Below are 111,579 nucleotides of genomic sequence, written 5' to 3' on the forward strand. Positions count from 1 at the left end.
GCCTTCAGCTCCAGGTTCAGGTCGCACTGCAGCATTTCCTGGGTGTTCTCGCCGATCAGAAGCTTGCCGAGGTCCTGCAGGTTGGGCAGGCCTTCGAGGAAGAGGATGCGTTCGATGAGCTTGTCGGCATGCTTCATCTCGTCGATCGACTCGTGGTACTCGTGGGCGCCGAGGCGCTTCAGGCCCCAGTCGTTCCACATGCGCGAGTGGAGGAAGTACTGGTTGATCGCGATCAGCTCGTTGCCGAGGATCTTGTTGAGGTGCTGGATGACTTTCTTGTCGCCTTTCATGCCGAATCCTGCCGTCGTAGTGGGTGTGATCCGCCAAGTTTGGCCGCGACGAAGCAGAGTGTCAAACCTAAGTTATTGAAATATAAGGGAAAAAGAATATGAATACGAATGTTTTCTTTCCGCGTTCTGCCGCTAAGTCATTGAATTGAAGGCATAAAAAAACCGGGCGCCAGGCCCGGTTCTTCTGAAAGAGGGATAAAAATATTTTTCAGGCAGCGACGAATGCCGTAGTCCCGAACGCCGGTACCGGCTGGGCACTCTGCAGGTCGTTGAGGGTTTCGCGTACCACCTGCTTGGCCAGGCATGCGCACTTGCCGCACTGGGTGCCGACGCCGGTGGCCTCACGGACTTCACGATAGCTGCAGCAGCCTTCGTAGATGGCATCGCGGATCTGGTTGTCGGTAACACCTTGGCAGAGGCAGACGTACATGGCGTTCTGGCTACTGGGGCAGTTGAGTTGGAAAAGATACTAATAATAATGAGAATGATTGTCAAAGTTCCTCGGAGCGTTTTACTCGGGTTTTTTTCGTGCCCCGACAAATGGCTTTGTCGGACAAAGACTTAGCGCTGGCCGGGGCGGGGTGTATGATGGTTCGCTCCCAGGGAGCGGCGCCCCTGCTATCGGGGTTTCACGAGAGTCCGGCAGGCTGCGGCGTCGTCCTTCAACTTTCATTTCAAGGAGACATGGAATGAGCGTACTCGTAGGTAAGAAAGCACCTGACTTCAACGTTGCCGCGGTGCTGGGCAATGGCGAGATCGTCGAGAGCTTCACCCTGTCCGAAGCCATCAAGGGCAAGTACGGCCTGGTGTTCTTCTACCCGCTGGACTTCACCTTCGTCTGCCCCTCCGAGCTGATCGCCCTGGACCACCGGATTCCCGAGTTCCAGGCGCGCAACGTCGAGGTGATCGGCGTTTCCATCGACTCCCATTTCACCCACAACGCCTGGCGCAACACCCCGGTGGACAAGGGCGGCATCGGCGCCGTCAAGTACACCCTGGCGGCCGACACCAAGCACGAGATCGCCAAGGCCTATGACGTCGAGTCCGACGGCGGCGTGGCCTTCCGTGGCGCGTTCCTGATCGACAAGGAAGGCGTGGTGCGCTCGCAGATCGTCAACGACCTGCCGCTGGGCCGCAACATGGACGAACTGCTGCGCCTGGTCGATGCCCTGCAGTTCCACGAAGAGCACGGCGAAGTCTGCCCGGCCAACTGGAAGAAGGGCGACAAGGGCATGACCGCATCGCCCGAAGGCGTGGCCAAGTACCTGGCCGAGAACGCCAGCAAGCTGTAAGAAGAGCCTGCTTCGCGCGTTGAACAAAGCCCCGCTTCTGCGGGGCTTTTTCATGGGGTCGCGGGGGCGGCAGCCAGTCCCTGATTACGCCGAAGAAGGGGCATCGCCTGACCGATCGCATAGGGCGGATAACTGGCGTTATCCGCCGAAGTGGGCCGAGGCTCAGTCGTCGTCATCCATCCAGCCGCCCATTTCCTTCCAGCGGTTGACGATGCCGCAGAACAGCTCGGCGGTCTTCTCGGTGTCGTAGCGCGCCGAGTGCGCCTCGCGGTTGTCGAACTCCATGCCGGCGGCCTGGCAGGCCTTGGCCAGGACCGTCTGGCCGTAGGCGAGGCCGGCCAGGGTGGCGGTGTCGAAGCTGGAGAACGGGTGGAACGGGTTGCGCTTGATCCCGGTACGGGCCACGGCGGCGTTGAGGAAGCCGAGGTCGAAGCTGCTGTTGTGGCCGACCAGGATCGCCCGCTTGCAGCCATTGGCCTTCAGTGCCTTGCGGATGCCGCGGAAGATTTCGGTCAGCGCCTGTTCTTCCTGCACCGCCATGCGCAGCGGGTGGTCGAGCTTGATGCCGGTGAACTCCAGGGCCGCCGGCTCGATGTTGGCGCCTTCGAAGGGCTCGATGCGGAAGAAGTAGGTGTGCTCCGGGAACAGGAAGCCCTTCTCGTCCATGCCGACGGTGGTCGCGGCGATCTCCAGCAACGCGTCGGTGGCCGAGTTGAAGCCGCCGGTCTCGACGTCCACCACCACCGGCAGGTAGCCGCGGAAGCGGCGCGCCATCGGATGGCGCGGGCCGCTGGGGAGGGTGCCGTCGAATTCCTCGTCGAAGTTGTCTTCGCTCATGCCTCGGCCTCCAGCAGTTTCCAGCGCAGTGTCTCGCCGGCGCGCAGCGGTACCACGTCGAAATCGCCGAAGGGCAGGCTGGCGGGTGCCTGCCATTGTTCACGGACCAGGGTGATCCGGTCGGTATTGCGCGGCAGGCCATAGAAGTCCGGGCCATGCAGGCTGGCGAAGCCTTCCAGCTTGTCCAGCGCGTTGCGCTGTTCGAAGGCCTCGGCGTACAGCTCGATGGCGGCGTAGGCGGTGTAGCAGCCGGCGCAGCCGCAGGCGGCTTCCTTGGCGTGGCGGGCGTGCGGCGCCGAGTCGGTGCCGAGGAAGAATTTCGGGTTGCCGCTCACCGCGGCGTCCAGCAGGGCTTCCTGGTGGGTGTTGCGCTTGAGGATCGGCAGGCAATAGAAGTGCGGGCGAATCCCGCCGACCAGCATGTGGTTGCGGTTGTACAGCAGGTGATGGGCGGTGATGGTCGCGCCGACGTTGGCTGGTGCTTCGCGGACGAACTGGGCGGCGTCGCCGGTGGTGATGTGTTCGAAGACCACCTTCAGGGTCGGGAAGCGTTCGACCACCCGGCGCAGGTGCTCGTCGATGAACTGCTTCTCGCGATCGAACACATCGACCTCGGCGCGGGTCACCTCGCCATGCACCAGCAACGGCATGCCGACCTCGGCCATGGCCTCGAGCGCCGCGAAGACGTTGTCGATGCGGGTCACGCCGGAGTCCGAGTTGGTGGTGGCGCCGGCCGGATAGAGCTTGGCGGCGTGCACGAAGCCGCTGGCCTTGGCGGTGCGGATTTCCTCGGCGCTGGTACGGTCGGTGAGATACAGCACCATCAGCGGCTCGAAGCGGCTGGCGGCGGGACGGGCGGCGAGGATGCGCTGGCGATAGGCGTCGGCTTCGGCGGCGTTGCGCACCGGCGGCACCAGGTTCGGCATGACGATGGCGCGGCCGAAGGTGCGCGCGGCATCGCCGACGGTATTGGCCAGCGCGGCACCGTCACGCAGGTGAATGTGCCAGTCGTCGGGGCGCAGGAGGGTGAGGCGGTCGGACATGGGGCTTCCAGGACGGGATTTCGTGGGGGGAAATGCTACCGGAAAAGGGGGGGCGGGGCACTCGCTATCAAGTTTTGTCCGGGCCGTCCGATACATCCTTCGTATTTGGACGCTTTCCCGGAGCCCGCCGTCGTGCAGCCGCGCCTTCTTCTATTGCCTTTCCTGCTCAGCAGCCTGCCGGCGCTGGCGGTGACCTTCCAGACGCGCCTGGACAGCGTCGAATGGAAGGTCGAGGGCGACCAGTTCGAATGCCGCCTGTCGCAGCCGGTGGCGAACTTCGGCGTCGGCGAGTTCGTGCGTCGCGCTGGCGAGCAAGCCACCTTCCGCCTGAAACCGGACGCCCAGTGGCTGGGACGCGGTTCGGCGACCCTGCTCGCCGCCGCTCCGCCGTGGCGGCCGGGGCAGGGCGACATCAACCTCGGCCAGGTCAGCGTCGGCAGCGGCGAGGTGCCGTTCAACAGCAGCCAGCAACAGGCCGGCCGCCTGCTGACCGGCCTGCTCGAAGGACGCAGCCCGCTGGTCCGCCATCGCACCTGGCAGGGCGACCGCCTGGAGGTGCGTCTGCTGCCGGCGCGTTTCGCCGGCGTCTACAACCAGTACCTGGCGTGCACCGCCAAGCTGCTGCCGGTGAACTTCGACCAGGTCAAGCTGGCCCAGGTCGGCTTCCCCGACGGCGGCACCGCGCTGAACGACGTGGCGCGGGCCAAGCTGGACATCATCCTGCAACTGCTCAAGGCCGATCCGAGCATCAACCGCATCGAGCTGGACGGCCACTCCGACAACAGCGGCAACCGCCTGACCAACCGCGACCTGTCGCGCCGCCGCGCGCTGGCGGTGCAGGAGTACCTGAAGGGCAACGGCGTGCCGGAGAGCCAGATCAACGTGCGCTTCTACGGCGAACGCTATCCGCTGGTAGCCAATAACAGCGCCGCCAACCGTGCGCGCAACCGTCGGGTGACCGTGCATCTGGCGCGCGAGGCGGTGGTCGAGCCGGCGCCGGAAACGCCCAGGGCCGAGGACAAGCCGCCGGTGCCGGCGGCAGAACCTGCCGCGCCGAAGGCTCCGGCCGCCTCGCTCCAGGGAAAACCCACGGTTTGAGTCGCGCAGACGATAGAATCTGTCGCTTTTGCGTCTAAAGCTGTCGCCCCTCTGTAATTTCCCCGGCGCCCTGCGTAGAATTGTCGCTTTTCGTGACGACCCCCGTGGAGTGATGGCATGGCGGATGTGAAGAAGGTAGTCCTGGCGTATTCCGGCGGCCTGGATACCTCGGTAATTCTGAAGTGGTTGCAAGATACCTATAACTGCGAAGTGGTGACCTTCACCGCCGACCTCGGCCAGGGCGAGGAAGTCGAACCGGCTCGCGCCAAGGCCCGCGCGATGGGCGTCCGGGAAATCTACATCGACGACCTGCGCGAAGAGTTCGTCCGCGACTTCGTCTACCCGATGTTCCGCGCCAACACCGTCTACGAGGGCGAGTACCTGCTGGGTACTTCCATCGCCCGTCCGCTGATCGCCAAGCGCCTGATCGAGATCGCCAACGAGACCGGCGCCGACGCCATCTCCCACGGCGCCACCGGCAAGGGCAACGACCAGGTCCGCTTCGAGCTGGGCGCCTACGCGCTGAAGCCCGGCGTCAAGGTGATCGCGCCCTGGCGCGAGTGGGACCTGCTGTCCCGCGAGAAGCTGATGGACTATGCCGAGAAGCACGGCATCCCGATCGAGCGCCATGGCAAGAAGAAGTCGCCGTACTCGATGGACGCCAACCTCCTGCATATCTCCTACGAAGGCGGCGTGCTGGAAGATACCTGGACCGAGCACGAAGAAGACATGTGGAAGTGGACCGCTTCCCCGGAAAGCGCGCCGGATGCCCCGACCTACATCGAACTGACCTACCGCAAGGGCGACATCGTCGCCATCGACGGCAAGGAGATGACTCCGGCCCAGGTGCTCACCGAGCTGAACCGGGTCGGCGGGATCAACGGCATCGGCCGCCTGGACATCGTCGAGAACCGTTACGTCGGCATGAAGTCGCGCGGCTGCTACGAGACCCCCGGCGGCACCATCATGCTCAAGGCCCACCGTGCCATCGAGTCGATCACCCTGGACCGCGAAGTGGCCCACCTGAAAGACGAGCTGATGCCCAAGTACGCCAGCCTGATCTACACCGGCTACTGGTGGAGCCCGGAACGCCTGATGCTGCAGCAGATGATCGACGCCTCGCAGGTCAACGTGAACGGCGTAGTGCGCCTGAAGCTGTACAAGGGCAACGTCGTGGTGGTCGGCCGCAAGTCCGACGACTCGCTGTTCGACGCCAACATCGCGACCTTCGAGGAAGACGGCGGCGCCTACAACCAGGCCGATGCCGCGGGCTTCATCAAGCTCAACGCGCTGCGCATGCGTATCGCCGCGAACAAGGGGCGCTCGCTGTCCTGACCGACGCGCGTCGCCTGCGACCGAACGAAGAACCCCGGCCACGAGCCGGGGTTTTTTCATTCCGGACTGCTGAAAGCGATAGCCGGGGTCTTCGCCTGGGTGGCGACGGCGAGGCCCGGGGAGTGGTCAGGAAGACTTCTGGATCAGCTCGATCTTGTAGCCGTCCGGGTCGGTGACGAAGGCGATGACCGTGGTGCCGTGCTTCATCGGCCCGGCTTCGCGGGTGACTTGGCCGCCGTTGTTGCGGATGTCGTCACAGGCCTGGTAGGCATCGTCGACCTCGATGGCGATATGGCCGTAGCCGCTGCCGATCTCGTAAGCATCGACGCCCCAGTTGTGGGTGAGTTCGAGCACCGCCGAATCCGCCTCGCTGCCGTAGCCGACGAAGGCGAGGGTGAACTGGCCGTCGGGGTAGTCGTTTTTCCTGAGCAGGGTCATGCCGAGCACCCGGGTGTAGAAGTCGATCGAGCGATCGATGTTTCCGACCCGGATCATGGTATGGAGAATGCGCATGTTCATTGCCTCGAGCTTCACGGTCAAAGGCTGATTTTACCATGTGGCCGCCAGCCGCAGCCGTCCTCGGGCCGCCTGGCAACCGGACTTCCCAGGCTGGGATGCGATCCTTCCCCCTGCTCACGCGCCCACCTGGCGCCCCCTCTGCACGCCTCTCCTTCCACTCCGCAGCTTGCGGAACGGCCGCGCCGCGGTGTCGAGAAAAGAGGGCTTGACCTTGCCAAGGTGTCAAGGTCGATAACCGGCCACGGAAGCTGTTTCGTCCAGCCAGGCCATGTTGATCCAGACCAGGAAGGCACAACAATGAATGTCAGACACATACCCCTGATCGGCGCGACGCTCGGCGTCGCGCTCGCTCTCGCCGGCTGCGGGGAGTCGGCACCCGGCGCTTCGTCGAGCGCCCCGCCGAGCGTTCCCGTCGCCGAGGTGGTGGTTCGGCCGGTGACACCCTACGTCGAGTTCACCGGCTCGCTGACCGCTGTCGAGCAGGTGGAACTGCGGCCGCGCGTCTCCGGCTACATCCAGGACGTCAGCGTGCCGGAAGGCCGCCTGGTAGAGAAGGGCCAGCAACTGTTCTTCATCGACCCGCGCGTGTTCAAGGCCGCGCAGGACGCCGCCAGGGCGCGCCTGCGCGAGGCCGAGGCCGCGGCGTTGCTGGCGCGCACCGAGCACGAGCGGGCCGAGCTGCTGTTCGCGAGGAAGGTCGTCGCCCGTGAACGCCTCGACAATGCCATCGCCACGCGCAACGCCAGCAAGGCGCAGGTCGATGCGGCCCGGGCCGCGCTCGACGCGGCGCAGCTGGACCTCGGCTTCACCCGGGTCACCGCGCCGATCAGCGGGCGCGTCGGGCATATCCAGGTCACCGAGGGCAACTACGTCACCAATGGCGTGACCGCGCTGACCACCATCGTCTCGGTCGACCCGCTCTACGTGTACTTCGACGTCGACGAGCGCACCTACCTGCAGGCGCTGGCTCCTACCCGCGGCAAGGACGGCGGCGAGGCGCCGAAGGTCGACGTGGCGCTGCTGACCGATAGCGGCTATGCGCGACGCAGCCGCCTCGACTTTCTCTCCAACATCGCCGATCGCGGCACCGGCACGGTCAGGGTGCGCGCCGTGGTGGACAACCAGGACGGGCAACTGACTCCGGGGCTGTTCGCCAAGGTCAGGCTGGAGACCGGAAAGCCCCGCGAACAGGTGCTGGTCGCCGACCATTCGATCGGCACCGACCAGGGCCGGCGCTACGTGCTGGTGGTCGGCGAGGGCGACCGCACCCAGTACCGCCCCGTCGAACTGGGGCCGCTGGTCGACGGCCTGCGTGTCGTGCGCCAGGGCCTGCAGCCGGGCGAGCGGATCGTCGTCAAGGGCCTGGTGCGCCCGGACATGCAGATCACCCCGCGCCTGGCGGAAATCGATGGCACGCCGGTGGAGTTGGCGCCGACCGTGGGGGCTGCGCAATGAACTTCCCACGCTTCTTCATCGATCGGCCGATCTTCGCCATCGTGCTCTCGGTATTGATGATGATCGGCGGCATCGTCTCGTTCTTCCAACTGCCGCTGAGCGAGTACCCGGCGGTGACGCCGCCCACCGTGCAGGTGACCACCGCCTACCCGGGGGCCAACCCCGAGGTCATCGCGGAAACCGTGGCGACCCCGCTGGAGCAGGCGATCACCGGCGTCGAGGGGATGCTCTACATGTCCTCGCAGTCGGCGACCGATGGGCGGCTGATCCTGACCATCACCTTCGACCAGCACGTGGATCCCGACATGGCCCAGATCCAGGTGCAGAACCGCGTCTCGCGGGTGCTCTCGCGCCTGCCCGAGGAGGTGCAGCGGCAGGGGGTGGTGACCCAGAAGACGTCGCCGGACATCCTGATGGTGGTGCACCTGCTGTCGCCGGAAAAGCGCTACGACCCGCTGTACATCTCCAACTATGCCTACCTCCAGGTGCGCGACGAACTGCTGCGCCTGCCGGGCATCAGCGATGTGGTGGTGTGGGGCGCCGGCGAGTACAGCATGCGCCTGTGGCTCGACCCCGACCTGATCGCCGCCCGCGGGTTGACCGCGGGCGAGGTGATCGCCGCGGTGCGCGAGCAGAACGTCCAGGTGGCGGCCGGCTCGGTCGGCCAGGCGCCGGACTCCACCGCGGCCTTCCAGGTGACGGTCAACACCCTCGGGCGTTTGACCGACGAGGAGCAGTTCGGCGACATCATCGTCCGCACCGGCGCCGACGGCCAGGTCACGCGCCTGCGCGAAGTCGCGCGGATCGAGATGGGGGGCGACGCCTACGCGCTGCGCAGCCTGCTCGATGGCGAGCCGGCGGTCGCCTTGCAGATCATCCAGAGCCCGGGGGCCAACGCGCTGGACGTGGCCGAAGCGGTGCGCGGCACCGTGGCGCGGCTCGAAGGCAACTTCCCGGCCGGGATCAGCGCGCGGATCGCCTACGACCCGACGGTATTCGTCCGGGCCTCCCTGCAGACGGTGGCCACCACCCTGCTGGAGGCGATCCTGCTGGTGGTGATCGTGGTGGTGGTGTTCCTGCGCAGCTGGCGGGCCTCGCTGATTCCCCTGCTGGCGGTGCCGGTGTCGCTGGTCGGTACCTTCGCCGTCATGCACCTGATGGGCTTCTCGCTGAATACCCTGTCGCTGTTCGGGCTGGTGCTGTCGATCGGTATCGTCGTCGACGACGCGATCGTCGTGGTGGAGAACGTCGAGCGCCATATCGAGAACGGCGAGCCGCCGCTGCAGGCTGCGCGGCGCGCGATGGAAGAGGTGACCGGGCCGATCGTGGCGATCACCTCGGTGCTGGCGGCGGTGTTCATCCCCACCGCCTTCCTCAGTGGTCTGCAGGGCGAGTTCTACCGGCAGTTCGCCCTGACCATCGCCATCTCGACCATTCTCTCGGCGATCAACTCGCTGACCCTCAGCCCGGCGCTGGCCGGCCTGCTGCTGCGTCCGCGCCAGGGTGGGCATGCGGCGTCGCGCCCGGGCCGGCTCGGGGGCTGGCTCCAGGCCCTCGGCCGACCGTTGCGCAACGCGCCCGACGCCTATGGCAATGCGGTGCGCCGGGTGGTGCGGGTCAGCGGCCTGGCGCTGCTGGTCTACGGCGGCCTGCTCGGCCTGACCTGGTTCGGTTTCCAGGCGGTGCCGCCGGGCTTCGTGCCGATGCAGGACAAGTACTACCTGGTCGGCATCGCCCAATTGCCGAACGGAGCGGCGCTGGACCGCACCGATGCGGTGGTCAGGCAGATGTCGCGGATCGGCCTGGACGAGCCGGGGGTCGAGAGCGTGGTGGCCTTCCCGGGCCTGTCGGTCAATGGCTTCGTCAACGTGCCGAACGCCGCGGTGATGTTCTTCATGCTCGACCCGTTCGAGGCGCGCACCTCCGACGAACTCAGCGCGGTGGCCATCGCCGGGCGCCTGCAGGCGAAGTTCGCCAGCATTCCCGACGGTTTCCTCGGCGTGTTCCCGCCGCCTCCGGTCCCGGGCCTGGGGACCATCGGCGGCTTCAAGATGCAGGTCGAGGATCGCGCTGGCGCCGGCCTGGAAGCCCTGGCCAGGCACACGCAGGTGCTCATGATGAAGGCCACCGAGTCCGGACAGCTCGGTGGCCTGATGAGCAGCTTCGACATCAACGCCCCGCAGCTCGAGGTGGCGATCGACCGCACCAAGGTGAAGAGCCAGGGTGTGCAGCTGGCCGACGTGTTCGAGGCGCTGCAGGTCTACCTCGGCTCGCTGTACATCAACGACTTCAACCGCTTCGGCCGCACCTACAAGGTCACCGCCCAGGCCGATGCGCCGCACCGCATGCAGGCCGAGGCGATCGGCCGGCTACAGGTGCGCAACGCGGCCGGGGCGATGCTGCCGCTTTCCTCGTTCGTTACCGTCACGCCGGGCTCCGGCCCGGACCGGGTGATCCACTACAACGGTTATCCGTCGGCAGACATCAGTGGCGGCGCGCTCCCGGGCGTCAGTTCCGGACAGGCGGTGGCGCTGATGGAGCGCCTGGCCGGCGAGGTGTTGCCGGAGGGCATGACCTTCGAATGGACCGACCTGACCTACCAGCAGAAGCTGGCGGGCAATAGCGCGCTGTTCATCTTCCCGCTCTGTGTACTGCTGGCCTATCTGATCCTCGCCGCGCAGTACAACAGCTGGCTGTTGCCCCTGGCGGTGCTGCTGATCGTGCCGATGTGCCTGCTCAGCGCGATCGCCGGGGTCTGGCTGGTGGGCGGCGACAACAACGTGTTCGTCCAGATCGGGCTGGTGGTGCTGGTCGGCCTGGCGGCCAAGAACGCCATCCTCATCGTCGAGTTCGCCCGCGCGCTGGAAGCCCGGGGCGCCGCCACGCTGGAGGCGGTGGTCGAGGCGTGTCGCCTGCGCCTGCGGCCGATCCTGATGACCTCGCTGGCCTTCATCGCCGGCGTGGTGCCGCTGGTGATGGCCAGCGGCGCCGGGGCGGAGATGCGCCAGGCGATGGGGGTGGCGGTGTTCGCCGGAATGCTCGGGGTGACGCTGTTCGGCCTGTTCCTGACCCCGGTGTTCTACGTCCTGGTCCGTGCGCTGGCGCTACGCCTGGAGCGGCGTCGCGGCTCCGGCCAGGCTCATCTGCAGGAGAGCGCGTCATGAGCCGGCACTTCCGTCATCCATTGGCGTCCCTGGGCGCTTTTCTCCTGCTGGCCGGGTGCGCCGCGGTGGGGCCCGACTATTCGCCGCCCGCCAGGGCCGTTCCGGCCAGCTTCGGCGCCAGCGTCGCCGGCCTCGACGGCGCTGGCGTGGAGGTCGCCTGGTGGCGCGGGCTCGATGAGCCGGCGCTGGTAGAGCTGATCCAGCGCGCGCTGGCGGCGAACCACGACATCGCCCTGGCCGCCGCGCGCCTGGACGAGGCGAAGGCGTTGCTGCGCGAGAGCCGCCAGGAGTTCCTGCCGCGCGGCGGACCGGCGTTCGACTACCAGAACCGGCGCCGTGGCGAGGTGGAGACGCCGAGCGGAGAGCCGCGCGACATCGAGACCTATCGTGGCGCGCTGGATGCCGCCTGGGAGATCGACCTGTTCGGCCGCGTGCGGCGTTCGGTGGAGGCCGCCGAGGCCCAGGCGGGATCCCGCCAGGCGTTGCTGCGCAACGTGCAGGCGAGTGTCGCCGCCGCCGTGGCCGCGACCTGGTTCGAATTGCGTGGGCTCGAGGCGGAGCTGGCGGTGGTCGAGGACATCCGCCACAACCAGCGCGACAGCCTGGAGATGGTCGAGCGCCTGGTCGGCGCCGGCGCCGCCCACGAGTTCGACCGGCTGCGCGCCGAGGCGCTGCTGCGCAATGTCGAGGCGGCGTTGCCCGACCTCGAACGGCGCCGTGCCGCCAGCCGCAATGCGCTGGCCATTCTGCTCGCCGAGACGCCACAGACCTTCGTCCCGCCACCTGCCGGCGCCTCTCGCGAGACGCTGGCACTGCGCAGCATCGGCGTGGGCGATCCGGCGGGACTGCTGGCCCGCCGCGCCGACATCGCCGCGGCCGAGCGCGACCTGGCGGCCGCGACCGCGCGCATCGGCGTCGAGACCGCCGGGTTGTACCCGCAGGTCCAGGTGCAGGGTTCGATCGGGCTGGTGGCCGGCGATCTCGACGCCCTGGACGAGAGCGGCGCGACCTTCAGCCTGCTCAACCCGGTGATCCGCTGGGCGCTGCTCGACCGTGGCCGCGTGCGCGCGCGGATCGCCGCCAGCGAAGCGCGCGCCAGGGAGGCGCTGATCCGTTACGACCAGACGGTGCTGCGCGCCCTGCAGGAAACCGACGACGCCTTCAAGGGCTATGGCGCGGCCGGCGATACGCTGCGCCTGCGCCTGCTCGAGTCGGCAGCCAATCGCGAGGCGGCGCGGCTGGCCCGGGAGCGCTTCGTCCAGGGCGACGGCGAGTACCTGGACGTGCTCGAGGCGGAGCGCTCCGACTATCTCAGCCGGCGTGCGCTGAGCATCGCGCGGACCCGCCAGCGCCTCGCCATCGTCGACATCTACAAGGCGCTGGGCGGCGGCTGGGAAGTCTGCGCGGACCCGCAGCAGCCCTGCCGCGTGGCCGCCGACGGCGTCTCCCCGGAGCGGGAGGGCGCGCAGGCGTCCCGCTCCTGAGTCGTTACCGGGAGAGGCTCCTCTCCCGGTTCTTCAGGAGTGGCGAAGCGGCGGTTTGCCGTGCCGATAGTCTTTCATGTTTCCTTCTTCCCGAGCCGCAAGTTCGGAACTTCTTCCACAGTTTCCAAGGTCTTGGAAAGTTCAAGTAGCGAAGTCCGGGGTGTCCGGGGAATGAGTTTGATCGAGAGCGGCGATGTTGCTCTTCTGTTGGATGTACGGCGTCGTTGAATTATCCCGCTGGATGTGGCTGGGCTGTTTATCCTTTCCCCTTTCTTCATGTCTTCAGGTTTCATCTGGCTGCCTTGCAATTATATGCGTCGAGTAGGGCCTTCAGGCGCTCTCGCATATTGTTTGGCTGCTTTGGAATGTATTTGTCTTTTTCGTTTTCGCTCCGCTCATTTATAGGATGGAGAACTATCCATATAACTCTTTTTAAATATGCGTGACCTGAGAATTTTATGAGTTGACCTTGTCACCGTGGCAAGTTTCATAGTGTCCGGGAGTTGTTAATCCAATCGGAGGTAGCGATGTTTTCCCTGCATATTCCCAATATGTCCTGTGGCGGCTGCGCCAGATCCGTCACCCAGGTCCTGCTCAGCGTCGACCCGCAGGCGCGCGTCGAAACCGATCCACCCCGGCGCGAGGCCAGGGTCGAAAGCACGCTGGACAAGCGCGCCTTCCTGGCGGCGCTGAGCGAGGCCGGCTATCCGGAGGGGCATCAGGAAGGTCGGGGCTAGCATCGCCGTGGCAGCCCATGGTGGCGGTTGTTCCGTTTGGGTTGTGGTGAAAATGATTTTCATTAAATACCTGCCCGTTATATGCCATCAATGGCGAAAAGCTATTGCGAAAGGCACACTTCGGCCTTTGTAAACAAATATTTCAGAATGCTCGAAGGTGACATTTATGTGAATGCAGAAAAGCGCTGATCGAGAATCCGGAAAGATATGCGCAAGCGCGCCGAGAGGCCTTTGTTCCGGGGTTTCGGGCAGTGTGGAGAGTATTGCGAAGAGGCTCTTTCGGTGAACCGGATCGGTCACCGGAAAGGGCTTTTTCGTTGCTTGACCTTGCCACCGTGGCAAGCTTTACGGTCGCCCCGCACAACAACAAAAACAAGGGTGATCCATATGACTTCCAAGTCGTCACAGCAATGCTGCAGTTCATCTTCCGATATCGCTGCCCGCACCGCGCGGACACTGTCGGATCCCGCCCGCAATGCATCGGCCCTGCTCGCCGAGGCATTGAAACCCGAAGCTTCCCTGGACCAGGTCACGCTCGCGCTGGAGGCTATCCTCGCGGTCACGGCCAAGGGCCTGGATGGCGACGCGGCCGCCTACGCGCAGTACCAGTCCCTGCTCCTGGAACTGCACGTCGCCGGTGATCCACGCACGGAGCCGACCCGCCGCTGGATGGCGAGTCAGGTCTATCGGGTCGAGGATCGCTTCGCGCCCGAGCCGGCCGGTTTCGCCGCCGTCCCGGTGGAGGAGTTCCGCAAGAAGGTCGATGCCGAGATCGAGGCGCGCAGCCGGGTGCGGCATCCCATGTCGGTCCACCTGTTCCAGGGCACGCCGCCGGTCGAGGACGTGCGCTTCTTCCTCGAACACCACTGGACCCGTTCCTACAACTTCTACAGCCTCCTCGCGGAGCTGGCTTTCCGCTTCGAGGATATCGAAGACGCCTCGGTGTTCTATCGCAACCTCTATGGCGAGGCCGGGGCGGAAAACCCGGAGCGTTCGCACCCCGCGCTGCTGTCCCACCTGATGACCTACTTCGACATCCCGCTGCGCATCGACTTCCCGGCGCTGCACCCGTTGGAGAAGGCCTACCTCAACAACCGCATCCGCTGCGTGCGTCACACCGATGTCGCCTGGGGCCTCGCGCTGCTGTACGCGGTCGAGTCGGTGAGCTGCGTCAACCACCGGCGCATCTATGAACTCCTGCAGCGCCTCGGCGTGCCCGAGCAACCCAGCGAGTTCCACCGCCTGCATGGTACCCAGGACGAGATCGACACCGAGGAGATGTGGGCGCTGATCGCCAAGTTCGCGCCGAGCGAAGACTTCCAGCGCAAGTTCATGCAGTCGCTGGCACGTCACTTCGAGATCAACCGCGCGTACTTCGATCTGCTCTGGGAACAGATGCAGGCGCATTCCCTGTCGATGGCCTGAGGCCGGTCCGGAAACAAGAACAAGGAATACAGGATGACTACTCGCAATTTTTCCCTGCATCAATTGCAGAACCTGCACCTCGATGAAGCGCGCATCGTCGCCGATGCGCTGGCGGCCAGCGCCACCGCGCGCCAGATCGAAAGCGCGGCGAGCGCGCTCGCCGCGCTGACCGAAAAGGCGCTCCAGGGCGACCGCCAGGCCTACGCCGCCTACCAGCAACTGCTCTACATTCTCTCGCTGAGCGACGACGTGCCTACCGCGCTGACCCGGCGCTGGCTGGCCAACGCCATCTATCGCGTGGAAGAGCGCTTCATGCCCGCCGCCGACCTGTCCACGGCGTTGTCCGAGGCGGATTTCCAGCAGCGCCTCGAACAGGAGATCGCCGCCCAGTCCCGCGAGCGGCACCCGATGTCGCAGTACGTGTTCTCCGGCTCGGCCTCCCGCGCGCAGCTCCAGGTATTCCTGCGCCATCAGTGGTTCCGCACCTTCCGCCTGTACCGGGACGCGGCCGACCTGCTGGTCAACCTGACCGACGTCGACGAGGCCGCGGCGCTTGCCCGCTATCTCTACGGCGAACTGGGCGAGGAGGACGAGAAAGGCTCGCACCCGCGCCTGCTGGCCAAGCTGCTCGAGGCCATCGGCCTGGAGGCGGACTTCCAGGCCGTCTCGACGATGCCCGAGGAGATCGCCTACCTGAACAACCGTGCCCGTTCCTTCCGACATCCGGAGGCCGGCTGGGGCCTGGCGGTGTTCTACATCACCGAGCTGGTGGTGCCGGGGAACCACGAGAAGCTCTATCGGGCCCTGCTCCAGGCCGGCCTGAGCGAAGACGCGGCGGAGTACTACAAGATCCATATCAGTCTCGTACCGCCGCGGGCCAAGCGCGAGTGGCAGCTCATCGCCAGGCGGATTCCCGACGTGGCGTTCCAGAATGCGTTCCTGACCTCGCTGGCGCAGCACTTCCGGGTGGAAAGGGCCTACTACGACGCGATCTGGGAAGAAATGCAGCGCGTGAAGTGACCTCCCCGGGACAAAGCGAGCACTGAAAAATGCCGAGTCATATTACGGAATCCCGTATACACGGGGGCGCCTACTCGTCCCCGGCATTCGCCGCGATCTTCTCCGACGCCAACCAGGTGCAGAAGTGGCTGGATGTCGAGCGGGCCCTGGCGGCGACCCAGGCCGAGCTGGGCCTCATACCCCACGAGGCGGCGCAGGAAATCGCCCGGGTCGCCCGGGTGGAGCGCTTCGACCTGGCGGCACTGGGTCGCGAAAGCCTGGAGACCGGGCACCTGCTGGTGCCCACGATCCGGGCGCTGGCCAGGGCCTGCGAGGGTGGCCGGGGGGAGTACGTGCACTATGGCGTGACCACCCAGGACATCCTCGATACCGGCCTGATCCTGCAGGTCAAGGAAGCCTGGGGCCATGCGCTGGGCCTGCTGCATTCGATCCGTGGCCATCTGCTGGCGCTCGCCCTGCGCCACAGGCACACCCCGATGGTGGCGCGGACCCATGGGCAGCAGGCGCTGCCCACGACGTTCGGCTACAAGGTCGCGGTCTGGGTCGATGAGATCGACCGACACCTGGCGCGCTTCGACGAGGCGCGCGAGCGGGTGCTGGTCGGCAACCTCACCGGCGCCGTGGGTACCCTGGCCGCGTTCGGCGCGCAGGGCTTCGAGATCCAGCGGCGGACCCTCGCCAGGCTCGGCCTCGGCGCGCCGCTGACCAGTTGGCACAGCGCCCGCGACCGGGTGCTGGAAGCCGCCTGGTTGCTGGTTCAGGTGTCGCTGACGCTGGGCCGGGTGGCTACCGAGGTCTACCACCTGCAGCGCAGCGAGATCGACGAACTGCGCGAGCCTGCCCGGCCGGGGCAGGTGGGCAGCAGCACCATGCCACACAAGCAGAACCCGTCGACGGTCGACCTGATCAGCGCGCTGTCGCGCCTGGTGCGCTCGCAGATGGTCGCGCTCACCGACGCCGCGTTCCAGTTGCACGAGCGCGACGGCACGACCTGGCGCATCGAATGGGCGGCGTTGCCGGAGCTGTTCGTCTACGCCGGTGCCTTGCTGACGCGCATGGAGGCGCTGCTGGCCGAAGGGCTGGAGGTCCGCGAGGAACGCATGCGCGCCAACCTCGACCTGCTCGGCGGCCTGATCCTGTCGGAGCGGGTCATGCTCGCCCTGGCCGGACAGTTCGGCAAGCAGAGCGCCCATGAGCTGCTCCACGAGGTGTCCCTGGCGTCCGCGCGACAGGGCGTCCCGTTTCGCGAAGCGCTGCTCGCGCACCCGCGCCTGCGCGGTTGCTTCCCGGCGCAGACGCTCGAAGCGCTGCTCGATCCGCTCGGTTATGTCGGCCTCGCGGCGGACATGGTCGACCTGGTCGCCGGCAAACCTCACGCCAACGCCTCGGGCGAAGGCCCTGTAGGCATGGCGGATTCCCAAGGAAATCCCAATCAGTCCCTGTACGTGATGGAGGATAGGTGATGGATGCTGAAACCCTGGAAATGCTTGCCCGTTCCTCGTGCACCGCGCATCCGCAAGGCTTCGGCGACACGCCGGAGGAGGGCGGTTGCCAGCACGAGCACAGCCACATCGTGGACTCGAAGACCCATGGCGGAGGCTACGCCGGCCCGGTGAGCCGGCGCATCTTCTGCAGTCACTGCCGCCTGCAGCGCTGGCTCGACGTGGAAGCCGCGCTGGCGCTGGCGCAGGCCGACGTCGGCATCATTCCCCGCGAGGCGGCGCTGGAGATCGCCCGCGCCGCCCGGCTGTCGGCGGTCGACCTGCGGCAGATCGCCGAGGGCGTGGCGACCACCGGGCATTCGCTGATGCCGCTGCTTGGCGCCCTGCAGAAGAACTGCGGCGCCAGCGCCCGCGAGTACGTGCACTTCGGCGCCACCACCCAGGACATCCAGGACACCGCCCAGTCCCTGGAGATGCGCGATGTGCTGGATGAGACCGAGCGCGCCCTGGACCGCCTGCTGGAGCGGCTCGCGACGCTGGCCAGCGGCAAGCGCGATGCCCTTATGGTCGCCAGGACCCACTCGATCCCGGCCCTGCCGACCACCTTCGGCCTGAAGGTGGCCGGCTGGATCGACGAGCTGTTGCGCCACCGCGAGCGCCTGGGCGAGGCGCGCAAGCGGATCCTCGTGGTGCAGCTGTTCGGCGGCGTCGGCACCATGGCCGCCTTCGGCGCCGAGGCCATGGCGCTGCTGGAGCGCTTCGCCAGCCGGTTGGCGCTGGATGTGCCGCTCGCCGGCTGGCACGTGTCGCGCGACCGGGTCACCGAGTTCGTCAGTACGCTGGCGATGGTCACCGCCTCCCTGGCGCGGATCGCGGACGAGATCCGCACCCTCAACCGCTGGGAGATCGGCGAGTTGGAGGTGGGCTGGACGCAGCAGCAGATCGGCAGCAGCACCATGCCGCACAAGCGCAATCCGGAAGGCTGCGAGCAGGTCGTGGTGCTCGCGCGGCTGGCCAAGGCCCAGGTCATGCTTGCGCTGGACGCGATGATCCTCGAGCACGAGCGGGACTACCGCGGCACGCGCCTGGAGTGGTGCGCGGTCGCCGACGTGTCGCACTACGCGCTGATGGCGATGTCGCTGCTGGACGACACCATCGGCGGGCTCACCGTCCACGACGAGGCCATGGCGCGCACGGCCGACGCCTATAGCGATGCGATCTGCACCGAGGCGTTCGTGTTCGAGATGGCCAAGCAGCTGGGCAAGAGCAGCGCCTACGAAATCATCTTCGAGATCACCCAGGCCTGCCAGCGCAAGCGCATCCCGATGCGCCAGGCGCTCGAGTCCGACCCGCGGGTGAGCGCGGTCATGCCGAAGGAAACCCTGGCCAGGCTGTTCGAACCCCGGACCCATCTGGGCATGGCCGGGACGATCGTCGACAACGTGCTGGACCGGGTCGCCAGCCATCACTGAAAAAGCCGCCGCCAGCGGCGGCGGACCTGCACGACAACGGAGAACAAGAATGACGAAGGCTAACGAAATCGAAACCGCGAAGGTCAAGCAGTTTTCCGCGCGGATAATGGAAGACTACGGCAACACCCTGCGCGGCGCGATGCTCTACATCGGCGACCGCCTGGGGCTGTTCAAGACGCTCGCCCATGGCCAGTGGGTGACCCTGGAGGAACTGGCGCAGCAGACCGGCTACACCCCCCGCTACCTGCGCGAATGGCTGGGCAGCATGGTCACCGGCAACTACCTGGCCTACGACCCGCAGACGCGGCGCTACCAGTTGCCGGCCGAGTTCGTCCCGGTGCTCGCCGACGAGGACTCGCCGTACTTCGCCGGCGGGATCATCCAGCTCAGCGTGCCGTTCGTGAGCATGGCGCCGAAGATCATCGAGGCCTTCCGCTGTGGCGGCGGCTGCCCCGAGGAGTCCTTCCCGCTGGAAACCTGGGAAGGCATGGAGCGCATGACCATGCCCTGGTACAAGCACTTCCTGGTGGAACACTGGATTCCCTCGCTGGATGGGGTCAAGGAAAAGCTCCAGGCCGGCGGCAGCGTGCTCGACTTCGGCTGCGGCAGCGGCCTGGCGGCGATCATGATGGCCAAGGCGTTCCCCGAGGCCCAGGTCTACGGCTGCGACTTCCACGGGCCATCCATCGAGCGCGCGCGAGCCAACGCCGAGGCCGCCGGGGTCGGTGACCGGGTGCGCTTCGAAGTCGCCGATTCGGACGCGCTGGCGGGCAAGAAGTTCGACTTCGTCACCACCTTCGTGGTGATCCACGACGCCACCGATCCGCAGCAGATGATGAAGGACCTGCGCGACTCCACCGCCGAGGACGGTACCTACCTGATGGTGGAGCTCAACCTGTCGCAGGAGCTGCACGAGAACATGAACCTGTTCGGCCGCGTGATGTACCCGCAGAGCACGCTGTATTGCATGACCTGCTCGCTGTCGCACGGTGGCGAAGGACTCGGCGCCTTCATGGGCGAGGACCGCGCCCGGCAGATGGCCGAGGCCGCCGGTTTCAGCCGCTTCCGCAAGGTGCCTTCGGAGTGGCCGCCGCTGCCGGCGCTGTTCGAACTGCGACCCTGAGGTCGGATCCCGGGACCGCGCCGGGCGCGTTCCCGGGAGCTTCCTGGGGCAAAGCCTCGCTCCGGCGGCGTTTTCGAACTGGCAGAAAAAACGAAGCCCCGCCAGTTGCGGGGCTTGCTTGCGTGCCGGCGGCAGGGCTCAGAGGTCGAAATCGTAGTCCGACAGCTGGCGCTGCAGGCGGCGCTCTTCCAGCAGGTTGTCGATGATGCGACGCTTGGTCAGGTTGGTCTTGGCCACCTCGACCCCGGTCTCCTCGCCGTCATCCTCTTCAACGCCGGCGTCGTCGTCGATCTCGAGTTCTTCTTTGGCTTTTGCCATGACATTCACTCCAACTTATGGGGTGGTAATGGCGCACCTTATAGCGACAAAGCCGTGACTGGTAAAAAAGATTTTTTCAATCGTAAAGATAAGATTCCGAATAGTTGATCAATCGTCGGAAGTCTTGTGCCTGTATTCGCACAGGTCCTCGATCCGGCAGCTTCCGCACTGTGGCTTGCGAGCCTTGCAGACGTAGCGGCCATGCAGGATCAACCAGTGGTGGGCGTCGAGCAGGTAGTCGCGCGGCACGAACTTCAGCAGTTTCTTTTCCACTTCCAGCACATTCTTTCCCGGCGCTATACCGGTGCGGTTGGCGACCCGGAAGATATGCGTGTCGACCGCCATGGTCGGTTGCCGGAAGGCAGTGTTGAGCACCACGTTGGCGGTCTTGCGCCCGACGCCAGGCAGGGCCTCGAGGTCCTCGCGGTTGTCCGGGACCTGGCTGCCGTGCTTCTCGATGAGGATCCTGCAGGTTTCGATGACGTTCTTCGCCTTGCTGTTGAACAGGCCGATGGTCTTGATGTATTCCGACAGCCCCTCGACGCCGAGGGCGTATATCGCTTCCGGGGTATTGGCCACCGGGTAGAGGCGCGCGGTGGCCTTGTTCACCCCGACGTCGGTGGCCTGGGCGGAGAGGATCACCGCGATGAGCAGTTCGAAGGGCGTGGTGTAGGCCAGTTCGGTCCTGGGTTCTGGGTTGTCTTCGTGCAGTCGGCGGAAGATCTCCGCGCGCTTGGCGGCATTCATTCAATCACTCCGGTGACGCGGACGCGCTGGCGCTGGGGGCTGGCGGGTACGTCGCCCGCCTGCGCCCTGGCGCGTTCCGCCAGGCTTTCATCGATACGGTTCTTCAGGGCGATCAGCAGGCCGAGCATGATGAACGCGCCCGGCGGCAGGATCGCCAGCAGGAAGCCCTGGTAGTGCGGGAATATCTGGATCTTCCAGGTCTCCGCGGCCGGGCCGAACAGCAGTTGCATGTCGGCCAGCAGGGTACCCTGGCCGAGCAGTTCGCGCAGGCCGCCCAGGACCAGCAGCACCAGGGCGAAGCCGAGGCCGGTCAGCAGCCCGTCGAAGCTGGCGCGCAGCACGCCGTTCTTCGCCGCGAAGGCTTCGGCGCGGCCGAGGATCACGCAGTTGGTGGTGATCAGCGGGATGAAGATGCCGAGGATCTGGTACAGCTCGTAGGTCCAGGCCTGCATCAGCAGTTCGATGCAGGTGGTCAGCGCGGCGATGATCATGACGAATGCCGGCAGGCGGATCGCCTCGCTGACCGCGCCGCGCACCAGCGACACGGCGGCGTTGGAGCAGACCAGCACGAGCAGGGTGGCCAGGCCCAGGCCGAGGGCGTTGACCGTCGAGTTGCTGGTGCCTAGCAGCGGGCACAGGCCGAGCAACTGGACCAGGCCCGGGTTGTTGCGCCACAGGCCGTCGCGGGCGATCTCGCGCAAGCCTTGCTCACTCATGTCCGGCGGCCTCCTCGGGGGCGAGCAGGCGCTCGCGGTTGGCGTCGAAGTACTGCAGGGCCCGATGCACGGCGCGGACCACGGCGCGTGGGGTGACGGTGGCGCCGGCGAACTGGTCGAACGCGCCGCCGTCCTTCTTCACCGCCCAGCCGGACGGCCCCGGGTCGTCCAGGCTCCGACCGTCGAAACCGTGCACCCAGGGGCTCCTGGCCAGTTCGATGCGGTCGCCGAGCCCAGGGGTTTCCTTGTGCGCCACCACGCGCACGCCGAGCAGCCGGCCCTGGGCGCCGACCCCGACCAGCAACCGGATGGCGCCGCTGTAGCCGTCCGGTGCGCTGGCCTGGAGGATCACCGCGCTGGCCGCGCCGCGCAGGCGGGCGACGTAGGCCGGGTGCGGGGTGTCCAGGCCGAGCAGCGCTGGCGCGAAGGTCTCCACCTGGCTGTCCAGCGGATGGTTGTCGTAGCTGCCCGGCGGCAGCAGCTCCAGCAGGGCGCGTCCGCGCGCCTCGCGCTGGGACTCGGCGATACGCTGCGCGGTGACCTGGTGGACCAGCGCCACCAGGCCCACCGTGACCAGCGCGAACATCCCCAGCAGGAGGGCGTTCTTCGCCATCGAGCGCATGGCGGCATCCATCAGTCACCCCTCCGGAAGCCGCGCTCGGCCTTGCGGTGGCCGTAGGTGCGCGGCCGGGTGTAGTAGTCGATGGTCGGCGCCGCCAGGTTCATCAGCAGCACGGCGAACGCCACGCCGTCCGGGTAGCCGCCCCAGGCGCGGATAAGGTAGGTGAGCACGCCGACGCCGAGACCGAAGAGCAGCCGGCCGCGATTGCTGGTGGCGCCGGACACCGGGTCGGTGACGATGAAGAAGGCGCCGAGCATGGTCGCCCCGCTGAACAGGTGGAACAGCGGCGAACCATGGGAATCGGAGCCGGAACCGTTCCAGAACAGCAGGCTCATGGCGAACAGGCCGGCGAGCATGCCCAGCGGCGCGTGCCAGGTGAACAGCCGGCGCCAGAGCAGGAACAGGCCGCCGAGGAGGAATGCCAGGTTGACCCACTCGCCGCCGGCGCCGCCGAGGTGGCCGAAGGCCGGATCGGCGGCGAACAGCTCGTCGACGGTCAGGCTGCGGTCGGTCTTCAGCACGTCGAGGGCGGTGGCGTGAGCCCAGGCGTCCGGCTGCACAGCCAGGCCGAGGAAGGCGTGGAGGCTGTCGGCCAGGCCGGGTGCGCTGCCCGGGGAGGGCCAGCGGGTCATTTCCAGGGGGAACGAGACCAGCGCCACGACGTAGCCGAGCATCGCCGGGTTGAACGGGTTCTGCCCGAGGCCGCCGTACAGGTGCTTGCCGAATATCAGGGCGAAACCGGTCGCCACCAGGGTCAGCAACCAGGGCGCGCAGGGCGGCAGGGCGACGGCCAGGAGCAGGGCGGTGACCAGCGCGCTGCCGTCCTTGAGGAACATCCCCGGCGGACGTTTGCGCAGGGCCAGCATGGCGGCTTCGCAGGCCAGCGCGACGAGGCCGGCCCAGGCCAGGTTGAGCAGGGTGCCCGCGCCGTACAACCAGGTCAGCGTGAACAGGCCGGGCACGCAGGCGCCGAGCACCAGGCGCATGATCGCCGGGGTGCGCAGGGGGCCGCGGATATGGGGCGAGGTGGGGCGGGGCAGGGTCATGGTCTCTCCGTGCCGTGTTCGGCCAGTGCCCGCTCGGCGGCGTCCAGGCGTGCGCGGGCGGCGTCGAGGACGGCGGGATCGGCGTTCGCCAGGCGTTCGAGCTTCTTCAGGCCGGCGCGGGCATAGGCCAGTTCGGTCTTCAGCTCGCGGGTGCGCGGGTCGACCGCGCGCTTGTCGATCCGTACCAGGTCGGGCGCCGGCCTGCCGCAGGCATCCTCGGCGGCGTGCAGGTCGCGCTCGGCGGCTTGCAGCTCGCCGCGCAGGCGTTCCAGCTCGCTGTCCATCACGCCGGCCTGTTCGGCTTTCTGCAGCGCCGCACGCTTGCCGACCAGGGCGATCTTCGCCCGCTTCAGCGCGGCCTGGCCGTCGTCGCGGGGCTCGATGGGCCTGGGAGAACTGCGTTCGAGGCGGGCGAGAGCGTCTTCGCAGCGCTCGACCTCGGCGCGCAGCGTGGCCAGGATCGCCTGCTGTTCGGCGCTGGGCGTATCGCCGAAAGCCTTCTCCGAGCGCTTGAGCTGGGCCCGGGCCATGGCGGCCTGGACCTTGGCCTGCTTCAACGCGGCCTCGTCGTCGAACGTGGCAGCCGGCGCGGCGGGCTCGTCGCGCGGCGGGCTGGCCTGGGCATCGGCCAGGGCCCTGTCGGCGGCCTCGGCGGCGGCGCGCAGCTCGGCGACCAGGCCGTGCTGTTCCGGGGTGTCGTGGCTGAGCAGCTGTTTCTCGGCCTTCTTCAGGGCCACCCGGGCCATGCTCGCTTCGATCTTCAGTCGCTTCAGCCGCTCGCTGCCGCTACCGGCCTGATTGCGCGCCCTGGCCCGCTCGATCGCCGCCTGGACCGGGTCGGCCGCCGCGACGGGTGTGGCTGCCTCGCGTTCGGCCTGGGCGGCGCGTACCCGCGCGGCTTTTTCCGCCCGCTCGGCCCGTTCGGCCGCCCGGTGCTCCTCGTCGCGCGTCAGGCGCGCCTGGCGCTGCTCGAAGCGTTCGCGGGACTGCTCGGCCTTGCGCAGTTTCTGCCGCTGCTCGCGGATCTGCGCCTTGGACGCGCGGTAGTACTGCACCAGCGGGATGTCCGACGGGCAGATGTAGGCGCAGGCGCCGCACTCGATGCAGTCGAACAGGTGGTGGGCCAGCAGTTGTTCGTGCTCGCCGCCCAGGGCGAAGAAATGCAACTGTTGCGGCAACAGGCTCGCCGGGCAGACCTGCGCACAGTCGCCGCAGCGGATGCACGGCATGGCCGGCGGCGACGGCGGCAGTTCGCTGGCATCGCCGGCGAGCAGGCAGTTGCAGGTCTTGACCAGCGGCACCGAGAGATCGGGCAGGGCGAAGCCCATCATCGGCCCGCCCATCAGCACGCGCTGCAGGCGCTCCGCGGCGAGGCCGGCGAAGGCCAGCAGCTCGTTGACCGGGGTGCCGATCAACGCCTCGACATTCATCGGCCGCGCCAGGGCCTTGCCGGTGAGGGTGACGATCCGCGAGATCAGCGGGCGGCCGAGGAACACCGCGTCATGCACGGCGGCCAGGGTGCCGACGTTCTGGCAGAGGATGCCGATGTCCGCCGGCAGGCCGTCGGCCGGGACTTCCTGGCCGGTAAGCAGCTGGATCAGCTGGCGCTCGCCGCCGGAGGGATAGCGGCTCGGCAGGACGACGATGCGGTAGGGCCGTTCGCCGAGCGCGGCGCCGAGGGCGGCGATGGCTTCCGGTTTGTCGTCCTCGACGCCGATCAGCACTTCTTCGGGCTCCAGGATCCGCGCCAGGATGTCGATGCCGCCCAGCACACGTGTGGCGCGCTCGCGCATCAGCAGGTCGTCGGCGCTGATGTAGGGTTCGCATTCGGCGCCGTTCACCACCAGCGTATGAATCCTTTCCGCCGGGCGCGCAGCCAGCTTGGCCGCGGTGGGGAAACCGGCGCCGCCGAGGCCGCCGATGCCGGCGGCGCGGATGCGTTCGAGCAGCGCCGGCGGGCTTTCGAGGCGGAAGTCGGGGCACGGCTGCAACTCGGTCCAGCGGTCCTCGCCGTCACTGTCGATGACGATGGCCGGCGCCGGCAGGCCGGAGGCGTGCGGGTAGGGCTGTTCGCCGATGGCGACCACGCGGCCCGAGGTCGGCGCATGCAGCGCCGCGCTGAGGCTGCCGTCGGCCAGGGCGATGGTCTCGCCCTTGAGCACCGCCTGGCCGACTTCCACGCAGGGCCGCGCCGGCGCGCCCATGTGCTGGGCGAGTGGCACGACGTAGCGCTGCGCCAGCGGCGCCTGCTGGATCGGCAGGGCGGTGGACTGGCGCTTGTTGGCCGGCAGCCGGAGGCCGCCGGGGAAATCGTGCAGGGCATTCATGCGGCCCGCTCCCGGTCGCTGGCGATCAGTCGCGGCGACGGCGGCGGCCACTTCCAGTGGCGCACGTCGGGAGCGATTTCGCGCATCTCGATGCAGTCCACCGGGCAGGGTTCCAGGCACAGGTCGCAACCGGTGCATTCGTCGGCGATCACCGTGTGCATCAGCCGCGCCGCGCCGACGATGGCATCCACCGGGCAAGCCTGGATGCACTTGGTGCAGCCGATGCATTCGGCCTCGCGGATGTAGGCCACCCGCGGCGGGGTTTCCTCGGCGGCGTCGAGCGGCTCGGGCTCGAGGTCGAGCAGGTCGGCGAGGGCCTGGATGGTCGCCTCGCCGCCCGGCGGGCACTTGTTGATCCTGTCGCCGGCGGCGATCGCCTCGGCGTAGGGCTTGCAGCCGGGGTAGCCGCACTGGCCGCACTGCGTCTGCGGCAGCAGGGCGTTGACCCGCTCGGCCACCGGGTCGCCCTGCACGCGCAAGCGCACCGCGGCATAGCCGAGCAGCGCGCCGCTGGCCAGGCAGATCGGCAGGAGCACGCCGATCGCCAGGAGTACGCCGTTCATGGCCGGATCAGCCCGCTGAAGCCCATGAACGCCAGGGACATCAGGCCGGCGGTGATCATGCCGATGGCCGCTCCGCGAAACGGCGCCGGCACGTCGGCGATGGCGATGCGCTCGCGCAGGGCGGCGAACAGCACCAGCACCAGGGAGAAGCCCAGGCCGGCGCCGAAGCCTTGGGTGGTGGCCTCGAGGAATCCGTACTCGGCCCTGTTGGCGTTGAGCAGGGCGACGCCGAGGACGATGCAGTTGGTGGTGATCAGCGGCAGGAAGATACCGAGCACCCGGTACAGCAACGGGCTGGTCTTCTTCACCAGCATCTCGGTGAACTGCACGACCACCGCGATCACCAGGATGAAACCGATGGTGCGCAGGAATTCCAGGTCCAGCGGGCGCAGCACGTAGCGCTGCAGGATGTAGCTGCAGATCGCCGCGAGAGTCAGGACGAAGGTGGTGGCCAGGGACAGCCCGATGGCCGTCTCGATCTTCCGCGACACGCCCATGAACGGGCACAGGCCGAGGAACTGTACCAGGACAAAGTTGTTGACCAGGATGGCACTGACCAGGATCAGGGCGAGTTCAGTCATACGCGGGGCATTCGTTGCAGGGCTGGGCCGGGAAAATCGCCTATTATCGGGCCGGATTGCCCTGCAAGGCTAGCGCAAACGCGTAGGAAAGAGGGGAGACAGGCCGTCGCGCCATCTCCCTCCGCCGATCATTGCAGCCTGGCCCGCTCCAGCAGCGCCCAGGCCAGGGCGAAGGCCGGCTCGCCATCCTCGCTCTGTTCGCTGGCGCTGACCACGATCCACTGGCCGCCAGCCGGCTTGGCCGCCCACAGGTGGTATTCGCTGCCGGCCGAGCCGCCGGCGTCTTCCTCGATCGCATAGCGCGCTTCGCCGCTGTCCAGGCGTCTGCTCGCCAGGCCGGCGCGCGGCGCCGTGTCCTCGCGGCCGAGCTCCAGCCGCCGCGGATTGCGCAGGTCGCCGCCTTCATCGAAGCGGAAACCGTCGGCGGTCCGTCGCGCGTCGAAACCGACCGGGCGCTCCACCACCAGGCCGTTCGGGTGGACCAGGGGCTTGTCGAACTCGATCCCGGACTCCACGGTGCAGGCCGGCAGGACGAGGCTGGCGATCAACAGGGCGAGTGTCTTCATGGGAACCTCATTGCGGGGTCGAGGAAGGTGGCGTAGGCATCGTCGACGAACATCGGCCAGCCCGGCGACAGGTTGTCGTCCCAGGGCCGCGAAGTGTATTCCGAGGCCAGCGCGCGGATATTGTCCCGTGGCCAGTTGCGCGGATTGCCGGCGTAGGCGCGCAGATCGATGGTGGGAAACGCGCTCCGGGTCTTTGGCAGCCTGCGCAGGTCCTGCTGCGCCGCCAGGTTGGCGACGTAGCGGATGTAGCGGGCGGTGGCGAAGATGTTGAACTCGTCGGAAGCCAGCAGGGTGGCGATCGCCTTGCGCGACAGGCCGCGGCGCACCGGCTGGGCGAGCAGGTCGGTGAACAGCTCGTACTTGATCGCGGTGGAGACCACCACCTGGCCGAGGCCGATGGAGGTGTTGGCGCCCTTGAGGCTGACCGCCGCCTGATAGTCCTTGGCGTCTTCGTCGCGGGTCTGGTCGCGTTGCTCGGCGAGGATGATCGCGCCGATCAGTTGCGGTGTCAGGTCGTACTTGCGCGCGGCGGCGGACATGACCTTGGCCCGCGACGGCGGGTTGCCCGGATAGGCGTCGGGGAACAGCGTGCTGATCGGCTGGCCGACCAGCGTCTGTGCCTGGTTCAGCTTGTCTTGCGGCGACAGCTGGCTCAGGTAGGCGCCCAGGTCGCGGAGCGGGTTGCTGTACTTGGTGACGGTCGCCGGGTCCTTGTTGAGCAGCTTGAACTGGTCGCCGAGGGCGATGGACGGCAGGTCGGTCGGATTGACGCCGGTGGCGCCGACCCCGCTGAACGGACCCTGGATCGCCTGGCTGGCCACCCCGGTGGCGCCGGCCGCGGCGAAGCCCAGGCGGCCGGCGGCGTCGGCGAGGTCGGCGCAGATGTCGAAGAAGGTGATGGTGGGGAAGTAGATCCAGTTGTCGGTCTGGGTACCCAGGGGATTGTTGATCAGGCTGCGGAGCAAGGCATTGCGTGCCTGGTAGCGCTGCAGGGTGGTGCGCCCGGCGATGCTGGCGATCAGCGAGCGCGCCAGTTCCGGCGGGCCCACCCGCTGGAACAGCTTGATCAGTGAGCCGCTCTTGTCGAGTGCGGCGATGGTCGCATCGGGCACGTTGTCGTTGCGGATCGCGGCGATCACCCGGCGGGCTTCCTGGCGGGTCACCTGCCAGTCGTCCCAGCTATAGGAAATCAGTGACTCGATCAGGTCGCTGGTGGCGGTCATCGGTCTTCCTCCTTGTGAGTTGCCAGGTCCGTCAGGCGGTCCTGGGCGAAAGAGCGGACCCTCCCGGTCCGCCCGTATGCCTGGGCTCAGCGCGCCTCGTTCTTGCCAGGCCGCCGCAGCCAGCGCCACAGGCCGCGCAGCAACAGGCCCAGCGGCAGCAGCACGACGAGGAACGGCAGGCTGTAGGCGAAGAACTTCATCGCGGCGATGGTGCCATCGACAAGGTCGTCGAGCAGTTGCCCGGCGGCCGTGGCGAGCTGGCCGAGGCGGCTGTCCGGCTGCGCTTCGCTGCTGAAGCTCAGGGTCAGCAGGTTGGTGGCGATGCGTCGCTGCTGCTGGGCGCCGGCCTGGGCGTTGTCGGCCAGTTGGGCCTCCACCGCGGCGATTTCCTTGGCCAGCGCCAGCAGGTCGGCGACGTTCATGTCCTTGCGTCCCTGGTATTGCTGCAGGGTCTGGTACTCGCGCTCCAGGCGCTCGCGCTGCTGGCGGGTGTCGGCGACCGCCTGGGCCAGGTCCTCGGCACGGGTCTGCCGGCTTTCCAGTGCGCCGCCCTCGGCGGCCGCGGCCACCAGCTTCTCGACGCCGTCCGGGACGATGCGCACGGTGAGTTCGGCGTAAGGGCCGATACCGCCGCGCTGCTCGATGGCGAGCACGTCGCACTGGCCGAAGCGCTCGCTGTTGCAGGCATCGCGGCTGGCGGCGAGTTGCGCGTCGATACGCGCGGCGGGCAGGCGGATGCCGACGCGGTGTTCGTAGGCGAGGGCAGTGCCGGGCTTGCCCGTCTCGCCCTGGAACCCGGCGTTGCCGGAAATGCGTTCGGCGTGTTCGCCGGAGCATCCGTAGAGCGCCGCCAGCAGGACGCCGGCGGCAAGCTTCCATGCGTTCATTCTATCGAGCCCTCCATGGCTTCGTGGTCTGCGTTACTTGACGCGCTGGCCCGGCTTGGCGCCGCTGTCCGGGCTCAACAGGTAGATTTCCTCGCCACCCGGACCGGCGGCCAGGACCATGCCCTCGGACACCCCGAACTTCATCTTGCGCGGCGCCAGGTTGGCCACATAGAGCGTCAGGCGGCCCTCCAGGGCGCTCGGATCGGGATACGCGCTCTTGATCCCGGAGAACACGTTACGCTTCGCGTCGCCGATGTCCAGCGACAGGCGCAGCAGCTTGTCGGCGCCTTCGACGAATTCGCATTTCTCGATCAGGGCGATGCGCAGGTCGACCGCGGCGAAAGCGTCGAAGTCGATCTCCGCAGCGATGGGTTCCTTGACCAGCTCGCCGTTGCCGGCGGGTTGGGATGCTGCGGCGGCGGCGAGGTCTTCCTTGGAGGCTTCGATCATGGCTTCTACTTTCGCGGGTTCGATACGGGTCATCAGGGGCTGGAACGGGTTCAGCTGGTGGTTGGCCAGCAGGGTCTGGTGGTCGGCCCAGGTCAGCGGGGCGACGTTGAGGAAGGCTTCGGCGGCGGCGGCCAGCTTCGGCAGCACCGGCTTGAGGAAGATCACCAGCTGGCGGAACAGGTTGATGCCCAGGCCGCAGACGGCCTGGACCTTGTCCTGCTGGCCTTCCTGCTTGGCCAGCGCCCAGGGCGCCTGTTCGGCGATCCAGGCGTTGGCGCGGTCGGCGAGGGCCATGATCTCGCGCATGGCGCGGTTGAAGTCGCGGGCCTCATAGGCCTCGGCGATCCCCGGGGCGGCCTCGCGGAAGGCGGCGAGCAGCTCCGGCGCCGGATCGGCGCCGACCAGCACGCCGGCGTTGCCCTTGTGGATGAAGCCGGCGCAGCGGCTGGCGATGTTGACGACCTTGCCGACCAGGTCGGAGTTGACCTTCTGCACGAAGTCCTCGAGGTTCAGGTCGAGATCCTCCACGCCGCGGCCGAGCTTGGACGCGTAGTAGTAGCGCAGGTATTCCGGGTCCAGGTGGTCGAGGTAGGTGCGCGCCTTGACGAAGGTGCCGCGCGACTTGGACATCTTCTGTCCGTTCACGGTCAGGTAGCCGTGCACGTTCAGCGCGGTCGGCTTGCGGTAGCCGGCGCCTTCGAGCATGGCCGGCCAGAACAGCGCGTGGAAGTTGACGATGTCCTTGCCGATGAAGTGATACAGCTCGGCGCCGGAGTCCTTGCCCCAGAACGCGTCGAAGTCCAGCTCGGGACGCCGCGCGCAGAGGTTCCTGAAACTGGCCATGTAGCCGATCGGCGCGTCCAGCCAGACGTAGAAGTACTTGCCGGGAGCGTCGGGAATCTCGAAGCCGAAGTACGGCGCGTCGCGCGAGATGTCCCACTGCTGGAGGCCGCTGTCCAGCCATTCGGCGAGCTTGTTGGCCACCGACTCCTGCAGGGCGCCGCTGCGGGTCCACTGCTTGAGCATGGCCTCGAAGTCCGGCAGCTTGAAGAAATAGTGCAGCGACTCCTTGAGCACCGGGGTGGCGCCGGAGATCGCCGATTTCGGGTCCTTCAGCTCGGTCGGGGCGTAGGTCGCGCCGCAGGCCTCGCAGTTGTCGCCGTACTGGTCGGCGGTGCCGCACTTCGGGCAGGTGCCCTTGATGAAGCGGTCGGCGAGGAACATCTGCTTGTCCGGATCGAAGTACTGGGTCACCGGGCGGGTGTCGATGTGCCCGGCTTCGCGCAGCTTCAGGTAGATCGCGCTGGACAGCTCGCGGTTCTCTTCCGAGTGGGTCGAGTGGTAGTTGTCGAAGTCCACCAGGAAGTCGGCGAAATCGCCCATGTGCTCGGCGCGCACGGCGTCGATCAGTTGCTCGGAGGTAATGCCCTCACGCTCGGCGCGGAGCATGATCGCCGAACCGTGGGCGTCGTCGGCGCAGACGTAGATGGCCTGGTTGCCACGCATCTTCTGGAAGCGCACCCACATGTCCGTCTGGATGTACTCCAGCATGTGTCCCAGGTGAATGGAACCGTTGGCATAGGGGAGGGCGCTGGTAACGAGGATCTTGCGTGGTTCGGACATGGGTTCGGCTTATCGGCTGAGAGCTAAACGGATCGGTCACTATAAAGAAGCGGCGGTTTTTTTTCATCCGCGTGCCACTCGGGTAGGATGACCGGCATCGATTCCCCGCTTAACCCTCAGGAAATCCCCCATGTCCGCTATCACTCGCCAAACGGTGGAAGCCACCCTCCGCCAGTACCAGGACCCCTATCTGAACCAGGACCCCGTCAGCGCCGGCTGCCTGCGCGAGGTGGAGATCCACGGCGACCGCGTGCGGGTGCGCCTGGAGCTGGGCTACGCCGCCGGGCTGTTCAGGAACGGCTGGGCGCAGACCCTGCAGATGGCCCTGGAGGCGCTCGACGGCGTGGGCCGCGCCGAGGTGCAGGTCGACTGCGTGATCCAGTCGCACAAGGCGCAGCCGCAGGTCGAGGTGATGGGCAACGTGAAGAACATCGTCGCGGTGGCGTCCGGCAAGGGCGGCGTCGGCAAGTCCACCACCGCCGCCAACCTGGCCCTGGCGCTGGCCCGCGAGGGTGCGCGGGTGGGTATCCTCGACGCGGATATCTACGGTCCCAGCCAGGGCATCATGTTCGGCCTGCCGGAAGGCACCCGGCCGAAGGTCCGCGAGCAGAAGTGGTTCGAGCCGCTGCAGGCGCATGGGGTACAGGTCATGTCGATGGCCTTCCTCACCGACGACAGCACGCCGGTGGTCTGGCGCGGGCCGATGGTCTCCGGCGCGCTGATCCAGCTGATCACCCAGACTGCCTGGGACAACCTCGACTACCTGGTGGTGGACATGCCGCCGGGCACCGGCGACATCCAGCTGACCCTGGCGCAGAAGGTGCCGGTGGCCGGCGCGGTGATCGTCACCACGCCGCAGGACCTGGCGCTGCTCGACGCGAAGAAGGGCGTGGAGATGTTCCGCAAGGTGAACATCCCGGTGCTCGGCGTGGTGGAGAACATGGCGGTGCATATCTGTTCCAACTGCGGCCACGCCGAGCACCTGTTCGGCGAGGGCGGTGGCGAGAAGCTGGCGGCGCAGTTCGGCGTCGAGCTGCTGGCCTCGATGCCGCTGTCGATCGCCATCCGCACCCAGGCCGATAGCGGCCGGCCGACGGTGATCGCCGACCCGGAAAGCCAGCTGGCGATGCTCTACCAGGAGATCGCCCGCCACGTCGGTGCGCGCATCGTCCTCAGCGAGCGGGCCAGCGTCGGCCTGCCGGACATCAGTATCAGCGACGACTGAGGCCGCCGGGCAGTCGTCGACGACGGCTGCCTTTGCCCTGCGGCGACGGCCCCGGTAAGATTCGCGATCATTTTTCGCAGCTTTCGACAGGACACCCTCCATGACCATCAAATCGGACAAGTGGATTCGCCGCATGGCTCAGGAGCACGGCATGATCGAGCCGTTCGTCGAGCGCCAGGTGCGCGGCGCGGACGACAGCCGGGTGATTTCCTACGGGGTGTCCAGCTACGGCTACGACGTGCGCTGCGCCGCCGAATTCAAGGTGTTCACCAACATCCATTCGGCGGTGGTCGATCCGAAGAACTTCGACGAGAAGAGCTTCGTCGACATCAACAGCGACGTCTGCATCATCCCGCCGAACTCCTTCGCCCTGGCGCGCACCGTCGAGTACTTCCGCATCCCCCGCGACGTCCTGACCATCTGCCTGGGCAAGAGCACCTACGCGCGCTGCGGCATCATCGTCAACGTCACCCCCCTGGAGCCGGAGTGGGAGGGCCACGTGACCCTGGAGTTCTCCAATACCACCAACCTGCCGGCGAAGATCTACGCCAACGAGGGCGTGGCGCAGATGCTCTTCCTGCAGTCCGATGAGGCCTGCGAGGTGTCCTACAAGGATCGCGGCGGCAAGTATCAGGGGCAGCGTGGCGTGACCCTGCCAAAAGCCTGACGCCAGAGCGCTTCGTCAACGAAAACCGGGCCTCGTGCCCGGTTTTTCTTTGGCTTTTTTCCTCACCCCCGTTCCTGCCCGCCAGCCGCTCTGGCCCGCCCTTATGGCGGGTGGACAGGGGCTTAGACGATGGCGGGCGTTCGTCCTGTGAAATCTGGCAGTTACCGTTAGCTTTCGAATTGGCTAAAAAGTGTTCATCGGCCTGGCGTGAACAGGGACGCCAATCGTTTGCGCAGGCCGATCTGCAAGATCCATACAAGCCCCTCCCCTGAAGGGGTATGCACCCGCTGTGGCTGATTGGCGCGGGTGGCCGCTGAGTTACTTGTCTGCCGTTCGAACAACAAGAACGAACTCTACGTAATGCCGGGATACCCGTGGCAGCGATAGCTGTTTGCCTGTTCGAAAACTTTTTGGGAGGTGTGAGATGCGGCGCGAAAGTCTGTTGGTAACGGTATGCAAGGGCCTGCGGGTACATGTCGAGCGCGTGGGGCAGGATCCCGGGCGCGACACGGTGATGCTGGTCAACGGCGCGATGGCGACCACCGCCTCGTTCGCCCGGACCTGCAAGTGCCTGGCCGAACATTTCAACGTGGTGCTGTTCGACCTGCCCTTCGCCGGGCAGTCGCGGCAGCACAATCCGCAGCGCGGGTTGATCACCAAGGACGACGAGGTGGAGATTCTCCTGGCGCTGATCGAGCGCTTCGCTGTCAACCACCTGGTCTCGGCCTCCTGGGGCGGCATCTCCACGCTGCTGGCGCTGTCGCGCAACCCGCGCGGGGTCCGCAGCTCGGTGGTGATGGCGTTCGCGCCGGGGCTGAACCAGGCGATGCTCGATTATGTCGGGCGGGCCCAGGAACTGATCGAACTGGACGACAAGTCGGCGATCGGCCACCTGCTCAACGAGACCGTCGGCAAGTACCTGCCGCCGCGGCTGAAGGCCAGCAACCATCAGCACATGGCCTCCCTGGCCACTGGCGAGTACGAGCAGGCGCGTTTCCACATCGACCAGGTGCTGGCGCTCAATGACCGTGGCTACCTGAGCTGCCTGGGGCAGATCCAGAGTCACGTGCATTTCATCAACGGCAGCTGGGACGAGTACACCACCGCCGAGGACGCCCGCCAGTTCCGCGATTACCTGCCGCATTGCAGTTTTTCGCGGGTGGAAGGCACCGGGCACTTCCTCGACCTGGAGTCCAAGCTGGCGGCGGCGCGTGTGCACCGGGCGTTGCTCGAGCACCTGCTGGCGCAACCGGAACCGTGGCGCTCCGAGCAGGCGGCGGGATTCCACGAGATGGCCATCGGCTACGCCTGACCCGTCGGGATCTGCGAAGGCCCGGCATGGCCGGGCCTTGCCGTTGCACAACGCAAGGAGTAGCCCCATGCACGCCATTCTCATCGCCATCGGTTCGGCCGGCGACGTGTTCCCCTTCATCGGCCTGGCCCGCACCCTGAAGTTGCGCGGCCACCGCGTCAGCCTGTGCACCATTCCGGTGTTTCGCGCCGCGGTGGAGCAGCACGGCATCGAGTTCGTCCCGCTCAGCGACGAACTGACCTACCGCCGGACCATGGGCGACCCGCGCCTGTGGGATCCGAAGACCTCGTTCGGAGTGCTCTGGCAGGCCATCGCCGGGATGATCGAGCCGGTCTACGAGTACGTCTGCGCACAGCGCCACGACGACATCGTGGTGGTCGGTTCGCTGTGGGCCCTGGGCGCGCGGATCGCCCATGAGAAATACGGGATTCCCTACCTGTCGGTGCAGGTCTCGCCGTCGACCCTGCTGTCGGCGCACCTGCCGCCGGTCCACCCCAGGTTCAACGTGCCCGAGCAGGTCCCGCTGGCGATGCGCAAGTTGCTCTGGCGCTGCATCGAACGCTTCAAGCTGGACCGCACCTGCGCCCCGGAGATCAACGCGGTGCGCCGCAAGGTCGGCCTGGTCGGCCCGGCGAAGCGCATCTTCACCCAGTGGATGCATTCGCCACAGGGAGTGCTCTGCCTGTTCCCGGCCTGGTTCGCACCGCCCCAGCAGGACTGGCCGCAACCGCTGCACATGACCGGCTTCCCGCTGTTCGACGGCAGCGTCCCGGGGACCCGCCTCGACGACGAGTTGCAGCGCTTCCTCGAGCAGGGCAGTCGGCCGCTGGTGTTCACCCAGGGTTCGACCGAGCACCTGCAGGGAGACTTCTATGCCATGGCCTTGCGCGCGCTGGAGCGTCTCGGCGCCCGCGGCATCTTCCTCACCGGCGCCGGCCAGGAGCCGCTGCGTGGCTTGCCGAGCCACGTGCTGCAACGCTCGTACGTGCCGTTGGGGGCCTTGCTGCCGGCGTGCGCCGGGCTGGTCCACCCGGCCGGCATCGGCGCCATGAGCCTGGCGCTGGCGGCGGGGGTGCCGCAGGTGCTGCTGCCTTGCGCCCACGACCAGTTCGACAACGCCGAACGCCTGGTCCGCCTCGGCTGCGGTATCCGCCTGGGCCTGCCGCTACGCGAGCAGGCGCTGCGCGAGTCGCTCTGGCGGCTGCTCGAGGACCCGGCGCTGGCGGCGGCCTGTCGGCGTTTCATGGAATTGTCACAACCGCACAGTATCGCTTGCGGTAAAGCGGCCCAAGTGGTCGAACGTTGTCATAGGGAGGGGGATGTGCGATGGCTGAAAGCCGCGTCCTGAGCCGTGCTGGCATAACAGATAGGATTGCCATGGTTTTGCCGTGTCGGCAAGGGAGCACGCTTGACAGCGCCATACCCCGGGCCAATTCTGCTGCGATGCATTTTATCGATCAGGGCTTACTGCAATGAGGAACGACGGAGGCTTTTTGCTGTGGTGGGACGGTTTGCGGAGCGAGATGCAACCGATCCACGACAGCCAGGGCGTGTTTGCCGTCCTGGAAAAGGAAGTGCGTCGCCTGGGCTTCGATTATTACGCCTATGGGGTGCGCCACACGATTCCCTTCACCCGGCCGAAGACCGAGGTGCACGGTACCTATCCCAAGGCCTGGCTGGAACGCTACCAGATGCAGAACTACGGGGCGGTCGACCCGGCGATCCTCAATGGCCTGCGCTCCTCGGAAATGGTGGTCTGGAGCGACAGCCTGTTCGACCAGAGCCGGATGCTCTGGAACGAGGCCCGCGACTGGGGCCTGTGCGTCGGCGCGACCTTGCCGATCCGTGCGCCGAACAACCTGCTCAGCGTGCTTTCGGTGGCGCGCGACCAGCAGAACATCTCCAGCTTCGAGCGCGAGGAAATCCGCCTGCGGCTGCGCTGCATGATCGAGCTGCTGACCCAGAAGCTGACCGACCTGGAGCATCCGATGCTGATGTCCAACCCGGTCTGCCTCAGCCACCGCGAGCGCGAGATCCTGCAATGGACCGCCGACGGCAAGAGCTCGGGAGAAATCGCGATCATCCTGAGCATTTCCGAGAGCACGGTGAACTTCCACCACAAGAACATCCAGAAGAAGTTCGACGCGCCGAACAAGACCCTGGCCGCAGCCTACGCCGCCGCGCTGGGGCTTATCTGAACGGAGGGCGCGCCAGTCGGCGCGCCCTACCAGATCTGGCAGGTTGCCTGCCGTTCATCCTCCTTTAGTCTTCCCCCTCATGTGTGTGCTGGTATGTCCTCCGACTGAGAGGGCCCAGGAGTACAGGGGTAGGGATGCCGCCTTTTTTTCTCGGCCGGCACGACACGGGGACTGGTCATGATCGAATTGCTCTCGGAATCGCTGGAAGGGCTTTCCGCCAGCATGATCGCCGAGCTGGGACGCTACCGGCACGAGGTCTTCATCGAGAAGCTGGGTTGGGACGTGGAGTCCACCTCCAGGACCCGCGGCCAGGAGTTCGACCAGTTCGACCATCCGCAAACCCGCTACATCATCGCCAGGAGCCCGCGCGAAGGCATCTGCGGCTGCGCCCGCCTGCTGCCGACCACCGAGGCCTACCTGCTCAAGGACGTCTTCGCCTACCTGTGCAGCGAGACCCCGCCGAGCGATCCGTCGGTCTGGGAGCTCTCGCGCTACGCCGCCGGCGCCGCGGACGACCCGCAACTGGCGATGAAGGTGTTCTGGTCCAGCCTGCAATGCGCCTGGTACCTGGGCGCCAGCTCGGTGGTGGCGGTGACCACCACGGCCATGGAGCGCTATTTCATCCGCAACGGGGTGGTCCTCGAGCGCCTCGGTCCGCCGCAGAAGAGCAAGGGCGAGTCGCTGGTCGCGATCAGCTTCCCGGCCTACCAGGAACGCGGCCTGGAGATGCTGCTGCGCTACCATCCCGAGTGGCTGCGGGGCGTGCCGCTGTCGATGGCGGTGTGAACGGATTTTCCCCGGGCCGCTGAGCGACTCCAGGTCCTCCCGGGATTTGGCCGCGGCCGCCGACTTGCGTAGTCTCTCTGCGGTCCGCCATCCCGAGGAGCCGCCATGCCGAAATCCATCCGCCATCTCATCCAGGCCCTGGCCTGTCTCGTACTGCTGGCCAGCGCCAGCCTGCAGGCGCAGGAAAGCCGTCTCGATCGCATACTCGACAGCGGTGTGCTGCGCGTGGGCAGCACCGGTGACTACAAGCCGTTCAGCTACCGCACGGAGCAGGGCGGCTACGTCGGTTTCGACGTGGACATGGCGCAGCGCCTGGCCGAGAGCCTGGGCGCCAGGCTGGTACTGGTGCCGACCAGTTGGCCGAGCCTGATGCGCGATCTCGCCGACGACCGCTTCGACATCGCCATGAGCGGCATCTCGATCAACCTGGAGCGCCAGCGCCAGGCCTACTTCTCCATGCCCTACCTGCGCGACGGCAAGACGCCGATCACCCTGTGCGCCAACCAGGCGCGCTTCCAGACCCTGGAGCAGATCGACCGGCCGGGCGTGACCGCCATCGTCAATCCCGGCGGCACCAATGAGAAGTTCGCCCGCGCGCACCTGAAGCAGGCGCGGATCCTCGTACACCCGGACAACGTGACGATCTTCCAGCAGATCGTCGACGGCAAGGCCGACCTGATGATGACCGATGCCATCGAGACCCGCCTGCAATCCAGGCTGCACCCGGAATTGTGCGCCGTGCATCCGGAGCGGCCCTTCGACTTCGCCGAGAAGGCCTACCTGCTGCCGCGCGACGAGGCCTTCAAGCGCTACGTCGACCAGTGGCTGCACATCGCCGAGCAGACCGGCCAGCTGCGCCAGCGCATGCAGCACTGGCTCGAATACCGCTGGCCGACCGCGCACGGCAGATAGCGCGGAAGCGGCGAGGTTCGCCGCGGGCCCGCGCGGCCTTCCGTGGCGGCGGCAAAAACGTTATGGTCGGCGCCCCATCCTGGTGCCTGGTCCATGCGTTATCTACTGTTCGTCACCGTCCTCTGGGCGTTTTCCTTCAACCTGATCGGCGAGTACCTCGCCGGCCAGGTCGACAGCTACTTCGCCGTGCTCACCCGGGTCCTCCTCGCCGGCCTGGTGTTCCTTCCGCTGACCCGCTGGCGCGGGGTGGCGCCGCGCTTCATCGGCGGGGTGATGCTGGTCGGCGCGCTGCAGTTCGGCATCACCTATGTCTGCCTGTACCTCAGCTTCAACGTGCTGACGGTGCCCGAGGTACTGCTGTTCACCGTGCTGACCCCGGTCCACGTGGCCCTGCTCGACGACCTGTTGAACCGCCGCTTCAATGCCTGGGCCCTGGCCGCCGCGCTGGTGGCGGTGGCGGGTGCGGCGATCATCCGCTACGACGGAATCACCGGCGAGTTCCTCCAGGGCTTCCTGCTGCTGCAACTGGCCAACGCCACCTTCGCCGCCGGGCAGGTGCTGTACAAGCGCCTGGTGCGTCGATATCCGTCGCAACTGCCGCAGCGCCAGCGCTTCGGCTACTTCTTCCTCGGCGCGCTGCTGGTCGCCCTGCCGGCCTGGCTGCTGTTCGGCGATCCGCAGCGCCTGCCGGCCGGCGAACTGCAATGGGGCGTACTGGTGTGGATGGGCCTGCTGGCCACCGCGCTCGGCCAGTTCTGGTGGAACAAGGGCGCCACCGAGGTCGACGCCGGCAGCCTGGCGGTGATGAACAACCTGCATGTGCCGGTGGGGCTGCTGCTCAATCTGCTGATCTGGAACCAGCACGCCGACCTGCCGCGCCTGGCGCTGGGCGGCGCGATCATCGTCGCCTCGTTGTGGGTCAACCGGCTCGGCCGCCGCGAGGTGCGCGCATGAGGATCTCCGGACAGGGAGTGCTGTTGTCGCTGGCCGCCTCGCTGCTGTTCGTCACCCTGCCGGGCTACGTCCACCTGCTGGAACCGCTGGACAGCCTGCAGGTGCTGGCGCACCGGGTACTCTGGTCGATCCCGATGGTGCTCCTGCTGGTTGTCGCCACCCGCCAGTGGCCGACCCTGCGCGCCGCCTGGCGCCGGCTGTTCGCCGAGCCCTGGCTGCTGGCCTGCTTCCCGCTGACCGCGGCGATGATGCTGCTGCAATGGGGCATCTTCATCTGGGCACCGCTGGCCGGGAAGACCCTGGAGCTTTCGCTGGGCTATTTCCTCCTGCCGCTGGCGATGGTCCTGGTCGGCCGGGTGTTCTACGGCGAGCGCCTGACGCCGCTGCAGGGCATTGCCGTGGCCTGCGCGCTGGCCGGGGTACTGCACGAGTTCTGGCTGACCCGGGCGTTCTCCTGGGTCTCGTTGGTCACCGCCCTGGGCTACCCGCCGTACTTCATGCTGCGCAGGAAGATGGGGGTGGACGCGCTGTCAGGGTTCGTCTTCGAGATGCTCTTCCTGCTGCCGGTGGCGTTGTTCGCGCTGTACTGGCTGGGCGATGAAAGCCAGGCGTTCCGCGAGGCGCCGCGGCTGTGGCTGCTGCTGCCGATGCTGGGGCTGATCAGCGCGCTGGCCTTCGGCGCGATGATGGCCTCCAGCCGGCTGTTGCCGATGGGGCTGTTCGGCATCCTCAGCTACGTCGAACCGGTGCTGCTGTTCCTGGTGGCGGTACTGTTCCTCGGCGAGGCATTCCGCGTCGAGCAGCTGTGGACCTACGCGCCGATCTGGCTGGCGGTGCTGCTGACCGGCTGGGACAGCGCGCGCCTGCTGAGGAAACAGGCGCGTCGGGGCATCTGAGCGAGCCGCTGGCGCCGGAGTCAGCGTTTGCGGGTGCTCTCGACCTGGGCGAGGGTGGCCGGCAGGATACGCTTGCCGGCCAGGTAGTGGCGCTTCCAGTAGCTGCTGTTGAGGTCGGAGACGCGGACCTTCTTGCCGCGCCGCGGCGCATGCACGAAGCGATCGTTGCCGACGTAGATGCCGACGTGGTCGACGCTGCGGCTGCGGATCCGGAAGAACACCAGGTCGCCCGGCTGCAATTTGCCGCGGGAAACCTTGTTGTTGTCCATGTTGTAGATGGCGCGGGCGGTGCGCGGCAGGTCGACGTCGTCGACATCCTGGAATACGTAGTTGACCAGGCCGCTGCAATCGAAGCCCTTCTTCGGCGTGGTGCCGCCCCAGCGGTAGGGGGTGCCGATCATGCTGAAGGCGCGGTCGGTGACTTCGGAAGCGGCGGCCGCGACCACCGAGCGGTTGGTGGACTGGCGGGTGCTGACGACCCGGCTGGGCGACAGGGTGGAATTCTTCGACGGCTTGAAGGTATGGGTAACCTGGTTGGAAGCCAGGCTGGGCATCGAGAGGGCGGCCAGAAGGGCCGCGAAGCCTACAGACAGGCATGTCAAAAAGGGTGAACGCATTTCGGCATGTCTTCGCGTGCGTGAATAACGGTCCAGGCTTCCGCTGGTTCGTGGTTACTCTCTGTTCATCGGAGTGTCTTCTGGGTGACCGGAACGAGCCCTCCTGACTCTTCCGACCAGGCCGTCAAGCGAAACGGCCAACTGCCACCGGGCCTGGATGCATTCAGGTTGTCCCGGGGATAACCGGCTTCACGAAGGAAAATCCGGGACTCATGGAGGTTCCCAGCGTATTCCCCTACGAAAGCGGCGGCTATTGTGACCTATTTTGACGCCGGCCTTCTGACCATTCGTCGAATGATCGGTTCCGGATGTGACGCGCCGGTTTCAGCGTGCAAGTGACGACAGCTGCGGGGCCGGCAACGTCCTGTTGTTCGCCATGGCCTTGGAAAGCCTCTGCGCCGGGGGTATGTTCGTGGTCCCCGTACCCGAGTGAAGCCCGTAGAAGCGAGTCCAGATATGACCGAAACAGCCAAGCGCCCCTTGTACGTTCCCCATGCCGGCCCGTCGCTGCTGGAGATGCCGCTGCTGAACAAAGGCAGCGCGTTCAGTACCCAGGAACGCATCGATTTCAACCTGCAAGGCCTGCTGCCGCACAACATCGAGACCATCGAGGAGCAGACCGAGCGCGCCTACAGCCAGTACAACCTGTGCAACACCGATCTGGACCGCCACATCTTCCTGCGCTCGATCCAGGACAACAACGAGACCCTGTTCTTCCGCCTGCTCGAGGAGCACCTGGAAGAAATGCTGCCGATCATCTACACCCCCACGGTCGGCCAGGCCTGCCAGGAGTTCTCGAAGATCTACCGCACCCATCGCGGGCTGTTCATTTCCTACCCGGACCGCGAGCGGATCGACGACATCCTGCGCAGCGCCACCAAGAACAACGTGAAGATCGTGGTGGTCACCGACAGCGAACGGATCCTCGGCCTCGGCGACCAGGGCATCGGCGGCATGGGCATTCCGATCGGCAAGTTGTCGCTGTACACCGCCTGCGGCGGCATCAGCCCGGCCTATACCCTGCCGGTGGTGCTGGACGTCGGCACCAACAACCCCGACCTGCTCAACGACCCGATGTACATGGGCTGGCGCCACGAGCGGGTGAGCGGGGCGCAGTATGAGGAATTCGTCGACCTGTTCATCCAGGCGATCAAGCGGCGCTGGCCGAACGTCCTGCTGCAGTTCGAGGATTTCGCCCAGACCAACGCGATGCCGTTGCTGGAGCGCTACAAGGACGAGCTGTGCTGCTTCAACGACGACATCCAGGGTACCGCCGCGGTGGCCGTGGGCACCCTCCTGGCGGCCTGCAAGGCCAAGGGCGAGAAGCTCAGCGAGCAGACCGTGACCTTCGTCGGCGCCGGTTCCGCCGGTTGCGGCATCGCCGAGCAGGTCATCGCCGCCATGCGGCTGGAAGGACTGGACGAGGCCCAGGCGCGCCGGCGCATCTTCATGGTCGACCGCTGGGGCCTGCTCACCGACGACATGAGCAACCTGCTCGACTTCCAGCAGCGCCTGGCGCAGAAACGTGCCGATCTCGGCGCCTGGGGCGGCCAGCAGGGCGACGACCTGGCGCTTCTGGAGGTGATCCGCAACGCCCGGCCGACGGTGCTGATCGGCGTCTCCGGGCAGCGCGGGCTGTTCTCCGAGGAGGTCATCCGCGAGCTGCACAGGCATTGCCCGCAGCCGCTGGTGATGCCGCTGTCGAACCCGACTTCGCGGGTCGAGGCGACCCCGCAGGAAATCCTCAACTGGACCGACGGCCAGGCGCTGGTCGCTACCGGCAGCCCGTTCCAGCCGGTACAGGTGGGTGACAGGCGGATGCCCATCGCCCAGTGCAACAACGCCTATATCTTCCCTGGCATCGGCCTCGGGGTGATCGCCGCGCGGGCCACCCGCGTCACCGACGGCATGCTGATGGCGGCGGCCAACGCCCTGGCCAACTGCTCGCCGATCGTCACCCGGGGCGAGGGCGCGGTGCTGCCGGCGCTGGGCGATATCCGCGAGGTCAGCAAGCGCATCGCAGTCGCCGTGGCCAAGCAGGCCCAGGCCGAGGGCAAGGCCCTGCAGACCAGCGACGAGGTGCTGAACGAGGCGATCGAGGCGAACTTCTGGTTCCCGCGCTACCGCGCCTACCGCCGGACCTCGTTCTGAGCCGGAGGAAGACCGCCGGAAGGGCGTGGCAATCGTCCGCCGATCCCATGGGCGTGGTGGTTGTCAGCCCTGTGCCGCCGTTCGCGCGCGAGTGTAGGAAGGCCACCCCAGGGTGGCCTTTTTCGTTGAGAAAGGCCTGGTCCTGGTTCCGTAAGGCGGATAACGCCACAGGCGTTATCCGTCGATATCCCGCGCATCGGCGGATAACCGCGGGGCGGTTATGCGGCCTACGTCGTGGTTCGGCGCAGGGGCGTGAAAGGGCATCCTCCGGGTGGCCTTGCTCGTGGGGAGGGGAGATTGCGCTCAGCGCACGTGGCCGGGGCGGGTACGCTGTTCCGTCGGCGCTTGCGCTCGCTCTGCCGCGCGTCGGGCCAGGGCCGGCAGGACATGGTCGCGCAGCAGTGGCGCGAGGTTGTCCGGTTGCGGCTGGCCGGGCAGCAGCCAGGCCAGCTCTTCCAGCTCGGCCTGAGCGCAGACCGCATGGGGCAGGCGGGCGACGTAGATATCGGCATCGACCCGGGTGTTCGCCTCGTTGGCCGCCGGCGCCTGGAAGTTGCCGAGGTGCTCGAAGGTCGATGCGCCCATCGGCAGGCGCAACTCCTCCAGCAGTTCGCGTTGCAGCGCGGCCAGCGGCGTCTCGCCCGGTTCGCGCTTGCCGCCGGGAAGCATGAAGGCCTGGGTGCCGCGCTTGCGCACCAGCAGCAGGTTGCCCTGGTCGTCGAACAGGCAGGCGGCGGAAATGCTCAGCAGGGTATCGGTCATTCCTGATCGTCCTCGGTGATCACCTGGTAGCGCATCTGCACGATGCCGCTGTGGTAGCTGTGTTGTTCCAGCAGTCGCAGGCGCCGCTCGCGGCCGCCGGCGAACAGCGGGATGCCGGCGCCGAGCAGTTGCGGAACGACACTGACGATCACCTCGTCGAGCAGCCCGGCGCCCAGGCAACTGCCGGCCAGGCTGCCGCCGCCGGCCAGCCAGACCCGCCGGCAGCCCTGTTCGCCAAGGCGCGACAGGCCGTCCTGGGGCGTGGCATGGCGCAGTTCGAACCCCTCCAGCCCGCTCACCCGAGGATTGCGGGTGAGTACCTGGCAGGGCTTGCCCGGATAGGGCCAGTCGCCGAAGCCACGCACGACATCGTAGCTGCCGCGCCCCATCAGCAACCCGTCGATGCCCTGGTAGAAGGCGGCGTAGCCATGGTCGCTGCCGCCGCCGGCGAAACGGTCGAGCCAGTCGACGCTGCCGTCGGGGCGGGCGATGAAGCCGTCCAGGCTGGTGGCGACGTAGTAGATCAACTGTGGCTTCATGGCTGGCCCGCCTTTTTTCGGTCAATCAAACGGTGGCTTCGTCGCTGCGGCTCGGCGAAGCCAGCGCCTCGAACGAACGCGTCGCCGGTTCACGTCCGTCGAGCATGCCCTGCAGGCCCTGGCGCAGGTCCTGGCCGCTGGGCTGCTGGTAGGCGCCGAGGCCGAACTCCGGCATCACCGCCAGCAGGTAATCGAACACGTCGCCCTGGATGCGCTCGTAGTCGATCCAGCCGGTGGTGCGGGTGAAGCAGTATATCTCCAGCGGGATGCCCTGGGCGGTCGGCTGCATCTGGCGGACCATGCAGGTCATGCCCTGGTGGATGTCCGGGTGGTTCTGCAGGTAGGCCAGGGCATAGGCGCGGAAGGTGCCGATGTTGGTCAGCCGGCGGCGGTTGGCGGCCAGCGGCGCGACCCCGCCGTTGGCGGCGTTCCATTCCTGCAACTCGGTCTGCTTGCGCGCCATGTACTCGGTGAGCAGGCGCACCTGGCCCAGGCGTTGCTCTTCCTTCTCGTCGAGGAAACGCACCTGGCTGGAGTCGACGTAGATCGCGCGCTTGATCCGCCGTCCGCCGGACTGTTGCATGCCGCGCCAGTTCTTGAACGACTCGGACATCAGGCGCCAGGTCGGCACCGAGACGATGGTCTTGTCGAAGTTCTGCACCTTCACGGTGTACAGGGTGATGTCCACCACGTCGCCGTCGGCGCCGACCTGCGGCATCTCGATCCAGTCGCCGACCCGCAGCATGTCGTTGCTGGTCAGCTGCACGCTGGCGACGAAGGACATCAGGGTGTCCTTGTAGACCAGCAGGAGGACCGCCGACATCGCGCCGAGGCCCGATAGCAGCAGGAGCGGCGAGCGGTCGATGATGATCGAGACGATGATGATCGCGCCGAACACGAACACGGCGATCTTCGCCAGTTGTACGTAGCCCTTGATCGAACGGGTGCGGGCGTGCTCGGTGCGCGCGTAGATGTCCAGCAGGGCGTTGAGCAGCGCGGTGAGGGCGAGGATCAGGAACAGCACGGTGAAGGCCAGCGCCAGGTTACCGAGGAAATGCGCGGCCTTGTCCGGCATCTCGGGAATCCATGGCAGGCCGAACTGCACCAGCAGCGACGGGGTGGTCTGCGCCAGGCGTTGGAACACCTTGTTGCGGATCAGGTCGCCGAACCAGTGCAGCGCCGGCTGGCGGGCCAGCAGGTTGACCGCGTAGAGAACGACGTAGCGGGCGATCCGGCCGAGGATCAGGGCGCCCACCAGCAGCAGGCCGAAGGCCAGGCTGGCGTGGAGGATAGGGTGCTGGTCGAGCGCCGACCAGTATCCGGAGAGCTGATCGAGAAGGGATGTGGAGTCCATGGACAGGCGACTTCCTTTGTTGCGGGCGGGGGCGGGCGAGCCGCTTCCCACGGTTTAACGAACATCCCGACCCGTGGGCCGGGAGCGCACAAAGGGATCAAGAGTGCCTCATCGGGCCCCGCTTCGCACCTAGGATGTGTCTGAAAAGGTTTCCCGCCGACGTGTGGAGTCAGCCGGCGAGCTCCTCCAGGGTGCGCCCGCGGGTCTCGATGCCGAAGCCCCAGACCACCAGGGCGGCGAGGCCGAAACACAGCGCGCCGAGGGTGAACACCCCGCCCTGGCCGGTGAGCGGCAGGATCAGCCCGGTGACCAGCGGGCCGAGCAGCGAGCCGATCCGCCCGACCGCCGAGGCGAAGCCCGAGCCGGTGGCCCGCGCGGAGGTCGGATAGAGCTCCGGGGTATAGGTGTAGAGCACCGCCCACATGCCGAACAGGAAGAACTGCATGGCCAGGCCGAAGCCGACCAGCAGCGCCAGGCTGCCGCCGAACACCGCGGTCTGGCCGTAGGCGTAGGCCATCGCGCCGCCGCCGAGGAGCATCAGCACGCAGCTCGGCTTGCGCCCCCAGCTTTCCACCAGCCAGGCCGCGCAGAGGAAGCCGGGTATCCCGGCCAGCGAGATCAGCACGGTGTAATACACCGACTGGGTGACGGCGAAGCCGGATTGCTGGAGCAGCGCGCTGAGCCAGGAGGTCAGGCCGTAGAAGCCGAGCAGGGCGAAGAACCACAGGCCCCAGACGGTCAGCGTGCGGCGCCGGTAGGTCGGCGACCAGAGTTCGGCGAAGGCGCCGAAGAAGCCCGGCCGCGAAGGTTCCGGCTGCGCCAGGCGCTGCGGCGGCGGCAGCTCGGCGAGGCGCAGCGAACGCATCACCCGTGCCTCGATGCCGCGCAGCACGCGCTCGGCCTGTTCGCGCCGGCCGGCCTGCTCCAGCCAGCGTGGCGACTCGGGCACCAGGAAGCGGATGACCAGGACGAAGACCGCCGGCAGCGCCAGCACCAGAAAGATCGCGCGCCAGCCGGTCAGCGGCAGGAGGATGTAGGACAGGCAGCCGGCGGCGACGAAGCCCAGCGGCCAGAAGCCGTCCATCAGGGCGATGTACTTGCCGCGGCGGCTGGCCGGGATCATTTCCGAGAGCAGCGACTGGGCGATGGGGAACTCCATGCCCATGCCGATCCCCAGCAGCACCCGGTAGAGGGTCAGGCTGCCGAGGTCGCCGGCGGTGGAGCAGAGGTAGCTGGCCAGGCCCCAGAGCACGATGCTCCACTGGAACACCGGCTTGCGCCCGAAGCGGTCGGCGAGCATGCCCGACAGCGCCGCGCCGATCACCATGCCGAAGAAGCTGGAGCTGGCCAGCAGGCCGGCCTGGGCCGAGTCGAGGCCGAACTCGGCTTTGATCGAGCCGAGCAGGAAGGTCATCATCGCCAGGTCCATCGAGTCGAAGAAGAACGCCAGGGCGATGATCACGAAGATCAGCCGGTGGTAGGGGCTCAGCGGCAGTCGTTCCAGACGTTCGGCGGCGGAGGGCGGCGCGGTGGGCATGACGGGAGTCCTCTGGACGGCGGGCATCGGGCCAGTCTGCGAGCGCCGCCCGCGCCGCGCTTGCCTGGCGGCGACCCGCCGCCGGGCCGATTGCGACCCGCGCGCTGGCCGTCGCGTCGTGCGAATAAAGCCTGCGCGGCGGCGCGGCAACCGTTAGGCTATGCACCTGTCCATTTTCACCTGCAATGCCGAGGTTTCCCTTGTTCAGCCAATTCCCCCTCCACGAACGCCTGCTGAAGGCACTGGATAGCCTGTCCTTCAGCGAGCCGACGCCGGTCCAGGCCGCGGCCATTCCCCAGGCGCTGGAGGGACGCGACCTGCGGGTCACGGCGCAGACCGGCAGCGGCAAGACCGCGGCCTTCCTGCTGCCGTTGCTGAACCGTCTGCTGGCCGAGGAGAAGCCGCGCTCCCTGGCGCGCGCGCTGATCCTCCTGCCGACCCGCGAGCTGGCCCAGCAGACCCTCAAGGAAGTCGAGCGCTTCGCCCAGTTCACCTTCATCAAGGCCTGCCTGATCACTGGCGGCGAGGACTTCAAGGTGCAGGGCGCGCGCCTGCGCAAGAACCCGGAGATCGTCATCGGCACCCCCGGCCGCCTGCTCGAGCAGCGCAACGCCGGCAACCTGCCGCTGCAGGATATCGAGGTACTGGTGCTCGACGAGGCCGACCGCATGCTCGACATGGGCTTCGCCGACGACGTGCTGGCCCTGGCCAACGCCTGCCCGGCCGAGCGCCAGACCCTGCTGTTCTCCGCCACCCACAGCGGCGCCGGGCTGAACAAGGTGATCGCCGAGGTGCTGCGCGAGCCGCAAGTGCTGCGCCTGAACCAGGTCGGCGAGCTGAACGAGAACGTCCGCCAGCAGGTCATCACCGCCGACGACGTGGCGCACAAGGAACAGTTGCTGCAATGGCTGCTGGGCAACGAGACCTACACCAAGGCCATCGTCTTCACCAACACCCGGGTCTCCGCCGATCGCCTGACCGGGCGGCTGATCGCCAACCAGCACAAAGTCTTCGTCCTGCATGGCGAGAAGGACCAGAAGGACCGCAAGCTGGCCATCGAGCGCCTGAAGCAGGGCGCGGTGAAGATCCTCGTCGCCACCGACGTCGCCGCCCGCGGCCTGGACGTCGAGGGCCTGGACCTGGTGATCAACTTCGACATGCCGCGTAGCGGCGACGAGTACGTGCACCGCATCGGCCGCACCGGCCGCGCAGGCGCCGAGGGCCTGGCGATCTCGCTGATCTGCCACAACGACTGGAACCTGATGTCGAGCGTCGAGCGCTACCTCAAGCAGCATTTCGAACGGCGCAACATCAAGGAACTGAAGGCCGCCTACCAGGGGCCGAAGAAGCTCAAGGCCTCGGGCAAGGCCGCCGGCAGCAAGAAGAAAAAACAGGATCGGAAGGGCGCCGCTGCCAAGCCCGCGGCCAGGCGCAAGCCCGCCGCGCGGCCGAAGGCCGGCCCGTCGGCGGTGGTCAGCGCCGACGGCATGGCGCCGCTCAGGCGCAAGAAACCGGCGGCGGAGTGAGCGCGCGCCACCGACGGCCTCGTAGGGCGGACAACCGCTTGCGGTTACCCGCCGTGCCGACGCTCGATGGCGGATAACGCCGCTGGCGTCATCCGCCCTACGGGTTTGCCAGGCATCCTTCTCAACTCCCCGCCGTCGTGCCCGCCTCGTCGTTGGCTGGCGGCGGCGCGGCGCTCTTCACCAGCGGCGTGTCGTAGCTGCTGGCCTCGTAGCTCACGCAATGGCGGATCTGCGGCGGACCGTCGCCGGCATGCAGGGCGGTGACGTTGTCGATGACGATCTTGTCGGCCAGGGTCATGCGGTCGAGCATGCGCAGGTGCTGGATCCAGTTGTCCACCAGGAACAGTTCCTGCCAGACCTCCGGGTTGCTCACGTCGCGGAACAGCGACCAGCGCTCCGCGCCGTTGCGCAGGCGCAGGCGGCGCAACGGCTGGGCGGCGCGGACGAAGTCGCGGGTGCGCTCGGCGGGAATCCGGTACTCGATGGAGACCAGCACCATGCCGCGCCGTGTGTTGAAGACGAAGCTCGGCTGCCCGGGCATGCTCGCCGGCGCGCGGGAGATGCTGGCGGCGTCCATTTCCGGCAGGCGCGAGTTGTACAGCAGGATCACCGAGGCCAGCAGCAGGCAGCCGGCGGCCAGCAGCGCGCCGTGCACGGTCATGGTTTCGGCGAGATGGCCCCAGAGGAACGAGCCCAGCGCCAGGCCGCCGTACAGCGCGGTCTGGTACAGCGCCAGGGCGCGCGCCTTGATCCAGTCGGGAACGAGGATCTGCACCGCCGAGTTGTAGGTGGCGAGGGCGCCGATCCAGCAGCCGCCGCCGAGGATCAGCACCGGGAACAGTACCCAGAGGTTGTCCACCAGGCCGAGGGTCAGCAGGATCAGGGCCAGGGTGAAGCCGGCCAGGCTGATCAGCCGGCTGCTGCCGATCCGCTGGCGCAGGCGCGAGACCTGGGTGCTGCCGAGGATCGCGCCGAGGCCGAGGGCGCCGAGCATGTAACCGTAGATCGCCGCGTCGCCGTCCGGGTTGCGGTGCGCCAGCAGCGGCAGCAGGGCCCAGACCGCACTGGCGGAGAGGCCGAAGGCGAAGGAGCGCATCATCACCAGGCGGGTGACGGTGGAGTACTGGGTGAAGCGCAGCGCCGCGATGACCCCTTCGAGGATGCCTTCCGGCGGCAGGCTGCGCTTGGGCACGTCGCGCCGCCATTGCCAGATCGCCCAGATCAGCGCCATGTAGCAGAAGCTGTTGAACAGGAACACCCAGGCCGGCCCCACCGCGCTCAGCAGCAGGCCGCCGAGGGCCGGGCCGGCGGCACGGGCGACGTTGTAGTTGACGCTGTTGAGCAGCACCGCGTCGCTGACCATGCGCGCCGGCACCTGCTCGTTGACCGCCGCCTGCCAGGCCGGGATGGTCACCGAGCCGCCGAGGGAGATCCAGAGGATGGAGATGATCAGCAGCACCGGGTCGAGGTAGCCGAGGAAGGCCAGGAGGGTGGCGAACATCGCCCCGGTCATCTCGAAGCTGAGGCCCCAGAGCATGATCTTGCGCCGGTCGTGGTTGTCGGCGATGACCCCGGAGAGGATCGACAGCAGCACCAGCGGCAGCGCTGCAGCGACCTGGATCATCGCCACCATCAGCGGGCTGGCGTGGGCGTCGGTGACCACCCAGGCGGCGGCCACCGATTGCGCCCAGGTGCCGAGGTTGGCGAACAGGTTGCAGATCCAGATGATGCGGAAGGCCTGGATCGAGAACGGCGCCCAGGTGCCGGTGCGTTCGGGCTTGGCCGCTTGGCCTTCGGGTTTGAGGGGCAGGTCGTGCTTGGGCGAAACGGACTGGAGCATCAGATGGGTGCCTTGTATCAGCGTGCCTGATGTCGGGAAAGTCTAGCCGCCTGGGGCCTGGGCGCCATTGATGGCGGTCATGGGGCCGGCCCGGCGTGGATAGACATTGGTCCGATGGCGCTATCGGAGAGTTCCGATGGCGGGGCTGGACAGTGCCCTGCCGCGCCCGGGGTTGGTAGGCTTGCCGGCACCGGACGAAGACAAGAGCGAAAAGCCGATGAAGTTGCTGCTGCGTTGCCTGCTGCTGGGGTTGTACACGGTCTCGCCAAGCCTCTGGGCCTGGTCCAACCATACGGTGGGCAGCTACCTGGCGCTGCGCGAGGTAGCGGCGATCCGCGAGGCGCCGGAGGTCGTGGTGGAGCCGCTGGAGGCCTTCCTCGCCGCCGAGCGCGGCGGCCTGGCCGCGCTGCTGGACGAGCAGGAAGCCTACGCCCGCGCGCATATCGGCAACTACCCGGCACGCCCGGACGCCCTGCGCTTCACCGCCGAGGGCGAGGCCGGCGACCTGCGCCAGGCGTTCCTCGCGGCGCTGCGGGTCAACCCGGAGATCCGCCTGGCGCTGGCGATCCAGCCGCTACCCGGGCAGGACCCGCCGCAGCGCCCGCACCTCAAGGCCCGGGAGGTGCTGGTGTTCCAGAACCTCTCGCCCTGGACCGCCTGGCGTTTCATCCGCCTGCAACCGGGCGAGCGGGTCGCGCCCCTGGCGGTGCTGGCCACCGCCGCCGACGAACCGGACTACGGCCACGACATCAACCTGTTCAGCGACAATCCCGGCGAGGCCGGCCAGCGCTACGGCTTCGGCCCGCAGCCGTTCGGCGACCCACGCTTCGAGTTCAGCTCCCAGGCGCCGTTCCACATGGGCTTCTACCACGAGTCGGCGGTGATCTACAGCGGTGCGCCGTTCCTCGCCCGTGCCTGGCCGGAATGGCGCGCCTACCAGTACTTCGGACTGTCGCGCTTCGCCTTCGCCAGTGGCCATCCCTACTGGGGCTACCGCTTCCTCGGCTGGGGCATGCACTACATCCAGGACCTCACCCAGCCCTACCACTCCACGCCGCTGCCCGGTGCCAGCCTGGCGGCGATGCTGCAGATGGAGGGCAAGGCGCTGCTCGGCTACCCGGAGGAAAAGCAGGCGGCCATCGAGCGCGTGGCGAACCGCCATACCGCGGTGGAGAAATACCAGTTCGACTGGCTGCGCCAACTGCTGCGCGACGGCCGTCCGCAGCCGATGCTCGACGCCTACGCCGACACCCGCCGCGACAGTGCCTATCCGGGTTATTCGCCGACCTACTTGCGCGAGGTGGTGGCCGCCGAGTCGAACGCCCACGCCGCGGCCTTCGACGCCGCCATCGGCGAATGGCTGGCCGCACGCCCGGCCGCCGCCGCGCAGGACTTCAGCGAGAGCAACCAGCCGCGCCCCGAGGCCCACGACAATGCGGCGCTGAACGCGCAACTGATCGAACTGATCGGGCATTTCGGCGCGCATAGCCGGAATATCGCCAGGGCGGCGTTGGAGACGGAGGAGGGAGGGGGGAAGGAGTGAGGGGGAGGGCGGATAAGCGGCGGATAACCGCGAGCGGTTATGCGGGGGAGCTGTCCGGCATTTCCGGGGTGTGCTGGGCGGCGAACCCGTCCCGCCAGGCGGGTCGATACCGCGACTCAGTCGCGCAACAGCTCCGCAGGCACCTCGCTGCGCAACATCAACTGGCACTGCTGGCTCTCCGGGTCGAACAGGATCACCGCCTCGCCCCGCCGCAAGGCATGGCGGGCGCGTTCCACGCGCACGTCCAGCGGGGTCTCGTCGCCGTTGTCGGTGCCTTCGCGGGTGACGAAGTCCTCCAGCAGGTTGTTCAGGGTGTCGGCTTCGAGCAGGTCGTGGGGGATCAGCATGGCGGTACTCCGGTATGGCGGCGAATGCTAGCGCGGCGCGTCCTCGGCTGTCATGCCTGGCGCGAGGGCTGGCCGAGCAGGCGTTCGAGGGTGGCGTAGAGTTCCGTCCGGTCCACCGGCTTGCCGAGGTAGGCGTCCATGCCGGCCTCGATCCCGGCCTGGCGGTGCTCGTCGAGTATGTGCGCGGTCAGGGCGACGATCGGTACCCGTGGCCAGTCCCGGGCGCGCTCTTCCCGACGGATCAGGCGGGTCGCCTCGAAACCGTCCATTTCCGGCATCTCGCCATCCATCAGGATCAGCTGGATACCGTTCGGGTCGCGCAGGTACTCGTCCAGCGCCAGCCGGCCGTTGCCGGCCAGGCGCACCGCATAGCCGCGCTTGGCGAGGAAGCCGCGTACCACCAGCTGGTTCACCGGGTTGTCCTCGGCCACCAGGATGCATGGGGTGTCCCGCTCTGGTTCCCGGGGCGCCTCGCTGTTGCCTCGTAGCTGCCGGCGGCGTTCCCGGTACAGCTCCAGCAGCGCTGCGCGCAGGGCATTCACCGTCACTGGCTGGGCCAGCGCCAGCAGGCGCAGGCCCTCGTGCGGCGGCAGGTCGTGGCAGTGCTGCGGCGGACACAGCAGGAGGATGCGCTGGCCTTGTTCCAGCTGTGCGTAGAGGGAGTCCAGCCAGATCGACGGCGGACCCGGCCAGGGCGCCGCCAGCACCAGCAGGGGGGGCGCACTGAAGTCCTCGAGATAGGCGTTCAGCCGCCGTGGCTGGAGACAGCGCTCGACTCGCAGCCCCCAGCGCTCCAGCGTTGCCTGCAGACAGTCCAGGGTCAGGTTGTCCTCGCTGGCCAGCAGGACCGGGCGACCTTGCAGCAGGTGCACCAGTTCATCCGCATCGCCGCTGTCGAGGGCGGGGCTGAGCGGCAGGTCGACGCTGAACCGGGTGCCTTTGCCGGGTTCGCTGCTCACCTCGATGCGCCCGCCCATCATCTGCACCAGTTCGCGGCTGATCGCCAGCCCCAGGCCGCTGCCGCCGTAGCGGCGGGTGGTGCTGGAGTCGGCCTGGGAAAAGGACTCGAACAGGGTCGCCTGCGCCTGGGCGGAAATCCCGATGCCGCTGTCGCTGACGCTGTAGAGCAGGCGCTCGCGCCCGGCCTCGTCGAAGCGCCGCTGCACGCGCAGGGCGACATGGCCTTCGGCGGTGAACTTGAGGGCGTTGCCGAGCAGGTTCGTCAGTACCTGGCGCAGCCGCGTCGGGTCGCCGTTGAGGCGGCGCGGCACGCCCCTGTCCAGGCCCAGGTGCAGGCGCAGGCGTTTCTCCCGGGCCTGGGCGCCGAACAGGGCGAGGGTGTCGGAGAGCAGTTCCTCCAGGTCGAAGTCGATGCGTTCCAACTGCAGCTTGCCGGACTCGATGCGGGCGTAGTCGAGGATATCGTTGATCACCGACATCAGTGCGTTGCCGGAGCTGGCGATGGTCTCCACGCAGGCCGCCTGGCCGCGGTCCAGCGGGGTGTCGCGGAGCAGTTGCAGCATGCCCAGCACGCCGTTCAGCGGGGTGCGGATCTCATGGCTCATCTTCGCCAGGAAGCGGCTCTTCGCCTCGTTCTCCACTCGTGCCTGCTCGGCCGCCTGGCGCGAGCGGAAGCCTTCCTCCTTGAGCGCGTTGATGCGGTCGGCGAGGCCGATGGATAGGGTCACCAGCTCCACGGTCATGCCGACCTTGACCACGCCGCTGCCGAACAGGCCGAACAGCTCGAAGCCCAGCGAGGCGGCGGTGGTGACCAGGAACGACAGCAGCAGCGCGCCCCAGGCCAGGATGTAGTAGAGGCCGTAGCGCAGGCCCTGGCGCCAGACGTGGCCGCCGGCCAGCAGCAGGCTGAGGGATACCAGCATCACCGTCAGGCTGGCGAGGACGTTCCAGGCGCGCAGCCCCACCAGCGGCTCGCTGGCCAGCAGTACCACGCAGGCCAGCAGCAGGCCGCGGAGGACGCGGTCGAGGTGCGGGAAGTCGCGGCGGGTGTAGAGGTAGCCGCGGCTGAACTGGATCGACACCAGGCAACTGAGGTACATCAGCAGGTAGATGCCGGCCGACTCCAGCGCCACGTATCCGGGCAGCAGCCTGAACAGCAGGCCGTCGAAGCTGGCGGAGAACAGGCCGAGGCTGAGGTTGTAGAGCAGGTACCAGGCATAGGTCGCCTCGCGCAGCGAGACGAACAGGAACAGGTTGTAGCAGAACAGCCCGAACAGCACGCCGTAGAAGGCCCCGTTGAAGCCCATCAGGATCTCCTGGCTGGCCGCGCTGGCGGAGTAGGTGGCGAAGTACAGCGGAACGTAGACGGTGCTGGTGGTCTGCACGCGCAGCAGCAGGGTGCTCTCGCCGGGCGGCAGTCGCAGCGGGAACCAGAAGTTGCGCACCTGCACCGGGCGCTGGGAAAAGGCGAACAGGTCGCCGCTCTCCTGCTGCTCGATGCGCCCGTCGGCGGTCAGCAGGTAGACCTTGAGGTCGTCCAGCAGCGGGTAGTTGACTTCCAGGAAGCCAGCCAGGTCGGCGCCGTTGCGGTTGTCCAGGCGCACCCTGAACCACCAGGCCGCGGCGTTCTTGCCGAAGTTCGCGTGGTCGCCATGCAGGGATGCGAAGGCCTGGGCCGGCAAGGCGAGGATGTCATCCAGGCGCGCCTTGCCGCCGGTGTCGCGGTAGTACTCGGCGTACTCGCCCAGGGACAGGCGCAGGTCCTCTCCGTCCAGCGGCGCCGGCGGCTGCGCCCGGACCGGCAGCGCGCAGCAGAGCAACAGCAGGACCAGGCAGAGTCGGGACATGCAACTACTCCATGGACACGAGTCGGCACGCATGATGCTACGGAGGAAATGAGACAGGCGAGGGAACCTGCCATCAGCCTAGCAGTTGGCTGGAGAGGAGAGTGGCCTCCCCGGGGAGGCCGGCATGGATTCAGTCCTTGTCGCTGTTGTTGCTGCTGTCGAGCACCTCGTCCACTGGCGGGACGTGGGTGCAGCTTTCCATGTGCACCGGATGCTCGAGCTGTTTGTTGAAGCGCTCCAGCGAGGCGTCCCGCGGCTTGGCGTCGCTGGCGAAGACCGGCGGGCTGAGCATGTAGGCGGTGAGCAGGCGGCTCAGCGCGGCGAGGCTGTCGATGTGCGTGCGCTCGTAGCCGTGGGTGGCGTCGCAGCCGAACGCCAGCAGCGCGGCGCGGGTGTCGTGGCCGGCGGCGATCGCCGACTGCGCGTCGCTGTGGTAGTAGCGGAACAGGTCGCGGCGCAGGGCGATGTCATGGCGCTCGCCGAGCCGCAGCAGGTGCCGCGACAGATGGAAATCGTACGGTCCGCCGGAGTCCTGCATGGCCACGCTGACGCTGTGCTCGTTGGAGTTCTGGCCCTCGGCCACCGGGGCGATGTCGATCCCGACGAACTCGCTGACGTCCCAGGGCAGGGCGCCGGCGGCGCCGGAGCCGACTTCCTCGGTGATGGTGAACAGCGGGTGGCAGTCGATCGGCGGCTCCTGGCCGCTTTCCTTGACCGCCTTCAGCGCCGCCAGCAGCGCCGCGACCCCAGCCTTGTCATCGAGGTGGCGGGCACTGATGTGGCCGCTCTCGGTGAACTCCGGCAACGGATCGAAGGCCACGTAGTCGCCTACCGAGACGCCCAGGCTCTCGCTGTCAGCGCGGCTGGCGGTATAGGCGTCGAGGCGCAGCTCGATGTTGTCCCAACTGATCTTCAGGTTGTCCACCTCGGTATTGAACGCGTGACCGGAGGCCAGCAGCGGCAGCACGCTGCCGCGGAACACGCCCTGTTCGGTGAACACCGTGACCCGGCTGCCCTCGGCGAAGCGGCTCGACCAGCAGCCTACCGGGGCCAGGCCCAGGCGGCCGTTGGGCTTGATCTCGCGGACCAGCGCGCCGATCGTGTCGAGATGCGCGGAAACCGCCCGGTCCGGGGTGTTCAGGCGGCCCTGGAGGGTCGCGCGGATGGTTCCCCGGCGAGTCATCTCGAAGGGCACGCCGAGTTCGTCGAGCTGTTCGGCGACATAGCGCACGATGGTGTCGGTGAAGCCGGTGGGGCTGGGGATGGCGAGCATTTCCAGCAGTACCCGTTGCAGGTAGTTGAGGTCCGGTTGTGGCAGAGGGGTCATGAAGGCACCTCGCGGCTGAGGGGGAAGAGAAGGTCGACGAAGCGTTCGGCGGTCGGCTGCGGCTCGTGGTTGGCCAGGCCGGCGCGCTCGTTGGCTTCGATGATCACGTAGTCGGGCTGGTCGGCGGCCTCGACCAGGAAGTCCAGGCCCACTACCGGGATCTCCAGGGCGCGCGCGGCCTGGATCGCGGCCTCGCGGAGGGCCGGGTGGAGGGCGTCGGTGACATCCTCGAGGATGCCGCCGGTGTGCAGGTTGGCGGTGCGCCGCACGGCCAGGTGCTCGCCGCTGGGCAGCACGTCGTCGTAGCCGTAGCCGGCTGCCTGCAGGGTGCGCTCGGTCTCGTGGTCGAGCGGGATGCGGCTTTCCCCGCCGGTGGCGGCCTGGCGTCGGCGGCTCTGGGCCTCGATCAGCTCGCGGATGCTGTGCCGGCCGTCGCCGATCACCGCGGCGGGGCGGCGGATGGCGGCGGCCACCACCTCGTAGCCGATCACCAGCACGCGCAGGTCGTGACCGGCGTGGTAGCTCTCCAGCAGCACGCGCGAATCGAAATGGCGGGCGGCCTCGATGGCCTCCTCGACCTCTTGCGCGGTGTGCAGGTCGACCGCCACGCCCTGGCCCTGCTCGCCGTCCACCGGCTTGACCACCAGCGAAGCGTGCTCGGCGAGGAACGCGGCGTTTTCCTCGGCGCTGCCGGCCAGGCGCTGCTGCGGCTGGCGCAGGCCGGCGCGGTGCAGGGCGCGATGGGTGAGGACCTTGTCCTGGCAGAGGGTCATGCTTACCGCCGTGGTCAGGTCGGAGAGCGATTCGCGGCAACGGATCTGCCGGCCGCCCTGGGTCAGGGTGAACAGGCCACCCTCGGCGTCGTCGACGCGTACCTCGATGCCGCGCCGGTGGGCCTCGTCGACGATGATCCGGGCGTAGGGGTTGAGGTCTTCCTCCGGGCCGGGACCGAGGAACAGCGACTGGTTGATGCCGTTCTTGCGCTTGATGGTGAAGGTCGCCAGCTCGCGGAAGCCGAGCTTGCGGTAGAGCGCCTTGGCCTGCTGGTTGTTGTGCAGCACCGAGAGATCGAGGTAGGCCAGTTCGCGGCTCATGAAGTGCTCGACCAGGTGCCGCACCAGCGCCTCGCCGACCCCCGGCCGGCTGCATTGCGGGTCCACCGCCAGGCACCAGAGGCTGGAGCCGCCCTCCGGATCCTGGAATGCCTTGGCGTGGTTCAGGCCCATCACCGTGCCTACCGCGACGCCAGTGTCGGCGTCCTCGGCCAGCCAATAGATCGGCCCGCCCTGGTGGCGCGGGCTGAGGCGTTCGGTCTGCACCGGAAGCATGCCGCGCGCCAGGTACAGGCGGTTGATCGCCGCCCAGTCTTCCCCGGTATGCACCCGGCGGATACGGAAACCGCGTGGCGGACGGCGCGCCGGGCGGTAGTCGGTGAACCACAGGCGCAGGGTATCCGAGGGGTCGAGGAACAGTTGCTGCGGGGCGTGCGCCAGGACCTGCTGCGGCGCCGCCACGTAGAGCGCGATGTCGCGTTCTCCGGGGGCTTCCTGGAGCAGGTCGCGAGCCAGCTCCTCGGCGTCCGGATAGGTCTGTCCGATCAGCAGGCGACCCCAGCCGCAGTGGATGCTCAGCGGTTTCTCGGTCGGCTCGCTGTGATCTTCGGCAAGACGCGCCTGCAGGCGTTCGTAGGTGGGCGCCTGGATGCGTTGCAGGCGCTGGTTGTGCGGATGAGGCAGATGCAAGTGGCCTTTCATGATCGCTCCTGGTTCGGGCCCCTGCGTCGGGGGCCCGTTTTCAAAGTCCCTGTTCGCTGAGCCAGAGGTTCAGCGCGGCCAGCTGCCACAGCTTGGAGCCGCGCAGCGGGGTGAGGTCGCCGTCCGGTTCGCTCAGCAGGCGATCGAAGATCGCCGGCTGGAACAGGCCGCGGTCCTGGCTCGGGTCGAGCAGCAGTTCGCGTACCCACTCGCGGGTGCGACCCTGCAGGTGCTTGAGGCCGGGCACCGGGAAGTAGCCCTTGGGCCGGTCGATGACTTCGCTGGGAATCACCTTGCGCGCGGCGCCCTTGAGCACCTGCTTGCCGCCATCGCCGAGCTTGAAGCGGGCGGGAATGCGCGCCGACAGTTCGGCCAGGCGGTAGTCGAGGAATGGCACGCGGGCCTCCAGGCCCCAGGCCATGGTCATGTTGTCGACCCGCTTGACCGGGTCGTCGACCAGCATGATCGTGCTGTCCAGGCGCAGCGCCTTGTCCACCGCGGCCTCGGCGCCGGGGCTGGCGAAGTGGTCGCGGACGAAGCGCCCGGCGACGTCCTCGACGCGGAAGCGCTCGCCGACCGTGGCCAGGTATTCCTCGTGGTCGCGGTCGAAGAACGCCGCGCGGTAGGCGGCGAAGGCGTCGGCGGCGCCATCCACCTTCGGGTACCAGTGGTAGCCGGCGAACAGCTCGTCGGCGCCCTGGCCGCTCTGCACCACCTTGCAGTGCCTGGAGACTTCCCGCGCGAGCAGGTAGAAGGCGATGCAGTCATGGCTGACCATCGGTTCGCTCATGGCGCGGAACGCCGCCGGCAACTGCTCGATCACCTCGTGCTCGCCGATGCGCAGGCGATGGTGGCGGGTGTGGTAGCGCTCGGCGATCAGGTCGGAATACTGGAACTCGTCGCCGCGCTCGCCGCCGGCATCCTCGAAGCCGATGGAGAAGGTCAGCAGGTTGTCCACCCCGGCTTCATGCAGCAGGCCCACCAGCAGGCTCGAGTCGACCCCGCCGGAGAGCAGCACGCCGACTTCGCGGGCGGCGCGCTGGCGGATCGCCACCGCCTCGCGCAGGCCGTCGAGCACACGCTCCTGCCAGTCGTCGAGGGTCAGCTCGCGCTCGTCCGGTTGCGGGCCGTAGTCCAGGCTCCACCAGGTGCGCTGTTCGCTGCTGCCGTCGAGGTCGACGCTCATCCAGGTCGCCGGCGGCAGTTTCTTCACGCCGGCGAGCAGGGTGTGCGGCGCCGGGACCACGGCGTGGAAGTTGAGGTAGAAGTTCAGCGCCTGCGGATCGAGGTCGCTGCCGATGTCGCCGCCCTTGAGCAGGGCCGGCAGGCTCGAGGCGAAGCGCAGGCGCGAGCGCTCGAGGCTGTAATAGAGAGGCTTGATGCCGAGGCGGTCGCGGGCCAGGAACAACCGCTGGCGATCGCGCTCCCAGACGGCGAAGGCGAACATCCCATTGAGCCGGGGCAATAAATCGGCGCCCCAGGCGTGATACCCCTTCAAGAGAACTTCGGTGTCGCCGCCGGAGAAGAACCGATAGCCAAGGCTTTCCAGTTCGCCACGCAGTTCGGGGTAGTTGTAGATGGCGCCATTGAACACCATGGCCAGGCCGAGGTCGGGATCGATCATCGGTTGGCCGGAAGCTTCCGCCAGGTCCATGATCTTCAGCCGTCGATGTCCGAGGGCGATCGGGCCCTGGGCGTGGAAGCCCCAGGCGTCGGGGCCGCGAGGGGCCAGGTGGTGGGTGATGCGTTCGACCGCTGCGAGGTCGGCTGCCTGGTTGTCGAAACGAAACTCTCCTGATATGCCGCACATATTCCTTACCGGTTCTCCGTTGGGGAAGTGGGTTTTGTGTACTCCTTCCGGGTACATGACTTACCTAACAGAGGACCGTTACAGTTGGAAGGAGTTCTATACGAATTTGCCGGGCCTATCAGGACCCTTAACGAAGAATTTATTATGGTTGAAAGTAATAAGACCGCTGCCGATACCTATTCGCTCGCTATTTTCCGCGCCATCCGCCGTCTCCAGCAGGCCGCCGAAATCCACTCCAAGCGGCTCAGCCGCTATGGCGGCCTGACCCCGCTGCAATTGCTGATCCTGCACGTCCTGGCGGTGGAGGGAGAGCTGACCGCGACGCAACTGGCCAAGCTGGTCAGCCTGTCCCAGGCATCGCTCTCCGGCGTGCTCGATCGCCTCGAAGGACGCGGCCTGCTCTACCGCCGGCGCGACGAGCAGGACCGGCGCAAGTCCTGGCTGCACCTCGACCCGGCCGGTCACCAGGCCCTGGCCGAGGCGCCGCCGCTGTTGCCGGAGTACGTCATCGAGCGCTTCGCCGCGTTGCCCGAGTGGGAGCGCCACGGCCTGCTGGCCGCGTTGCTGCGCGCGGCCGACCTGTTCGGCCTGCCGGAAGAGGATGTCGAGGAAGAGTGAGGGATTCAGGTTCGCTACGAAAGACAGTCGCGTCGGCGGTCTTTACCTGGCGAACCTGCCGGTGCAGGCTGGCGGACAACCGCGTTGCGGTTAACCGCCTACGCCATGGCGTGACCTCCGCGTAGGGCGGATAACGCCGTCGGCGTTATCCGCCGACCCAGCGATATCCGCCCGACGGCATGGCATGACCGTCGAGCAGGGCGAATAACGCCGCTTCCCCGGTGCCCCGGCCGCCGAGGAAAACTACCCGCCGTACAGCTTCTGCGCCGCCAGGGAGAAGCTCACCGCCACCAGCATCAGCGCGAACAGGCGTTGCAGGGTCGGGCCGCCGAGGCGCTGTGCCAGCAGGTTGCCGCCGAGCACGCCGACCGCGCCGCCGGCGGCGAGGCCGCCGAGCAGCGGCAGCGGCGGGTGGGCGCCGGTCAGGTAGATGAGGAAGCCGCCGCCGGAGACCAGCGCGATCACCGCCATCGAGGTGGCGGTGGCGGCCATCATCGACAGTGGGGTGAACCAGAGCAGCCCCGGCACCACCAGAAAGCCGCCGCCCACTCCCATCAATCCCGACAGCAAGCCGACCGCCAGGCCGATGCCGAGCAGCGGCAGGTTCCGTGCTTGGTCGCTGGCCTCGCGTTTCATTCCGGCGCCGCGCCACATGCGCCAGGCCGACCAGAGCACCAGCAGGCAGAAGGCGACGATCAGCACGCCTTCCGGGACGAAGCGGCCGAGCCATTGGCCGACGGCGTTGCTCGGCAGGCCGGCCAGCGCCAGGATCAGCACCGGCCGCCAGGCTACCTGGCCCTGGCGCGCTCGCGGGATGGCGCCGATCAGCGCCGACAGGGCGACCGCGCCGAGGCTCACGCCGATGGCGTCGCGCAGCGGCAGGTGCAGGCTGAGCAGCAGGGGCAGGGCGACCAGCGAGCCGCCGGCGCCGGTGAGGCCGAGCAGCAGGCCGAGAACGGCGCCGATGCCCAGGGATTCGAAGAGCAGTACATCCATCGTCGATCAACTATTTCCGCGGGTGAGCCAGCCGGTGGTCCGGTATGGCCTGCGCGTGCGGCAGGCCCGAAGGGTAGCGCAAATCGGTGCGCCCGGGGCTTCAGCCGCGCTGCCCGCGCACCAGGTCGCGCAGCAGGAAGCGGTTCGGGTGGCAGGCCTCGCCCACCGCGCGCGGCAGCGGCAGCGGCTCGCCGCAGATCCACGCCGCCAGCAGTTCGCCGGACAGCGGCGCGCTGATCAGCCCGCGCGAGCCGTGGCCGCTGTTCAGGTACAGGCCTGGCAGCCAGGGGCAGGCACGCTCCGGCACCTGGCGGGCGTCGCGGGCGAGCACCGCGTAGGCCTCGTCGAAGGCCGCGCGCTCGGCCAGCGGGCCTACCAGGGGCAGGTAGTCGGGGCTGGTGCAGCGGAATGCCGCGCGGCCTTCCAGGCGCTCCAGCGGCAGGTCGTCGGCGCCCAGGCGCTGCAACAGGTCGGGGGATATTTCCCGCAGCAGTTCGAGGTTGCCCTGGTGTTCGGCGAGGGTCGGCGCCAGGTCTTCGCTCTTGAAGTCGAAGCTGGCGCCGAGGGTGTGTTCGTCGCCACGCGGTGGAGCGACATAGCCCTCGGCGCAGACCACGGTGCGCAGCGCCCGGCTCTGCGCGGTGGCCGGCAGGCGGGTGACCTGTCCGCGGATGCGCTTCAGCGGTAGCTCGGCGGCGGGCGGGAAGTCGCGGATGTCGGCGGCGGTGGCGAGGATCGCGAGTGGCGCGCGGGCCAGGCATTCGTCGCCGGCGTAGGCGCACCAGTCGTCTCCCTCGCGGCGCAAGCGTACCGCCCGGCCGCTCAGCAGGGTGATCCCGGGCGTGGTGGCCAGGGCCTGGCAGAGGGCGGGCGGATGGACCCAGCCGGCCTCGGGATAGAACAGGCCGCCGGCGGGCAGGGCGACACCGGCGAGGCGCTCGGCCTGCTCGCGGTCCAGGCCGTGCAGGAGGTCGGCGGGGAAGGCTGCGGCCAGTTGCGCCTGGCGTTGTGCTTCCTTGGCGTCGAAGGCCAGTTGCAGTACGCCGCAGGCGTCCCAGTCGTGGCCGCGCCGCAGGCGTTCGAGCAGCCGGCGGGTATGGCCGAAGCCGCTGAGTACCAGGCGCGACAGCGGCGTGCCATGGGCCGAGAGTTTCAGGTAGAGCACGCCCTGGGGGTTGCCCGAGGCCTCCCGGGCGAGGCCGGGATGGCGCTCGATCAGGGTCACCTGCCAGCCGCGCGCGGCGAGGCTGGCGGCGCTGGCGCAGCCGGCCAGGCCGCCGCCGACCACCAGGGCCGCGCGACGTCCGGCATGGGGCGCGGGGCGTGCGTACCAGGGCTTGCCGGCACTCGCCGGCGGCCCTTGGTAGGTGCCGCCGAGCATCTCGCGCTTCTGCCCGTAGCCCGGTACCCGTTGCATGGCGAAGCCGGCCTCGATCAGCCCGCGGCGGACGAAACCGGCGCTGGTGAAGGTGCCCAGGGTCGCCTGCGGCGCCGACAGCCGCGCCAGTTCGGCGAACAGCGCGGGCGACCACATGTCCGGGTTCTTCGCCGGGGCGAAGCCGTCGAGGAACCAGGCGTCGATCCGCGCGTCAAGCTGCGGCAGGCATTCCAGGGCATCGCCCAGCAGCAGGGTCAGGCCGACCCGGCCGCCGGCGAACGCCAGGCGCTGAAAGCCCGGGTGCAGGGCGAGATACTGACCCAGCAGGGGCTCGCTCCAGGGCGCCAGTTCCGGCCACAGGGCCAGGGCGCGGCGCAGGTCGGCGGCGGCGAGGGGGAATTTCTCCACGCTGACGAACTCCAGGCGCGCGCCGGGCGGTGCCACCCGCTCGAACAGTTGCCAGGCGCAAAGGAAGTTCAGCCCGGTGCCGAAGCCGGTCTCGCCGATGCACAGCGCCTCGCCATCGCCCAGCGCGGCGAAGCGCTCGGCGAGGCGGTTGGTGGCGAGGAACACGTGGCGTGTCTCGTCGAGTCCCGAATGCCGGGAGAAATACACGTCGCCGAAGACGCGGGACAGCGGCTGGCCGTTTTCGTCCCAGTCGAGCTGGGCATGCTGGAAGTCGGACATGGAGGAACCTGGAAAAGCGGATGGCGCATTTTACGGGGCTTTGCCCGCCGGCGGCGAGGCGCTGCGCGAAGATGCCGCGCCGCGCGCAGACAGCCGCACGCCGATCCGCTACCTTGAAGGACTCAGGATAAGGGAGACCTTCATGTTCGAATCCGCGGAAGTTGGCCACAGCATCGACAAGGACACCTACGAAAAGGCCGTCATCGAGTTGCGCGAAGCGCTGCTCGAGGCTCAGTTCGAACTCAAGCAGCAGGCGCGCTTCCCGGTGATCGTCCTGATCAACGGCATCGAGGGCGCCGGCAAGGGCGAGACGGTCAAGCTGCTCAACGAGTGGATGGACCCGCGCCTGATCCAGGTGCAGAGCTTCCTCCGTCCCTCCGACGAGGAGCTCGAGCGGCCGCCGCAGTGGCGCTTCTGGCGGCGCCTGCCGCCGAAGGGGCGGATCGGCATCTTCTTCGGCAACTGGTACAGCCAGATGCTCTACGCGCGGGTCGAGGGTCACATCAAGGAGTCCAAGCTGGACCTGGCCATCGACGCCGCCGAGCGCTTCGAGCGGATGCTCTGCGACGAAGGCGCGCTGCTCTTCAAGTTCTGGTTCCACCTCTCCAAGAAGCAGCTCAAGGAACGTCTCAAGGCCCTGGAGAAAGATCCGCTGCACAGCTGGAAACTGAGTCCGCTGGACTGGAAGCAGAGCGAGGTCTACGACAGATTCGTGCACTACGGCGAGCGCGTGCTGCGCCGCACCAGCCGCGACTACGCGCCCTGGTACGTGGTGGAGGGCGCGGACGAGCGCTACCGCGCGCTGACCGTCGGCCGCATCATCCTCGAAGGACTGCAGGCCGCGCTGGCCACCAAGGAGCGCGCCAAGCGCCAGCCGCACGCCGCGCCGCTGGTGTCGAGCCTGGACAACCGCGGCCTGCTGGACTCGCTGGACCTGGGCCAGTACCTGGACAAGGACGACTACAAGGAACAGCTCGCCACCGAGCAGGCGCGCCTGGCCGGGCTGATCCGCGACAAGCGCTTCCGCCAGCATTCGCTGGTGGCGGTGTTCGAGGGCAACGACGCGGCCGGCAAGGGGGGCGCCATTCGCCGCGTCACCGATGCGCTGGACCCGCGCCAGTACCATATCGTGCCGATCGCCGCGCCGACCGAGGAGGAGTGCGCGCAGCCCTATCTCTGGCGCTTCTGGCGGCACATCCCGGCGCGCCGCCAGTTCACCATCTTCGACCGTTCCTGGTACGGCCGCGTGCTGGTGGAGCGCATCGAGGGCTTCTGCACCCCGGCCGACTGGCTGCGCGCCTATGGCGAGATCAACGACTTCGAGGAGCAGCTCAGCGAGTACGGGATCATCGTGGTGAAGTTCTGGCTGGCGATCGACAAGCAAACCCAGATGGAGCGCTTCAAGGAACGCGAGAAGACCCCCTACAAGCGCTACAAGATCACCGAGGAAGACTGGCGCAACCGCGACAAGTGGGACCAGTACGTCGACGCGGTGGGCGACATGGTCGACCGCACCAGCACCGAGATCGCGCCCTGGACCCTGGTCGAGGCCAACGACAAGCGCTTCGCCCGGGTCAAGGTGCTGCGCACCATCAACGATGCCATCGAGGCGGCGTACAAGAAGGACAAGTGAGGTCCGTCCGGGATGCGCCGCCGTCCTCCCCGGGGATGGCGACGCATACGCCGGATGAATGATCGGTGCCTTGCGCGATTGCCTCGTCTTATTCTCGCCTGATCCGGCCACTGCCCCGGCGGCCGTCCAACAACAACAGCGAGGGTTCTTCCATGCGTGAAGTGGTGATCGTCGACAGCGTCCGGACCGGCCTGGCCAAGTCCTTCCGCGGCAAGTTCAACCTGACCCGGCCGGACGACATGGCCGCCCATTGCGTCGACGCGCTGCTGGCGCGCAACGACCTCGACCCGCTGCTGGTGGACGACTGCGTCGTCGGCGCCGGTTCCAACGAAGGCGCCCAGGGCCACAACATCGGACGCAACGTGGCGGTGCTCTCCGGCCTCGGCATCCAGGTGCCGGGTATGACCCTCAACCGCTATTGCTCATCCGGCCTGCAGGCGATCGCCATCGCCGCCAACCAGATCGCCTCGGGCTGCAGCGACGTGATCGTCGCCGGCGGCGTCGAGTCGATCAGCCTGACCCTGAAGAGCGTCAACACCGATCACCTGGTGAACCCGCTGCTGCAAAGGGAGGTGCCGGGCATCTACTACCCGATGGGGCAGACCGCAGAAGTCGTCGCCCGCCGCTACGGCGTCACCCGCGAGGCGCAGGACGCCTACGCCCTGCAGAGCCAGCAGCGGATGGCGCGGGCCCAGGCCGCGGGGCTGTTCGCCGACGAGATCGTGCCGATGACCACCCGCTACGCCGTGGAGGACAAGGCCACGGGCGAGAAACAGCTGCTCGACGGAGTGGTCGACCGCGACGACTGCAACCGCCCGGACACCACCCTAGAAGGCCTGGCTTCGCTGAAACCGGCGTTCGCCGAAGACGGTTCGGTCACCGCCGGCAACGCCTCGCAGCTCTCCGACGGCGCCTCGATGACCCTGCTGATGAGCCTGGACAAGGCGCTGGAGCTAGGGCTCGAACCCAAGGCCTTGTTCCGCGGCTTCACCGTGGCCGGCTGCGAGCCGGACGAGATGGGCATCGGCCCGGTGTTCTCGGTGCCCAAGCTGCTCAAGGCGAAGGGCCTGAAGATCGCCGACATCGACCTCTGGGAGCTCAACGAGGCCTTCGCCTCGCAGTGCCTGTACTGCCGCGACCGGCTGGAGATCGACAACGAGAAGTACAACGTCAACGGCGGCTCCATCGCCATCGGCCACCCGTTCGGCATGACCGGCTCGCGCCAGGTCGGCCACCTGGTCCGTGAACTGCGTCGGCGCAATCTGCGCTACGGCGTGGTGACCATGTGCGTGGGCGGCGGCATGGGCGCCAGCGGGCTGTTCGAAGCGCTGCGCTGATCCGCCACCGGCGGCGCGCCCGCGGCGCGCTGCCCGCCTTTGGTTTTTTCTTACGCAACGCGCCGTGCCATCGCGGGCGACTCGCGCTAGGCTAGTCGCCTTTTCCTTGCATAGGGATGTAGCGATGACCACCGAGCCCAACTCGCCGTTCGTCGATGACCCGCTGAGCGCCGTCGATGCGCGGATTCTTGGCAGCCTGGTCGAGAAGCAGGCGACCACTCCGGAAACCTATCCGCTGACCCTCAACGCGCTGGTCCTGGCCTGCAACCAGAAGACCAGCCGCGAGCCGGTGATGAACCTCACCCCCGGCCAGGTCGGCCAGAGCCTGCGCCAGCTCGAGGGGCGCGGCCTGGTGAAACTGGTGATGGGCAGCCGCGCCGACCGTTGGGAGCACACCCTGGGCAAGGGCCTGGAGCTGGTGGCGCCACAGGTGGCGCTGCTCGGCCTGCTGTTCCTGCGCGGTCCGCAGACCCTCAACGAGCTGCTCACCCGCAGCAACCGCCTGCACGACTTCGACGATGTCGAGCAGATCCGCCACCACCTCGAGCGCCTTGCCGGTCGCGGCCTGGCCGTGCACCTGGAGCGTCGCGCCGGGCAACGCGAGGACCGCTACATGCACCTGCTCGGCAGCCAGGCCGACCTCGAGGCCGCCGTGGCGGCGATGGGCAGCGACCCGGAACGCGCCGCGCCGGCCGCTCTGTCGGCCGATGCGGAGGCGCGGATCGCCGAGCTGGAGACGCGTCTGGCGGCGCTGGAGGAGCGCCTGACCAGGCTCGAAGGAGGGGTGTGACATCGCGGGCGCGGCTAATCGATCCCTCTCTCCCCCAGCCAAGGCAGGACGAGTAGCGCCAGCGGCGTTATCCGCCGACGCGCCGCCCCGCAAGGCGAACGCCAACCAAAAAAGCCCGGCTATTGCCGGGCTTTTTCATGCGCGCGCGTCGGTGGCTGATCAGGCCTCCGGCTGCACCGGCACGTGGATCAGTTGCAGGCGCTCGCTGCTCCAGGCACGGGTGCTGTTGGTCAGCTCGATGTCGTTGTTCAGCTTGCGCCCGTAAGACGGCACGATTTCCTTCAGGCGCGCCTGCCACTCGGGGGTGGCGACCTTGTCCTTGAAGGCCTTTTCCAGCACCGAGAGCATGATCGGCGCGGCGGTCGAGGCACCCGGCGAGGCGCCGAGCAGGGCAGCGACGGAGCCGTCGGCGGCGGTCACCACCTCGGTACCGAACTGCAGCACGCCGCCTTTCTCGGCGTCCTTCTTGATGATCTGCACGCGCTGGCCGGCCTGGATCAGCTTCCAGTCTTCGTCGCGGGCTTCCGGGAAGTACTCGCGCAGCGAGGCCATGCGGTCGTCCTGGCTGAGCATCAGCTGGCCGATCAGGTACTGGCTGAGGTCGAGGTTGTCGATGCCGGCGTTGAACATCGGGCCGATGTTGCCGCTGGTCACCGAGCCCGGCAGGTCCCACAGCGAGCCGTTCTTCAGGAACTTGGTGGAGAAGGTGGCGAACGGACCGAACAGCAGCACCGGCTTGCCGTCGATCATGCGGGTGTCGAGGTGCGGCACCGACATCGGCGGCGAACCCACCGAGGCCTTGCCATAGACCTTGGCCAGGTGGCGCTTGACCACGTCCGGGTTGGTGGTGGCGAGGAACGAGCCGCCCACCGGGAAGCCGGCGTAGCCTTCGGCCTCGGGGATGCCGGACATCTGCAGCAGCTTCAGCGCGCCGCCGCCGGCGCCGATGAAGACGAACTTCGCCTTGACGCTGGTTTCCTTGTCGCCATTGGCCAGGTCGGCCATGGTCACGGTCCAGGTATTGTCGTCGTTGCGCTTGATGTCGCGCACCTCATGCTGCAGGCGCAGCGTGAAGGTGTCCTTCGCCGTCAGCGAGCCCACCAGCTGGCGGGTGATTTCGCCGAAGTTGACGTCGGTGCCGATCGACATGCGCGTGGCGGCGATCTTCTGCCCCGGCTCGCGGCCTTCCATCACCAGCGGCACCCACTGCTTGATCTGCTCGGGGTCTTCCGAGTACTCCATGCCGCGGAACAGCGAGCTGTGCTGCAGGGCGGCGTGGCGCTTCTTGAGGAAGGCGACGTTGTCGTCGCCCCAGACGAAGCTCATGTGCGGGACGTTGTTGATGAACGACTTCGGCTCGTTCAATACCTTGCGGTCGACCTGGTAGGCCCAGAACTGCTTGGAGATCTCGAAATTCTCGTTGATCGCCACCGCCTTGCTGATGTCCATCGAGCCGTCCGCGGCCTCGCTGGTGTAGTTCAGTTCGCAGAACGCCGAGTGACCGGTGCCCGCGTTGTTCCAGCCGTTGGAGCTTTCCTCGGCGACCTTGTCCAGGCGCTCGACCATCTCGATGGTCCAGCCCGGTTCCAGTTCGTTCAGGTAGGTACCCAGAGTGGCGCTCATGATGCCGCCACCGATCAGGAGCACGTCGACCGGTTTTTCCGATTCGACGCTGTTTTTGGAGCAACCCAGCACGCTGACGCACAGAAGCATCAATAAGATTTTTTTCATGGATTTACCGCTAGAAAACGTGGAGAAGCGTGGATACGCACGACGTGGCAGGTATTCACCGGGTGAATGATACTGGAACTCACCCCCGATGTGAGTGCGTTCACATGCGGTGACATTTGCCTCGGCGTTCCGCCGAGAATACCTGCCTTCCCTTTCTTGAACGTTTCAGCGGCCGGGAAATGAAACCGCCGCCTGTATCGTTTCAGCCCGTGCCCTTTGCCTGGATCTCGCTGGACTGGCGCATCCGGCGGATATAGGCGTCGATCTCCCGCTCGGCGTCATAGCGGGTGAAGTAGGGTCCTTCGAGGGTGCCCTCGCGGGTGGAGAAGAAGTACTGGCCATTCACCGAACTTATGCGTTCGCTGCGGAAGTAGGTGGCCGGGGCGGGGTCGGTGGCGCGTTTTCCCAACATGGCGGCGGCTCCGAAATAGCGGTTCAGGATGATTCCAGTGTAGGCACGGTGTGGCGGGGGAAGGTGGCGACGGACGAAAGGCGCGGGATTTCCAGGCGAAGGATTGGTTCTGTTTTTTGGTTATAAGAAAATCAAAATATATTCTTTTTAATGCATGGATACCTTGGGCATAGTGGTCTCCAACACGAACAAGGAGTGACCCCATGAGCCTAAGACTCGGCGACATCGCCCCCGATTTCGAACAGGACTCCAGCGAAGGGCGCATTCGCCTCCACGAGTGGCTGGGCGACAGCTGGGGCGTGCTGTTCTCCCACCCGGCCGACTTCACCCCGGTGTGCACCACCGAGCTGGGTTTCACCGCCAAGCTCAAGGACCAGTTCGCCCAGCGAGGAGTCAAGGTCCTGGCGCTGTCGGTGGATCCGGTGGCATCGCACCTGAAGTGGATCGACGATATCAACGAGACCCAGGACACCCGGGTCAATTTCCCGATCATCGCCGACGCCGACCGTAAGGTCTCCGAACTCTACGATCTGATCCACCCGAACGCCAACGACACGCTGACCGTGCGTTCGCTGTTCATCATCGACCCGAACAAGAAGGTGCGCCTGATCATCACCTACCCGGCGAGCACCGGTCGCAATTTCAACGAGATCCTCCGGGTGATCGATTCGCTGCAACTGACCGACAACCACAAGGTCGCCACGCCGGCCAACTGGGAGGACGGCGACGAGGTGGTGATCGTGCCCTCGCTGAAGGACGAAGAAGAGATCAAGCGGCGTTTCCCCAAAGGCTACCGCGCGGTGAAGCCCTACCTGCGCCTGACGCCCCAGCCCAACCGCTGAGGCCGGATTCGTCCCGCCTGCATGGGCAGGCACGGCAGGCGGGACCTTTTATTCGACGGTGCGTGCCGTCTTGCAACGCTGTTTAGCCACGAGCAGGGTTTTTGGCCGGTTTCGACCGGCCCTCTTTTTTGTTTACGCCATCGCGTCGCCGCGACGCTTTTTATCCGCCAACCGTTTCCGAAACCGGCTCTGACTTGCCCGCCAGACGGGGAGAAGGCTCGCTCATCCACCTCCTTCCAGGAGCTGACGCATGATCGCCGCTCTCCGTCGCTGCCGGGCCTGGCTGGCCCTGCTGGCCGTTCTTCCGCTGTTTGCCACGGCCGAGGCCGCCGACGTCCCCGCTGAAATCCGTCTCGACTATGCCTACTACGCCCCCACCAGCCTGGCGCTCAGGAAGTTCGGCTGGCTGGAGAAAAGCCTCGACGGCAGCGGCACCCGGGTGCGCTGGGTGTTCAGCCAGGGCAGCAACCGTTCCCTGGAGTACCTCAACGCCGGCAGCGTCGATTTCGCCTCGACCGCCGGCCTCGCCGCGGTGCTCGCGCGGGCCAACGGCAGCCCGGTACGTACCGTATACGTCGCCAGCCGCCCGGAGTGGACCGCGCTGCTGGTGCGCAAGGATTCGCCGATCCGCAGCCTCGCCGAACTCAAGGGGCGCAAGGTGGCTGCCACCAAGGGCACCGATCCCTACCTGTTCCTGCTCCGCAGCCTGCACAGCGTGGGCCTGGACAAGAACGACCTGCGTGTCGTCCACCTGCAGCATCCCGACGGCCGGGTAGCCCTGGAGAAGGGCCAGGTCGACGCCTGGGCCGGGCTCGATCCGCACATGGCGGCCAGCGAGTTGCAGGCCGGCTCGCGGCTGCTCTACCGCAACCTCGGCTTCAACAGCTATGGCGTGCTCAACGTCCGCGAGGATTTCGCCGAACGCCATCCGCAACTGATCCGTCAGGTGCTGGCGGCCTACGAGCAGGCGCGCCACTGGCTGATCGGGCATCCCGACGAGGCCGCGCAACTGCTTGCCGAGGAAGCCGGCCTGCCGCTGGAAGTGGCTCGCCTGCAACTGTCGCGCACCGATTTCAGCCAGCCGCTGCCGGGCGCCGAACAGGTCGCCGCGCTCAAGGCCGCGGCGCCGATCCTGGCGGACGAGCGCCTGGTGCGGCCGGGCGTGGACGTGCAGAAGGTGGTCGACGAACTGATCGCGCCACAGTGGGCCGCCGAGGTCATCGGCGGCGCCCCGTTGGCGCGCACGGAGCCCTGAGCCATGGTCAGCCAGAGCCTGCGACTGGCCCGGCGAGTCTCGCGCCGAGCGTGGCGACTGCGCGTGCCGGGCGCCTGGCGGGCCTGGGCCTTGCCGCTGCTGGCACTATCGTCGTGGGAAGCGCTGGTGCGCCTGGGCTGGCTGCCGGCCTACCAGATGCCGGCGCCGAGCGGCATCCTGCTGACCCTGGTGGAACTGGCTCGCGGCGAGCTGTGGGGGCATGTCGGCGCGAGTCTGGCGCGGGTCGCCGCCGGCTTCGCGATCGGCAGCGGCCTGGCCCTGGCGGTCGGAACCTGGGTCGGCCTCAGTCGTCGCGCCGAAGCCTACCTTGAGCCGAGCTTCCAGGCCCTGCGGGCGATCCCCAGCCTGGCCTGGGTGCCCTTGCTGCTGCTCTGGTTCGGCATCGACGAGACGCCGAAGATCGTCCTCATCGTCCTCGGCGCCTTCTTCCCGGTCTACCTTGCGCTGGTCGCCGGGGTACGCGGGGTCGATCGCAAGTGGGTGGAACTGGGGCGGCTCTACCGTTTGTCGCGCTTCGCCCTGGTCCGCCGCATCCTCCTTCCGGCGGCGCTGCCGAACCTGTTCACCGGCCTGCGCGGGGCGCTCAGCCTGAGCTGGATGTTCCTCGTCGCGGCGGAGCTGATCGCCGCCACCCAGGGCCTCGGCTACCTGCTCAGCGACGGTCGGGAAACCTCGCGTCCGGACCTGGTGATCGCCGCGATCCTGGTCCTGGCGACCCTCGGCAAGCTCAGCGATGGCCTGCTCCGCTCGCTGGAGCGCCGGGCCCTGCGCTGGCGCGACAGCTTCGACGGGGAGGGCGGCGCATGAGCGGCCTGCTCGACCTGCTGGAGATTCGCAAGGCTTATGGCGATACGCGGGTGCTGGAGGGCGTGGCGCTGTCGCTGGCGCCCGGCGAGGTGGTCAGCCTGCTCGGCCCCAGCGGTTGCGGCAAGAGCACCCTGCTGCGGATCGCCGCCGGACTGGACGACGACTTCCAGGGCACTGTCGAACGCAACCCGATCCTCGGCTTCGGCCCGGACGGCGAGAACGGCCGCAGCGGCGGCATCGGCGTGGTGTTCCAGGAGCCGCGCCTGTTGCCCTGGCTGACGGTGGCGCAGAACGTCGGTTTCGCCGACGGCTGGCTGGAGGACGAGCACTGGGTCGAGCGCCTGCTCGCCGATGTCGGACTGGCCGGCTGCGGAGGATTGCTGCCCAAGCAACTGTCCGGCGGCATGGCGCAGCGCGCGGCGATCGCCCGTGGTCTCTACGGACGGCCGCAGGTGCTGCTGCTCGACGAGCCGTTCAGCGCGGTCGACGCCTTCACCCGCATGCGCCTCCAGGACCTGCTGCAGGAGGTGGTGCAGAACTACGAGATCAGCGTCCTGCTGGTCACCCACGATCTCGACGAGGCGTTCTATCTCGCCGACCGCGTGCTGCTGATGGGCGGCCGTCCCGGGCACATCCGCCGCGAGTTCCACGTACCGCTGGCGCGTCCCCGCGACCGCCGGGCGGTGGAGCTGGCCTACTTGCGCGGCGAGGCCCTGACCGAAATGCAGCTAGCGCACGTGTTCTGAGGGCAAGACCCTGAATCGGGTTTCTTATGTTCTTTACGGAATAAATAAATGAATAAAAAACATTTATTGGAATATGAAGCGGCCTGTTAAGGTCTATGCAACTTGGTTAGCAAGCCAAGCGAATATCCTGTTTTTCGGTTATAAGGAATCCCCCATGCTCGTCGTTTCCATCGCCGGAAGTCCCAGCGTACGCTCCCGCTCCGGGGTGTTGCTGGAGCGTGCCAGGGACTGGCTGAGCCGTCGCGGCGTCGAGGTGGCCAGCCACCAGGTGCTGGATTTTCCTGCCGAGGACCTGCTGCGTGCCCGCCTCGACAGTCCGCCGGTACTGGCGCTGGCCGAGCGGATCAGCCGCTCCGACGGCCTGCTGGTCGCTACCCCGGTGTACAAGGCCTCGTTTTCCGGCGCGCTGAAGGTCCTTCTCGACCTGTTGCCTGAGCGCGCCCTGGAACACAAGGTGGTGCTGCCGTTCGCCACCGGCGGCAGCAGCGCGCACATGCTCGCCGTCGACTACGCGCTGAAACCGGTGCTCGCCGCGCTCAAGGCCCAGGAGGTGCTGCACGGCGTGTTCGCGGTGGACAAGCAGATCGCCTATGCCACCGAGACCGAGCCGGCACGCCTGGAACCGGTCCTCGAGCAGCGCCTGGAAAACGCCCTGGAAACCTTCCACCTGGCCCTGTCGCGACGGCCGCAGCCGATCGACCCGCAGGTGCTCAACGAGCGCCTGGTGAATGCCCGCTGGAGCATCTGATCTTCCTTCCGCCAGCGCACGTGCGCCGCGGCCCGATTGCACAATGCACACACGACGACCTCACTGACCCGCCAACGGCGCAGCAGGCTCGGCACCCACAACGACAAAGGAGAGCGCCATGCGCACCATCGCTTTGCGTCGTGGACTGGCGGCCTTGCTGGTGGCGGCCCTGTCCTACGGCGTCCAGGCCGACGAGAAGTCAGCCAATACCCTGCGGATCGGTTACCAGAAATACGGCACCCTGGTCCTGCTCAAGGCCCGCGGCACCCTGGAGAAGCGCCTCGCCGAGGATGGCGTGAAGGTGCAATGGACCGAGTTTCCCGGCGGCCCGCAACTGCTCGAGGGGCTAAATGTCGGCAGCATCGACTTCGGCGTGACCGGGGAAACCCCGCCGGTATTCGCCCAGGCCGCCGGCGCCGACCTGCTCTACGTGGCCTACGAACCGCCGGCGCCGACCAGCGAGGCGATCCTCCTGCCGAAGGACTCGCCGATTCGTTCGGTGGCCGAGCTGAAGGGCAGGAAAGTCGCCCTGAACAAGGGCTCCAACGTGCATTACCTGTTGGTCCGCGCCCTCGAGCAGGCCGGCCTGAAGTACAGCGACATCCAACCCGTTTACCTGCCGCCGGCCGACGCCCGCGCCGCCTTCGAGCGTCACAGCGTCGACGCCTGGGTGATCTGGGACCCCTACCAGGCCGCCGCTGAGAAGCAGTTGTCCGCGCGGGTCCTGGTGGATGGTCGCGAGCTGGTCGACAACCACCAGTTCTACCTCGCCACCCGGACTTACGCGCAACGGCATCCGCAGGTGCTCGACACGCTGGTGGACGAGATCCGCCAGGTCGGCGACTGGTCGCGGGCCAACCCGCAGCAGGTGACCGAGCAGGTCGCGCCGCTGCTCGGGCTGCCCGCCGAGATCACCCTTACCGCGGTGAAGCGCCAGGGCTACGGCGCGCAGTTGATCACCCCGGCGGTGGTCGAGGCGCAGCAGAAGATCGCCGACACCTTCACCCAGCTGAAGCTGATTCCCAAACCGCTGAGCATCAAGGACGTGATCTGGACGCCGCCGGCCGGCAAGGTCGCCAGCGCACCCTGAGCCCGTACCGCCCACATACCGACACGATCATCGCGCGGCTACGCCACGCCGGCGCGCTCACCCTGGAGTCAATTGCGATGAGCCTCGAGATTTTCTGGTTCCTTCCCACCCACGGCGACGGCCACTACCTGGGCACCACCCAGGGCGCCCGTGCCGTCGACCACGGCTACCTGCAGCAGATCGCCCAGGCCGCCGACCGCCTGGGCTTCGGCGGTGTACTGATCCCCACCGGACGTTCCTGCGAGGACTCCTGGCTGGTCGCCGCCTCGCTGATCCCGGTAACCCAGCGCCTGAAGTTCCTCGTCGCGCTGCGCCCCGGGATCATTTCGCCGACTGTCGCCGCGCGCCAGGCGGCGACCCTGGACCGGCTGTCCAACGGTCGCGCGCTGTTCAATCTGGTCACCGGCGGCGATCCCGATGAACTGGCTGGCGACGGCCTGCACCTGAGCCACGCCGAACGCTACGAGGCGTCGGTCGAATTCACCCGCATCTGGCGTCGCGTGCTGGAGGGCGAGACTGTCGACTACGCCGGCAAGCACATCCAGGTGAAGGGCGCCAAGCTGCTCTATCCGCCGTTGCAGCAGCCGCGTCCGCCGCTGTACTTCGGCGGCTCCTCGGAGGCTGCCCAGGATCTCGCCGCCGAGCAGGTCGAGCTGTACCTGACCTGGGGCGAGCCGCCGGCGGCGGTTGCCGAGAAGATCGCCCAGGTACGCGAGAAGGCCGCCCGCCAGGGCCGCCAGGTGCGCTTCGGGATCCGCCTGCACGTGATCGTCCGCGAGACCAGCGAGGAGGCCTGGCAGGCCGCCGATCGCCTGATCGCGCATCTCGACGACGACACCATCGCCCGCGCCCAGGCCTCCCTGGCGCGCTTCGACTCGGTCGGCCAGCAACGCATGGCCGCGCTGCACGGCGGTTCACGCGACAACCTGGAAGTCAGCCCCAATCTCTGGGCCGGCGTCGGCCTGGTGCGCGGCGGCGCCGGCACCGCGCTGGTCGGCGATGGACCGACGGTGGCGGCGCGGGTCAGGGAGTACGCCGAGCTGGGCATCGACACCTTCATCTTCTCCGGCTATCCGCACCTGGAAGAGTCCTACCGGGTCGCCGAGCTCCTGTTCCCGCACCTCGACGTGCAGCGCCCGGCGCAGCCCGAGGGACGCGGCTATGTCAGCCCGTTCGGCGAGATGGTGGCCAACGACATCCTGCCCCGGCAGGCCGCGCAGAGTTGAGAGCGGTCGGAGCGAACGACATGAGCATTTCCAAACGACTGGCCGAGCGCCTGGCGCCCTGGGCCCTGCCGCTGGTCCTGCTGGCGGTGTGGCAGGCGGCGGTGGCGTTCGGCTGGCTGTCCAGCCGCATCCTCCCTGCGCCCAGCGCCGTACTCGAGGCCGGCTGGGCGCTGCTGCGCAGCGGCGAGATCTGGCAGCACCTGGCGATCAGCGGCTGGCGCGCGGCGATCGGCTTTCTCATCGGCGGCGCCATCGGCCTGGTGCTGGGCTTCGTCACCGGCCTGTCGAAGTGGGGCGAACGCTTCCTCGACAGTTCGGTGCAGATGATCCGCAACGTGCCGCACCTGGCGCTGATCCCGCTGGTGATCCTGTGGTTCGGCATCGACGAGTCGGCGAAGATCTTCCTGGTCGCCCTCGGCACGCTGTTCCCGATCTACCTGAATACCTACCACGGCATCCGCGGCATCGACCCCGGCCTGCTGGAGATGGCGCGCAGCTACGGGCTGTCCGGCTTCGCCCTGTTCCGCCAGGTGATCCTGCCCGGCGCGCTGCCGTCGATCCTGGTCGGGGTGCGCTTCGCCCTCGGCTTCATGTGGCTGACCCTGATCGTCGCCGAGACCATTTCCGCCGGCTCGGGCATCGGCTACCTGGCGATGAACGCCCGCGAATTCCTGCAGACCGATGTGGTGGTCCTGGCGATCCTGCTCTACGCCGTCCTCGGCAAGCTCGCCGACCTCGCCGCCCGCGGCCTGGAGCGAGTCTGGCTGCGCTGGCACCCGGCCTACCAGGTCAAGGGAGGTGGCGCATGAATGCCCACAACGCCGCCCTTGGCGGCACTCCGCAGCGCCTCAAGCGCGGTATTCCGCTGGCCCTGCGCGGAGTGGCGCGGCGCTTCGGCGAGCGCGAGGTGCTCAAGGACATCGACCTGCTGGTCCCGGCCGGGCAGTTCGTCGCCATCGTTGGCCGCAGCGGCTGTGGTAAGAGCACCTTGCTGCGCCTGCTGGCCGGCCTCGACCAGCCCAGCCGCGGCGAGTTGCTGGCCGGCTCGGCGGCGCTGGCCGAGGCCCGCGAGGACACCCGGCTGATGTTCCAGGATTCGCGCCTGCTGCCGTGGAAGCGGGTGATCGACAACGTCGGCCTCGGCCTGCGCGGCGACTGGCGGGCGAAGGCCCTGCAGGCGCTGCGGGCGGTCGGCCTGGCCGAGCGTGCCAACGAGTGGCCGGCGGCCCTGTCCGGCGGGCAGAAGCAGCGTGTCGCGCTGGCTCGCGCGCTGATCCACGAGCCGCGCCTGCTGTTGCTCGACGAGCCGCTCGGCGCGCTCGATGCGCTGACCCGGATCGAGATGCAGCAACTGATCGAAGGACTTTGGCGCGAACACGGTTTCACCGTCCTGCTGGTCACCCACGACGTCAGCGAGGCGGTGGCGGTGGCCGACCGGGTGATCCTCATCGAGGACGGCGAGATCGGCCTCGACCTGCCGGTGGAACTGCCCCGGCCGCGCTCGCGCGGTTCGGCGCGACTGGCCGCGCTGGAAGCCGAAGTGCTCAACCGGGTGCTGGCGCAGCCGGAGCTGCCGCCGCAACCCGAGCCCGTTTCACCCCTGCCCACGCAACTGCGCTGGGCGCTCTAACCAACCATGCCTCGTTCCGAATCCCCCCAGGAGAAACGCCATGACCATCAAAGCCATCAACGTTCGTAACCAGTTCAAGGGCACCGTGAAGGAAATCATCGAAGGGCCGGTGCTGTCCGAGATCGACGTGCAGACCGCCGCCGGCATCGTCACTTCGGTGATCACCACGCGTTCGGTGAAGGAGCTGGAGCTGGCCATCGGCAGCGAAGTGATCGCCTTCGTCAAATCCACCGAGGTGTCCATCGCCAAGCTGTGAGGCTGGCTGCGCCGCGGTTGCGGCGGAGAGAAGGGCGGGGACTCCGATGGAGCCCCGCCTTTTTTCGTCGGCGTATCGGCAAGGCCGGGTGCCGGCCCTCTCCCCCAACCTCTCCCGCACGCGGGAGAGGGGGCCGACCGGTGGCGACGTGTGGCTTGGGTCGCTATGGAGCGGTCGGTAGGGCGAATAACCGCTCGCGGTTATCCGCAGAGGAGGCGACCGGGACTTCTCAGCCCCGGCGCGATAGCGGCTGGCGCTCGAAATGCACGCCGGCCAGGCCGGTCTGTTGCAGGGCGCGGATGTTGGCGTGGTCATCGCCTTCCGGGTTTTCGCGTACCGCGCGGTAGTGCTCACCGAAGGCCAGCAGGGTTTCCTCGAGGCTCAGGCCTTCGAGGATGGCGAAGCCCAGGGTCTTGCAGGAACCTTCGTTCTGCCCGGCCGGGTTGCTCACGCTGCCGTTGTCGAAGGCGCTCGGCGTGTAGCTGTAGTGCTCGGCGATGAACGCCAGGGTATCGGTGAACAGGTGCTGCTCGCTGCGCAGGCGCGCGCGGAAATCGGTCAGGGTCATCGAAACAGGCTCATGGTGTTGGGGCAGGGTTGGCAAGGGGCGCGGGCCTCAGGCCTTGCCCTGGCTCTTGGCGAAGGCGGCCTGTTGTTCCGGGCTCGCTTCTTTCTGGTACTTGGCTTTCCATTCGGCATAGGGCATGCCGTAGATTTCCTCGCGGGCCTGGTCGTTGCTGACCTCCACGCCGAGGTCGTCGGCCGCCGCCTTGTACCACTTGGACAGGCAGTTGCGGCAGAAACCGGCGAGGTTCATCAGGTCGATGTTCTGCACATCCTTGCGGGTCTGCAAATGATGGACCAGGGTGCGGAAGGCGGCGGCTTCGAGCTCCAGGCGTTGCTGTTCGGTGAGGTTGGCTGCGGTCATGGCGGTGATTCTCGACGATGGCTCGGGGCAGGGTGCAGGCACAGGGCCAGGTCCGGCGATGATAAGAGTTGCCGCGTGCGCGGGGCAACGCTTGTGCGCGTGGTCACGCGGTTCGCCCGTCGCCCGCCTCAGCGATGGCCGGCGAGGGTGATCGACACCGATTCGGCGAAGCGCAGCGCGTGCGGCTTGTCCACTTCGACCTCGGCATAGCGCACCGCCGGGTTCTCCATCACCAGGTCGAGGATTTCCTGGGTCATCCGTTCGAGCAGGGCGAAGCGGTTCTCCTCGACGTGGCGGATGATCGCCTTGGTGATGGTGCGGTAGTTCAGGGCGTGCTCGATGTCGTTGACCTCCACGGCGTCGGTGGCCGGGTAGAGGATGGTCAGGTTGATCAGCACGTCCTGCTTGTTGAGGATCTCCTCCTCCTTGATCCCGATGAAGGTGCGCAGGCGCAGGTCCTTGACTCGGATACGCGCCATTCCCGGTTCCAGTCGCGGCATGTCACTTGCTCCTTCCGATCAGTTGCAGAAATTCCTGGCGGGTGGTGTTCGACTCGCGGAACGCGCCGAGCATCACCGAGGTGAACATCTGCGAGTTCTGCTTCTCCACCCCGCGCATCATCATGCACATGTGCTGGGCCTCGATCACTACCGCCACGCCGGCGGCGCTGGTCACCTGGCGGACCGCCTCGGCGATCTGCCGGGTGAGGTTCTCCTGGATCTGCAGGCGGCGGGCGAACATGTCGACGATCCGCGCCACCTTCGACAGGCCGAGCACCTTGCCGGTGGGAATGTACGCCACGTGGGCCTTGCCGATGAAGGGCAGGAGATGGTGTTCGCACAGGGAGTACAGCTCGATGTCGCGGACGATGACCATCTCGTCGTTGTCCGAGGCGAACAGCGCGCCGTTGACGATTTCCTCCAGGGTCTGGCCGTAGCCGTGGCAGAGGTACTGCATGGCCTTGGCCGCGCGCTTGGGGGTATCGAGCAGGCCTTCGCGCTGCGGGTCTTCGCCGAGACCGACGAGGATCTCCCGGTAGTGCTGGGAAAGTGCTGGGTTCATAAGGGGTCCTCGGCGCCTCACTTGACGTGGCGGCCGCCGTTCACGGTCAGGGTGGTCCCGGTGACGTAGGGATTGTCCAACAGGTAGCGAAGGCTCTGGTAGATGACTTCCGGCCCCGGCTCGATGCCGAGGGCGGATTTCGCCAGGGTGCGCGCGCGGTATTCGGCGTCGTCCCCGTCGTTGAACATCACCAGCGCCGGTGAAATGGCGTTGACCTTGATCTTCGGCGCCAGGCGCGCGGCGAACGACAGGGTCAGGTTGTCCAGCCCGGCCTTGCTCGCGCAATAGGCGATGCGCCGGGCGCTGCCCTTGCGCGCCACGTCGTCGGTGAGGTGGACGATGTCGGCGGGCTGCGAGCGTTCCAGCAGCTCGGCGCAGTGCAGGTTGATCAGGTAGGGCGCGAGCATGTGCACGCTGAACAATTGCTGGAACGCCTCGGCCTCATGGCCGGGCGTCTCGGCGATCCAGTCCGAGGCGTTGTGGACGATCGCCCGCAGGCTGTCGGTGCGCTGCCGGAGCGTCTCGATGAAGGCGAGGATGCCGGCCTCGCTGGCGAAGTCGGCGTGCAGGACCAGCGCGCCGGCCTGGCGCAGCTCGTTCAGCGCCGGGCGTTCGCGGCGGTAGCTGACGATCACCGACTCGCCGTCGGCCAGCAGTCGTCGCGCGCAATGCAGGCCGACACGCTGGCTGGCGCCGGTGATCAGGATGGGGGCTGTCGCCATGGGACTCTCACAGCGGGCGAAAGGAATCGGATGGATGCAGGGTACCCGACTACGTCAGTCGGGCAAAGCCTTGCGCGGCGGTCGCCCTGCGGGCGGCGGGAGGCTGTCCGCGTTGGGCGCGCGATTCGCTGCATCCCGCTCGGCGGGCGCATGCGGCATAATGCCCGGCTTATCCCTGTTGGCTTACGGAGTGTTCATGAAAGTCGCCATCCTCTCCGGCTCGGTCTACGGCACCGCCGAAGAAGTCGCCCGGCACGCCCAGAAGTTGCTGGCCGCGGCCGGCCTCGACGCCACTCACCTGCCGCGCGCCAGCCTCGACGAACTCAAGGCCTTCGCTCCCGAGGCGTTCCTGGTGGTGACCTCGACCACCGGCATGGGCGAGCTGCCGGACAACCTGCAACCGCTGTACTACGCGATCCGCGACCAACTGCCGGCCTGGCATGGCCTGCCTGGCGGGGTGATCGGCCTGGGCGACTCGAGCTACGGCGACACCTTCTGCGGCGGTGGCGAGCAGGTTCGCGAGCTGTTCGGCGAGCTGGGCGTGCGCGAAGTGCTGCCGATGCTGCGCCTGGATGCCAGCGAAACCGTTACCCCCGAGACCGACGCCGAACCCTGGCTGGCCGAGTTCGTCGCCGCCCTCGAGGGCTGATCCCGGGCTTGCCCCGCCGAAACGCCTGCCGAGGTGACGGATAACCGCATGGCGGTTATCCGTCCTGCGCCGGGCTTTGTTCCAGCGGCCGCTCGCGCAGCAGCTCCAGCCAGGCCTGCGCCGCCCGCGACAGGTAGCCACCACGGCGCCAGATGAAGGCGATGTCCCAGCGCAGGTCCGGCTCCCTGAGCAGGACCCGCACCACTCCCGGGCGTTCGATCTCGCGCGCGATCACCCGTGGCAGCAGGACCACCCCCTGGTTGGCCGCCACCAGCGCGCCGAGGAAGTCGGCCTGGCCGCTGCGGCCGCCCTCGCGCGGGCTGAACCCTGCCTCCAGGCAGGCGCGCAGCAGGCGGTCGTTGAGGGTGAAGCTCTGCTGGTAGAGCAGGAACGGGCTGTCCGCCAGTTCGCCGAGGGCTACGCTGGCGGCCGAGGCCTTGGGATGCCCGGCCGGCAGCAGCACGTCCAGCGGTTCGTTGCAGAACGGCTGGTAGTCGAAGCCGTCGTCCGCCGGGGTGAGGCTGCCGGCCAGTTCCAGCTCGCCGGCCAGCACCGCCTGCTCCATGGTCTTGCTGCCGCCTTCCACCAGGTGCACGGCGATGTTCGGATAGCGCCGCCGGTATTCGGCGAAGCGTTGGGCGAACAGCGCGTCGGCACCGAGCAACGGCAGGCCCAGGCGCAGTTCGCCGCGGTTGAGTTGGCTGAGGTCGTCCAGTTCGCTGAGCAGGTCGCGGCGCAGCCGCAGCATCTCCTCGGCGCGGCGAAACACCACGGCGCCGGCGTCGGTCAGGCGCACGTGCGGGCCGTTGCGCTCCAGTACCTGCACGCCGAGGCTCTGCTCCAGCTGGGCGACCTGCTTGCTGATGGTCGACTGGCTGGCGTGGCGGACCTGCGCAGCCTGGGTGAAGCTGCCCTGGCGGACCACTTCGACGAAGCTGCGGAGTTGACGGAATTCCATTCTGGAATGGCTCTCATGCGGACAATTCGCTTTGGGGATGATAGGCCGGGCCTTATCCTTTCTCCATCCCCGATTTCCCAGCCAAGGCCTTTCCCATGTTGCCCCCGCTCGTCCGCCGTCTGTCCCGCCTTGCCGCCGAACTGGCGGTGCTCATCGCCTTCTGGTGGTCCGGCGGCTGGCTGGCGAAGGCCATCGGCCTGCCGCTGCCAGGCGGTGTGGTCGGCCTGGCGGCGCTGTTGCTGCTGTTCGCCAGCGGCCTGCTGCGTCCGGCCTGGCTGCAGGCCGGCTCCGGCCTGTTGCTGGCGGAGATGCTGCTGTTCTTCATCCCCGCGCTGATGAGCCTGCTCGACTATGGCGCGCTGCTGCGCAGCGAGGGCTGGCGGATCCTGCTGGTGATCATGCTCAGCACCCTGCTGGTGATGCTGGTCACCGCGGTGTCGGTGGAATGGATGTGTCGCTGGAGGACGCGCCATGAGTCTCGATAAGCAGGCCCTGTTCTGGCTGCTGGCGACCGTCGGCGGCTATCTGCTCAGCCGCCAGCTGTACCGCCGGGTGAAATGGTACTGGCTGTCGCCGATCGTGTTCGTCCCGCTGCTGCTCTACGCCCTGGCCATCCCCACCCATACCCGCTACGCCGACTACGCCCGTGACACCGACTGGCTGGTGGCGCTGCTCGGCCCGGCGACCGTGGCTTTCGCCATCCCGATCTGGCAGCAGCGCGCCCTGCTGGTGCGCCACTGGCCGGCGCTGCTGGCCGGCATGCTCGCCGGCACCACGGTGGCCATCGGCAGTTCCTGGGCCCTGGCCCAGGCACTGGCGCTGGACGGCCAGGTCACCCTGTCGCTGCTGCCGCGCTCGATCACCACGCCGTTCGCCATGGAGATGTCGCACAACCTCGGCGGCGTACCGGAGCTGACCGCGGCCTTCGTGATGATCACCGGGGTGTTCGGCGCGGTGATCGGCGGCACCCTGTTGCGCGTGCTGCGCCTGCGCACGCCGCTGGCGCGGGGCGCGCTGTTCGGCGTTGGCGCGCACGGCGCCGGCACCAGCCGGGCCTACGAGTTCGGCGGCGAGGAGGGCTCGGCGGCGGGCCTGCTGATGGTCATGACCGGGCTGTTCAACCTGCTGGTCGCGCCGCTGGTCGCCCACTGCCTGTAGGCGTCGCGCATAGGCTGGCTGAATCCCCCGTCATTCAGCGGGTGCGCGAGTGTAAGCCCGGCGACAGTCGGCGGAGGAGGGCGGGGCTAGACTCCGGGCATCCGACAACGACAAAAGAGGATGCCGCCGTGACTGCCGTTCACTCCCTGCCCACCGATGTGCAAGCCCAGGTGTCCGCCGCCGAATGGCAGGCCCGCGTCGATCTCGCCGCCTGCTACCGGCTGGTCGCCCTGCACGGTTGGGACGACCTGATCTTCACCCACATTTCCGCCAAGGTGCCCGGCACCGAGGATTTCCTGATCAACCCGTTCGGCCTGATGTTCCACGAGATCACCGCTTCCAGCCTGGTGAAGGTGGACGCCAGCGGCAAGAAGCTGATGGACAGCCCCTACGAGATCAATCCGGCCGGCTACACCATCCACAGTGCGGTGCACGAGGTTCGCCACGACGTCGAGTGCGTGCTGCACATCCATACCGCGGCGGGGATCGCCGTGTCCTGCCAGAAGCAGGGCCTCTTGCCGCTGTCGCAGCAATCGTTGTTCGTGCTCTCCAGCCTGTCCTACCATGCCTACGAGGGCGTCGCCCTGAACCATGAGGAAAAGGCCCGGCTGCAGGCCGACCTGGGGGCCAGCAACTTCCTGATCCTGCCCAACCACGGCCTGCTCACCTGTGGCGGCTCGATCGCCGACACCTTCCTGATGATGTTCACCCTGCAGCGCGCCTGCGAGGTGCAGGTGATGGCGCAGGGCGGCGGCGTGGAGCTGATCCACATTCCCGGGCAGATTCTCGCCGGCGCGCGCGACATGATCGCCGGGGTGATGCGCAGCAAGACCGGCATGGGCGGCCAACTGGCCTGGCCGGCGCTGCTGCGCAAGCTCGACCAGCAGAACCCGGGCTACCGCCAGTGAGCGCGGCGCTGCCGGGCATCCCCCTGGAGGCCTGGCGCGCGCAGGGCCGCAGCGTGGACTTCAAGGGCTTCCCGATCCGCTACTGGGAGGCCGGGCAGGGCAAGCCGCTGCTGCTGATCCACGGCTTCCCCAGCGCCGCCTGGGACTGGCACTACCTCTGGGAACCGCTGGCGCGGCGCTACCGCGTGCTGGCCTGCGACATGCTCGGCTTCGGCGACTCGGCCAAGCCGCGCGGGCATCGCTACAGCCTGCTGGAACAGGCCGACCTGCAACAGGCGCTGCTCGGCCGCCTGGGAATCGACCAGCCGCTGCACGTGCTGGCCCACGACTACGGCGACAGCGTCGCCCAGGAACTGCTCGCCCGCCATCACGAAGGTCGGTTGCGACTCGCCTCCTGCGTGTTCCTCAACGGCGGGCTGTTCCCGGAAACGCATCGGCCGGTGCTCAGCCAGAAGCTATTGCTGAGCCCGCTGGGCGGGCTGTTCGCCCGGCTGTTCGACCGCCGCGCCCTGGCGCGCAACTTCGCCAGGGTCTTCGGCCCACGCAGCCAACCCGGCGAGGCGGAGCTGGACGCCTTCTGGAGCCTGATCGAAAGCAACCAGGGGCAGCGGGTGATGCATCGCCTGATCCGCTACATCGTCGACCGCCGCGAGCAGCGCGAGCGCTGGGTGGCGGCGTTGCAGCACGGCGGGGTGCCGCTGCGGGTGATCGACGGCGCCGTCGACCCGATTTCCGGGGCGCACATGGTCGAGCGCTATCGGCAACTGGTGCGCGATGCCGATTGCGTGCTGCTCGATGGCATCGGCCACTATCCGCAGATCGAGGCGCCGGGGGCGGTGCTCGAACATTACCTGGCGTTTCGCGCCCGAGTGGATGATTCAGAGTTTTCTTAACAGAGTTTGAGATTGCAGCAAGTGTCTTCGCGACGGGATCGGGGCTAGGGTGCTGGCGCCTCGCAGGACGAGGCCGTTCCATCAGCCCGTGGAGGTTCCATGCACGATCCCGTTTCTCCCCTGCGTGTATTCGACGAGGGTTCCTGGCTGTTCCGCCAACTGGTGCTGGCCCAGCCGTTCATCCGCCAATCCGGGCTGATCCTCGCCGAACTCGGCCTGCTGCTGGCGCTGGGACTCGCCTACCTGTGCTGGCACCAGGGCAACCGCTGGTACGCCGCGGGAGCGGTCCTGGCGCTGCTCGGCAGCGTGTTGCTGGTGGTGGCCCGGCGCAACTACGACTGGTGGCTGTTCAAGCTCGGTCCGCGCGGCCGGCTGTACATCCCGTTCGACTGAGGGCGAACATCCCCATCCTTTATCGGACGCCATTCATGGCGGCGCGAAGCCTTGTCCCTGCCGGCGGGCTGGCCGACACTCGGGCGATCCTTCCTACTGCCCTGGAGTCCCGAACATGAGCGATGCCCTGCGTTTCGACGACCAAGTCGTGATCGTCACCGGAGCCGGTGGCGGCCTCGGCCGCGCCCACGCCCTGCTGTTCGCCAAGCACGGCGCCAGGGTGGTGGTCAACGACCTCGGCGGCAGCACCCATGGCGAAGGCGCCAGTGCCTCGGCGGCGGACAGGGTGGTGGCGGAAATCCGCGCCGCCGGCGGCACCGCGGTGGCCAACCACGACTCGGTCACGGACGGCGGCAGGATAGTGGAGAACGCGCTGGATGCCTTCGGTCGCGTCGACGTGGTGGTCAACAATGCCGGCATCCTCCGTGACAAGACCTTCCACAAGATGGAGGACGCCGACTGGGACCTGGTCTACCAGGTGCATGTCGAAGGCGCCTACAAGGTCACTCGCGCCGCCTGGCCACACCTGCGCGAGCAGGCCTACGGGCGGGTGGTGTTCACCTCCTCGACCTCGGGCATCTACGGCAACTTCGGCCAGAGCAACTACGGCATGGCCAAGCTCGGCCTCTACGGCCTGACCCGCACCCTGGCCCTGGAGGGACGCAAGAACAATATCCTGGTCAATGCCATCGCCCCCACCGGCGGCACGCGGATGACCGAGGGGCTGATCCCGCCGCAGGTCTTCGAGCAGCTCAAGCCGGAGCTGGTCAGCCCGCTGGTGGTCTATCTCGGCAGCTCGGCCTGCGAGGATACCTCGGGCCTCTACGAGGTCGGCGGTGGCTGGATCGGCAAGGTGCGCTGGGAGCGCAGCCTGGGCTTCGGCTTCGATCCGAAGGCCGGCTTCGACGCGGAGGACGTGGCCGCGCACTGGCAGCAGATCTGCGACTTCGAGAACGCCGCGCACCCGGCGGACAACGTCGAGGCGCTCCGCGAAATGATGGCCAACCTGCAGAGACACGCGCTCTGAGGCGCCCGGCGGAGGCGGCGCGGCGGCGCGAAAAGGACTAAGGTGAAGACCGGCTGACGCCGGTCTTCGTCCATCCGCCCGGTGTCTTTTTTCGCGTTTCCCGCAGGGAGTCTGCCATGAGTGTCATCGTCGAACGCAACGGCCCGGTCACCACCCTGGTCATCGCTCGCCCGGAGCGGCGCAATGCGGTGGACCGGCCGACCGCCCAGGCCCTGGCCGACGCCCTGCGCGAATTCGAAGCGGACGATACGGCTCGGGTCGCGGTACTCACCGGCAGCGGCGGCAATTTCTGCGCCGGCGCCGACCTGGCGGCGGTGGCCGAGGATGGCGAGCGGCGCAATCGCCTGGAGGCGGAGGGCGACGGGCCGATGGGACCGAGCCGCATGCAGCTCGGCAAGCCGCTGATCGCCGCCATCGAAGGCTATGCGGTGGCCGGTGGGCTGGAGCTGGCGCTGCTCGCCGACCTGCGGGTGATGGCCGAGGACGCCATCTGCGGAGTGTTCTGCCGGCGCTTCGGCGTGCCGCTGATCGATGGCGGCAGCGTGCGCCTGCCGCGGATCGTCGGGCAGGGCCGGGCGCTCGACCTGATCCTCACCGGGCGGCCGGTGAAGGCCGACGAAGCGTTGCAGATCGGCCTGGCCAACCGGGTGGTGCCGAGCGGTTCGGCGCGAGCCGAGGCCGAGGAACTGGCGGCGGAACTCGCCGCCTTCCCGCAGACCTGCATGCTCGCCGACCGCGCCAGCGTATACGCGCAGTGGGAACTGTCCTTCGACGTGGCCCTGGCCAACGAATTCCAGGGCGGGCTGGCGGTCATCGAGAGCGGCGAGACCCTGGAGGGCGCGCAGCGTTTCAGGGACGGCGAGGGGCGCCACGGGCGCTTCGAGTGACGCCGTCGCGCCGCGCGGGCTAGCGGTGGATGATCACGTAGCTCTTGCGCACGGTTTCCTCCACGTCCCACACGCCGAGACTGTTCTCCGGCAGCAGCAGGGCGTCGCCGGCCTCGATGCGGATGGTCTCGCCGCCGTCCGGGGTGAAGCTGCAGCGGCCTTGCAGGAAGTGACAGAACTCCTGTTCGACGATCTGCCGCCGCCAGCGCCCGGGCGTGCATTCCCAGATGCCGGTTTCCACCTGGTCGGCGCGCTCCACTGCATAGGCGCGGGTCTGCGCGACCGGCTCGCCGAGGGGCACCGCGACCGGGCTGGCGGCGCCAAGATCGGCGCCGGCGGTATTTTTCAGAAGGGTGAGGGCCATGTGGGTTTCTCTGTGGGAGGTGGAGGGGATTCTCAGCGCATCAGGCTTTCCATGCCGGCCGCGAGGCTTTGCGCCAGGCTGCGTCGCCAGGGCGCGCTGTGCGGGTCGGCAAGGACCCGGTCCTCATGGACGAAGCTGCGGATGATCGCGTTGTAGCCGAGCCAGCGGCAGGGCTCCGGTTCCCAGCGGGCCAGGCTGCCCAGCGCACGTTCGCGCACTACCCAGGGTTGGCGCACCAGCTCGTTGTCCTCGCCGAGGATCAGCGCGGCCAGGGTGCGGCCGCCGAGGTTGCTGGCGCCGACTCCTTCGCCGCCATAGCCGCCGGAAAGGGCGATGCCACTGGCGCGGTCGACCAGCATGTGCGGGTGGAAACGCCGCGCCATGCCCAGGTTGCCGCCCCAGGTATGAGTGATCTTCACATCCCGCAGCAGTGGGAAGAGTTCGCCGAACAGCTGGCGGCGCAGGCCGACTTCCTCGTCGTCGAGGCTGAAGTCGCTGCGCAGCCTGCCGCCGAAGCGGTAGCCGCCCCGCGCGCCGAAGGCCAGGCGATCGTCGGCGGTGCGCTGGCCGTAAGTGACCTGGCGGCTGAATTCGCTGAAGGCCTGGCCGCGTTCCAGGCCGATCTCCGCCCAGACCGACGACGGCAGCGGCTCGGTGGCGACCAGCAGGCTCTGCACCGGCAGTTGGTGGTTGCCCAGCGGCGGCAGGCTGGCGGCATAGCCTTCCACCGCCGGCACGATCCATTCGGCGCGCAGTTCGCCGCGCTCGGTGCGCAGCAGGCCGCGTTGCCAGTGGCGCACCCGGCTCTTCTCGAACAGCCGCACGCCCAGGCGCTCCACCGCGCGGGCCAGGCCGCGCGCGAGCCTGGCCGGCTGGATGGTGGCGCAGTGCGGCGAATGGATCGCCCCGTAGCTGCCGGGAATGCGCAACTGCTGGTCGAGCTCCTGCGGCGTCAGCCAGCGGTAGTCGCTTTCGTCCAGGCCTTCGGCATACAGATCGTGCAGATAGGCGCGCAGGCGGCGTTCCTGTTCCGGGTAGCGTGCCGCGCAATAGAGCACGCCGCCCTTGCGGTAGTCGCAGTCGATGCCTTCCTCCTGCAGCACCCGCGCGACTTCGTCGGGAATCCCGTGCAGCAGGTCGTAGCCGGTCCGGCGGCGCTCGGCGGGTAGCGCGGAGAGCAGGCGGTCCTCGCCGAGCAGGTTGCCCATCAGCCAGCCGCCGTTGCGCCCCGAGGCGCCGAAGCCGGCGGTCTCGGCCTCGACGATGGCGACGCGCAACTGCGGCGCCTGGGTCTTCAGGTAATAGGCGGTCCACAGGCCGGTATAGCCGGCGCCGACGATGGCCACGTCGACCTCGAGGGAGACTTCCAGGGACGGGCGCGCGGCAAGCGGTTCGTCCAGTTGATTCATCCACAGGCTCAGATGGCGCCAGGCCGACATAGAAGGCTCCGTAGCAAGAGGGAAGGAGGATGCGGCGAGAGTAGGAAGCGGCCGCGCGCTTGTCGTGCGCGCGGGTCCGCTGGGAAATCTCAGCGGCGCGGCGACAGGCGCTTCAGGTATTCGCGCGGTGACTGGCCGGTGTGCTGGCGGAAACAGCGGTAGAAGGCCGACAGCGAATTGAAGCCGGCGGCGAAGGCCAGTTCGTCGACCCGTCCGGGCAGCTCGCCGGAGAGCTGGCCAAGCAGGTGCTGCAGGCGGGTCTGGTTGACGTACTGGTAGAAGCTCAGGCCGAGCACCTGGTTGAGCAGGTAGGAAATCTGGTTGCGGGTGTAGCCGGTGGCGTTGGCCACCTGGGTCAGGTCCAGGTCCGGGTCGAGATAGGGCTGGGCCTGCTGGAAGTAGTGCTCCAGGTCGCGCGCCAGCAGGCTCAGCTGCTTGGCCGAAAGCCCCAGGCGGCTGGCCGGCGGCCGGCCGTCGCCGCCGGCCTGGGCTCCGCCGCCGCTTTCGTGGACCAGCGAGGCGTATTCGTTGATGCGCCAGATCAGGCCGTCGCGCACGCTGATCGCCTCGCTGGCGCGGAACGAAGCCAGGCGGCCGCTTAGGGTCACGCGCAGGCGGTACTGGATGAACGCGGTATCGCCGTCGAAGCGGATACGGTCGGTGTGCTCCAGCGACTCGTCGGGGCCCTTGGGCATGGTCGCCTCGACGTACTCGCGGAGATCGGCCAGGCGCATCCGGCGGTTCTGGAAGAAGTCGTTGTATTCGACCTCGGGATGATAGAGCGCCATCACCGCGTCGATGTCGCGGTGCTTCCAGCTGAGGTGGTAACGCATCACGGTCTCGCGGGTGGCGTCGGCGAGGTCGCGGTCGTCGGCAATGGCTTGTTCGGGCTGCATGGGATGAAGGATGCCATCGCCGTCGTCGGCGGAACAGTGCCGCGACTTCATCCACGTACTGGATGATGGCGTATCCATCCTGCATATGGCACCGGCAGAGGCGCGTTCCAGGGCACCCGTTCACTCTTTCGGGCGACGCTCGGAATACCTCCTTGGTGCGCTTACCGGCGTGCCGGGCGCTGGGTAGGGTGTAGCCACCTCGACCCTGTCAGGAGAGCCGCATGACAACAACAAAAAGGCGCGGAATCTTCCCCCTGCACGCACTCGCTGCGGCCACAGCCCTGGGTTGCGCCACCCAGGCCTCGGCCGTGTCATTCAACATCGGCGAGATCGAAGGGCAATTCGACTCGTCGCTGTCGGTGGGGGCCAGCTGGTCCATGCGTTCCGCCGACAAGGACTACATCGGTACCCGCAACGGCGGTCACGCCTCGTCGCAGACCTCCGACGACGGCCGGCTGAACTTCAAGAAGGGCGAGACCTTCTCGAAGATCTTCAAGGGCATCCACGATCTCGAACTCAAGTACGGCGACACCGGCGCGTTCTTCCGTGGCAAGTACTGGTACGACTTCGAGCTGAAGGACGAACACCGCCTGCTCTACGACATCGACGACCACAACCGCAAGGAGGGCGCCAAGTCCTCCGGGGCGCAGCTGCTCGATGCCTTCCTCTACCACAACTACACCATCGGCGACCTGCCCGGCAGCGTGCGGGTCGGCAAGCAGGTGGTGAGCTGGGGCGAGAGCACCTTCATCCAGAACTCGATCAACAGCATCAACCCGATGGACGTCGCCGCGTTCCGCCGGCCCGGCGCGGAGATCAAGGAAGGCCTGATCCCGGTGAACATGCTCTACCTGTCCCAGGGTATCAGCGATGCCGTGACCGTCGAAGGTTTCTATCAGCTGGAATGGGACCAGACGGTGATCGACAACTGCGGCACCTTCTTCTCCACCACCGACGTGGTCGCCGATGGCTGCGAGCGGATGGTCTACGCCGGCAGCGATTTCGACCCGAATCCGGCCAACGGCTACCGCTACCTGCCGCGCGCCGGCGATCGCGATGCCCGCGACAGCGGCCAGTGGGGCCTGGCCCTGCGCTGGTACGCGGCGGAGCTGAACGACACCGAGTTCGGCCTGTACGCGATGAACTACCACAGTCGCAACCCGTACTACAGCGTGATCGCCGGCAACGGCCTGGCCACCTCCGACCCGGTCACCGGCCGCTCCACCGGCTATTACTTCATCGACTATCCCGAGGACATCCGCCTCTACGGCCTGAGCTTCCAGACCAACATCGGCAGCACCTCGGTGGCTGGCGAGCTGAGCTACCGGCCGAACATGCCGCTGCAGATCAACAGCACCGACATGTCGATCGCCGCGATCTACCCGTCCACCATGTTCGGCAACCCGATCTACGACAGCGGTTTCGCCACCCCGCGCGCCGGCGAGGTGATCAACGGCTACGTGCGCAAGCCGGTGACCCAGGCACAGGTCACCGTCACCCAGTTCTTCGACCGGGTGCTGGCGGCCGACCGCCTGACCGTGGTCGGCGAGGTCGGCTACAACCACCTCAGCGGGGTCGACGGCGACGACCTGCGCTACGGCCGCGACGCCATCTACGGCATCGGCGAACTGCCGAACAACGCCTTGTGCACCGGTGCGCTCAACGTGGCCAACCCGCAGGAGTGCAACAGCCACGGCTTCTACACGCGCAATTCGTGGGGCTACCGTCTGCGCGGGATCCTCGAATATCCCAACGTGTTCGCCGGGGTCAACCTGAAGCCGAACCTGGCCTGGTCGCACGACGTCGAAGGCTACGGGCCGAACTTCAGCGAGGGCGCCAAGGCCGTCAGCGTCGGCCTCGATGCCGACTACCAGAACACCTATACCGCCAGCATCAGCTACACCGACTTCTTCGGTGGCGACTACAACCCGATCAACGACCGCGACTTCCTCGCGGTGAGCTTCGGGGTGAACTTCTGAGGTCCGCCGCCCTTCGGGGCGGCCGCTTTCGCGGATACGAACAAGGATAACGACGCATGAAAACAGCACGACTCCTGTCCTCCGGGGCGCTGGCCCTCAGCCTGCTGGCCGGTTCGGTGACGGCGGCGGTTTCGCCCGACGAGGCCGCCAAACTCGGCAGCAGCCTGACCCCCATCGGCGCGCAGAAGGAAGGCAATGCCGACGGCAGCATCCCGGCCTGGACCGGCGGCCTCGCGGCCAGCGCCGGCAAGGTCGACGGCAAGGGCTTCCTTTCCGATCCCTTTGCCGACGAGAAGCCGCTGTTCACCATCACCGCGCAGAACGTCGAGCAATACAAGGACAAGCTCTCCGACGGCCAGTTGGCGATGTTCAAGCGCTACCCCGAGACCTACCGGATCCCGGTGTACAAGACCCATCGCACGGTGGCCCTGCCGGCCGAGATCGACGAGGCGGCCAAGCAGAGCGCACTGAACGTGCAGCCGATCAACGACGGCAACGGCCTGTCGAATTTCGAGAAGAGCCGCTACTACGCCTTCCCGATCCCGAAGAACGGCGTGGAAGTGCTCTGGAACCACATCACCCGCTACCGCGGCGGCAACCTCAAGCGCACCATCGTCCAGGCCACTCCGCAGACCAACGGCAGCTTCACGCCGATCCGCTTCGAGGAGTCGGTGGCATTCCCGCAGAACATGCCTGACCTCGACCAGGGCAAGGCGGCCAACATCCTCACCTTCTTCAAGCAGCAGGTGACCGCGCCGGCGCGCCTGGCGGGCAACGTGCTGCTGGTCCACGAGACCCTCGACCAGGTCAAGGAGCCGCGCCTGGCCTGGGTCTACAACGCCGGCCAGCGCCGCGTGCGGCGCGCCCCGCAGGTGGCCTACGATGGCCCGGGCACCGCCGCCGACGGCCTGCGCACCTCGGATAACTTCGACATGTTCTCCGGCGCCCCGGACCGCTACGACTGGAAGCTGGTCGGCAAGCGCGAGATGTACATCCCCTACAACGCCTACAAGCTCAACGACCCGACCCTGAAGTACGCCGACATCATCAAGGCCGGGCACATCAACCAGGACCTGACCCGCTACGAGCTGCACCGGGTGTGGGAAGTGGTCGGCACGGTGAAGCCGGGCGAGCGGCACATCTACGCCAAGCGCCACATGTACATCGACGAGGACAGCTGGCAGATCGCCCTGGTCGACCACTACGACGGTCGCGGCCAGCTCTGGCGGGTCGGCGAGGGCCACGCGCAGTACCACTACGACCAGAAGGTCGCCGGCTACACCCTGGAGGCGCTCTACGACGTGATCGCCGGTCGCTACCTGGCGCTGGGCATGAACAACGAGGAGAAGCGCGGCTACGTGTTCGGCTTCAAGGCCTCGTCCGCCGACTACACCCCGGCCGCCCTGCGCAACGCAGGGGTACGCTGAGTCCCGGCCAGTCGCGACGAGCGCGTCGGCTTGTGCCGACGCGCTCGTTCGTTATGACGGCCCATCACCCGGCGCAATCATCGTTCAGCCGCGTGGCGGGCTCGGTCTAGGCTCCCGGCAAGGCGCTTCGACAGAACAAGAGCACTGCCATGACCGAGCCGACCGAGCTGCCCGCCGCCTTGCCGCGGCTGCCGCCGCAGCACCTGCCGCGGCCCCGTTTGCACCAGCCGCTGCTGCGCGGCGAATGCCGCCTGCGCCTGCTCTGCGCGCCCGCCGGCAGCGGCAAGACCGTGCTCCTGGGGGAGTGCGCGCGGCAGGCGCCGCCTGGCGTGCAGGTGGCCTGGCTGGCGCTGGGCGGGGAGGCGCTGGACCCCGCGACCTTCCGCCGCCGCCTGGCCGGCGCCCTCGGTCTGCCCGAGGACGGCGACGAGGCGCAACTGTGCCGACGGCTGCGCAACGCATCCGCGCTGTGGCTGCTGCTCGACGATTACCCACGCTGTCCCGATCCGGCGCTGGACGCCTGTCTCGATCGCCTGCTGAGCGCGGCTTCCCCTCGGGTCAGCTGGTGGCTGGCGAGCCGGCGACGGCCGCAATGCAACCTGACCCGCCTGCTGCTGGAAGGCGAGCTGCGCGAGGTCGATGCCGGCCAGCTGGCCTTCGACCTCACGGAAGTCGTCGACCTGCTGCGCCTGCATGGACGTCGCGCTGACGCCGACGCGGCCGTTGCGCTGCTCGAGCGCAGCGGCGGCTGGTGCGCCGCGCTGCGTCTGGGGCTGCTGGTCGGCGAGGAACAGGCTGGCCCGTTGTTGCAGGAATACCTGCAACACGAACTTCTCGACGACCTGTCGCTGCCGCTGGCCGACGCGGCACGGGCCCTGGCCTGGCTGCCGCATGTCGGTAGCGGACTGTTCCGCCGCCTGTTCGAGTCCCTGCCGCAGGGGCTGGACGAGCTGCTTGCGCGGGGGTTCCCGTTGCAGACCGACGGCCTCCAGCGCTATCGCCTGCCGGCGGCGATCCGCGAGGTCTGGCGCACATCGCCGCACCGGCCGCAGGCGGCGTTCCACCGCTGCGCCTGCCACTGGTTCGCCGAGCATGGCGAAACCCGCGAGGCGGTCGACCAGGCCCTGGCCGCCGACGAGCCGGAGACTGCCGCCGCGCTGTTGCAGAAGCTCACCGAGGAGCAACTGCTGCACGGCCACAACATCGGCCTGGTCCTGGCCCTGCGCGACGAGCTTCCGGCGGCGCTGCTGGCCAGCACGCCGCGCCTGCTGATCCTGAATGCCTGGGCGCTGCTGTATGCCGGGCGCCTGGCCGAGGCCGAGGCTTGCATCGGGCAACTGGCGCGCTTCCAGCCGATGCCTTCGGCCGCCCGCCAGAGGTCGCTGCTGGCGCAATGGCAGGGGCTGTACGGGATCCTCCTGCACTGCCGGGGCGAGCGTGGCGCCGCCGGGCAGCTGCGCGAGGCCCTGGAACACCTGCCGGAAGACGCCTGGTCGCAGGGGCTGATCTGCCATTCGGCGCTGATGCAGCTGGCGATGATCGAGGGACGGATGGACCAGGCGCGGCTGGTCGGTCGCGACGCCCTGCGCCTGGCACGCGAGCACGATAGCCTGATCTTCGAGGCGCTGATCGAGCTGGATCGCGCGCAGTGGCTGGAATCGCGTGGCGAACTGGTGCGCGCGGAGAGCGTTCTCGACCGCGCCCAGCGCTACCTCGAGGACCTCGGCCAGCAGGGCAGCCCGATGCTCGGCCGGATCACCCTGCGTCGCGCGCGCCTGTGCCTGCAACAGGGGCGCGACGGCGAAGCAGGGCAGTGGTACCGGCAGGGGCTGGAGCAGGCACGGGCCAACCGTGATCCCTGGGTGCTCTACGGCTATCTCGGGCTGGCCTTGCTGGAGGCGGGCCAGGGCGACCTGGACGCGGCGTTCAACCGCCTGCTGGAGGTCGAACGGTTGATGCAGCAGCGTCACGTGCCCGACTCGCTGTACCGCGGCGCCCTGCTGCTGGTCAGCGCCGCGCTGACCTTGCAGCAGGGCCGTCCGCACCAGGCGCGGGAGATCCTTCTGCGGGTGCGTGCCTACTTCCAGCCGGGGCGCGCGCGCCTGTCGCCGCCTTCGGAGCCGGAGCTGGAGGCGCGGGTGGAACACCAGCTGGCGCTGGCCGAACTCTATGGCGGCGACAGCGCCGCCGCCGAGGCGCGCCTGCGCGGATTGCTCGCGGTACTCGAGGCACAGGGCCGGCAGACGCTGCTCTGCGAGGTGCGCATGGCCATCGCCGAGTGCCAGTTCCTCGCCGGCCAGCTGACCCAGGCCCAGCAATCGCTGCGCAGCGGCCTGGAACTGGCCGGGCGGCTTGGCCTGCAGTTGCCGCAACGGCGCCTGCGGCAACGCCAGCCGCAGCTGTTCGCCGCCCTGCCGGGCGAGGACGAGGAAGGGCTCAGCCCGCTCAGTTGCCGGGAGCTGGCGGTTCTCGGACTGATCGCCCAGGGCTGCTCCAACCAGGAGATCGGCGAGCAGCTGTTCATTTCCCTGCACACGGTGAAGACCCACGCCCGGCGCATCAACGGCAAGCTCGGCGTGGCCCGGCGGACCCAGGCGGTGGCGCGGGCCAAGGCCCTCGGCCTGCTCGCCTGAAACCGTTCAGTGCAGGGCGCGGCCGGGCGGCGGGGCGAGTTCGCCGAGCCGCTGGCCCAGGCGCAGTTGCTCGGTGGGGTCTTCGCTGAGCAGCAGGGCGCGCTCCAGGTCATAGCGTTCCGCCTGCGGGCAGTCCAGTTGCCGGTACAGCGCGGCGCGCGCCTCGTGGTCGGCGGCACCCACCGGCCCCAGCTCGATCACCCGCTGGGCGTCCTTCAGCGCCGCCAGCGGTTCGCCGGCGGCGGCGTGCAGCTGGCGGAGGTTGCGCGACAGGCGCTGGAGGACTTCCCCGGCGCTGGCCTGCTTCAGGTAGGCGGCCTGCAGTTCGCTCTTCGGTCCGTGCAGGCGCAGCAACAGTTCGCGGCAGTCGGGAGTGTACAGGCGGCGCCCGGTCGCCGGGTCGAGCAGGTGATCGGCCTGGGGCACGCGGAGCAGGAAGCGGCCCGGGAAGTTCACCCCCACCAGCGGAATCTCCAGCCGGCGCGCCAGTTCCATGGCCACCAGCGCCAGCGACAGCGGCTGCCCCTGGCGGCGTTGCAGCACCAGCGGGAGCAGGGCCGAGCGTGGCTGCAGGGGGAAGTCGTCGTCCTCGCAGAAACCCTGTTCGCTCATGCGCCGCAGCAGCCCCTGCGCCCGTTCGCTGGCCGAGGCGCGGTCGTCGAGGCTGGCGCCGATCTGCCGGGCTAGCTCGTCGAGCGTGCGCTGCGACTGGCCGGGCGGATACGCGGGAAGGTGCTCGGCGGCGATCCACAGGGCCGCCTCGAACAGCGCGGGCGGCTCCTGGGCGAGGCAATCGAGGCAGGCTTGACGCGGCTCCATGGCTTTCTCCTGGCGCGCCGGGATCGCGTGAGATTCGGCCCTGCGGGACGGGCAGGGCCGGTTTCGATCGGGCGGACCCCCATGGTTGTAACCGCCCGCCGGGGCTTCGTCCAGTACCCGCCGTTGCCGCGCCGGGCGTTTCGCCGGGGCCTGCCTATACTGAGGAGGCCGGCCGGCAACGGCGCGGCCCGGATAACAAGCATCAAGCAGGGGAGCCCCAGCATGTTCGACATGATGGACGCGGCCCGGCTCGAGGGTCTTCACCTCGCCCAAGACCCGGCCACGGGACTCAAGGCCATTATCGCCATCCACAGCACGCGACTCGGCCCGGCGCTGGGTGGCTGTCGCTATCTGCCCTATCCCAGCGACGAAGCCGCCATCGGCGACGCCATCCGCCTGGCCCAGGGCATGAGCTACAAGGCGGCGCTGGCCGGACTCGAGCAGGGCGGCGGCAAGGCGGTGATCATCCGTCCGCCGCACCTGGACAATCGCGGCGCGCTGTTCGAGGCGTTCGGGCGCTTCATCGAAAGCCTCGGCGGGCGCTACATCACCGCGGTGGACAGCGGTACCTCGAGCGCCGACATGGATTGCATCGCCCAGCACTCCCGCCACGTCACCAGCACCACCCTGGCCGGCGACCCGTCGCCGCACACCGCCCTCGGGATCTTCGCCGGGATCCGCGCCAGCGCCCAGGCGCGCCTCGGCAGCGACGACCTGGAGGGCCTGCGGGTCGCGGTACAGGGGCTCGGCCACGTGGGCTACGCGCTGGCCGAGCAGTTGGCGGCGGTCGGCGCCGAGCTGCTGGTCTGCGATCTCGATCCCGGGCGGGTGCAACTGGCGGTCGAGCAGCTCGGCGCCCACCCGCTGGCGCCGCAGGCGCTGCTCTCCACGCCCTGCGACATCTTCGCGCCGTGCGGGCTGGGCGGCGTGCTCACCAGCCACAGCGTCAGCCAGTTGCGCTGCGCGGCGGTGGCCGGGGCGGCGAACAACCAGCTGGAGCGGCCGGAGGTCGCCGACGAGCTGGAGGCGCGCGGGATCCTCTATGCCCCGGACTACGTGATCAACTCCGGCGGCCTGATCTACGTAGCCCTCAAGCATCGCGGCGCCGATGCGCAGAGCATCACCGCGCACCTGGCGCGGATCCCCGCGCGACTCACCGAGATCTACGCCCACGCCCAGGCCGACCACCAGTCGCCGGCGCGGATCGCCGATCGCCTGGCGGAGCGGATTCTCTACGGCCCGCACTGACGGGCCGGCTTTTCCGGCGAGGCCGCCAGCGCGCCTCGCCAGCGGCAGTGCGGGCCACCCCCGCCGCGCCGCGCGTGCACGCCGCCACCCGCGGCGCGACCCCGAGCGGCACGCCTATCCGGCGTGCGGAGGAGGCTTGCGATGGTTCACAACCGGGTCGACCCGCCTTTCACCCGCTATCTCGACAGCCACGGCCAGCCCCTCGGCGAGCTGCCCGCCTGGGCCGCCGATGGCGACGTGCTGGTCCGTCTCTACCGGCAGATGCTCCTGACCCGCCTGTTCGACCAGAAGGCGGTGGCCCTCCAGCGTACCGGGCGGATCGGCACCTATGCGCCGACCCTCGGCCAGGAAGCGATAGGCGTGGCGATCGGCAGCCAGATGCGCGCCGAGGACGTGCTGGTGCCCTATTACCGCGATACCGCCGTGCAACTCATGCGCGGCGTGCGCATGGAGGACATCCTCCTCTACTGGGGCGGCGACGAGCGCGGCAGCGACTACGCCGAACCACTGGCGGCGCAGGACTTTCCCATCTGCGTGCCGATCGCGACCCAGGCGCTGCATGCCTGCGGGGTCGCCTCGGCGTTCCGCATCCGCGGCGAGCACCGGGTGGCGGTGACCACCTGCGGCGATGGCGCCACCAGCAAGGGCGATTTCCTCGAGGCGCTGAACGTGGCGGGCGCCTGGCAGTTGCCGGTGCTCTTCGTGGTCAACAACAACCAGTGGGCGATCTCGGTGCCGCGGCGCATCCAGTGCGGCGCGCCGACCCTGGCGGAGAAGGCGGTGGGTGCCGGCTGCCCCGGCGAACAGGTGGACGGCAACGACGTGCTGGCGGTCGCCGAGCGGGTCCGCGCGGCGCTCGAGCGGGCGCGCCAGGGCAAGGGCCCGAGCCTGCTGGAGTGCATCAGCTACCGCCTCTGCGACCACACCACCGCCGACGACGCCAGCCGCTACCGCTCCGCCGAGGAGGTCAGCCAGGCCTGGCGCGAGGAGCCGATCAGGCGCCTGCGCGCCTTCCTCGCCGGTCGTGGCCAGTGGGACGAGGAGCGCGAGCAGGCGCTGCTGGGCGAGTGCCAGGCGCGGGTGCAGGAGGCGGTGGAGCGTTTCGAGACGTACGGCACGCAGGCGCCGCAGGCGCTGTTCGAGCATGTCTACGCGCGCTGGCCGGCGGTCCTGGAGGAGCAGCGCGAGCAGGTGCTGGAGCGCGCCGCGCGGCGGCAGGGAGGGGCCGAGCATGAATGAGCGCGACGGCGAAGCGAAACGCCTGACCCTGCTGGAGGCGGTCAACCTGGCGCTGCACCGGGCGATGGCCGAGGACGAGACGGTGGTGGTGCTGGGCGAGGACGTCGGGGTCAATGGCGGGGTGTTCCGCGCCACTCTTGGCCTGCGCGAGCGCTTTGGCTTCAAGCGGGTGCTGGATACGCCGCTGGCGGAGAACATGATCGCCGGGCTGTCCATCGGCATGGCCGCCCAGGGCCTGAAACCGGTGATGGAGATCCAGTTCATGGGCTTCATCTACGCCGCCATGGAGCAACTGGTGTCCCATGCCAGCCGCCTGCGCAATCGCACCCGCGGCCGCCTGGCCTGCCCGCTGGTGCTGCGCACGCCGATGGGCGCGGGAATCCGCGCGCCGGAGCACCACAGCGAGGCGACCGAGGCGATGTTCGCGCACATCCCCGGCGTCCGCGTGCTGGTGCCGTCGTCGCCAGCGCGGGCCTACGGCCTGCTCCTGGCGGCGATCGACGATCCCGACCCGGTGATCTTCCTCGAACCGACCCGGCTCTACCGGATGAACCCGCAGCCGCTGGCGGACGACGCCCGGCGCCTGCCGCTGGACAGTTGCTTCACCCTCCGCGAAGGCGGCGACCTGACCCTGGTCAGCTGGGGTGCCAGCGTCCACGAGACCCTGCAGGCTGCCGAGCGCCTGGCGCAGCGCGGCATCGAGGCCGAAGTGATCGACGTCGCCTGCCTCAAGCCGCTCGACCTCGACACCCTGGAAGCCTCGGTGCGCAAGACCGGTCGCTGCGTGATCGTCCACGAGGCGCCAAGGAGCGGCGGCCTCGGCGGGGAAATCGCCGCGAGCCTCTACGAGCGCGTCCTGTTCGACCTGCGGGCGCCGATCCAGCGGGTCGCGGCGGCTGACATCCCACCGCCGCTGTACCGCCTGGAATCGCTGTACATGCCCGCCGTGGAGGACATCCTGGCGGCCTGCGACACCGTGCTCGGCTACGCCTGAGCCAAGGGGAGACGACCATGAAGCACTTCAAGCTGCCCGACCTGGGCGAGGGCCTGCAGGAAGCGGAAATCGTCGAATGGCACGTCAAGTCCGGCGACAGCGTGCGCGCCGACCAGCGCCTGGTGTCGGTGGAAACCGCCAAGGCGCTGGTGGAAATCCCCGCGCCCTACGACGGAGTGGTGGGCAAGCTGTTCGGCGCCGAGGGCGACATCCTCCACGTCGGCGAACCGCTGGTGGGCTTCGAGGGCGAGGAGGCGGACGCCGGTACCGTGGTGGGGCGCCTGGAGGGCGGCGGTAGCGCCCCGGAGGACCGTTTCTTCATCGGCGCCGCGCCGTCCACCCGCGAGCACCTGGCGCCGCGCGCGACCCCGGCGGTGCGCCAGTTCGCCCGCCAGCAGGGCGTCGAGCTGGCTGGCCTGAGCGGCTCCGGCCCGGATGGCCTGATCACTCGCGCCGACGTCGAGGCCGCCGCCCAGGGCGCCCGCGAACGCTTCGGCGGCGAGCGCTTGCGCGGCGTACGGCGGAGCATGGCGCTGAACATGGCGCGCTCGCATGCCGAGGTGGTGCCGGTGACGATCTACGGCGACGCCGACCTGCACCGCTGGAAGACCGCCCGCGACCCGCTGATCCGCCTGGCCCAGGCGCTGGCCGAGGCCTGTCGCGCCGAGCCGACCCTCAACGCCTGGTTCGATGGCGCCTCGTTGTCGCTGAAGCTGCATGAGCGGCTCGACCTGGGGATCGCCGTGGACACCCCGGAGGGCCTGTTCGTGCCGGTGCTGCGCGATGTCGGCGCGCGTTCGGCGGAGGACCTGCGCGCCGGTATGCGGCGCCTGCGCGAGGATGTCCAGGCGCGCTCGATCCCGCCGGCGGAAATGCTCGGCGCGACCTTGACCCTATCCAACTTCGGCACCCTGTTCGGCCGCTACGCCAACCCCGTGGTGGTGCCGCCGCAGGTGGCAATCCTCGGTGCCGGCGGCATCCGCGACGAAGTCGTGGCCTGGCGCGGCGAGATGGCCATCCACCCGATCCTGCCGCTGTCGCTGACCTTCGACCACCGCGCCGCCACCGGTGGCGAGGCGGCGCGTTTCCTCAAGGTCCTGGTGAATGCCCTGGAGCAGCCCGACGGCTGATCAGCGCCGGCGTTCCAGCCACCACACCAGCAGCGCGCCGAGGGCATAGGCGAGGATATCGAGCCAGTCGGCGGTGCTGCCGAAAACGATACGCAGCACGGGGCTGGAGAACTGCCAGTGCAGTTGCATCGCCAGGTACTGGCCCAGTTCCAGCAGCGCGCCGACGGCGAAGGCGGCCGTCGCCAGCCGGCCGGCGGGCGCCCTGAGCGCGCCGTTCAGCAGGTAGTAGAGCCAGGCCACCGCCAGCAGGTCGCCGCCGAAGCCGCGTACCCAGCCCCAGTGCCGGCCCAGGGTGGCGAGCGCCACCAGCAGGCCGAACAGCAGCAGTGCCAGCAGCAGGCTGCGCCGGTCCAGGCGCCAGCGTCGCGTGCGGGTGGGGGGGGCGGGGAGAGCGGGCATGGGACTTCGTGGTCGATGAGGCTGCCGGGCGTTGTACGGCAACCAACGGTTTCCGGCAAGGCGGGCGTGGGCCGGACAAGCGCCTTGCGGCTAGCGGCCGGTTCGTGGAGAGCGGCGGCTAACGCCCGTATCGTTCGCCGCCCGACAAGAGCCGTGTCGTTCGCCGCGCGGACTCAGTGGCGTCGCAGGCTGGCGAGCAATTGCTCGACGAAGGCGTCGCTGCCGGAGCTGTCGAGGTAGTGCACCTGGGGCCCGTCGAGCAGGTAGAGCGCATGGTAGGGCTTGCCGGCCTGGCTGCCGCGCAGGCGATAGACCTCGGTACCGGCCACGCGGTAACGGCTGGCACTGGCGCGCCGGTCGCACAGGCCGAGGGCCTGGCGCTGCGCCTGGAGACGTTCGCGCCGGGCGCCGGGCAGGCCGTCCAGGGGCAGGGCGCCGAACAGCAGGCGGACCTGGCGCGGCAGGTCGAGCCGCTCGCCGTCGGCGGCGCCCAGTTCCTGCTGGCGGAGCAGGCGATGGGCGAGGTAGTGGCCATCGGCGTAGCGGGCGATCAGCAGGTCTCCGCTGTGCAGCAGGGTGGCGGGCGCCTGCTGCAGGTCGAGCCGCAGCTTGCCGGGGCCGCCCAGGGCCAGGATCTGCGCGGCGCCGGCAGAGGCTGCCGGTGTCTCGGCGTCCGTGGCCTGGAACGGGCAGGCGAGTGCAGGGGCGCCGGCGAGGCCGAGGAGGGCGCACAGCAGGCCGGCAAGTTGTCGCGGCATGTTTCGGCTCCTTGCGCTTTGCTTGCAGCGGCGGCTCATTCGTCCGCGGCGGTTTCCTCGAACAGTTCGTTGAGGGCGTCCGGCTGGTTCTTGAAGGCGCGGGCGAAGGCATCGCGGTTCTTCGCCATGAAGATGCCCAGCTCTTCCACCTGCTCCTCCTTCAGCGACGGCACCGCCTTCTGCAGCACTTCGGCCAGCGTTTCCGCCAGTTCCAGCATCTTGTCGTAACGATCGGCTTCAGCCTTGTCCATGAACAAACGCTCCTGATCCCGGCTGCTGCGGTACACCACTTCGACGGCCATTCATCACCTCTGTGCCTTCTGAGTCGCAAGGTTGCTTTGACTGGTTATCCATACAGTATATGGCGTCCTGCCGCATCTGGATAGCACCAGGATTGCCGGCGCATTGCCACGATGGTCTTCGTCTGACAGAAATGTCATGCCGGGCTCATGGGCCTGACAGTCTCCGCAGCGTAGTTTCGGGCTGAACGTTCTACCAAGGAGACATCCTCATGAGAGTGATCCCGTTGGCACTTGTCGCGCTGCTCGGCCTGGCGCCGCTGGCCCAGGCGCAGCAACAGCCCTATGGACCCAACCCGGATTCGAAGTCCCTCCGCCAGCACTACGTGGACGGCCGCCTGGACATCGCCCGGGTGATCTACAAGACCGACCTGTGGAATGCCTGCGGCATCGTCCCGGCACGACTGGTCTACGAGGATTCGCAGGGCGAGCGGCATACCGTCGAATACAAGGCCTGGGGCAACGGTTGCAGCGGCAACTGAGCGAGCCCGGTGCGGTCGGCGCCGTACCGGGTTTTCCCCATCTACCCGGGTTCTGCTAAGGTTGCGCGCCTGGCCGCCGCGCCTGCGGCACGTCCTTCCCGCCCGCACGGATGCCCGGCATGCACGAACTCGGTTTCGCCCTCCTGCTCATCGCCTATGTCTGGTCCGTGGCCAGCGGCGGGCGTCGCTCGATCCCCTGCGCCTTGCTCTGCCTGCTGCTGTTTCCGCTGGCGCAACTGGCCTTCGCCATCAACGACGCACCGATGCGCGCGCCGCTGGCACTGGCGGTCTTCGGCGCGGGGCTGGCCTACCTCAGCGGCGGGTCGGTGTTCGGCTGAACCCCGGACATCCAACAATACGATTGAAAATCATTATCATAAAAAATATGCTGCTGGCCTTCTGGAAGGACGTGGGTGGATGCGCCGTTGGCGGAGCAGGATCTCAAGGCACTGTTTCTCAGGCATGCCCGGAAGTTGCAGGCGTATCTGTTGCGCAAGACCCGCGATCCGCACCTGGCCGCGGACCTCGCGCAGGAGAGCTTCCTGCGCCTGGCCGAGCAGCGGCACAAGGAGCCGATCGAGCATGTCGATGCCTACCTCTACCGCACCGCGCACAACCTCGCCATCGACCATTACCGGCAGGAACGGCGGCGCCGCACCGAGACCCGGCCGGGCGACGACTTCGCCGGGTTCGTCGCCGACCAGCCCGGCCCCGAGGAGTCCGCGGTGGATGCCGATGCGCTTGCCCGCCTGCGCGAGACAGTCGCCGAACTGCCGCCGCGCACCCGTGAGATCTTTCGACTCAACCGCCTGGAAGGGCTGACCCATGCCGAGGTGGCGAGGCGCCTGGAAATCTCCGATAGCTCGGTGCAGAAGCACCTGGCCCGCGCCCTGGCCCATGTGATGCAGGCACTCGAGGATTCCCGCTGAATGGATTACCGAGTCTTGCCGGTTCGCGCGTCTGAACCTCTATAACGACCAACGAGAGCCGCACGTGAACAGCCCCCAGGAACAACAGCAGATCCGCCAGCAGGCCGCCGAATGGGCGGTCCGCCTGGACGGCGGCGACCTCGACCGGGCCCGGCGCGAAGCGCTGGACGGCTGGCTGGCGGCCGATCCCCGGCATCCGCCCGCGCTGGCGCTGGCGCAACAGACCTGGAGACAGCTGGGGTTGCTGGCCGAACCGGTGGCGACCGCTCCGGCGCTGTCGGTTGCCAAAGCGCCGCGGCGTCGCTGGGGACGGCGCAAGGGCTGGCGGCGCGGGGCGGTGGCGGCGGTGCTGCTGCTGGCCCTGGGTGGCGCCTGGAACGAGCGCGACGGCGGGGTGGTCTGGCTGGCCGACCACGCCACCGGCAAGGGCGAGGTGCGCACCCTGCGCCTGGCCGACGGCAGCGTGGTCGAACTGGACGCACAGAGCGCCATCGACGTCGCCTACGACAGCCGCGAGCGGCGGGTGCGCCTGATCGAGGGCGGCGCGATCTTCCGCGCCGCGCCGCGCGACGCTTGGGAACCGCGGCCGTTCGTGGTGGAGAGCGCCGGCGGCAACATCCGCGCGCTGGGTACGCGCTTCCTGGTCAGCCGCAACGCCGACGGCAGCGTCCAGGTCGGCGTGCTCGAACACCGCGTCGCGGTGGCCCTGGAGCATCCGCGCACGGGGACCGTCGGGCGCCGCGAACTGGGCGAAGGCGAGAGCCTGCGCTACAGCGCGGAGGGCGGCGTCGAGGCACCGCTGGACGGTCGCCTCGACGACCTGACCAGCTGGCGGCGCGGCCTGCTGGTCTTCGACGACCAGCCGCTGGGCGAAGTGGTGGCGCGACTCAACCGCTACCGGCCGGGGCATTTGCTGGTGGCTCCCGGTGCGTTGGCGCAGCGGCGGGTCAGCGGGGTCTTCCGGGTCGCCGATCTGGAGGCGTCGTTGCAGTCGATCAGCGACGAGCTGGGAGTGCGCAGCCTGAGCCTGGCGGGAGTGACGCTGTTGTATTGAGCGGTGCGATCGCTTCCGAGAGCGTCGACCACGGTCCGGGCATTCGTCCCCTGCGCTGGTTCCTTCAGGTGCTGGAAAGCGCAATCCTCGAGCCGCCGATCCCGCGGGCGAAAAATTTTCTCGATTTCCGTTACTGACTTTCCCTGCCTCCATCGTTCTCTTAACGAGACTGATTCTTATTACATAAACGATGGAGTGTAGGCGCTGTCATGAAGCATCGTGGATGGAGTGCCGTGCGAGGCGGTCGCAGGGGGGCGCAACTGGCCCTGGGACTGGGTCTGGCCCTGCTGGGAACCGCCGCGCTACCCCTGCATGCGCAAGACGGGGCGGATGCGGCTAGCCAACAGCAGACCGCGCTGCGCCGGGTCCGGCTGGACATCCCGGCACAAGCGCTGAACCGCGCCCTGCTGCAATTCGCCGAGCAGGCCGGGGTCCAGGTGTTCTTCGACAGCCAGCGTTTCGCCGGTCTCGGCAGCGCGGCGGTGCACGGCGAATACGTGCTGGCCGACGGCCTGAGCCAGATGCTCCAGGGCAGCCCGGTGGAATACCGCTTTTCCGGCAAGGACCAATTGAGCCTGATCCGCGTCAGCCAGGACGACCTGGTGCGGATGTCGCCCTCGGTGATCTCCGCCGCGCGTCCGGATGACTGGGTCTACCAGACGCCGCACTCGGTGGGCGTGATCGGCCGCGAGCAGATCGAGCGCAACCCGCCGCGGCATGCCGCCGACATGCTCGAGGAAACCCCCGGGGTGTACTCCTCGGTGAGCCAGCAGGACCCCGGCCTGTCGGTGAACATCCGTGGCATCCAGGACTACGGGCGGGTCAACATGTCGGTCGACGGCATGCGCCAGAACTACCAGCAGAGCGGCCACCAGCAGCGCAACGGGACGCTCTACGTCGATCCCGAACTGCTCAGCGAGGTGGTCATCGACAAGGGCGCCAGCTCGGCCATGGGTGGCGCCGGGGTGATCGGCGGGATCGCCAATTTCCGCACCCTGGAAGCCCGCGACCTGGTCAAGCCGGGCAAGCAGGTCGGTGGGCGGATACGTGTCACCAGCGGCCTGGGCGGCGATGCCAACGGCACCCACTTCATCGGCAGCGCGGCCTTCGCCATCGGTACCGACGCCTGGGACATGCTGGTCGCCGCCAGCGAACGCCACCTGGGCGACTACGACCCGGGAACCAAGGGCAGCATCGGCGAACTGCGCACCGGCGCCTGGTTCAATCCCGAGGCCGGGCAGCGGGTCAAGCATACGCCGGTGGCCTACTCCGGCTACGTGATGCGCTCGCGACTGGCCAAGCTCGGCGTCGCCCTGCCGCAGGACCAGCGCCTGCAGTTCAGCTACCTGACCACCCAGGTGTCCTATGACGACGCCAACATGCTCGACACCGGGAACCAGGCGCTCTGGGAAAAGCTCGGCAGCAGCGATGTGCGCGCGCAGAATTTCGCCATCGACTACAGCTACGCGCCGGACAACCCGCTGGTGGACTTCAGGGCCAAGCTCTACTACGTCGACAATCGCAACCGGCAGCAGACCCTGCAACGCGGTATCACCCCCGGCTACTCGATCACCTACCAGACCGACACCTACGGCGTGCAGGCGCAGAACACCTCGAGCTTCGCCCTCGGCGATCTCTCCACGCTGCGCGCCAACTACGGCCTGGAATTCTTCTACGACAAGGTGCGGCCGGACTCCAGCCAGCCGCGGGCGAGCAGCTCGGCGGTCGGCTTTCCCGCGGCCGAAGGCATGACCCCAAAGGGCGACCGCGCCCTCGGCAGCCTGTTCGCCCGTCTCGACTACGACTACGACGACTGGCTCAACCTCAACGCCGGGCTGCGTTACGACCGCTACCGCCTGCGCGGCGACACCGGCTTCAACGCGCGCACCTTCATCCTCGGCACCACCCGGCAGACCGACATGCCGCTGCAATACGCCGTCGACCGCGAGGAGGGGCGCTTCTCGCCGACCTTCGGCCTGTCGGTCAGGCCCGGTGTCGACTGGTTGCAGCTGTTCGCCACCTACGGCAAGGGCTGGCGCCCGCCGGCGGTGACCGAGAGCCTGATCACCGGCCGCCCCCATGGCGGCGGCGCGGAAAACATGTATCCCAACCCGTTCCTCGGTCCGGAGCGCTCGAAGGCCTGGGAAGTCGGCTTCAACGTGCTGAAGGAAAACCTCTGGTTCAGCGACGACCGCCTGGGCCTGAAGGTCGCCTACTTCGACACCCGGGTCGACGACTTCATCTTCATGGGCATGGGCATGCAGCCGCCGGGCTACGGCATGGCCGGGATCGGCAACAGCGCCTACGTCAACAACCTCGACACCACGCGCTTCCGTGGCGTCGAGTACCAGCTCGACTACGACGCCGGGCTGGCCTACGGGCAGTTCTCCTACACGCACATGATCGGCAGCAACGACTTCTGCTCGAAGACCGCCTGGCTCGGCGGTGTCACCCAGACGGTGAAAGGCAGCGGTCGCCGCGCGCCGGTGATCGACATGCGTCCGGACGAGCAGGCCAACGCCGCCACCCATTGCAGCGCGGTGCTCGGTTCCGCCGAACACATGCCGATGGACCGCGGCTCGCTGACCCTGGGCATGCGCTTCTTCGACCGCAGGCTGGATGTCGGCGCACGGGCCCGCTACAGCGAGGGCTATTCGGTTTCCGGCGGTGGCGCGCCGACGGTCTCGCAGACCGGCGTGTACCCGGCCGACTGGAAGGAATACACCGTCTACGACCTGTACGGCAGCTACCGGGTGAGCGACGAGCTGACCCTGCGCCTGGCCATGGAGAACGTCACCGACCGCGCCTACCTGGTGCCGCTGGGCGACGTGCTGGCCTTCACCCTCGGCCGCGGGCGGACCCTGCAAGGCACCCTCGAATACCAGTTCTGACCCCGTTTTGCCCAGTGAAGGGCAAAACCGGAGCGGACATCCGTGCGCTCCGGCATTCATCACTCGTTGAATTGGAGTTTTGGCATGAGCATTTCGATTTCCTACAGCACCACCTACAGCGGCTGGACCGTGGCGGACTACCTGGCGGACTGGTCGGCCTACTTCGGCGACGTCAACCATCGTCCCGGCCAGGTGGTGGACGGCGCCAATACCGGCGGCTTCAACCCCGGTCCGTTCGACGGCAGCCAGTACGCGCTGAAGAGCACCGCCAGCGACGCGGCCTTCATCGCCGGCGGCGACCTCCACTACACCCTGTTCAGCAACCCCAGCCACACCCTGTGGGGCAAGCTGGACAGCATCGCCCTCGGCGACACCCTGACCGGCGGCGCTTCCAGCGGTGGCTACGCCCTGGACAGCCAGGAGGTGAGCTTCGGCAACCTGGGCCTGGATTCACCGATCGCCCAGGGCCGCGACGGCACTGTGCACAAGGTGGTCTACGGCCTGATGAGCGGCGACAGCAGCGCCCTGCAGGGGCAGATCGACGCGCTGCTGAAGGCGGTCGACCCGAGCCTGTCGATCAACTCCACCTTCGACCAGTTGGCCGCGGCCGGTGTCGCCCATGCCACCCCGGCGGCTGCCGCGGCGGACGTCGGCCTGGTCGGTGTGCAGGAGCTGCCGCAGGACCTGGCCCTGGCGGCCTGAGGAAGCGTCCGCGACTCGCTCGTGGACAGGTTCCGAGAAAGGCCGGAGAGGAGTTGGCGCTCCTCTCCGGCGCAGGATGCCGCCGTCGCCTCGCTTCGAACCCGTGGCGACGGCGGACCAGGATTGTTCCTCCGCCGGCCGCCGACGGCAAGCGGAGACTGCCGCAACGTCCTCCGGGCGCGCTCGCGATCCGGACAGCCACAGGACCCGAACCCGATGAAGCTCCGGCCGGCCTCGCCGCGCAATGAAATCCTCGCCACCCTCGGCCGCTTCCGCCCGGCGCTGCGCAGCGTCGCGCTGTTCACCGCGGTGATCAACCTGCTGATGCTGGCGCCCTCGCTGTACATGCTGCAGGTCTACGACCGGGTGCTTGGCTCCGGCAACGAGATGACCCTGCTGATGCTGACCCTCATGGTGCTCGGCCTCTATCTGCTGCTCGGCGCCCTGGAGTGGGTGCGCAGCCTGGTGGTGATCCGCCTCGGCGGCCAGCTCGACATGCAACTCAACCAGCGTATCTACGACGCTTCCTTCCGCGCCAGCCTGGAGCGCGGCGAACAGGCCGCCGGGCAGGCGCTGAACGACCTGACCAACCTGCGCCAGTTCCTCACCGGCAATGCCCTGTTCGCCTTCTTCGACGCGCCCTGGTTCCCGCTCTACCTGCTGGTGATCTTCCTCTTCAGCCCCTGGCTCGGCCTGCTCGCCCTGGCCGGGGCGCTGTCGCTGGTGCTGCTCGCCTGGATCAACGAAAGCCGCTCGCGCGAACCGCTGGCCGAGGCCGGGCAACTGTCGATCCTCGCCACCCAGCAGGCCGCGGCCAACCTGCGCCAGGCGGAAACCCTGGCGGCACTGGGCATGTTGCCGGCCATGCGCGCGCGCTGGTTCGCCCAGCACCAGGCCTTCCTTGCCCGGCAGAACCTCGGCAGCGAGCGCAGCGCGGCGATCGGCGCGACCTCCAAGGGCGTGCGCCTGGCCTTGCAGTCGCTGGTGCTCGGTCTCGGCGCCTGGCTGGCGGTGGAAGGCCTGATCACCCCGGGGATGATGATCGCCGGCTCGATCCTGATGGGGCGCGTGCTCAGCCCCATCGACCAGCTGATCGCCGTCTGGCGCCAATGGAGCGGCGCGCGCCAGGCCTACGAGCGTCTGGCGCGGCTGCTCGAAGAGAATCCGCCGGCCGCCGCGGGCATGCCGCTGCCGGCGCCGCGCGGCGCGTTGCGCGTCGAACGGCTCTGCGCGGCCGCGCCGGGACGCGAGCAGGCACTGCTGCAGGACCTCGATTTCACCCTGGAACCCGGCGAAGCGCTTGGCGTGATCGGTCCGTCCGGTTCCGGCAAGTCGACCCTGGCGCGCCTGCTGGTGGGCGCCTGGCAGCCGTTGTCCGGCGCGGTGCGCCTGGACGGCGCCGACCTGCGGCAGTGGAGCGCGGCGGCGCTGGGGCCGCACATCGGCTACCTGGCCCAGGACGTGCAGCTGTTCGCCGGCAGCATCGCCGAGAACATCGCGCGCTTCGCCGAGGTGGACGCCGAGAAGGTGGTGGCGGCGGCGCGCCTGGCCGGCGTGCACGATCTGGTGCTGCGCCTGCCGCAGGGCTACGACACGCGCCTGGGCGACGGCGGCGCCGGTCTCTCCGGCGGCCAGCGCCAGCGCATCGGCCTGGCCCGCGCGCTGTACGGGCGGCCGGCGCTGATCGTGCTCGACGAACCCAACGCCAGCCTCGACGAGGCGGGGGAGGCGGCCCTGGCCGAGGCCATCGTGGCGATGCGCCGACAGGGCAGCAGTCTGGTGCTGGTGACCCACAAGCCGGCGGTGCTGGCGCTGACCGACAAGCTGTTGCTGCTGCACG

105 protein-coding genes (2 of these 105 running past the window's edge) are annotated in these 111,579 nt (G+C 68.0%); 60 read left to right on the plus strand and 45 right to left on the minus strand.

The window, feature by feature from the left end:
* A protein-coding gene (bfrB, locus tag PSPA7_RS07710; protein WP_003092078.1) for a bacterioferritin BfrB crosses the window boundary here: on the minus strand, positions 1-290 show its 5' portion. The gene continues 187 nt to the left of window position 1, outside the view; 290 of the gene's 477 nt are visible here — the first part of the coding sequence; the start codon lies at positions 288-290; the stop codon falls past the left edge of the window.
* A 208-nt stretch (positions 291-498) separates the two neighbouring features.
* A complete protein-coding gene (locus PSPA7_RS07715) occupies positions 499-720 on the minus strand; it encodes a bacterioferritin-associated ferredoxin (protein WP_003092075.1) in 222 nt (73 codons plus the stop codon).
* Between the two features lie 259 nt (positions 721-979).
* Between PSPA7_RS07715 and PSPA7_RS07720 the strand changes: the two genes are divergently transcribed.
* Complete coding sequence (locus PSPA7_RS07720; protein ID WP_003092073.1) at positions 980-1,582, plus strand: peroxiredoxin; 603 nt, start codon at positions 980-982, stop codon at positions 1,580-1,582.
* 162 nt (positions 1,583-1,744) lie between these two features.
* Here the strand turns inward: PSPA7_RS07720 and rnt are convergent, their stop codons facing one another.
* Positions 1,745-2,419, minus strand: a complete 675-nt coding sequence (rnt, locus tag PSPA7_RS07725; RefSeq protein WP_003155625.1) for a ribonuclease T — start codon at positions 2,417-2,419, stop codon at positions 1,745-1,747.
* Positions 2,416-3,462 (minus strand): dihydroorotase, encoded by a 1,047-nt coding sequence (gene pyrC / locus PSPA7_RS07730; protein WP_012074780.1) that lies wholly within the window; start codon positions 3,460-3,462, stop codon positions 2,416-2,418. The genes rnt and pyrC overlap by 4 nt, the downstream gene beginning before the upstream one ends.
* Before the next feature lie 132 nt (positions 3,463-3,594).
* Between pyrC and motY the strand changes: the two genes are divergently transcribed.
* Positions 3,595-4,560 carry a flagellar protein MotY gene (gene motY, locus PSPA7_RS07735; protein WP_012074781.1) on the plus strand — a complete coding sequence of 322 codons (966 nt, stop codon included), beginning with the start codon at positions 3,595-3,597 and terminating at the stop codon, positions 4,558-4,560.
* Between the two features lie 117 nt (positions 4,561-4,677).
* Positions 4,678-5,895, plus strand: coding sequence for an argininosuccinate synthase (locus tag PSPA7_RS07740; protein WP_012074782.1), 1,218 nt, complete (start codon positions 4,678-4,680; stop codon positions 5,893-5,895).
* Between the two features lie 126 nt (positions 5,896-6,021).
* Here PSPA7_RS07740 and gloA read toward each other — a convergent pair whose 3' ends face one another.
* A complete protein-coding gene (gloA, locus tag PSPA7_RS07745) occupies positions 6,022-6,408 on the minus strand; it encodes a lactoylglutathione lyase (RefSeq protein WP_003155617.1) in 387 nt (128 codons plus the stop codon).
* Between the two features lie 303 nt (positions 6,409-6,711).
* Here gloA and PSPA7_RS07750 point away from each other — a divergent pair, with 303 nt between their 5' ends.
* The 9 genes from PSPA7_RS07750 (at position 6,712) to PSPA7_RS07790 (ending at position 19,736) form a co-directional block, all read left to right on the plus strand.
* A complete protein-coding gene (locus PSPA7_RS07750; protein ID WP_012074784.1) occupies positions 6,712-7,869 on the plus strand; it encodes an efflux RND transporter periplasmic adaptor subunit in 1,158 nt (385 codons plus the stop codon).
* A complete protein-coding gene (gene mexQ / locus PSPA7_RS07755; protein WP_012074785.1) occupies positions 7,866-11,033 on the plus strand; it encodes a multidrug efflux RND transporter permease subunit MexQ in 3,168 nt (1,055 codons plus the stop codon). Before PSPA7_RS07750 ends, mexQ begins: the two co-directional genes overlap by 4 nt.
* Positions 11,030-12,517 (plus strand): efflux transporter outer membrane subunit, encoded by a 1,488-nt coding sequence (locus PSPA7_RS07760; protein ID WP_012074786.1) that lies wholly within the window; start codon positions 11,030-11,032, stop codon positions 12,515-12,517. Before mexQ ends, PSPA7_RS07760 begins: the two co-directional genes overlap by 4 nt.
* A 527-nt stretch (positions 12,518-13,044) precedes the next feature.
* Complete coding sequence (locus PSPA7_RS07765; RefSeq protein WP_012074787.1) at positions 13,045-13,254, plus strand: heavy-metal-associated domain-containing protein; 210 nt, start codon at positions 13,045-13,047, stop codon at positions 13,252-13,254.
* Between the two features lie 387 nt (positions 13,255-13,641).
* Positions 13,642-14,679 (plus strand): HOASN domain-containing protein, encoded by a 1,038-nt coding sequence (locus tag PSPA7_RS07770; RefSeq protein WP_003157206.1) that lies wholly within the window; start codon positions 13,642-13,644, stop codon positions 14,677-14,679.
* Positions 14,680-14,712: 33 nt separating this feature from the next.
* Positions 14,713-15,699, plus strand: a complete 987-nt coding sequence (locus PSPA7_RS07775) for an HOASN domain-containing protein (RefSeq protein ID WP_012074789.1) — start codon at positions 14,713-14,715, stop codon at positions 15,697-15,699.
* Positions 15,700-15,728: 29 nt separating this feature from the next.
* The gene (locus tag PSPA7_RS07780) at positions 15,729-17,162 is read left to right on the plus strand and encodes a class-II fumarase/aspartase family protein (RefSeq protein WP_012074790.1); all 1,434 of its coding nucleotides are present in this window, start codon (positions 15,729-15,731) and stop codon (positions 17,160-17,162) included.
* Positions 17,162-18,613 (plus strand): class-II fumarase/aspartase family protein, encoded by a 1,452-nt coding sequence (locus PSPA7_RS07785; RefSeq protein ID WP_012074791.1) that lies wholly within the window; start codon positions 17,162-17,164, stop codon positions 18,611-18,613. Before PSPA7_RS07780 ends, PSPA7_RS07785 begins: the two co-directional genes overlap by 1 nt.
* A gap of 49 nt (positions 18,614-18,662) precedes the next feature.
* Positions 18,663-19,736: a class I SAM-dependent methyltransferase gene (locus PSPA7_RS07790; protein ID WP_012074792.1), complete on the plus strand. Its 1,074-nt coding sequence runs from the start codon at positions 18,663-18,665 to the stop codon at positions 19,734-19,736.
* 138 nt (positions 19,737-19,874) lie between these two features.
* On the opposite strand, the gene PSPA7_RS07795 is transcribed toward PSPA7_RS07790, so the two are convergent.
* The 12 genes from PSPA7_RS07795 to metG all read right to left on the minus strand — a co-directional run bounded on the left by PSPA7_RS07795 (position 19,875) and on the right by metG (position 31,405).
* On the minus strand, positions 19,875-20,054 hold the full coding sequence (locus tag PSPA7_RS07795) for a PA3496 family putative envelope integrity protein (protein ID WP_003157203.1): 180 nt from the start codon (positions 20,052-20,054) through the stop codon (positions 19,875-19,877).
* Positions 20,055-20,162: 108 nt separating this feature from the next.
* Entirely contained in the window at positions 20,163-20,801 is a 639-nt protein-coding gene (nth, locus tag PSPA7_RS07800) for an endonuclease III (protein ID WP_003157202.1), read from the minus strand.
* Positions 20,798-21,517 (minus strand): electron transport complex subunit E, encoded by a 720-nt coding sequence (locus tag PSPA7_RS07805; protein ID WP_012074793.1) that lies wholly within the window; start codon positions 21,515-21,517, stop codon positions 20,798-20,800. Before PSPA7_RS07805 ends, nth begins: the two co-directional genes overlap by 4 nt.
* Entirely contained in the window at positions 21,510-22,151 is a 642-nt protein-coding gene (rsxG, locus tag PSPA7_RS07810) for an electron transport complex subunit RsxG (protein WP_012074794.1), read from the minus strand. Before rsxG ends, PSPA7_RS07805 begins: the two co-directional genes overlap by 8 nt.
* Positions 22,151-23,185 carry an RnfABCDGE type electron transport complex subunit D gene (locus tag PSPA7_RS07815; RefSeq protein WP_012074795.1) on the minus strand — a complete coding sequence of 345 codons (1,035 nt, stop codon included), beginning with the start codon at positions 23,183-23,185 and terminating at the stop codon, positions 22,151-22,153. The genes rsxG and PSPA7_RS07815 overlap by 1 nt, the downstream gene beginning before the upstream one ends.
* Entirely contained in the window at positions 23,182-25,512 is a 2,331-nt protein-coding gene (gene rsxC / locus PSPA7_RS07820; protein WP_012074796.1) for an electron transport complex subunit RsxC, read from the minus strand. The genes PSPA7_RS07815 and rsxC overlap by 4 nt, the downstream gene beginning before the upstream one ends.
* Positions 25,509-26,075, minus strand: coding sequence for an electron transport complex subunit RsxB (rsxB, locus tag PSPA7_RS07825; protein ID WP_003158081.1), 567 nt, complete (start codon positions 26,073-26,075; stop codon positions 25,509-25,511). The genes rsxC and rsxB overlap by 4 nt, the downstream gene beginning before the upstream one ends.
* Positions 26,072-26,656, minus strand: coding sequence for an electron transport complex subunit RsxA (rsxA, locus tag PSPA7_RS07830; protein ID WP_003158080.1), 585 nt, complete (start codon positions 26,654-26,656; stop codon positions 26,072-26,074). The genes rsxB and rsxA overlap by 4 nt, the downstream gene beginning before the upstream one ends.
* A gap of 128 nt (positions 26,657-26,784) precedes the next feature.
* Positions 26,785-27,222, minus strand: coding sequence for a Tsi3 family protein (locus PSPA7_RS07835; RefSeq protein ID WP_003158079.1), 438 nt, complete (start codon positions 27,220-27,222; stop codon positions 26,785-26,787).
* A complete protein-coding gene (tse3, locus tag PSPA7_RS07840; RefSeq protein ID WP_012074797.1) occupies positions 27,219-28,445 on the minus strand; it encodes a type VI secretion system effector muramidase Tse3 in 1,227 nt (408 codons plus the stop codon). The genes PSPA7_RS07835 and tse3 overlap by 4 nt, the downstream gene beginning before the upstream one ends.
* 86 nt (positions 28,446-28,531) lie before the next feature.
* Positions 28,532-29,332 (minus strand): DUF4349 domain-containing protein, encoded by an 801-nt coding sequence (locus PSPA7_RS07845; RefSeq protein ID WP_012074798.1) that lies wholly within the window; start codon positions 29,330-29,332, stop codon positions 28,532-28,534.
* 33 nt (positions 29,333-29,365) lie between these two features.
* A complete protein-coding gene (gene metG / locus PSPA7_RS07850; protein WP_012074799.1) occupies positions 29,366-31,405 on the minus strand; it encodes a methionine--tRNA ligase in 2,040 nt (679 codons plus the stop codon).
* 130 nt (positions 31,406-31,535) lie between these two features.
* Between metG and apbC the strand changes: the two genes are divergently transcribed.
* The 9 genes from apbC (at position 31,536) to rarD (ending at position 40,355) form a co-directional block, all read left to right on the plus strand.
* Complete coding sequence (gene apbC / locus PSPA7_RS07855) at positions 31,536-32,630, plus strand: iron-sulfur cluster carrier protein ApbC (protein ID WP_003155934.1); 1,095 nt, start codon at positions 31,536-31,538, stop codon at positions 32,628-32,630.
* A 100-nt stretch (positions 32,631-32,730) separates the two neighbouring features.
* Positions 32,731-33,297, plus strand: a complete 567-nt coding sequence (gene dcd, locus PSPA7_RS07860) for a dCTP deaminase (RefSeq protein WP_003092017.1) — start codon at positions 32,731-32,733, stop codon at positions 33,295-33,297.
* Positions 33,298-33,721: 424 nt separating this feature from the next.
* A complete protein-coding gene (gene rhlA, locus PSPA7_RS07865) occupies positions 33,722-34,609 on the plus strand; it encodes a 3-(3-hydroxydecanoyloxy)decanoate synthase (RefSeq protein WP_012074800.1) in 888 nt (295 codons plus the stop codon).
* Positions 34,610-34,676: 67 nt separating this feature from the next.
* Complete coding sequence (locus PSPA7_RS07870) at positions 34,677-35,957, plus strand: glycosyltransferase (protein WP_003155939.1); 1,281 nt, start codon at positions 34,677-34,679, stop codon at positions 35,955-35,957.
* 124 nt (positions 35,958-36,081) lie between these two features.
* The gene (rhlR, locus tag PSPA7_RS07875; RefSeq protein WP_003119559.1) at positions 36,082-36,807 is read left to right on the plus strand and encodes a quorum sensing system transcriptional regulator RhlR; all 726 of its coding nucleotides are present in this window, start codon (positions 36,082-36,084) and stop codon (positions 36,805-36,807) included.
* Positions 36,808-36,984: 177 nt separating this feature from the next.
* Positions 36,985-37,593 (plus strand): acyl-homoserine-lactone synthase RhlI, encoded by a 609-nt coding sequence (gene rhlI / locus PSPA7_RS07880; RefSeq protein ID WP_012074801.1) that lies wholly within the window; start codon positions 36,985-36,987, stop codon positions 37,591-37,593.
* Between the two features lie 105 nt (positions 37,594-37,698).
* Positions 37,699-38,505, plus strand: coding sequence for a transporter substrate-binding domain-containing protein (locus tag PSPA7_RS07885; RefSeq protein ID WP_012074802.1), 807 nt, complete (start codon positions 37,699-37,701; stop codon positions 38,503-38,505).
* Between the two features lie 93 nt (positions 38,506-38,598).
* Entirely contained in the window at positions 38,599-39,459 is an 861-nt protein-coding gene (locus tag PSPA7_RS07890) for a carboxylate/amino acid/amine transporter (protein WP_012074803.1), read from the plus strand.
* The gene (gene rarD / locus PSPA7_RS07895; protein WP_033996716.1) at positions 39,456-40,355 is read left to right on the plus strand and encodes an EamA family transporter RarD; all 900 of its coding nucleotides are present in this window, start codon (positions 39,456-39,458) and stop codon (positions 40,353-40,355) included. The genes PSPA7_RS07890 and rarD overlap by 4 nt, the downstream gene beginning before the upstream one ends.
* Positions 40,356-40,375: 20 nt before the next feature.
* Here rarD and PSPA7_RS07900 read toward each other — a convergent pair whose 3' ends face one another.
* A complete protein-coding gene (locus PSPA7_RS07900; protein ID WP_023443213.1) occupies positions 40,376-40,972 on the minus strand; it encodes a C40 family peptidase in 597 nt (198 codons plus the stop codon).
* A 456-nt stretch (positions 40,973-41,428) separates the two neighbouring features.
* On the opposite strand from PSPA7_RS07900, the gene PSPA7_RS07905 reads away from it, so the two are divergent.
* Positions 41,429-43,123: an NAD-dependent malic enzyme gene (locus PSPA7_RS07905; protein ID WP_012074806.1), complete on the plus strand. Its 1,695-nt coding sequence runs from the start codon at positions 41,429-41,431 to the stop codon at positions 43,121-43,123.
* A gap of 303 nt (positions 43,124-43,426) precedes the next feature.
* On the opposite strand, the gene PSPA7_RS07910 is transcribed toward PSPA7_RS07905, so the two are convergent.
* The 4 genes from PSPA7_RS07910 to PSPA7_RS07925 all read right to left on the minus strand — a co-directional run bounded on the left by PSPA7_RS07910 (position 43,427) and on the right by PSPA7_RS07925 (position 47,315).
* Positions 43,427-43,885 carry an NUDIX hydrolase gene (locus tag PSPA7_RS07910; protein WP_003155946.1) on the minus strand — a complete coding sequence of 153 codons (459 nt, stop codon included), beginning with the start codon at positions 43,883-43,885 and terminating at the stop codon, positions 43,427-43,429.
* Positions 43,882-44,424: a dihydrofolate reductase family protein gene (locus tag PSPA7_RS07915; RefSeq protein WP_012074807.1), complete on the minus strand. Its 543-nt coding sequence runs from the start codon at positions 44,422-44,424 to the stop codon at positions 43,882-43,884. Before PSPA7_RS07915 ends, PSPA7_RS07910 begins: the two co-directional genes overlap by 4 nt.
* Before the next feature lie 25 nt (positions 44,425-44,449).
* Positions 44,450-45,778: a mechanosensitive ion channel family protein gene (locus PSPA7_RS07920; RefSeq protein ID WP_012074808.1), complete on the minus strand. Its 1,329-nt coding sequence runs from the start codon at positions 45,776-45,778 to the stop codon at positions 44,450-44,452.
* Between the two features lie 169 nt (positions 45,779-45,947).
* Positions 45,948-47,315, minus strand: coding sequence for an MFS transporter (locus PSPA7_RS07925; protein WP_012074809.1), 1,368 nt, complete (start codon positions 47,313-47,315; stop codon positions 45,948-45,950).
* Between the two features lie 185 nt (positions 47,316-47,500).
* Here PSPA7_RS07925 and PSPA7_RS07930 point away from each other — a divergent pair, with 185 nt between their 5' ends.
* Positions 47,501-48,841 (plus strand): DEAD/DEAH box helicase, encoded by a 1,341-nt coding sequence (locus PSPA7_RS07930; RefSeq protein WP_074197440.1) that lies wholly within the window; start codon positions 47,501-47,503, stop codon positions 48,839-48,841.
* Positions 48,842-48,962: 121 nt separating this feature from the next.
* Here the strand turns inward: PSPA7_RS07930 and PSPA7_RS07935 are convergent, their stop codons facing one another.
* The gene (locus PSPA7_RS07935) at positions 48,963-50,681 is read right to left on the minus strand and encodes an MFS transporter (RefSeq protein WP_003157440.1); all 1,719 of its coding nucleotides are present in this window, start codon (positions 50,679-50,681) and stop codon (positions 48,963-48,965) included.
* Between the two features lie 217 nt (positions 50,682-50,898).
* Here PSPA7_RS07935 and PSPA7_RS07940 point away from each other — a divergent pair, with 217 nt between their 5' ends.
* Entirely contained in the window at positions 50,899-52,224 is a 1,326-nt protein-coding gene (locus tag PSPA7_RS07940; protein WP_041025458.1) for a phospholipase C/P1 nuclease family protein, read from the plus strand.
* Positions 52,225-52,340: 116 nt separating this feature from the next.
* On the opposite strand, the gene PSPA7_RS07945 is transcribed toward PSPA7_RS07940, so the two are convergent.
* The 5 genes from PSPA7_RS07945 to PSPA7_RS07965 all read right to left on the minus strand — a co-directional run bounded on the left by PSPA7_RS07945 (position 52,341) and on the right by PSPA7_RS07965 (position 60,269).
* Positions 52,341-52,571: a YheU family protein gene (locus PSPA7_RS07945; protein WP_003091959.1), complete on the minus strand. Its 231-nt coding sequence runs from the start codon at positions 52,569-52,571 to the stop codon at positions 52,341-52,343.
* A 50-nt stretch (positions 52,572-52,621) separates the two neighbouring features.
* A complete protein-coding gene (locus PSPA7_RS07950) occupies positions 52,622-55,378 on the minus strand; it encodes a hybrid sensor histidine kinase/response regulator (RefSeq protein ID WP_012074812.1) in 2,757 nt (918 codons plus the stop codon).
* Between the two features lie 130 nt (positions 55,379-55,508).
* Complete coding sequence (locus tag PSPA7_RS07955) at positions 55,509-56,705, minus strand: osmoprotectant NAGGN system M42 family peptidase (RefSeq protein WP_012074813.1); 1,197 nt, start codon at positions 56,703-56,705, stop codon at positions 55,509-55,511.
* Positions 56,702-58,459: an N-acetylglutaminylglutamine synthetase gene (ngg, locus tag PSPA7_RS07960; protein WP_012074814.1), complete on the minus strand. Its 1,758-nt coding sequence runs from the start codon at positions 58,457-58,459 to the stop codon at positions 56,702-56,704. The genes PSPA7_RS07955 and ngg overlap by 4 nt, the downstream gene beginning before the upstream one ends.
* A 40-nt stretch (positions 58,460-58,499) precedes the next feature.
* Positions 58,500-60,269, minus strand: a complete 1,770-nt coding sequence (locus PSPA7_RS07965) for an N-acetylglutaminylglutamine amidotransferase (RefSeq protein WP_012074815.1) — start codon at positions 60,267-60,269, stop codon at positions 58,500-58,502.
* A 144-nt stretch (positions 60,270-60,413) separates the two neighbouring features.
* Between PSPA7_RS07965 and PSPA7_RS07970 the strand changes: the two genes are divergently transcribed.
* The gene (locus PSPA7_RS07970; RefSeq protein WP_003157436.1) at positions 60,414-60,887 is read left to right on the plus strand and encodes a MarR family winged helix-turn-helix transcriptional regulator; all 474 of its coding nucleotides are present in this window, start codon (positions 60,414-60,416) and stop codon (positions 60,885-60,887) included.
* A 243-nt stretch (positions 60,888-61,130) separates the two neighbouring features.
* On the opposite strand, the gene PSPA7_RS07975 is transcribed toward PSPA7_RS07970, so the two are convergent.
* Together PSPA7_RS07975 and mnmC are read right to left on the minus strand one after the other, a co-directional pair.
* On the minus strand, positions 61,131-61,883 hold the full coding sequence (locus PSPA7_RS07975) for a sulfite exporter TauE/SafE family protein (protein WP_012074816.1): 753 nt from the start codon (positions 61,881-61,883) through the stop codon (positions 61,131-61,133).
* A 100-nt stretch (positions 61,884-61,983) separates the two neighbouring features.
* On the minus strand, positions 61,984-63,948 hold the full coding sequence (gene mnmC, locus PSPA7_RS07980) for a bifunctional tRNA (5-methylaminomethyl-2-thiouridine)(34)-methyltransferase MnmC2/FAD-dependent 5-carboxymethylaminomethyl-2-thiouridine(34) oxidoreductase MnmC1 (protein WP_012074817.1): 1,965 nt from the start codon (positions 63,946-63,948) through the stop codon (positions 61,984-61,986).
* A 142-nt stretch (positions 63,949-64,090) separates the two neighbouring features.
* Between mnmC and pap the strand changes: the two genes are divergently transcribed.
* The 3 genes from pap to PSPA7_RS07995 all read left to right on the plus strand — a co-directional run bounded on the left by pap (position 64,091) and on the right by PSPA7_RS07995 (position 67,708).
* Positions 64,091-65,581, plus strand: a complete 1,491-nt coding sequence (gene pap / locus PSPA7_RS07985) for a polyphosphate:AMP phosphotransferase (protein WP_041025459.1) — start codon at positions 64,091-64,093, stop codon at positions 65,579-65,581.
* Positions 65,582-65,733: 152 nt separating this feature from the next.
* On the plus strand, positions 65,734-66,918 hold the full coding sequence (locus tag PSPA7_RS07990) for a thiolase family protein (protein ID WP_012074819.1): 1,185 nt from the start codon (positions 65,734-65,736) through the stop codon (positions 66,916-66,918).
* A gap of 124 nt (positions 66,919-67,042) precedes the next feature.
* Entirely contained in the window at positions 67,043-67,708 is a 666-nt protein-coding gene (locus PSPA7_RS07995) for a YceH family protein (protein ID WP_012074820.1), read from the plus strand.
* 159 nt (positions 67,709-67,867) lie between these two features.
* On the opposite strand, the gene PSPA7_RS08000 is transcribed toward PSPA7_RS07995, so the two are convergent.
* Positions 67,868-69,439, minus strand: coding sequence for a malate:quinone oxidoreductase (locus tag PSPA7_RS08000; protein ID WP_012074821.1), 1,572 nt, complete (start codon positions 69,437-69,439; stop codon positions 67,868-67,870).
* 202 nt (positions 69,440-69,641) lie between these two features.
* Complete coding sequence (locus PSPA7_RS08005) at positions 69,642-69,851, minus strand: DUF6316 family protein (RefSeq protein WP_012074822.1); 210 nt, start codon at positions 69,849-69,851, stop codon at positions 69,642-69,644.
* A 203-nt stretch (positions 69,852-70,054) separates the two neighbouring features.
* Here PSPA7_RS08005 and PSPA7_RS08010 point away from each other — a divergent pair, with 203 nt between their 5' ends.
* The 10 genes from PSPA7_RS08010 to PSPA7_RS08055 all read left to right on the plus strand — a co-directional run bounded on the left by PSPA7_RS08010 (position 70,055) and on the right by PSPA7_RS08055 (position 78,472).
* Positions 70,055-70,693, plus strand: a complete 639-nt coding sequence (locus PSPA7_RS08010; protein ID WP_003157448.1) for a peroxiredoxin — start codon at positions 70,055-70,057, stop codon at positions 70,691-70,693.
* A 250-nt stretch (positions 70,694-70,943) separates the two neighbouring features.
* Positions 70,944-71,948: an aliphatic sulfonate ABC transporter substrate-binding protein gene (locus tag PSPA7_RS08015; protein ID WP_012074823.1), complete on the plus strand. Its 1,005-nt coding sequence runs from the start codon at positions 70,944-70,946 to the stop codon at positions 71,946-71,948.
* Positions 71,949-71,951: 3 nt separating this feature from the next.
* The gene (locus PSPA7_RS08020; RefSeq protein WP_012074824.1) at positions 71,952-72,776 is read left to right on the plus strand and encodes an ABC transporter permease; all 825 of its coding nucleotides are present in this window, start codon (positions 71,952-71,954) and stop codon (positions 72,774-72,776) included.
* Entirely contained in the window at positions 72,773-73,522 is a 750-nt protein-coding gene (locus PSPA7_RS08025; RefSeq protein WP_012074825.1) for an ABC transporter ATP-binding protein, read from the plus strand. Before PSPA7_RS08020 ends, PSPA7_RS08025 begins: the two co-directional genes overlap by 4 nt.
* Before the next feature lie 154 nt (positions 73,523-73,676).
* Positions 73,677-74,270 (plus strand): NADPH-dependent FMN reductase, encoded by a 594-nt coding sequence (gene ssuE, locus PSPA7_RS08030; RefSeq protein ID WP_003157446.1) that lies wholly within the window; start codon positions 73,677-73,679, stop codon positions 74,268-74,270.
* Positions 74,271-74,388: 118 nt separating this feature from the next.
* On the plus strand, positions 74,389-75,360 hold the full coding sequence (locus PSPA7_RS08035; protein WP_012074826.1) for a sulfonate ABC transporter substrate-binding protein: 972 nt from the start codon (positions 74,389-74,391) through the stop codon (positions 75,358-75,360).
* A gap of 77 nt (positions 75,361-75,437) precedes the next feature.
* Positions 75,438-76,586, plus strand: coding sequence for an FMNH2-dependent alkanesulfonate monooxygenase (gene ssuD, locus PSPA7_RS08040; RefSeq protein ID WP_003091910.1), 1,149 nt, complete (start codon positions 75,438-75,440; stop codon positions 76,584-76,586).
* A gap of 20 nt (positions 76,587-76,606) precedes the next feature.
* Positions 76,607-77,395 (plus strand): aliphatic sulfonate ABC transporter permease SsuC, encoded by a 789-nt coding sequence (ssuC, locus tag PSPA7_RS08045; protein ID WP_012074827.1) that lies wholly within the window; start codon positions 76,607-76,609, stop codon positions 77,393-77,395.
* Positions 77,392-78,216 (plus strand): aliphatic sulfonates ABC transporter ATP-binding protein, encoded by an 825-nt coding sequence (ssuB, locus tag PSPA7_RS08050; RefSeq protein ID WP_003102311.1) that lies wholly within the window; start codon positions 77,392-77,394, stop codon positions 78,214-78,216. The genes ssuC and ssuB overlap by 4 nt, the downstream gene beginning before the upstream one ends.
* Positions 78,217-78,256: 40 nt before the next feature.
* Entirely contained in the window at positions 78,257-78,472 is a 216-nt protein-coding gene (locus PSPA7_RS08055) for a TOBE domain-containing protein (RefSeq protein ID WP_003091900.1), read from the plus strand.
* A gap of 229 nt (positions 78,473-78,701) precedes the next feature.
* Here PSPA7_RS08055 and PSPA7_RS08060 read toward each other — a convergent pair whose 3' ends face one another.
* The 5 genes from PSPA7_RS08060 to folM form a co-directional block, all read right to left on the minus strand.
* Complete coding sequence (locus tag PSPA7_RS08060) at positions 78,702-79,040, minus strand: HopJ type III effector protein (RefSeq protein WP_012074828.1); 339 nt, start codon at positions 79,038-79,040, stop codon at positions 78,702-78,704.
* 48 nt (positions 79,041-79,088) lie between these two features.
* The gene (locus tag PSPA7_RS08065) at positions 79,089-79,400 is read right to left on the minus strand and encodes a DUF1244 domain-containing protein (protein ID WP_003150328.1); all 312 of its coding nucleotides are present in this window, start codon (positions 79,398-79,400) and stop codon (positions 79,089-79,091) included.
* A 128-nt stretch (positions 79,401-79,528) separates the two neighbouring features.
* A complete protein-coding gene (folX, locus tag PSPA7_RS08070; RefSeq protein ID WP_003150326.1) occupies positions 79,529-79,900 on the minus strand; it encodes a dihydroneopterin triphosphate 2'-epimerase in 372 nt (123 codons plus the stop codon).
* A 1-nt stretch (position 79,901) separates the two neighbouring features.
* The gene (gene folE / locus PSPA7_RS08075) at positions 79,902-80,462 is read right to left on the minus strand and encodes a GTP cyclohydrolase I FolE (RefSeq protein ID WP_003150324.1); all 561 of its coding nucleotides are present in this window, start codon (positions 80,460-80,462) and stop codon (positions 79,902-79,904) included.
* A 17-nt stretch (positions 80,463-80,479) separates the two neighbouring features.
* Entirely contained in the window at positions 80,480-81,184 is a 705-nt protein-coding gene (folM, locus tag PSPA7_RS08080) for a dihydromonapterin reductase (RefSeq protein ID WP_012074829.1), read from the minus strand.
* 196 nt (positions 81,185-81,380) lie between these two features.
* On the opposite strand from folM, the gene PSPA7_RS08085 reads away from it, so the two are divergent.
* On the plus strand, positions 81,381-81,833 hold the full coding sequence (locus PSPA7_RS08085) for a flavodoxin (protein ID WP_012074830.1): 453 nt from the start codon (positions 81,381-81,383) through the stop codon (positions 81,831-81,833).
* Between the two features lie 55 nt (positions 81,834-81,888).
* On the opposite strand, the gene PSPA7_RS08090 is transcribed toward PSPA7_RS08085, so the two are convergent.
* Positions 81,889-82,791 (minus strand): LysR family transcriptional regulator, encoded by a 903-nt coding sequence (locus PSPA7_RS08090; RefSeq protein ID WP_012074831.1) that lies wholly within the window; start codon positions 82,789-82,791, stop codon positions 81,889-81,891.
* Between the two features lie 95 nt (positions 82,792-82,886).
* Here PSPA7_RS08090 and PSPA7_RS08095 point away from each other — a divergent pair, with 95 nt between their 5' ends.
* From PSPA7_RS08095 to PSPA7_RS08125, 7 genes are all read left to right on the plus strand, one after another.
* Positions 82,887-83,276: a CidA/LrgA family protein gene (locus PSPA7_RS08095; protein WP_012074832.1), complete on the plus strand. Its 390-nt coding sequence runs from the start codon at positions 82,887-82,889 to the stop codon at positions 83,274-83,276.
* Positions 83,263-83,949 (plus strand): LrgB family protein, encoded by a 687-nt coding sequence (locus PSPA7_RS08100; protein ID WP_003150315.1) that lies wholly within the window; start codon positions 83,263-83,265, stop codon positions 83,947-83,949. Before PSPA7_RS08095 ends, PSPA7_RS08100 begins: the two co-directional genes overlap by 14 nt.
* Positions 83,950-84,077: 128 nt before the next feature.
* Positions 84,078-84,857 carry a class II aldolase/adducin family protein gene (locus tag PSPA7_RS08105; RefSeq protein WP_012074833.1) on the plus strand — a complete coding sequence of 260 codons (780 nt, stop codon included), beginning with the start codon at positions 84,078-84,080 and terminating at the stop codon, positions 84,855-84,857.
* The gene (locus PSPA7_RS08110) at positions 84,854-85,750 is read left to right on the plus strand and encodes an alpha/beta fold hydrolase (protein ID WP_012074834.1); all 897 of its coding nucleotides are present in this window, start codon (positions 84,854-84,856) and stop codon (positions 85,748-85,750) included. The genes PSPA7_RS08105 and PSPA7_RS08110 overlap by 4 nt, the downstream gene beginning before the upstream one ends.
* 99 nt (positions 85,751-85,849) lie before the next feature.
* Entirely contained in the window at positions 85,850-86,143 is a 294-nt protein-coding gene (locus tag PSPA7_RS08115) for a hypothetical protein (protein WP_012074835.1), read from the plus strand.
* 115 nt (positions 86,144-86,258) lie between these two features.
* Complete coding sequence (locus PSPA7_RS08120) at positions 86,259-87,170, plus strand: SDR family oxidoreductase (RefSeq protein WP_012074836.1); 912 nt, start codon at positions 86,259-86,261, stop codon at positions 87,168-87,170.
* Positions 87,171-87,286: 116 nt separating this feature from the next.
* Complete coding sequence (locus PSPA7_RS08125) at positions 87,287-88,057, plus strand: crotonase/enoyl-CoA hydratase family protein (protein ID WP_003150310.1); 771 nt, start codon at positions 87,287-87,289, stop codon at positions 88,055-88,057.
* A 19-nt stretch (positions 88,058-88,076) separates the two neighbouring features.
* Here PSPA7_RS08125 and PSPA7_RS08130 read toward each other — a convergent pair whose 3' ends face one another.
* The 3 genes from PSPA7_RS08130 to PSPA7_RS08140 all read right to left on the minus strand — a co-directional run bounded on the left by PSPA7_RS08130 (position 88,077) and on the right by PSPA7_RS08140 (position 90,693).
* Complete coding sequence (locus PSPA7_RS08130; protein WP_003150308.1) at positions 88,077-88,421, minus strand: cupin domain-containing protein; 345 nt, start codon at positions 88,419-88,421, stop codon at positions 88,077-88,079.
* Between the two features lie 32 nt (positions 88,422-88,453).
* Entirely contained in the window at positions 88,454-89,860 is a 1,407-nt protein-coding gene (locus PSPA7_RS08135; RefSeq protein ID WP_012074837.1) for an NAD(P)/FAD-dependent oxidoreductase, read from the minus strand.
* An 89-nt stretch (positions 89,861-89,949) separates the two neighbouring features.
* Complete coding sequence (locus tag PSPA7_RS08140) at positions 89,950-90,693, minus strand: AraC family transcriptional regulator (protein WP_074197349.1); 744 nt, start codon at positions 90,691-90,693, stop codon at positions 89,950-89,952.
* A gap of 284 nt (positions 90,694-90,977) precedes the next feature.
* Here PSPA7_RS08140 and PSPA7_RS08145 point away from each other — a divergent pair, with 284 nt between their 5' ends.
* The 3 genes from PSPA7_RS08145 to PSPA7_RS08155 all read left to right on the plus strand — a co-directional run bounded on the left by PSPA7_RS08145 (position 90,978) and on the right by PSPA7_RS08155 (position 96,795).
* Positions 90,978-92,735: a DUF1302 domain-containing protein gene (locus PSPA7_RS08145; protein ID WP_012074839.1), complete on the plus strand. Its 1,758-nt coding sequence runs from the start codon at positions 90,978-90,980 to the stop codon at positions 92,733-92,735.
* 56 nt (positions 92,736-92,791) lie between these two features.
* Positions 92,792-94,162 (plus strand): DUF1329 domain-containing protein, encoded by a 1,371-nt coding sequence (locus PSPA7_RS08150; RefSeq protein WP_012074840.1) that lies wholly within the window; start codon positions 92,792-92,794, stop codon positions 94,160-94,162.
* Positions 94,163-94,311: 149 nt separating this feature from the next.
* Entirely contained in the window at positions 94,312-96,795 is a 2,484-nt protein-coding gene (locus PSPA7_RS08155; RefSeq protein ID WP_012074841.1) for a LuxR C-terminal-related transcriptional regulator, read from the plus strand.
* Between the two features lie 6 nt (positions 96,796-96,801).
* On the opposite strand, the gene PSPA7_RS08160 is transcribed toward PSPA7_RS08155, so the two are convergent.
* Complete coding sequence (locus tag PSPA7_RS08160; RefSeq protein ID WP_012074842.1) at positions 96,802-97,614, minus strand: SirB1 family protein; 813 nt, start codon at positions 97,612-97,614, stop codon at positions 96,802-96,804.
* Between the two features lie 222 nt (positions 97,615-97,836).
* On the opposite strand from PSPA7_RS08160, the gene PSPA7_RS08165 reads away from it, so the two are divergent.
* The 4 genes from PSPA7_RS08165 to PSPA7_RS08180 all read left to right on the plus strand — a co-directional run bounded on the left by PSPA7_RS08165 (position 97,837) and on the right by PSPA7_RS08180 (position 102,225).
* Positions 97,837-98,862 (plus strand): Leu/Phe/Val dehydrogenase, encoded by a 1,026-nt coding sequence (locus PSPA7_RS08165; protein ID WP_012074843.1) that lies wholly within the window; start codon positions 97,837-97,839, stop codon positions 98,860-98,862.
* Between the two features lie 141 nt (positions 98,863-99,003).
* Positions 99,004-100,101, plus strand: coding sequence for a pyruvate dehydrogenase (acetyl-transferring) E1 component subunit alpha (gene pdhA / locus PSPA7_RS08170; RefSeq protein ID WP_012074844.1), 1,098 nt, complete (start codon positions 99,004-99,006; stop codon positions 100,099-100,101).
* Positions 100,094-101,095, plus strand: coding sequence for an alpha-ketoacid dehydrogenase subunit beta (locus tag PSPA7_RS08175; protein ID WP_012074845.1), 1,002 nt, complete (start codon positions 100,094-100,096; stop codon positions 101,093-101,095). Before pdhA ends, PSPA7_RS08175 begins: the two co-directional genes overlap by 8 nt.
* Before the next feature lie 17 nt (positions 101,096-101,112).
* Positions 101,113-102,225: a dihydrolipoamide acetyltransferase family protein gene (locus PSPA7_RS08180; protein ID WP_012074846.1), complete on the plus strand. Its 1,113-nt coding sequence runs from the start codon at positions 101,113-101,115 to the stop codon at positions 102,223-102,225.
* Here PSPA7_RS08180 and PSPA7_RS08185 read toward each other — a convergent pair whose 3' ends face one another.
* The 3 genes from PSPA7_RS08185 to PSPA7_RS08195 form a co-directional block, all read right to left on the minus strand.
* Positions 102,226-102,624 (minus strand): ribosomal maturation YjgA family protein, encoded by a 399-nt coding sequence (locus tag PSPA7_RS08185; protein WP_012074847.1) that lies wholly within the window; start codon positions 102,622-102,624, stop codon positions 102,226-102,228.
* A gap of 173 nt (positions 102,625-102,797) precedes the next feature.
* Positions 102,798-103,382 carry a hypothetical protein gene (locus PSPA7_RS08190; protein WP_012074848.1) on the minus strand — a complete coding sequence of 195 codons (585 nt, stop codon included), beginning with the start codon at positions 103,380-103,382 and terminating at the stop codon, positions 102,798-102,800.
* Between the two features lie 35 nt (positions 103,383-103,417).
* Positions 103,418-103,684, minus strand: a complete 267-nt coding sequence (locus tag PSPA7_RS08195; RefSeq protein WP_003158092.1) for a YebG family protein — start codon at positions 103,682-103,684, stop codon at positions 103,418-103,420.
* A gap of 209 nt (positions 103,685-103,893) precedes the next feature.
* Here PSPA7_RS08195 and PSPA7_RS08200 point away from each other — a divergent pair, with 209 nt between their 5' ends.
* The 7 genes from PSPA7_RS08200 to PSPA7_RS08230 form a co-directional block, all read left to right on the plus strand.
* Complete coding sequence (locus PSPA7_RS08200) at positions 103,894-104,163, plus strand: DUF2790 domain-containing protein (protein ID WP_003158093.1); 270 nt, start codon at positions 103,894-103,896, stop codon at positions 104,161-104,163.
* A 119-nt stretch (positions 104,164-104,282) separates the two neighbouring features.
* On the plus strand, positions 104,283-104,501 hold the full coding sequence (locus tag PSPA7_RS08205) for a hypothetical protein (RefSeq protein ID WP_003158094.1): 219 nt from the start codon (positions 104,283-104,285) through the stop codon (positions 104,499-104,501).
* Between the two features lie 75 nt (positions 104,502-104,576).
* A complete protein-coding gene (locus tag PSPA7_RS08210) occupies positions 104,577-105,092 on the plus strand; it encodes an RNA polymerase sigma factor (RefSeq protein ID WP_003158095.1) in 516 nt (171 codons plus the stop codon).
* Between the two features lie 64 nt (positions 105,093-105,156).
* Complete coding sequence (locus tag PSPA7_RS08215; protein ID WP_012074849.1) at positions 105,157-106,146, plus strand: FecR family protein; 990 nt, start codon at positions 105,157-105,159, stop codon at positions 106,144-106,146.
* 209 nt (positions 106,147-106,355) lie between these two features.
* The gene (hasR, locus tag PSPA7_RS08220) at positions 106,356-109,037 is read left to right on the plus strand and encodes a heme uptake receptor HasR (RefSeq protein ID WP_079262160.1); all 2,682 of its coding nucleotides are present in this window, start codon (positions 106,356-106,358) and stop codon (positions 109,035-109,037) included.
* An 84-nt stretch (positions 109,038-109,121) separates the two neighbouring features.
* Entirely contained in the window at positions 109,122-109,739 is a 618-nt protein-coding gene (gene hasA, locus PSPA7_RS08225) for a heme acquisition protein HasA (protein ID WP_003153113.1), read from the plus strand.
* Positions 109,740-109,955: 216 nt separating this feature from the next.
* On the plus strand, positions 109,956-111,579 hold the 5' portion of the coding sequence (locus PSPA7_RS08230; protein WP_012074852.1) for a type I secretion system permease/ATPase. 164 nt of this gene lie beyond the right edge of the window; 1,624 of the gene's 1,788 nt are visible here — the first part of the coding sequence; the start codon lies at positions 109,956-109,958; its stop codon lies beyond the right edge, outside the window.

Source organism: Pseudomonas paraeruginosa PA7, from assembly GCF_000017205.1.
GTDB lineage: Bacteria > Pseudomonadota > Gammaproteobacteria > Pseudomonadales > Pseudomonadaceae > Pseudomonas > Pseudomonas paraeruginosa.

Coding starts and splice junctions, on each gene's coding strand:
- PSPA7_RS07715 (WP_003092075.1), bottom strand. CDS start 720: ATGTACGTCTGCCTCTGCCAAGGTGTTACCGACAACCAGATCCGCGAT.
- PSPA7_RS07720 (WP_003092073.1), top strand. CDS start 980: ATGAGCGTACTCGTAGGTAAGAAAGCACCTGACTTCAACGTTGCCGCG.
- rnt (WP_003155625.1), bottom strand. CDS start 2,419: ATGAGCGAAGACAACTTCGACGAGGAATTCGACGGCACCCTCCCCAGC.
- pyrC (WP_012074780.1), bottom strand. CDS start 3,462: ATGTCCGACCGCCTCACCCTCCTGCGCCCCGACGACTGGCACATTCAC.
- PSPA7_RS07740 (WP_012074782.1), top strand. CDS start 4,678: ATGGCGGATGTGAAGAAGGTAGTCCTGGCGTATTCCGGCGGCCTGGAT.
- gloA (WP_003155617.1), bottom strand. CDS start 6,408: ATGCGCATTCTCCATACCATGATCCGGGTCGGAAACATCGATCGCTCG.
- PSPA7_RS07750 (WP_012074784.1), top strand. CDS start 6,712: ATGAATGTCAGACACATACCCCTGATCGGCGCGACGCTCGGCGTCGCG.
- mexQ (WP_012074785.1), top strand. CDS start 7,866: ATGAACTTCCCACGCTTCTTCATCGATCGGCCGATCTTCGCCATCGTG.
- PSPA7_RS07760 (WP_012074786.1), top strand. CDS start 11,030: ATGAGCCGGCACTTCCGTCATCCATTGGCGTCCCTGGGCGCTTTTCTC.
- PSPA7_RS07765 (WP_012074787.1), top strand. CDS start 13,045: ATGTTTTCCCTGCATATTCCCAATATGTCCTGTGGCGGCTGCGCCAGA.
- PSPA7_RS07770 (WP_003157206.1), top strand. CDS start 13,642: ATGACTTCCAAGTCGTCACAGCAATGCTGCAGTTCATCTTCCGATATC.
- PSPA7_RS07775 (WP_012074789.1), top strand. CDS start 14,713: ATGACTACTCGCAATTTTTCCCTGCATCAATTGCAGAACCTGCACCTC.
- PSPA7_RS07780 (WP_012074790.1), top strand. CDS start 15,729: ATGCCGAGTCATATTACGGAATCCCGTATACACGGGGGCGCCTACTCG.
- PSPA7_RS07785 (WP_012074791.1), top strand. CDS start 17,162: ATGGATGCTGAAACCCTGGAAATGCTTGCCCGTTCCTCGTGCACCGCG.
- PSPA7_RS07790 (WP_012074792.1), top strand. CDS start 18,663: ATGACGAAGGCTAACGAAATCGAAACCGCGAAGGTCAAGCAGTTTTCC.
- PSPA7_RS07795 (WP_003157203.1), bottom strand. CDS start 20,054: ATGGCAAAAGCCAAAGAAGAACTCGAGATCGACGACGACGCCGGCGTT.
- nth (WP_003157202.1), bottom strand. CDS start 20,801: ATGAATGCCGCCAAGCGCGCGGAGATCTTCCGCCGACTGCACGAAGAC.
- PSPA7_RS07805 (WP_012074793.1), bottom strand. CDS start 21,517: ATGAGTGAGCAAGGCTTGCGCGAGATCGCCCGCGACGGCCTGTGGCGC.
- rsxG (WP_012074794.1), bottom strand. CDS start 22,151: ATGGATGCCGCCATGCGCTCGATGGCGAAGAACGCCCTCCTGCTGGGG.
- PSPA7_RS07815 (WP_012074795.1), bottom strand. CDS start 23,185: ATGACCCTGCCCCGCCCCACCTCGCCCCATATCCGCGGCCCCCTGCGC.
- rsxC (WP_012074796.1), bottom strand. CDS start 25,512: ATGAATGCCCTGCACGATTTCCCCGGCGGCCTCCGGCTGCCGGCCAAC.
- rsxB (WP_003158081.1), bottom strand. CDS start 26,075: ATGAACGGCGTACTCCTGGCGATCGGCGTGCTCCTGCCGATCTGCCTG.
- rsxA (WP_003158080.1), bottom strand. CDS start 26,656: ATGACTGAACTCGCCCTGATCCTGGTCAGTGCCATCCTGGTCAACAAC.
- PSPA7_RS07835 (WP_003158079.1), bottom strand. CDS start 27,222: ATGAAGACACTCGCCCTGTTGATCGCCAGCCTCGTCCTGCCGGCCTGC.
- tse3 (WP_012074797.1), bottom strand. CDS start 28,445: ATGACCGCCACCAGCGACCTGATCGAGTCACTGATTTCCTATAGCTGG.
- PSPA7_RS07845 (WP_012074798.1), bottom strand. CDS start 29,332: ATGAACGCATGGAAGCTTGCCGCCGGCGTCCTGCTGGCGGCGCTCTAC.
- metG (WP_012074799.1), bottom strand. CDS start 31,405: ATGTCCGAACCACGCAAGATCCTCGTTACCAGCGCCCTCCCCTATGCC.
- apbC (WP_003155934.1), top strand. CDS start 31,536: ATGTCCGCTATCACTCGCCAAACGGTGGAAGCCACCCTCCGCCAGTAC.
- dcd (WP_003092017.1), top strand. CDS start 32,731: ATGACCATCAAATCGGACAAGTGGATTCGCCGCATGGCTCAGGAGCAC.
- rhlA (WP_012074800.1), top strand. CDS start 33,722: ATGCGGCGCGAAAGTCTGTTGGTAACGGTATGCAAGGGCCTGCGGGTA.
- PSPA7_RS07870 (WP_003155939.1), top strand. CDS start 34,677: ATGCACGCCATTCTCATCGCCATCGGTTCGGCCGGCGACGTGTTCCCC.
- rhlR (WP_003119559.1), top strand. CDS start 36,082: ATGAGGAACGACGGAGGCTTTTTGCTGTGGTGGGACGGTTTGCGGAGC.
- rhlI (WP_012074801.1), top strand. CDS start 36,985: ATGATCGAATTGCTCTCGGAATCGCTGGAAGGGCTTTCCGCCAGCATG.
- PSPA7_RS07885 (WP_012074802.1), top strand. CDS start 37,699: ATGCCGAAATCCATCCGCCATCTCATCCAGGCCCTGGCCTGTCTCGTA.
- PSPA7_RS07890 (WP_012074803.1), top strand. CDS start 38,599: ATGCGTTATCTACTGTTCGTCACCGTCCTCTGGGCGTTTTCCTTCAAC.
- rarD (WP_033996716.1), top strand. CDS start 39,456: ATGAGGATCTCCGGACAGGGAGTGCTGTTGTCGCTGGCCGCCTCGCTG.
- PSPA7_RS07900 (WP_023443213.1), bottom strand. CDS start 40,972: ATGCGTTCACCCTTTTTGACATGCCTGTCTGTAGGCTTCGCGGCCCTT.
- PSPA7_RS07905 (WP_012074806.1), top strand. CDS start 41,429: ATGACCGAAACAGCCAAGCGCCCCTTGTACGTTCCCCATGCCGGCCCG.
- PSPA7_RS07910 (WP_003155946.1), bottom strand. CDS start 43,885: ATGACCGATACCCTGCTGAGCATTTCCGCCGCCTGCCTGTTCGACGAC.
- PSPA7_RS07915 (WP_012074807.1), bottom strand. CDS start 44,424: ATGAAGCCACAGTTGATCTACTACGTCGCCACCAGCCTGGACGGCTTC.
- PSPA7_RS07920 (WP_012074808.1), bottom strand. CDS start 45,778: ATGGACTCCACATCCCTTCTCGATCAGCTCTCCGGATACTGGTCGGCG.
- PSPA7_RS07925 (WP_012074809.1), bottom strand. CDS start 47,315: ATGCCCACCGCGCCGCCCTCCGCCGCCGAACGTCTGGAACGACTGCCG.
- PSPA7_RS07930 (WP_074197440.1), top strand. CDS start 47,501: ATGCCGAGGTTTCCCTTGTTCAGCCAATTCCCCCTCCACGAACGCCTG.
- PSPA7_RS07935 (WP_003157440.1), bottom strand. CDS start 50,681: ATGCTCCAGTCCGTTTCGCCCAAGCACGACCTGCCCCTCAAACCCGAA.
- PSPA7_RS07940 (WP_041025458.1), top strand. CDS start 50,899: ATGAAGTTGCTGCTGCGTTGCCTGCTGCTGGGGTTGTACACGGTCTCG.
- PSPA7_RS07945 (WP_003091959.1), bottom strand. CDS start 52,571: ATGCTGATCCCCCACGACCTGCTCGAAGCCGACACCCTGAACAACCTG.
- PSPA7_RS07950 (WP_012074812.1), bottom strand. CDS start 55,378: ATGTCCCGACTCTGCCTGGTCCTGCTGTTGCTCTGCTGCGCGCTGCCG.
- PSPA7_RS07955 (WP_012074813.1), bottom strand. CDS start 56,705: ATGACCCCTCTGCCACAACCGGACCTCAACTACCTGCAACGGGTACTG.
- ngg (WP_012074814.1), bottom strand. CDS start 58,459: ATGAAAGGCCACTTGCATCTGCCTCATCCGCACAACCAGCGCCTGCAA.
- PSPA7_RS07965 (WP_012074815.1), bottom strand. CDS start 60,269: ATGTGCGGCATATCAGGAGAGTTTCGTTTCGACAACCAGGCAGCCGAC.
- PSPA7_RS07970 (WP_003157436.1), top strand. CDS start 60,414: ATGGTTGAAAGTAATAAGACCGCTGCCGATACCTATTCGCTCGCTATT.
- PSPA7_RS07975 (WP_012074816.1), bottom strand. CDS start 61,883: ATGGATGTACTGCTCTTCGAATCCCTGGGCATCGGCGCCGTTCTCGGC.
- mnmC (WP_012074817.1), bottom strand. CDS start 63,948: ATGTCCGACTTCCAGCATGCCCAGCTCGACTGGGACGAAAACGGCCAG.
- pap (WP_041025459.1), top strand. CDS start 64,091: ATGTTCGAATCCGCGGAAGTTGGCCACAGCATCGACAAGGACACCTAC.
- PSPA7_RS07990 (WP_012074819.1), top strand. CDS start 65,734: ATGCGTGAAGTGGTGATCGTCGACAGCGTCCGGACCGGCCTGGCCAAG.
- PSPA7_RS07995 (WP_012074820.1), top strand. CDS start 67,043: ATGACCACCGAGCCCAACTCGCCGTTCGTCGATGACCCGCTGAGCGCC.
- PSPA7_RS08000 (WP_012074821.1), bottom strand. CDS start 69,439: ATGAAAAAAATCTTATTGATGCTTCTGTGCGTCAGCGTGCTGGGTTGC.
- PSPA7_RS08005 (WP_012074822.1), bottom strand. CDS start 69,851: ATGTTGGGAAAACGCGCCACCGACCCCGCCCCGGCCACCTACTTCCGC.
- PSPA7_RS08010 (WP_003157448.1), top strand. CDS start 70,055: ATGAGCCTAAGACTCGGCGACATCGCCCCCGATTTCGAACAGGACTCC.
- PSPA7_RS08015 (WP_012074823.1), top strand. CDS start 70,944: ATGATCGCCGCTCTCCGTCGCTGCCGGGCCTGGCTGGCCCTGCTGGCC.
- PSPA7_RS08020 (WP_012074824.1), top strand. CDS start 71,952: ATGGTCAGCCAGAGCCTGCGACTGGCCCGGCGAGTCTCGCGCCGAGCG.
- PSPA7_RS08025 (WP_012074825.1), top strand. CDS start 72,773: ATGAGCGGCCTGCTCGACCTGCTGGAGATTCGCAAGGCTTATGGCGAT.
- ssuE (WP_003157446.1), top strand. CDS start 73,677: ATGCTCGTCGTTTCCATCGCCGGAAGTCCCAGCGTACGCTCCCGCTCC.
- PSPA7_RS08035 (WP_012074826.1), top strand. CDS start 74,389: ATGCGCACCATCGCTTTGCGTCGTGGACTGGCGGCCTTGCTGGTGGCG.
- ssuD (WP_003091910.1), top strand. CDS start 75,438: ATGAGCCTCGAGATTTTCTGGTTCCTTCCCACCCACGGCGACGGCCAC.
- ssuC (WP_012074827.1), top strand. CDS start 76,607: ATGAGCATTTCCAAACGACTGGCCGAGCGCCTGGCGCCCTGGGCCCTG.
- ssuB (WP_003102311.1), top strand. CDS start 77,392: ATGAATGCCCACAACGCCGCCCTTGGCGGCACTCCGCAGCGCCTCAAG.
- PSPA7_RS08055 (WP_003091900.1), top strand. CDS start 78,257: ATGACCATCAAAGCCATCAACGTTCGTAACCAGTTCAAGGGCACCGTG.
- PSPA7_RS08060 (WP_012074828.1), bottom strand. CDS start 79,040: ATGACCCTGACCGATTTCCGCGCGCGCCTGCGCAGCGAGCAGCACCTG.
- PSPA7_RS08065 (WP_003150328.1), bottom strand. CDS start 79,400: ATGACCGCAGCCAACCTCACCGAACAGCAACGCCTGGAGCTCGAAGCC.
- folX (WP_003150326.1), bottom strand. CDS start 79,900: ATGCCGCGACTGGAACCGGGAATGGCGCGTATCCGAGTCAAGGACCTG.
- folE (WP_003150324.1), bottom strand. CDS start 80,462: ATGAACCCAGCACTTTCCCAGCACTACCGGGAGATCCTCGTCGGTCTC.
- folM (WP_012074829.1), bottom strand. CDS start 81,184: ATGGCGACAGCCCCCATCCTGATCACCGGCGCCAGCCAGCGTGTCGGC.
- PSPA7_RS08085 (WP_012074830.1), top strand. CDS start 81,381: ATGAAAGTCGCCATCCTCTCCGGCTCGGTCTACGGCACCGCCGAAGAA.
- PSPA7_RS08090 (WP_012074831.1), bottom strand. CDS start 82,791: ATGGAATTCCGTCAACTCCGCAGCTTCGTCGAAGTGGTCCGCCAGGGC.
- PSPA7_RS08095 (WP_012074832.1), top strand. CDS start 82,887: ATGTTGCCCCCGCTCGTCCGCCGTCTGTCCCGCCTTGCCGCCGAACTG.
- PSPA7_RS08100 (WP_003150315.1), top strand. CDS start 83,263: ATGAGTCTCGATAAGCAGGCCCTGTTCTGGCTGCTGGCGACCGTCGGC.
- PSPA7_RS08115 (WP_012074835.1), top strand. CDS start 85,850: ATGCACGATCCCGTTTCTCCCCTGCGTGTATTCGACGAGGGTTCCTGG.
- PSPA7_RS08120 (WP_012074836.1), top strand. CDS start 86,259: ATGAGCGATGCCCTGCGTTTCGACGACCAAGTCGTGATCGTCACCGGA.
- PSPA7_RS08125 (WP_003150310.1), top strand. CDS start 87,287: ATGAGTGTCATCGTCGAACGCAACGGCCCGGTCACCACCCTGGTCATC.
- PSPA7_RS08130 (WP_003150308.1), bottom strand. CDS start 88,421: ATGGCCCTCACCCTTCTGAAAAATACCGCCGGCGCCGATCTTGGCGCC.
- PSPA7_RS08135 (WP_012074837.1), bottom strand. CDS start 89,860: ATGTCGGCCTGGCGCCATCTGAGCCTGTGGATGAATCAACTGGACGAA.
- PSPA7_RS08140 (WP_074197349.1), bottom strand. CDS start 90,693: ATGCGTTACCACCTCAGCTGGAAGCACCGCGACATCGACGCGGTGATG.
- PSPA7_RS08145 (WP_012074839.1), top strand. CDS start 90,978: ATGACAACAACAAAAAGGCGCGGAATCTTCCCCCTGCACGCACTCGCT.
- PSPA7_RS08150 (WP_012074840.1), top strand. CDS start 92,792: ATGAAAACAGCACGACTCCTGTCCTCCGGGGCGCTGGCCCTCAGCCTG.
- PSPA7_RS08155 (WP_012074841.1), top strand. CDS start 94,312: ATGACCGAGCCGACCGAGCTGCCCGCCGCCTTGCCGCGGCTGCCGCCG.
- PSPA7_RS08160 (WP_012074842.1), bottom strand. CDS start 97,614: ATGGAGCCGCGTCAAGCCTGCCTCGATTGCCTCGCCCAGGAGCCGCCC.
- PSPA7_RS08165 (WP_012074843.1), top strand. CDS start 97,837: ATGTTCGACATGATGGACGCGGCCCGGCTCGAGGGTCTTCACCTCGCC.
- pdhA (WP_012074844.1), top strand. CDS start 99,004: ATGGTTCACAACCGGGTCGACCCGCCTTTCACCCGCTATCTCGACAGC.
- PSPA7_RS08175 (WP_012074845.1), top strand. CDS start 100,094: ATGAATGAGCGCGACGGCGAAGCGAAACGCCTGACCCTGCTGGAGGCG.
- PSPA7_RS08180 (WP_012074846.1), top strand. CDS start 101,113: ATGAAGCACTTCAAGCTGCCCGACCTGGGCGAGGGCCTGCAGGAAGCG.
- PSPA7_RS08185 (WP_012074847.1), bottom strand. CDS start 102,624: ATGCCCGCTCTCCCCGCCCCCCCCACCCGCACGCGACGCTGGCGCCTG.
- PSPA7_RS08190 (WP_012074848.1), bottom strand. CDS start 103,382: ATGCCGCGACAACTTGCCGGCCTGCTGTGCGCCCTCCTCGGCCTCGCC.
- PSPA7_RS08195 (WP_003158092.1), bottom strand. CDS start 103,684: ATGGCCGTCGAAGTGGTGTACCGCAGCAGCCGGGATCAGGAGCGTTTG.
- PSPA7_RS08200 (WP_003158093.1), top strand. CDS start 103,894: ATGAGAGTGATCCCGTTGGCACTTGTCGCGCTGCTCGGCCTGGCGCCG.
- PSPA7_RS08205 (WP_003158094.1), top strand. CDS start 104,283: ATGCACGAACTCGGTTTCGCCCTCCTGCTCATCGCCTATGTCTGGTCC.
- hasR (WP_079262160.1), top strand. CDS start 106,356: ATGAAGCATCGTGGATGGAGTGCCGTGCGAGGCGGTCGCAGGGGGGCG.
- hasA (WP_003153113.1), top strand. CDS start 109,122: ATGAGCATTTCGATTTCCTACAGCACCACCTACAGCGGCTGGACCGTG.